Raw genomic sequence first — 96,844 nt, forward strand, 5'->3', positions numbered from 1 at the left:
TAGTCCGACCGGTTGGTTCCGGTGGAACCGCACCCCGACTGCTGTCGACTCCCGACTACTCCGCCGTGGCGTCGCCGGTCGCGGCACTGCCGCTCTCGCCGGTCGAGCCCTCGCCGGTCGAGCCAGTTCCGCCGCTGCGGCGGCGCCGACGCCGGCGGCGCGGGGCGACGCCCTCGCCGGGCTCCTGCAGCAGCGGTGCGCCGGGCTCGCCGCCGCCCTCGGTGTCGTGGCCGTGCTGCTCGTGGCCGTGGGTCTCGTGCCGCCCGCGGCCCTGCGGGTTCGCGCTGCGGGTGCGGCGCCGAGTGCGCGTGCGTCCGCCGCCCTCGGTCGATGCCTCGCCCGAACCCGAACCGCCGCGCGTGCGGCCGCCGGCGCTGCGCGTCGCGGGGGCCTGCTTCACCGGAGTCGCCTTGAGACGGCCCTTCGACCCCTCGGGGATGTTCAGGTCGGCGTAGAGGTGCGGCGACGACGAATAGGTCTCGGTCGGCTCGGGGATGCCGAACTCGAGCGCCTTGTCGATGAGCGCCCACTTGTGCAGGTCGTCCCAGTCGACGAAGGTGACCGCGATGCCGTTGCGGCCCGCACGGCCCGTGCGGCCCACGCGATGCAGGTAGGTCTTCTCGTCGTCGGGCACGGTGTGGTTGATGACGTGCGTCACATCGTCGACGTCGATGCCGCGCGCGGCGACGTCGGTCGCGATCAGGATGTCCTTCTTGCCCGCCTTGAACGCGGCCATCGCGCGTTCGCGCTGATCCTGGTTGAGGTCGCCGTGCACGGCGGCCGCATCGAAGCCGCGGTCGTTCAGCTCCTCCTGCAGCTTCGCCGCCGCGCGCTTCGTGCGCATGAAGACGACGGTCTTGCCGCGGCCCTCGGCCTGCAGGATGCGACCGATGACCTCATCCTTGTCGAGCGAGTGCGCGCGGTAGATGATGTGCTGGATGTTCGCCTGCACGCGGCCCTCGTCGGGGTCGGTCGCACGGATGTGGATCGGCTTGGTCATGAACCGACGGGCGAGCGTCACGATCGTGCCGGGCATGGTCGCCGAGAAGAGCATGGTGTGCCGGCTGTCGGGCACCTTCGAGAAGAGCTTCTCGATGTCGGCGAGGAAGCCGAGGTCGAGCATCTTGTCGGCCTCGTCGAGCACCATCTCGCGCACATTCCCGAGATCGAGCACGCGCTGGCTCGCGAGGTCGAGGAGACGGCCGGGGGTGCCGACGACGACCTGCGCGCCCGCCTTCAACTGCTCGATCTGGCCCTCGTAGGCCTTGCCGCCGTAGATCGGCACGACGGTCGCCGCGCGGCCCTGCGAGGCGAGCTCGAGATCCTCGTACACCTGCACCGCGAGCTCGCGGGTCGGCACGACGATGAGCGCCTGCACGCCCGGTTCGGGGTGCTCGCCGATGCGCTGCAGCAGCGGCAGGCCGAAGCCGAAGGTCTTGCCGGTACCGGTCTTCGCCTGACCGATGATGTCCTGCCCGGATATGGCGAGCGGAATCGTCTGCTCCTGGATGGGGAAGGCATCGTGGATGCCCGTGTTCGCGAGGGCGTCGACCATGTCCTGGTCGACCCCGAGTTCGAGGAATGTCGTCACGCCTGGTCCTGTTCTGTTCTCGAGTGCTGCGCTCAATTACGAACCGGGGCGCAGCCGCCACCGCGCCAGCGGCGATGACGTGATTGATGTACGTACGCGATCAGTCTATTCCAGCGCCCGCGCCCGCCGACGGTAAGCTGGCAGAGTGTTTGAATGGATCCGCGGCCTGCGCCGTAAGAGCGCGCCGTTGCAGCGACACCGCCTGGGCGGCGACGATCACGATGCCGAGCGGGTCGAGCTCGCCGAGTTCGCGCCCGGCATCATGGCGTTCCTCGGGCTGACCGCGTATCTCCAGCTCGAGCTCTACGAGGCGGCCACCCGCGGCGTCTCGGGCGCCCCGACGCTGAAGGCGAAGGACATCCTCGCGAACGTCGCGGGCGAAACGCTCTCGAAGCACCATCGCATCACCGGCGAGATCCGCCGCCGCGGTCACGAACCGCACACCGTCATGGAGCCGTTCAGCTCGGTCATCGACGAGTACGTCGAGCGCATCGAGACCGTCGACTGGCACCAGCACGTGCTCTCGCTCTACCTCGTCGGCGGCCTGTTCGACGACTTCTTCGCGAGCCTCGCCGGCGGCATGAAGGACGGCTACCGCGCCGAGGTCGTCGCCCTGCTGCGCGAGGACACCGGGCGCACGGAGCTCAAGGGGCTGCTCGAGGAGGCGCTGGCCGAAGACCCGAAGCTGTCGAGCTGGCTCGCGCTCTGGGGCCGCCGCCTCGTCGGCGACACGCTGCTCGTCGCCCGTGCCGTGCTCTCGCTCAGCGAGAAGCGCGAGTTCGTCGAGAGCGAGGTCGAGCCCGTGTTCACCGAGCTGATCGCCGACCACATCCGCCGCATGGACGGCCTGGGCCTGACGGCTTGACTTCGGAGCGCACCGACATGCCGCGCACCCCGGCCTCTGCTGCCGAGCAGCTGCGCTTCGCACCGCCGCAGTGCGGCTACTTTGCGGCGGGGCTCTGCAGATCGTGCACCTTCATCGAAACGCCGTACGCCGCGCAGCTCGATGCGAAGGAGCGCCGCTGCCGAGAGCTCCTGCCCCAGGTGCCGGCGACGGCCTGGCTGCCGAGCGTCGACGGCGGCGGCGGTGCATCGTCGTCCGTACGGGACTTCCGCAACAAGGCGAAGCTCGTCGTCGGGGGAGTCGCGGGCCGCGCGACCCTCGGCATCCTGGGCCCCGACGGCGAGGGCGTCGACCTGCGCGAGTGCCTCATCCAGGCGCCCGCGATCCGGGCGGCGATCCCGCTGATCGCCGCCTTCATCGAGCGCACCGGTCTCGAGCCCTACAGCGTGCCGCGGCGGCGCGGCGAGCTGAAGTTCGTGCACGTCACCGTTTCGCCCGACGACCAGCTGATGCTCCGCTTCGTGACGCGCACCCGGCACGGCCTCGACGTGCTGCGCGCCCGGCTGCCGCAGCTGCGCGAGAGCATGCCCGGAGTCGCCGTGGTGTCGGTGAACCTGCTGCCGGAGCACAAGGCCGTGCTCGAAGGGGAGCACGAGGAACTGCTGCTCGGATCGTCGCTGCATATGGCCTCGAGCACGGACCCGGGCGAGGGCGCAGGCTTGGGCGGCAGCGCCGCGTCGGGCGGCCGGCTCGCGCTGCACCTGCTGCCGCAGAGCTTCTTCCAGACGAACACCGCCGTCGCGCGCGAGCTGTACGCGCAGGCGTCGGCCTGGGTCCAGCGTCTCGGCCCGTCGTCGATCTGGGACCTGTACTGCGGGGTCGGCGGCTTCGCCCTGCACGCCGCGGTCGCGATGGGGCGAACCGCCGGCGCGGTCGGATCGCAGGGCGCCCCGGCCGCGCCGCGGGTGCTCGGCGTCGAAGTCTCGGAGTCGGCGGTGCGCTCTGCGCGGCGGAGCGCGCGCGACGCCGGCATCGACGCGCGTTTCGAAGCCGCCGACGCGACCGCGTTCGCCCTCTCGGCGCCCCGCGACGAGATTCCCGAGCTCGTGATCGTCAACCCGCCGCGGCGGGGCATCGGCCCCGAACTGTGCGACTGGCTCGAGCACGGGACGTCGCGGCACGTCGTCTACTCGAGCTGCAACCCCGAGAGCCTGGCGCGCGACCTCGCGGCCATGCCGTCGCTCGCGGTGCGCGAGGCGCGGCTGTTCGACATGTTCCCGCACACGCGGCATCTCGAAGCCGCGGTGCTGCTCGAACGCGCCTGACGGCGCGGCGACCGGCCCCGGCGCCTACTCGCAGCCGACCCCGTCGCCGTCGCGGTCGAGATGCCGACCGTATCCCGGCTGGCCCTCGACCACGGGTGCCGCACCCGCCTCGCGCGCGGCGGTGCAGTTCTTGAAGTATGCGGGCGGAGCCGGAGGGACGACCGGAGCCTCGGTCTCGGCAGGGGGAACCGGCGTCTCGGCAGGAGCCCCGGCCTCGTCGAGCTCGGCTTCTGCGCCGGCATGCGACGCCAGGTGCGACACCAGCAACGGCTGGTCGGGGCAGCCGCCGAGCACGCGCGCCATGGCGTCGTGCTCCGCCTGCGTCACCCAGAGCCCGTACGCGGCCTTCACCGAGACCTGCCGCGCCACGTAGTCGCAGCGCGCGGATTTGTGCTTCGGCAGCCAGGTCGCGGCGTCGCCCGCACCCTTCGCCGCATTCGCGCCGCCATCGACCGCGAGCAGATTGAGCGGGTCGTTCGCGAGCGCGACGCGCTGCTCCTGCGCGAGCTGCTGCGCGCCCTTCTGCCACGCGTCGGAGAGCGCGACGACATGATCGATCTGCACGAGCGCCGACGTCGTATCGCCGCGCACGAAGTCGATCGTCGCGCCGGTGTACGGGTCGTGCAGCGTGCCCAGCACGACCTTGCAGCGGCCCTGCATGGCCAGGTCGGTCAGATCGCGCCGCAGAATGTCGTTGCGGGTGTCGCAGCCGTTGCCGTCGGCATCGAGCCAGCGCTTGCCGAACTGCTCCGTGCGCTGGTAGCCGGTGCGGGGAGCGCGGCCCTTGACCGGGAGCGTCTCGAGCGCCTCGACGGCGGTCGCCGATGCTCTCTCGGGCGGTGCCTCTGCAGCAGCCGGCGCCGCGATCGCGCCCTGCACCAGGAGCAGCGCGAGGAACGATGCGACACCGCATGCGCGCAGTGCGGCGGATAGGCGGGGCATAGCTCAGAGTCTATCGCGGCCTCGCTCTCCGAGAACACCGGCCCGCCGACCGGCCCCGGATCCCGTCCGCTCGCTACGATGAAGCCATGAACATCGTGCTCGGAGTCACCGGAGGCATCGCCGCCTACAAGGCCGTGCTGCTCGCTCGCCTGCTCGTCGAAGACGGGCACGAGGTGCACGTCGTGCCCACCGAGGACGCCCTGCGCTTCGTCGGCAAGCCGACCTGGGAGGCGATCAGCCGGGCCCCCGTCACCACCTCCGTGCACGACGACGTGCCCGAGGTGCGCCACGTCGCGCTCGGGCAGCGCGCCGACCTCGTCGTCGTCGCCCCGGCGACTGCGAACACGCTCGCGCGCATGACTGCAGGGATCGCCGACGATCTGCTCGGCACCACGCTGCTCGCGACCCGGGCCCCCGTGCTCGTCGCCCCCGCCATGCACACCGAGATGTGGCAGCATCCGGCCACGCAGGACAACGTCGCGATCCTGCGCTCGCGCGGCGTGCACTTCGTCGGTCCCGAGAGCGGGCGCCTCACCGGTGCCGACACGGGGCCCGGGCGCATGAGCGAGCCGGATACGATCGCGGAGCGCGTGCGCGAGCTGCTCGACGACGGGGCGGCCGTGTCGCCTGATCCCGCCGCGCCGGGCACCGGCACGACGGTCATCGGGCCCGGCCCCGATGCTGCTGCCATCGAGGCCGCGGCCGAATCCGGGTTCATCGATCTCGAGGCGGCAGCGGCCGCCGACCCCGCGGAGGCTCCGTCGGCCGGCGACCTGCTCGGCGTGCGCGTGCTCGTCACCGCAGGCGGCACCCGCGAACCGATCGACCCGGTGAGGTATATCGGCAACCGTTCGAGCGGCCGGCAGGGCGTCGCGCTCGCCGCCGCTGCCGCCGATCGTGGAGCCAAGGTCGTGCTGCTCGCGGCCAATATCGACGAATCGGTGCTCGCCGATGCCGACAGGCCCGGCGTGCGCACCGTGCGGGTGAGCACGACTGCGGAGCTCGACCAGGCGGCGCGCGCCGCGGCGACGGGCGCCGAGGTGATCCTGATGGCGGCGGCGGTCTCCGACTACCGCGTCGCCGAGGTCGCCGACGGGAAGATCCGCAAGGAGGATTCGCCGGGCGGTGCGCCGACGCTCGCGCTGGTGGAGAACCCCGACATCCTCGTGTCGCTCGTGCGCGAGCGGAGGCCCGAGCAGGTCATCGTCGGGTTCGCCGCAGAGACCGTGGAGAGCGAGGGCGAGCTGCTCGAGCGGGGGCGGCGCAAGCTCGCGCGCAAGGGAGTCGACCTGCTCGCGGTCAACGCGGTCGGTTGGCGCGAAGGCTTCGAAGCGAACGAGAACACGCTGCACGTGCTCGGTTCGGCGGGCGACCTCGTCACCGTGGCATCGGGCAGCAAGCGAGAGGCCGCCGATGCGCTGCTCGACGCGGTGGTCGATGAGCGCGACGGCGGCCTGCACCCGCTGTCGTGAGGCGGCCCGCTCCCTGAGCGTCGGCCTGCGGCGTGCAACAGAGGCGCCGAAGGGCGAGAAAACGGGCCGATGCCTGTGGCACGGTCAGATTTCTCGCCCTTCAGCAGGGGTGCTCGGCAGCCGGCGGCTACCGTGACGGTCAGTTGATGAAGCCGACCTTGCGGCTGCTGTCGCCGCCGATCTCGAGGTAGGCGATCGAGGCGGTCGGCACGAGGTACTGCTTGCCCTTGGTGTCGGTGAAGCTCACGAGCGGCTGCTTGCCCTCGGCGAGCGCCGACTCGACGACCGCGCGCAGCTCATCGGCCGGCTGATCGGTCTCGAAGCTGATCTCGCGGGGCGACTGAATGATGCCGATGCGTACTTCCACGGATGTCCTCCTCAAATCGTGGGCCGGCGCGGTGCCGCAGCTGCGGCGCGCGTCGGTGCCCGGCAGTCGCCGGTACCGGCCGTGCCGATACCGAGTCTAGAGGCGAAAGCGGTGCGCGCCGCCGGTCGACGGCCGGTCGTTCGCCAGCAGCGCACCGCCCGCTACCCGGTCGGCCGCAGGATCAGCGTCCGTTCGGCGGCGGCGCTCACCGCCGTCCTCGAATAGTTCCAGGGAGAGGGCTCGCCGCTCGCCCAGCCGGCCGTCTGATCGACGTAGTGTGCATTGAAGGCGTGACCGCTCTGACCGGTGAGGTTCTGCCAGGTCGATGCATCCCACGCAGCGAGATCGACGACCATGCGCATCGACGGTACGGTGACGGTGCCGTAGCCTTCTCCGAGCGTCCACCCGGTCGCGTTCACGATGCTCGGGCCGCCGCCCACCGGGTACGGCCCGCGGTTGAAGAGCGCCTCGACGGGGGCGATGCCGCTCTCTCCGAAGGTGCCGTTGCGCAGCTCGAGCGCGTGCAGCCCGCCCCAGTTCCAGCGATCGGGGTTCGATCCCTGCAACCCCGCGAGCTCCGCGCTCGCGGCCTCTGCGGCCTGGAGCAGCAGCGCGTCGCGGTCGTCGCCGAACCACCGGCTGCCGGGGTCGGCGAGCTGCTGCGCGAAGAACAGAGCGAAGCGCCCCTGGTCGTCGCGGGGGATCACTGCGGCGCCATCGGCGTCCTCGCCGCCGACCGCGCGCACCATCGCGTCGGTCACCCGCTCCCACAGCACGTTCGCGTACGCTGCGGCGGCCGAATCGGCGTCGTTCTGCCCGTCCCAGCCCTGCAGCAGCCGCAGCGCCTGCGCGGTCGTCGGGTCGGCGCTGTCGATGCCCGAAGCGGCCTGCTGCAGCGCGTCGGCCGCGGGAAACCGATTGTCGAGCTGGATCGCGGTCATGTCCGCGGAGTCGACCGGGCCCTCTGCGATGCGCTCCTCGAGCAGTTCGACGATGCGCGCCGCCCGGAAACCGTAGTCCCAGTCGCGGCTGAGGAAGTAGGGGTAGTCGTCGTTCACGATGGCGTTGTTCGCCGTCACGATGTAGCCGGACTCCGGGTTGTAGGCCCGTGGCAGCTCGTCGAATGGGATGAACCCTCGCCAGTCGTAGGCGCTGTCCCAGCCCGGCTGCGGCATCCAGCCGTCGCCCGCGCCGCGGATCGGCAGCCGGCCCGGCGCCTGGTAGCCGATGTTCCCGTCGAGGTCGGCGTAGACGAGGTTCTGCGCGGGCACGTCGAACTTCGAGGCCGCGGCGCGGAAGTCGTCGAAGCCCCGCGCCCGGTTCATGAGGAACACCGCCTCCGCCGTGCTCCCCGCGTCGAGCGCCGTCCAGCGCAGGCTCACCGCGAATTCCCCCGGCGGCAGCACGGCCGCACCGGTCGCGCCCGCCGACGGGTCCATCCCGGTCTCCGCGGCGCCCGACGTCGTGCCTACCCGCGGCTCCTCGGCGATCGCAGTGAAGTCGGGCGTCAAGCCCGACACGATCGGCCCGTGCACCGTCTCGCGCACCTCCATCCGCGCCTCCTCGCCGCCGGCGACCGAGAAGGTCTCGGTGCGGGTCTCGAACGGCACCTTCTCTCCGTCGCGCCAGTAGCCGTCGCCCTCGACCCGCTCCACGTACAGATCGGCGACGTCGGTCGTGAGGTTCGTGAAGCCCCAGGCGACCCGGTCGTTGTGCCCGATGACGATGCCCGGCAGCCCCGAGAAGCTGAAGCCCGCCACATCGAACGGGCAGCTCTCGTCGACGACCCGGCAGCGCAGCTGCAGCTGCGTCCACACCGACGGCAGGGCCGCTCCGAGATGGGGGTCGTTCGCGAGCAGCGGCTTCCCGGTCGCGGTGTGCTCGCCCGAGACGACCCACGAGTTCGAGCCGACGCCCTCGCCCTGCGCGGCGATCAGGCGGTCGACCTCCGCGATCGCGCGCTGCACCTCGGGGATGGCATCGGGAATCGCGGCCGCGATGCCCTCCGCGGGCGCCGCCGGCCCCGGAGCGGCCGCGTCGGCAGCGGGCTCGGCGATCCCTGGAGCGGGTGCCGCCCTCGCCCCGTCACCGCCAGCGACCCCGGCCGCTGCCGTGGTGGCCGCTGCCGCCGGGTCATCGGCCAGAATCACCGGGTGCTCATCGAACGGATACCCCGGGTAGAGCTCGGCGAGCTCCTCGGGCGACAGGGATCGCGCCTGCAGCGCCCGCGCCGTCTCGTCCTCGATGTTCGTGCGCAGATCCCACGACATCGCTTTGAACCACGCCACCGAATCTGCCGGAGTCCAGGGCTCGGGCACGTAGCCCGCATGCTGCAGCGCCAGCACCGAATACTCGAGCGACAGCGCCCCGCCCGAGCGCTCCGCGAGATACGCGTTCACTCCCGCCGCATAGGCCTCGTAGTACGCGCGCGTCTCCGCGGGCAGCGCCGTGACCTCCTCCTCGGCGATGCGGTGCCAGCCGAGGGTGCGCAAGAACTTGTCGGTGCCGAGCTGCGACTCCCCGAACAGCTCCGCGAGCCGGCCGCTCGTGAGGTGCCGCCGGAAATCCATCTCCCAGAAGCGATCCTGCGCGTGCACGAAGCCCTGCGCGAAGAAGAGATCGTGACTCGAATCGGCGGTGATGGTCGCGATGCCGAGCGCGTCGCGCTGCACATCGACCCGAGACTCGAGACCCGCCACGTCGATGCGGCCCTCCGTCTGCGGAAACGCCCGCTGCACCGTCCACACGCCGAACCCCGTCGCCACCACGGCGATCACCACGATCGCGGTGAGCAGACCGAGCAGCGCTCGCCGCAGGCGGCGCCCCCGGCGCCCGCGCGGCGCGGTCGGCGGCGGGGTGGTCGAACGATTCGATGTTGTGGCGCGATTGTGCACTTCGGCTCCTCCTGCTCCGTTGCAGACCGTCAGGCTTCAGCATAGTGATGGCGCCGGTGCGGGCGCAGCGCCGCGTGGGCGGGCGGGATGCCGCCCGTCGCCGGCCGGGAGCGCGATGTCGGCGGTGCTCAGTAGGCTGAAATCATGATCCGACCCGACCCGTCGCAGGCCGCCGTGCTCGCCTTCGACCCGACCCGGCACGCCCGCATCCTCGGCGCACCGGGCACCGGCAAGAGCGCGGTGCTGATCGAGATGACCGCCCGCGCGCTCGACCTGCCGGGTTGGAGCGAACACGATGTACTGGCCGTGGCCCCGGGGCGCCGGCCCGCCTCGGAACTGCGCGCTGCGATCGAACACCGTGTGCAGCGCGCCATCGGCGGCGTGCCGGCGCGCACGCCCGCGTCGCTCGCGTTCACGGTGCTCGCCGAGGCCGCGGCCCGGACGGATGCGACGGCACCGCGGCTCATGACGGGCACGCTGCACGACGAGATCATCGCCTCGGTGGTGGAAGAGCTCGTCGAGGGGAGCCCGGCGGCCGCGCCCCCGGAGCTCGGCGGGATCGCGGGCGAGGTGCTGCGCACTGCGGCGTTCCGGGCGGAGCTGCGCGAATTCTCGCGCGTGCTCGACGACTTCGCCCTCGACGCTGCACAGGTGCGCGCAGACCTCGGCCGACTCGCCGGCACTGCGACGGCCGACGCGTTCTCGTCGGCGCCGCCCGAGGCGCTCGTCGGGTTGTGGCTCTCGGCCCTCGACGTGATCGAACGCACCGAGGAGCGCCGTGCCGATCAGCACCCGGACGAGTTGAGCGCGAGCGCGCTGTTGCGGGCCGCCGCGCGGGCCCTCCGCGCGGGCGAGGTGCGCCCGCCGCGTCTCCTGCTCGTCGACGACGCGCAGGAGCTCGGCGAGGGGCAGCTCGGGCTGCTCGCCGCCTGCGCCGCCGCCGGCAGCCGGGTCTGGGTGTTCGGCGACCCCGACATCGCGACCTCGGCCTTCCACGGCGAACGCACCGGCGCGCTCGCGAACCTCGCTGCGGAGCTGGAACGCCGCGGAGCACCGGCTTCGTCCGGATCGCCGGGGCCGCACGATGCGCATGAGCAGTTCGGCGTGCTCGGGACCGTGCATCGGCACGGCGGGGCGCTGCGCGGGCTCGTCGCGAGCCTGACGTCGCGCGTCGGGGCGGCGGCGGCCGGTGAGCAGCGCGCGGCGGTCGCGGCGGATGCGGATGCGAGCGCGAGCGCTGGCGCCGATGAGCGCGACGGTGCGATCGTGCGCTTCGTGCGGGCGCCGTCGCCGGCCGAGCAGCTGGGCACGGTCGCGCACCGCCTGCGCAGCCGGCGCCTCGGCCTCGACGGCCCGGTCACGCAGTGGGGCGAGATGGCGGTCATCTGCCGGTCGCGCTCCGAGGCCTCGCGCATCGCGCGCGGGCTCGCCCTGCACCAGGTGCCGACCGGAGTGGCGGCCGGCGGCATCGTGCTGCGCGAGCATCGCGTGGTGCGCGACCTCATCGCCCTGCTGCGCGACGCGATCGGGCTGCACCCCATCGCGGCAGACGACGTGCTCGAACTGCTGGCCGGGCCGATCGGCGGTCTCGACCCCGTGGCGGTGCGTCGCCTGCGCGGCGCGCTCATGATGCAGGAGCGGCGCGAGGCACGCGACGAGGAGCGCGACGCGCGGGACGTCGACGAGCTCGTGCTCGACGCCTTCCGCTTCCCCGGTGCGGAGCCCGCGGTCGACAGCTCGGGCGGGCGCGCGCTGCGGCGCATCGGGACGATCGCCGCAGCCGGGGCCGCCGTGCACCGCGCCGGCGGCACGCCCCGCGAGGCCCTCTGGGCGCTGTGGGACGGTACGAAGCTCGCCGGCCCTTGGCAGGACGAAGCGCTCGCAGGCCGCGGGGCGCGTTCGGACGAGGCGAATCGCTCGCTCGATGCGGTGCTGGGGCTGTTCTTCGCGCTGCAGCGCCACGAGGAGCAGGACAGCGAACGACCGATCGGCGAGATACTCGGCGAGCTGCTCGAGAGCGCGGTGCCCGAGGATTCGCTGGCCCGCTCCGCGGCGCGCGACGCCGTCGTGGTCACCACGCCGCAGGGCGCGGTCGGCAGCGAGTTCTCGTTCGTCGCGATCGTCGGCCCGCAGGACGGCACATGGCCGAACCTCCGCTCCCGCGGCTCGCTGCTCGGCACCGTGGCGTTCGAGCGCTGGCTGCGCGGGGGCGAGGCGACGACCGCCTCGCGCGGCGACACGGTGCACGACGAGCTGCGGCTCTTCGCACAGGCGGTGAGCCGCGCCCGCGACGAACTGCTCGTCGCGGCGATCGCCGACGACGAGCACCACCCGAGCCCCTTCTTCGCCTTCGGCGGCGACCATCTCGTCCATGGTCTGCCGAGCTCTCGCCTCACCCTGCGCGGGGCGACCGCCCAGATGCGGCGACGGCTCACCTCGCTCGACGACGGGGAGGAGTTCGACGCGGAGGCGCTCGCCTCGCTCGCGGAGCTCGCCCGCGAGGCGGTGCCCGGCGCGCACCCCGACGAATGGTACGGCGTACTGCCGCCGAGCACCGACGCGCCGCTCTACGCGGGCGACGCGCGCATCCCGGTCAGCCCGTCGCGCCTCGAAGCCGCGGAGCAGTGCCCGCTGAACTGGGCGGTCTCCGTGCTCGGCGGCGGTACGGGCAGCGTGCAGGCGAGCATCGGCACGCTCGTGCACCACGCGCTCGAAACGGCGCAGGGCCACGACCCCGAGGAGCTGCTCGCCGCGATCATGAGCGAGTGGCGCAAGCTGCCGTTCGACGCCGAATGGGAGGCCGAGCGGGCGCGCCGCACGGCGGCCGCGATGGCCGACGGTCTCGCCGCCTATCTGCGCGAGTTCGATGCATCGGACCGGGAGCTCATCGGTCGGGAGACGGGCTTCGCGATCGAGATCGGTCGGGCGGAGCTGCGGGGCATGGCCGATCGACTCGAGCAGCGCCGTACCGCGTCGGGGGTCGAAGTGACGGTGCTCGACCTCAAGACGGGGCGCACCCCGCCGAGCAAGGCCGATGCCGAGCAGCACGTGCAGATGCAGGCCTATCAGCTCGGAGTCTCGCGGGGAGCGTTCGACCTGGCGGATCCGCCAGACGAGGGCGCGGCGAGCGGCGGGGCGCGCCTGCTGTACGTGCACCCGGACGCCACGAAGCAGGCCGAGTTCGTCGAACGGGTGCAGCAGCCCCTCTCCGTAGCAGCGGGCGCCGAGCTCGAAGCGCGCGTCGAGCAGATCGCCGAGGTCATGGCGGCCGGCGCGTTCACGGCGCGGGTCGAGCACCACTGCTCCGACCCGCACCAGCCGGGCGATTGCCGCCTGCACATCATCCGGGCGGTGAGCCGCGCATGAACGGAACGGAGCACGGAACGCGCATGACATCGGAACGGGGGAGCAGGCAGGACATCGTGTTCTCGGCCGCGCGCATCGCGGAGCTGCTGGCCGAGCCGGGCAAGGCACCGCTCGCGCCGACCGATGAGCAGCGCGCGGTCATCGAGCACCGGCTCGAGGGCAGCGCGCTCGTCGTCGCGGGAGCCGGCAGCGGCAAGACCGAGACGATGGCGAACCGTGTGGTGTGGCTCGTCGCCAACGGGCTCGTGGCCCCCGAGCGGGTGCTCGGCCTCACCTTCACGCGGAAGGCCGCAGGAGAGCTGCGCGACCGCATCGTCGCCCGCCTCGAGACCTTCAGCTCGCGCTTGATCGATGCGGCGGAGCGGGGCCTACTCACGGAGCCCGAGGCGCTGCGGGCGACCGGGCTCGCGGCCGAGCTCGGAGACGGCCTCGCGCTGCCCGACGTCAGCACCTACAACGCCTTCGCCGCCGGGGTGCTGCAGGAGTTCGGCACCGCCGCGGGCATTCCGCCCGGCGCGGCGGTGATCGACGAGGCCACGGCGTGGCGCGTGGCGCGCGAAGTGATCCTCGCGAGCTCCGATGCCGGGCTCCGCGACAGCGAACTGCGCACCCCCGAGCTCATCCGCCAGGTGATCGGCATGGATCATTCCGTGTCAGACCATCTCACCTCGCTCGCCCGCGTCGAGCAGGTCGTCGAGGAGTTCGGGCGCGTCATCCGGCTGCCCTACAACGAGAAGGAGCTGCACGGCGAGCGCAGCGGCAAGATCTACGCTCCCGTGCGAGACGCGGTGGCGCACCTCGGCGAGACTCCGCTGATCACCCGTCTCGCAGCGGAGTACGCGGCGGAGAAGCAGCGGCGCGGCCTCATCGAGTTCTCGGATCAGCTGGCCCTCGCCACCCGCACCCTCGAACGGGCGCCCGAAGCGGCCCGTCTGCTGCGCAGCAGATACGGGGTCGTGCTGCTCGACGAAGTGCAGGACACCTCGGTGGGGCAGACGCGACTGCTCGCCAAGATCTTCGCGGGTGCCGCCGTGATGGCCGTCGGCGACCCGCATCAGTCGATCTACGGCTGGCGCGGTGCCTCGGCCGAGGGGCTGCAGTCGTTCCACCAGGACTTCCGGGGCCGGAAGCCCGCCGGCAGCGGACGGACGACCGAAGCCGGGGCGCCCGCGACCCTGACGCTCTCGACCAGCTGGCGCAACCCCGAGGCGGTGCTGGGCGCCGCGAACGAGATCGCGGCGCCCCTCGCGGCCGACGCCGCGATCGACGTGCCGAAGCTCCGGCCGCGGCCCGGTGCCGCGGCCGGAGACGTGGAATGGCTCTTCGCCGAAACGGTGCACGAGGAGCGGCAGCGGCTCGCCGAGTGGATGGGTGCTGCGCGGCAGCAGCACCTCCGCGAGTACGGCGAGCTCCCGACCGCCGCGGTGATCTTCCGCAAGCGGAGCCCCATGGCGGCCTTCGCCGCCGCGCTCACCGAGGCGGGCGTGCCGAACCGCATCGTCGGGCTCGGCGGCCTGCTGACCACGCCCGAGGTCACCGATGTCGTCAGCGCTCTGCGCTGCATCTGGTACGCCGATGCGGGCGGCGACCTCATCCGCCTGCTCGTCGGGCCGAGGTTCCGCATCGGCGTCGCCGATATCGCGGGCCTGCGCGATGCGGCGCGCTGGTTCGCCGAACGAGATCTCTCGCTGCGGCGCCTCAGCGAAGAGGATCGCCGCGCCGACAGCGTGCTGCCCGACCCCGACCGGCGGTTCACGCTCATCGACGCGCTCGACCAGATCGTCTCGATCAAGGACCCGGAGCACCGCGCGCTCGCCGGCATCAGCCGGGTCGGTGTCGAGCGCCTGCGCGATGCCGGCCGCATGCTCGCGGCGCTGCGCCAGCGCGTCGGCGGTGACATCGGCGAACTGATCTCCGCCTGTGTGCACGCGCTGCGTCTCGATATCGAGCTCGAGGCGAACGAGGCGCGGGGCCACGACGGGGGAGCCGCCGCCCTCGACAATCTCGAAGTCTTCTCGGAGCTCGTGGAGGGCTATCTCGCGGTCGACTCGCGGGGCACGCTGCCGTCGCTGCTCGAATGGATCGAGCGGGCGACCGAGGCCGACGAGGTCGCCGAACGCGTCGCCGCCCCGGCACCGGGCACGGTGCAGCTCATCACGGCCCATGGCTCCAAGGGGCTCGAATGGGACATCGTCGCAGTGCCCCGGCTCGTCGAGGGGGAGTTCCCCGGCGCTTCGCGCAGCGGGGCCGGCTGGCTGCGCAGCGGGCAGCTGCCCGACGAACTGCGCGGCGATGCGGCCGCGCGCCCCGAGCTCAACTGGCGGATCGCGGCGACGCAGCAGGAGCTGCGCGATCGCATCGCGGAGTACCGGGAGGCCCTCAAGGAGCGGCATGCCGAGGAGGAGCGCAGACTCGCCTACGTCGCGGTGACCCGTTCGGCCGGTCGGCTGCTGCTGAGCGGCTCGTTCTGGGCGGGGCAGACGAAGCCGCGGCCGCCGTCGCGCTACCTGCGCGAGCTCGAGGAATCCGGCGTCATCTCAGGGCTGCCCGAAGCGAGCGCGCACGAGACCGACCCGTCCGAGGTCGAGGAGCTCACGCTCCGCTGGCCGCTCGACCCCCTCGGCTCCCGGGCCCGGCCGGTGCATCGCGCCGCCGAGGCGGTGCGGCGCGAACTCGCGCTGCCGGCGCGGCCCGACGCGCCGATCGACGAGACGGTGCGCCTGCTGCTCGCCGAGCGCGATGCGCAGGGCGCGGCGCAGGCCGCGGCGCTGCCCGAACGCATCACCGCATCGACGTTCCACGAGTTCGTGGAGCATCCCGAGCAGGCGGAGCGGGGGCGCCTGCGCCCCGTGCCGCAGCGCCCGTACCGGCGCACGCGCATCGGCAACCGCTTCCACGAGTGGGTCGAACGCCGGGCGACCACGGCCGCCGGCACGGCGCTGACCCTTTTCGGCTACGACCCGGAGGAGTGGGATCCGGGAATCGCCGAGTTCGAAACCGAACGCGAGCTCGAACCGCTCATCGAGCAGTTCGAGCGGTCGCGCTGGGCGGGCCGCATGCCGATCGCCGTCGAACAGGAGGTGACGCTGCCCTTCGCCGGCAGAACCCTCGTCTGCAAGCTCGACGCCGTCTACCTCGACCGCGACGAGGCCGGGGAGGAGCGCTACGAGGTCGTCGACTGGAAGGCCGGTCGGTCGCCCCGGAACGAGCGCGAGCGCGCCACCCGCTTCTTCCAGCTCGACCTGTACCGGCACGCGTACGCGCAGTGGGCCGGCGTCGCCCCCGAGCGCATCGACGTCTCGCTGTTCTACGTCGCCGAGGGGGTCGAGCTGCGCGGCGGCGAACTGTGCACGCTCGCCGAACTCGAGGAGGCGTGGCTGCAGGCGGCGCATCGCCTGCAGAGCCCCGCCTAGAGCGCCGCGTCGTTCCGGGCCCCGTCGAGCGCGGGAGGGCGGAGCATGTCGAGGAACGCTTGCGCTGCCGGTGCGGGATTGAATGCGCTCCACGCGAGGTATTCGGTACGGGTCGGGCCTCCGGCGACAGGGATCGTGCGGAGGTCGTCGGCGCCGGTCGGCACCACGGCCGGTGAGAGCAGGGCGATGACGAGGCCCTGCCTGACCAGGTCCAGGATGAGATCGGTACTCATCGCTTCGAATGCGACGTCGCGACGCACTCCGGCCGCATGGAACGCGAGATCGGAAGGCGCACGGCCCGGGGTGCCGGCGGGGAAATCGACGAATACCTCGTCGGCGAGATCCACCAGCCGCAGCCGTCGTCGCCGTGCGAGTCGGTGCGCGGAGGAGAGGACAGCGACCAGGCGTTCACGGGCCAGGACGCGTGCGTTCACGCCTATCGGGGGCGTGCTGTCGGGGAGGCCGAGGACGGCGGCATCCATTCGGCCCGCGCGGATTGCTGCGATGAACTCGTCGCTGCCGCCTCCGCGCAGTCTGATCCGCACTTCCGGATGGGTGCGATGGAATCGCCCGAGGCCGGCGGGGATATCGATCGCGGTCACGGTGGGGATGACCCCGACGGTGAGGGTTCCACGGATGCGTCCGTTCGCCGCGGCGGCGTCCGACACGGCCCGCTCGGCGGCAGCGAGGCTCGCCCGTGCCTGCGCTACGAACGCTGCACCGGCGGCGGTGAGCTCGACGCGGCGGCTGCTGCGGGCGAACAGCGCGACCCCGAGCTCGCGTTCCAGCGCCTTGACCTGGTGGCTGAGCGATGACTGCACCACGAAGCACCGTTCGGCGGCGCGCGTGAAGTTCATCTCCTCTGCGAGGGCGATGACGTACCGCAGCTGCTGCAATTCCATGCATCTATGGTCTCAATGCATCATTGATATGGCAACAATCTATTGGACACATGAGGCGAGTGGCCCGACGATGAGTGCATGAGCATCACGACTCCCGCCCCGGCATCGCAGAGAGCTCCGGGCGCCTCCCCGAATCGAGCGACGTGGACGGCGATCACCGCGATCGTGCCGATGGTGTGGGGAACCACCTACATCGCCACCACGCACCTGCTGCCCGAGGGGCATCCGCTGTTCGCTGCGATGATGCGTTCGCTTCCGGCAGGGGCGATCGCGCTGCTCATCGCTCGGCAGCTGCCGCGCGGGGCCTGGTGGTGGCGGAGCCTCGTGCTCGGCACCCTGAATATGGGGGCATTCTTCCCGCTGCTGTTCGTCGCGGCCCAGGAGCTCCCCGGCGGCGTTGCCGCCACTCTGGGGGCCGCGCAGCCCATTGTCGTCGCATTCCTCGCCGTGGTGATTCTGCACGAGAGGCTGTCGGTTCGGCGGGTCTGCTGGGGCGTGCTCGGCATGAGCGGTGTCGCCCTCGTCGTCCTCGGGCCCGACGCCGCGATGTCTCCCGTCGGCGTCATCGCCGGGCTCACCGGAGCCGTGTCGATGGGCACCGGGGTCGTGCTCACGAAGAAATGGGGCCGCCCCGAGGGGGTCTCTCCGATATCGCTCGCGGGATGGCAGCTCGCCGCCGCCGGTCTCGTACTCCTCCTGCCCGCGCTGCTCATCGACGGGGTACCGCCCGACATCGACGGCGCCGCGTGGCTCGGCTACGCGTGGCTCGGCATCGCGGGGGCGCTCGTCGCCTACACGATCTGGTTCGCAGGCATCCGACGCCTCCCGGTCACCGCGACCGCGCTGCTCGGCCTGCTGTCCCCGCTCGTCGCCGCGATCCTGGGCGCCGCGATCGCCGGAGAATCCCTCACTCCCGTGCAGCTCCTCGGCTTCGCCCTCGCGCTCGTCGCGATGCTCGCCGGCCAGCTGCCCTCCTCGGCGGCCCGGTCGGCTCAGCGGGGGAGATCCTCGTCGCCGATGGGCTCGGTCGGGTGATCCGAAGCATCGTCCGGGGCGGCGGCCGATGCGTGCTCCGACGCGTCGTCGTGCTGCTGGATGTCGGGCATGACATCGGTTTCCGCGTCGGCCGAGGATTCTGAGGCCTCGGCACCCGACTCCTCGGAGCCTCCGCCCGCCCCTGCGTCTGCGCCCGTCCCGGAGCCGTCCGGGGCGTCGGTCTCGACGAAGGCCTGCTCGACCCCGAACATGCGGTCCTCGTCGAGCGCCTCGTACGCCGCGGTCTCCGAGAGATGGTCGACCACCTCGGGGGTCTCCTCGAGCATCGCCTCGACCTCCTGCTCGCTCAGCGTCGGCCGCGACGCAGCGGCGACGGGCACCGAGATCAGGGAGTCGACGAGCCGGTCGAGCATCGCGACGGCGTCGTCGACGACCTCCTGATCGTGCGCCTCGACGCCGTGCAGCAGCCAGCGGGCGACCTCGAGCTCGCGGTAGAGCCGGGCGCGCACGGTGAGCGAGGCGAGCGATCCCGCGCTGCGCAGGTTGCCGTAGCGCGGCACGACCGCTTCGAACACCCCCGCGCCAGCTGCGATCAGCCACGAGAAATCGACGGCCGGGTCGCCGGTGCCGAACTCCGACCAGCCCTCGATGCCGACGATGACGTCGTCGGCCACGAGCAGCTGCGCGGCGTCGAGCGAACCGTGCACCATCGTGGGCGCGAAATCCCAGACCTCGCTGCTGTCGAGCACCGACATCCACCGCTCCCGCACGGTCTGCGGCAGCAGGCGCGTGCCCTCCGCGCGCTCGACCAGCCGGCCCACCTGCTCGCGCAGTTCGCGGCTGCTGCGCACGGGGAGCCCGCCGTGATGCGCGATCGTCGTGGGTAGATCGTGGATCGCCGCCAGCGCCTTCGCGATCTCGGGGACGAGGATCGCGTCCTCCGCCAGATCCTCGACCGCGAACCGCAGCCCGGGCAGCGACGTCGACACCACGGCGCGTGTCTCGCCCGCTCGCGTCATGCCGAGCGTTTCGGGCACCGAGAACGGCAGCAGCGCGCGCGACCCCTCGGTGAGCGCCGCGAGGCCGAGCAGTTCGGCCGATTGGCGCACCTCGGCCGGCCCGCTGCGGGGCACGCGCACCAGCAGCTCGCCGCGATCCGTGTCGATGACAGCGGTGGCATACGCCGTGTCCTCATCGTGGGGGCCGACGCTCAGGACCTCGAGGCCGGGCACCGCCGACGTCGCGAGCGCGGCTAGAGTGAAGGGGATACTGGCCATGTACTCAGCGTATGCATCAGTGCTGCGGGAGCCCTCGCGCCACGCGCATCGCCCCGATACCGCGCCGATGGACGACCGAGCGATCGGATGGAGAAGAACCGGATGACAGTGGACGTGCCACCGTTCGCAAGTGGACTGCTCGACCGCGACGCGGCGACGCGGATGAGCGAGGACGGGCTGCTCGCGGCCTGGGCCGACCCGGCCGCCCGCGTGCTGCGGCTGCACGGTCTCGAGATCCCGGTCTTCGGCGACGGCGCGCACGGCCTCGGCCTGGTGCTCGCTGAGACCGACGGGCGGTACGCGCCGGCGCGCGAGGACGGCTCCATCGGGCACGTGTACCTCGGGCGCCGCGACGGTGCCCCGGTGTTCGCCGAACTCGCGGCGGAGACGACCGTGCTGCCCGATGGCGCCGAATGGATGCACCCCTTCCAGGCGGGCGCCCGGCTCTCGCAGATCGACCGCGAGCTCGTCGCGGTCGCCTCGGCGCTGCTGCGCTGGCACGAAGCAGCGGCGTTCTCGCCGCGCGACGGTGCCGCGACCCTCGCGGTGCAGGGCGGCTGGGCCAGGCACGACGCTAGCGGCAGCGAGTTCTTCCCGCGCACCGACCCGGCCGTCATCGTGCTCATCGAGCACGAGAACCGAGTGCTCCTCGGCTCGAACACGCTCTGGGAGACCGGACGATTCTCGCTGCTCGCCGGGTTCGTGGAGGCCGGCGAGTCCCTCGAACAGGCGGTGATCCGCGAGGTCTTCGAAGAGTCCGGTGTGCGGCTCGGCGCGGTCGAGTACCAGGCTTCTCAGCCCTGGCCGTTCCCGCGGTCGCTCATGATCGGCTTCAGAGCGCGGCTCGCACCGGGGGCCGATCCCGACGATCTCGTCCCCGACCCGACCGAGATCTCCGAGCTGCGCTGGTTCTCCCGCGACCAGGTGCGCACCCCCGACCCGGGCATCACGCTCCCGGCCGGTACCTCGATCGCCCGTTGGCTGCTCGATCGGTGGGTCGCAGAGGGTGACTGAGACCGAGGGGATCCTCGACGCGCTCGACCCCGAGCAGCGCGAGATCGCCGAGAGCCTGCGGGGGCCCGTGTCCGTGCTCGCGGGCGCGGGCACCGGCAAGACGCGCGCGATCACGCACCGCATCGCCCACGGCGTGCGCAGCGGCGTCTACGACCCGCAGCGCGTGCTCGCCGTCACGTTCACGAGGAAGGCCGCGGGGGAGCTGCAGGGGCGGCTGCGCGGCCTCGGCGCCGAGGGCGTGCGCGCCCAGACCTTCCACGGCGCGGCGCTCGCGCAGCTGAGCCACTTCTGGCCGCAGCTGGTCGGCGGTCTCGCGCCCAAGGTGCTGCCGGGCAAGGTCGCGACCGTCTCGCAGGCGGTCGAGGGCATGGGGCTGCGCCTCGGGTCGGAGGCGCTGCGCGATGTCGCGGCCGAGATCGAGTGGCGCAAGGTGTCGATGCTGAGCCTCGACGCGTACGCCGATGCGATCGATGCGCGCGCCATCCCGGTCGGGCTCACCGGCGAGCAGCTGGTCGATGTGCAGCACCGGTACACGGAGCTGCTCGAGGAGCGCCGGCAGATCGACTTCGAGGATGTCATCGTGCTCGTCACCGGAATGCTCGAGACCGAGCCGCGGGCGGCGGTGCAGGTGCGGGAGCGCTACCGGTTCTTCACGGTCGACGAGTACCAGGACGTATCGCCGTTGCAGCACGCGCTGCTGCGGGCGTGGCTCGGCGACCGCGATGACGTCTGTGTGGTCGGCGATGCGAGCCAGACGATCTACTCGTTCACGGGGGCGTCGAGCTCGTACCTGCTGCGGTTCGGCGTCGAGTTTCCGCAGGCGCGCCAGATCAGGCTCGAACGCAACTACCGCTCGCGCGAGCCGATCGTGCGGGTCGCGAACCGGTTGATGCGCGACCGGCCCGGTGCGCTGCACCTGCGCGCGACCCGTGAGGAGCCGGGCGCGAAGCCGCAGTTCGAATGGTTCGCCACCGAGCAGGAGGAGGCCGCGGGGGTGGCGGAGTCGATCGCCGCGGCGATCTCCGCCGGCACTCCGGCCTCGGACATCGCGGTGCTTTACCGTACGAACTCGCAGTCCGCGCGCTTCGAGGAGCAGCTGCGCAGGCTCGGCATCGCGGTGCGGGTGCACGGGGCGCAGCGCTTCTTCGACCGCGCCGATGTGCGGCAGGCCGTCATGCTGATCCGCGGCGAATCGAAGGTCGCCGACGACCGTCCGCTGTTCCAGATCGTGAGCGACGCGCTGCGCGTGCTGGGCTGGACGGCGCAGGCGCCCGAGGGCGCCGCCGAACGCGACAAATGGGAGGCGCTCTCGGCGCTGCTCTCCCTCGTGGACGAGATGCCGACGGGCACGGGGATCGCGCAGTTCGCCGACGAGCTGACGGCGCGCCAGAAGGCGCAGCACGAGCCGACCCTCGACGCGGTCACGCTGAGCGCCGTCCATGCGGCGAAGGGGCTGGAATGGGCGCTGGTGCATCTCGTCGGGATGACGGAGGGGCTGCTGCCGATCGCCCATGCGCAGACCGAGGAGGATATCGCGGAGGAGCGCCGGCTCGCCTATGTCGCCTTCACGCGTGCGCGGGATGCGCTGCGCGTCTCCGGCGTCGCCGGTGGGGCCCGCACGCCGCGCGAGCCGTCCCGCTTCCTCTCGGAGTCGGGCATCATCGCCTGACGGGGGCGGCTTCGGCTGCGCCGGCCCCGCCTGAGGCGAAATCGGTTTCGATCGGGTCGCGGCAGCTGCACCCCGGGTGGGGCGGCACCGACTCCTCCCGTGCGGGGCCGACGGGCCGGCCGTGCACGACAGGGATCACCCAGCGGGTGCGCCGCGCCGCCGCCGCACCCGCCCGCCAGTCGCGGACCAGTCTCGAGATGTAGGCCGCCGCCGCTTCGCTCGCCGCGGCGGTCTCGCTGCGCGGGACCTTCCCGTGCAGCTGGATCGCGAGCACGGGGAGGGCCGGGTCGCGCGCGACGAGCCCGAGCGAGACGCAGCTGTGGCAGGGCGACCCGTCGGGCTCGACGATCGGCCCGATCTGCACGACGCGGTCGCTGAAGCGCAGGAGCAGGTGGGGCACGCCCATCGCCCGCCAGCGCTGGGCCCGTTCGAGCGGCTCGAGGTAGCGTTCGACGTGCACGACGAGATCGCACTTCTCGGCCCGGGCCTCGGCATCGACGTCGCAGTGCTCGAGCGCGCCGAGCACGGTGCGCAATCCGGGCGCCTCCCGGCCCTCATCGGAGACGACGAGGCGCAGGCGCGGCGGAGCGCCTTCCTGCGCGCCGCCGCCGCGCAGCGCGCGCTCGCGCCGCAGGGCCGGTCCGAGCGCGGACATGAGGTCGCGGTAATCGCGAGGTGAGACACCGCGCTTGCGCGCTTCCTCGCGCAGCTTGCGGGTCGGGATGCCGGTGCAGAGCGCGCCGAGGAGGCGCTGCACCGCAGCCGGCGGGCGCACGATACGTGCTGCAGCGCGCTCGAAGCCGATGCGCACGGTATCGGCGTCTTCCCAGCACAGCGGGAGGTCGGGGTCGATGCGGGTGATCTCGGTCATATCTCGAGTCTGCGCGAGAAAACCGATGTCCGTAGGTTATCCACAGCCGGATCCGAGAAATCCGCGATCCGCTCGGTCCGGTCGAGCTGTGGAGGAAGGTCGGCCCGGCCGCAGGCCCGCAGCGACGCCGCCGAACTGCGCTGCAGGTCGGCTACGCGGGCCGACTATGCGGTCCCGGACGAGCCGGGCGCCCCGTCCTCGCCGTCCTCGCCCTCGTGCGGCGGCAGTTCGCCGTCGAGCAGCTGCGCGAGCTGCGCGTCGAAGTCGTCGTCGCTCGACTGGGGCCCGGTGCCCGCGAGCCCGAGCCGCTCGAGCAGCCGCGCCGGGTGGTCGAGCTCCTCCGCGGTCGGCAGCAGGTCGGGATGCGCCCACAGGCCATCGCGGGTCGCCGCATCGCTGCGCTCGGCGACCAGCCGCCAGGCGGCCGCCGCATCGCGCAGCCGGCGCGGCCGCAGCTCGAGCCCGGCCAGCGCGCTGAGCGCGTGCTCCGCAGGGCCCCCCGCGGCGCGGCGCCGGCGCACCATCTCGGCGATGCCGTCCGCTCCCGGAAGGCGCTTCGCCGCATCGGCGGTGACGACGTCGACCCAGCCCTCGACGAGGGCCAGCATCGTCTCGAGCCGCGCATGGGCGGCCTGCTGCTCCTCCGTCTTCGGCGGGATCAGCGCACCGCCCGCGATGAGCTGCTGGATCTGCTCGGGGTGCGACGGGTCGATCTCGTGGGCCATCTCCTCGATACGATCGGTATCGATGCGGATGCCGCGCGCGAAATCGGTGATCGCTGTCACCAGGTGCAGACGCAGCCATTTGGCATGGCGGAACAGGCGGGCGTGGGCGAGTTCGCGCACCGCCAGGTACAGCGTCACCGCCTCGGCATCCTGGTCGAGGCCCTCGGCGAATGCGGCGACTCCGCCGGGGAGCAGCGCACCGCCCTCGCGGCCCTCGCCGGAGATCAGGGGGATGCCGATGTCGCCGGCCGAGACCACTTCGCCCGAGAGCTTGCCGACGACCGTGCCGAGCTGCACCGCGAAGAGCGCACCGCCGACGCTGCGCAGCATCGGCGCGGCGCCCTGCAGCGCACCGCTGAACTCCTCGGGCATCTGGGTCTGCAGCGCGTCCATCAGCGCCCGACTGATCGATTCGGCGACCGGCTCGGCGAAGCTGATCCAGGTGTCGACCGTCTGCTGCACCCATTCGATGCGCGAGAGCGTGCGCGGCGAGTCGGCGGTCGCGCCGAGCTCGGTGACCTCGTCGAGCCAGAGCGTCGCTACGGGGAAAGCACGCATCGCAGGGGCGGGGTCGGCGCTCGTGCCGCCCGCGCCGGCGACATCGATCGCCGTGCGACGGGTGACCGACCAGTCGATGCCATCGCCCGGCCGCTGCATCGCGCCCTGCAGCGTGGAGAAGAGGCCCTGCAGCGTTGCCGGGTCGCCCGGAATCCCTGCGGCCTTCGCGAACTGCTCCGCATCGAGGCCGCCCTCGGGCATCCCCTGGCCCGACAGCATCTCGCGCAGAATGCGCTGCAGCTCTTCGAAATCGTCGCCGTTCTCGTTCGCGCCCATGCCGAAATCTCCTCGTCCTCGTCGCATCAACGGTACGGCACAGAGCCCGGTTCCACCTGCTAGATTGACCGCTGCAGCGCCAATTCCCATTGCGCCCACTGCGAACAGATGCCCGGGGCCCGAGCGCCCGATCCCTGTCGAGGAGCAGCAGTGCACGAATCCGAGCCCGCGCAGGGTCGCGAACGCGAACGGCGTCGATCGCGCGCGCTCCTCGTCACCGCGACCGCCGCGTGCGCCGTGCTGCTTACCGGAGTCATCCCCTCGCCCTACGCGATCGAACGGCCCGGCCCCACCGTGGACGTGCTCGGCAGCGTCGCGCTCGAGGGGGAGGAGCCGCGGCCGGTCATCGAGATCGACGGAGCGGCGCGCGAAGCCGAGCACGCCTCCGGGGCCGACGGCGCAGACGCGTCGGGCCGGGGATCGTTGCGCCTCCTGACCGTCTCCATCTCGGGCAGCCGCGAACGCCCGAAGAGCTGGCTGTCGCTGCTCCCCGGGCTCATCGACCCGGCGCAGGAGATCAAGCCGGTGGACGAGCTCTACCCCGAGGGGGTGAGCGAGAAAGCGCGCACCGAGCAGAACATGGTGCTCATGGAGAACTCCCAGGAGCAGGCGGCGGCCGCGGCCTTCGCCCATCTCGGGGAGGACGTGCCGGTGACGCTCACCGTCGCGGGCATCGCCGAGGGGAGCCCCGCCGAGGGCGTGCTCGAAGAGGGCGACGTGCTCGTCGAGGTCGCGGGGGAGTCGGACTTCGACTTCGCGCAGCTGCGCGAGAAGATCGTGGCGAACGGCGCGGACCGGCCGCTCGCGCTCGCCGTCGAGCGCGACGGCGCCCGTGTCGATGTCGAACTGGTGCCGGGCGTGCCCGACGGCGGGGGAGAACCGATGATCGGGGCGGTGCTGCAGTCGGAGTACTCGCTGCCGCACGAGGTCGATATCGCGCTCGCCGATATCGGCGGCCCCAGCGCGGGCCTCGTCTTCGCCCTCGGCATCATCGACCTCATGTCGGCGGAGGCCCCGTTGGCGGGGATCGATGCCGCGGGCACCGGCACGATCGATGCCGCCGGCAACGTGGGTCCCATCGGCGGGCTCGAGCAGAAGATGTGGGCGGCCTCCCGGGCGGGCAGCCGCCTCTTCCTCATGCCGGTCGGCAACTGCGTCGACCTCCCCGAGCGCATTCCGGGCGAACTCGAGGTCGTGCCGGTAGCGACGCTCGAGGAGGCGGTCGCCGCGGTCGAGACGGTGGCGGAGGGCGGCACGCCCGCCGGTATCGAGGCCTGCGGCGCACCCTGATCGCAGGTCGCGCCGAGCGTTCGCCGTCGGCGTGCGGAAGTTGTCAGTGGCGGCCGCTAGGCTGGTCGGGATCGCTTCGCAGTCGCGCGATCCCGCGCGAGGAAAGTAGAGGGACGTGACCGAGCAGAACGCTGCCCAGACGACGAATAGACGCCGGATGTCGCCATTGGCGATCACGATCGTGCTGGTCGTGATCCTCATCCTCGGCTTCCTCGGATTCGCCGCGGTGATGTCCGAGGTGCTCTGGTACCGCCAACTCGGCTTCCTGCCCGTGCTGACGACGCAGTGGATCGCCGCGGGCATCATGTTCCTCGTGGGCTTCCTCGGCATGGCCGTGCCCCTCTTCCTGTCGATCGATATCGCCTACCGCACGCGCCCGGTCTACGCGCGGCTCACGGCCCAGCTGGATCGGTACCAGGAGATCGTCGAACCGCTGCGCCGGGCGGTGAAGTGGCTGCTGCCCGCCGTCATCGGGCTCTTCGCCGGGTTCACGACCGCGGCGAGCTGGCAGCGCGTGCTGCTCTGGCTCAACAGCGCCCCCTCGGGCGAGAAGGATCCGCAGTTCGGCCTCGACGTCTCGTTCTACCTCTTCGATCTGCCCGTGCTCCAGGGCATCGCCGGCTTCGCCTCGGGCGTGGTGCTGATCTCGCTGATCGCGGGCGTCGGCACCAGCTACCTCTACGGCGGCATCGCGTTCTCGGGGCGCAATGTGCGCATCTCGAAGGCCACGCGCATCCAGACCGCGGTGCTCGCGGTCGTCTACCTGCTGCTGCAGGGCGGCAGCCTCTGGCTCGACCAGTACCGGGTGCTCAACGATCCGACCGGGCTCATGACCGGTGCCATGTTCCAGGACGTGCACGCGGTGATCCCGGGCAAGCAGATCCTCGCAGGCATCGGCGTGCTCGTCGCGCTGCTCTTCCTCATCACCGCCTTCACGGGCAAGTGGCGGCTGCCCGTGGTCGGCACCGCGCTGTTCCTCGTGTCGAGCATCGTGCTGGGCATCGGCTACCCGTGGTCGGTGCAGCAGTTCCAGGTCAAGCCCGATGAGAAGAGCCTCGAGGCCGACTACATCCAGCGCAATATCGACGCGACCCGTGCGGCCTACGGCATCGAAGACGTGAAGACCGAGCGCTACGACGCCGTCACCGACGCCGAGCCCGGCGCGCTGCGCAACGACGCCGTGACTACCGCGAACATCCGCATCATGGACCCCGAGATCATCTCGCGGACCTTCGCACAGCTCGAGCAGAGCAAGCAGTACTACAAGTTCCCGAACTCCCTGAACGTCGACCGCTATGAGATCGACGGCCAAGTCGAGGACACGGTGTCGGCCATTCGCGATATTGACATCTCGGGCCAGAACGGCTGGTACAACCGCACCCTCGTCTACACGCACGGCTACGGCCTCGTGGCGGCGTACGGCAACCAGCGTTCGCCGGGCGGCGAACCCGTCTTCCTCGAAAGCGGCATTCCGACCGCCGGCAAGCTCGGCGAGTTCGAGCCCCGCGTCTACTTCGGCATGAACTCGCCCGAGTACTCGATCGTGGGCGGCGACCGTAAGAAGTCGATCGAGATGGACTACCCGGCCGACGCCGAGAGCAACGCGGAGGCCGCGGCCGACGAGACCGCCGATTCGGCTCCGGCCGAGGAGACCCCGGCCGCCGACGAGCAGACCACGACCGAGGACTCGGGCGAGGGCAGTTCGCGCCAGAACCTCACCACGTTCTCGGGCGACGGCGGCCCCGAGCTGTCGAGCCTCTTCACGAAGCTCGTCTACGCGCTGAAGTTCCAGGACCTCGAGGTGCTGCTCTCCGGTGCGGTCGTCGACGGCTCGCAGATCCTCTACGACCGCAACCCCGTCGAGCGCGTGCAGAAGGTCGCCCCGTATCTGACGGTCGACTCTGCCCCGTACGCCTCGGTCGTCGACGGCAGACTCGTCTGGATCATCGACGGCTACACGACCTCCGCCGACTACCCGTACTCCGAGGTGCAGGACATGAACGCGCTGACGGTCGACGCCGATAACGAGCGCGTGAGCATCGCGCCGAAGCCGGTCAACTACATCCGCAACTCGGTGAAGGCGACCGTCGACGCGTACGACGGCTCGATCTCCCTGTACGCGTGGGACAGCGAGGATCCGCTGCTCAAGGCCTGGGACAAGGTGTTCCCGGGCATGCTGCAGGACGTCTCCGAGATGAGCGGCGACCTGCTCAGCCACGTGCGCTATCCGACCGACATGTTCAAGGTGCAGCGCGAGATGCTCGCCACGTACCACGTGACCGATCCCGGTGCGTACTATTCCGATGAGGACGCGTGGATCACCCCGTCGAACCCGGTCAGTCAGAGCAGCGATGGCGAGCAGGCGCCCGCGCAGCCGCCGTACTACCTGACGCTCGCAGCGGGGGCGAACGAGGAGCCCGAGTTCTCGATCTACTCCACCTACATCCCCGACGCCCGCGGCGAGGGCGCCCGAGACATCCTCACGGGATACCTCGCGGCGAATTCGAACGCCGGCAGCGAAGACGGCAAGGTGGCGGAGAGCTACGGCACGCTGAAGCTGCTCGAACTGCCGAAGGGCAACACTCTGCCCGGCCCCGGCCAGGTGCAGAACAGCTTCAATACCGACCCCAAGGTCTCGACCGACCTCAACATCCTCGACCAGCGCGGCACCAAGGTGCTGAGCGGCAACCTGCTCACCCTGCCGGTGGGCGGCGGCCTGCTCTACGTGCAGCCCGTGTACATCGAGGCGTCGTCGGGCACCCGGTTCCCGCTGCTGCAGAAGGTGCTGGTCTCGTTCGGCGACGACATCGCGTTCGAGGACACGCTCGATGCCGCCCTCGACGAACTCTTCGGCGGCAACTCGGGCGCGAGCGCCGGTGACGGCGGGGTCGAGGACGCGCCTGCCGACGACGGCGGGGCCACGCCGCCCGAGGAGCCGTCGACCGGGGCGGGCTCCGGCGACAGCGGGGCGTCGCTGAAATCGACGCTGCAGGACATGCAGCAGGCGATCGAGGATCGCGACGCGGCGATGAAGGACGGCGACTGGGCCGCCTACGGCGAGGCCGATGCGCGCTTGCGCGCGGCGATCGAGGCGGCCCTCGCCGCGGAGTAGCCCGTCGCGAGGGCAGGCACAGAGGCCGCTGTCCCGGAACGCGCAAGCGGACCGGGACAGCGGCCTCTGGCGTCGACGCACCCCGGAACCGATGATCGCCGCCGAGCGACCGCGTCGGCGGGCTTCTGCGTCTAGACGAGTTTCGGGAGCTGGATCGGCTCGGAGAACTTCATCGCATTGACGCTCTGGCGGCATTCCGAGACGCGCGCGCCCGACGCCTGCTCGACGAGCGACACGAAGCCGTGCAGCACCGCTTCCGAGAACGGCGGGGCGCTCATGCGGAAGATCGCGTCGCCGTGCGCGTCGAGCAGCAGCACCGCGGCACCGCCGCCCTGGCCGAGCACCGTCGGGTAGAGCACGACGCCGTGCACGGAGTCGAAGGGCACCGGGCGAGCCCCGGGCAGCGGAACGCGCATGGTGATGCCGGTGCCGGTGATGACGAATGCGCGCAGCGGCAGCACGGCCGCGGCGATACCGAACACGATCGTGCCGACGATGCCGCACCCGTAGGCGAGCACCGTCAGGTTCGCGGGCACCGAGCCCAGCACCGCCATCACGAGCACGGCGATGCTCGCTGCGGCCATCACGATGCTGCCCGCCATCAGGGCCGTGGTGCGCCGCGGATTGCCGCGATACACGCCGGGAGGGAGCGGGGCGGCGGTATCCGCGGCTGAGATGGGGCGGTAGCTCAGGTTCTGCACGGGGCTCAGGCTACCAGCGAACCGAGAGACCGTTCGGGAGCGACCTCTGCGACGTGATTTCGGTCGATGCAGCCGGATCGTCCACGTGGTCGCAATGCTCCTCCACATGGGGAAGCGTTGCATGGGTCGCAGGAGCCTCGGTCGCGGAGTGTCGGTGGCGTGTCACCGGCGTGTCGCGGGGCACCGGTTCGCGGGCCGTCGCCCGCATCTTCGGGTTGCCGTGCCGGTTCCGCGGGGGAGGCCGGGTGGTGTCCGGGGCGGAATGCAAAAGGCTCCTGATCAAGTTATCCCTGATCAGGAGCCTTTCTGTGTCGCATATCCGTTGCGGGGGCAGGATTTGAACCTACGACCTCCGGGTTATGAGCCCGGCGAGCTACCGAACTGCTCCACCCCGCGGCACAAGAAATAACTATACATGGCTTCCGGGTGCATGCCAAATCGGGGTGGAAACGGGGCTGTGGAAACCGCGGAACGCGACCCGCGGGGCTCCAGCAGCATGGGCGCTGCGGCGCAGACGGTGCCGCGGTGAGGAGTGGATGAAGATGATCTTGCACAGAGGGATCGCGCGGCGGCGCCTCTGCCCGAGCCGGGCGATCGCAGTGCTCGCGGTGTTCGCCGTCATGCTCTGCGCGGCGGTGTTCGCGCACGGTGCACCGGCACGGGCGGCGGTGTCGCAGTACACCGTGAGCTTCGGCGGCTGGGTGGTCGGCGGGTTCGTGAGCTCGAACGGCCAGCTCGTCTACTGCGTCGAGCCCGGCGCGTTCGAACCGAGCGGGCCGCAGCATCACCCGGTCGAGGCGACGACGCTGCCCGGTTTCTCGGCGAATCAATCCGACGGGACGGGGTGGGACGGCTGGGTCGCCGGCACTCCGGTGAGCGGCGACGCCCTGCGACGGATGAACTGGCTGCTCACGACCTACGGGCAGACGGCGGACCCGGATATCGCCGCGGCCGTGCAGTTCGCGGTCTGGTTCCTCCGCGAGGACCCCGGTGCGAACGACTGGCTGGTGCACCATGTGCGCTGGGTGCAGGCCCACGGCGGTACCTGGCACACCGATCGGGCGTACGGCATGGTCGACGAGGCCTACGCGGCGGTGGCGGCCAGCATGGCCGAACCGGACGGCGCCGCGTTGTCGATCGCCCTGGGCGAGGAGTTCGCGACCGGAACGGTGGCGTACCCGGCGGGCACGACGCGCGTCGATATCGACGGAGCCGCATTCGATGGCGGCGCCCCGTCGATCGGCGTGGGGCCCGCTGCCGGCCTGGCGGCCTGGCGCGCTGTGCTCCACGAGGACGGCTGGGAGAGCGGGCGCACGGTGCGGACGTCCGGGGAATGGGTGCGCGAGGTGACGGAATGGCCGGCCGCCCTGATGCTGCACACCGCCGTCGTGCCGGGGCAGCAGGCGCTCGGTTCGATGGTCGGGCCGGTCACAGCGAACCGGCAGCTCGTGCTCGAGCCCGCGGAGATCCATATCGAATCGCAGTTCCACCCCGTGCTCGCGACTCAGGTCGAATCGCGCTTCGTGAGTCCCGACGCGGGAAGGTTCGCCGACCGCGTGACCTTCGCCGCGAGCGATGACTCGCCCGCGCCCTGGGCGGCGCGCGGTCTCGCGGACGGGGCCGTCGAATACGCGCCCATCGCGGCGCAGGGCGTGCTCTACGGGCCGTTCGCAGACCCGATCGACACGTCGGACGCCGCGCCGGAGGGCGCCCCGGTCGCGGCCCGGGCGGAGATCATCGCGGACCGCGGCCCCGGAGAATACCTGGCGGTCGCGGACACCGCTCCGCGCGAGGCCGGCTACTACTCGTGGGTCTGGAGCATCGACGAGGCGCTGCAGGCACCGGAGGTGCGCGCGGCGGCCCTGCTGCCCGAGGGGTACCGGTTCACCGACCGCTTCGGCCTCGCCGAGGAGGGGCAGATCGTGCCGATGTCTCTGCGGTGGAGCACGGCATTGGACGAGCAGGAGCTGCCGCTCGACGACCTGGTGCTGCGCGATCGGATGGCGCTCTCCGTGCTCCAGGGATCGTGGCTGAACGATGCGCAGGGCGCCCCGCTTCCGATCGTGCTCAGGTTGACGGCCTACGCGATCGGCACGGAGCCCGAACGCCGGGCCGCGCCTTCCGAAGGAGCGGTCGAAGTCGCCCGCGAACTGGTGACCGTGTCGGCGCCCGGCGAGATCGAGGCGCCGCCCATACCTCTCCCGTTCGATACCCGCGGATGGGTGACCGTGCAGGCGTGCCTGTTCGCGGAAGACCAGAGCGAAGCCGTGCTCGGCCACGTCGAGGAGTGGTGCGACGACTTCGGAGTGCCGGAGGAGACCGCGCGGATCTCGGAACCGGAGGTGAGGACCGAGGCGCAGCCCGAAGCGACCGTCGGCGAGGCCTTCCACGACACCGCCATCGTCGCAGGGAAAGTGCCCGCGGGGGCCGACCTCGGCTTCGTCTACTACCTCGAACCGCGCGCGGGTGCACCGAAATTCGATGCTTCCTGGAATCCGGTGACCGACGAAGAGGGGGCCGCCGCGACGTGGAGCGCCGCCGAGCTGGCCGCACTGTCCGAGGAGGAGCGGTGCCTCGCGCAGCCGGTCGCCGTGACGGCCCGCGTCGCGGTGCCGGGGCCGGGACGCGTCGATTCGCCATCGGTCCTCGCACGGTCGGCCGGGACGGGGTACTGGGTCGAAGACCTGGCGATGCCGCACCCGGAGACCGGCGAGTCCGTTGAACTGCACCGCGGGGCCTGCGGTGTCGCGAACGAACGCACCGTCGTCTCCGAGCGGATCGAGCCCCTGGCCTCCACCGGCGGCCTCGATTCGAGGCTGCTGCTGTTCGGCGCGGCGCCCGTCGCCGGCGCCGGCCTCATCGCACTGCTCGCGGCTCGCAGGCATATGCAGCGCCTGTCCAGTTCACGCAAATGAATTTCATAAGTTCGGTGGGCAGGCTGGTCTCAACGAGGAAGGGAACCGCCGATGAGCACCACCCCCGGACAGGAATCGTCCGCACCGAACCCGAACGACGGCAACCGCGCGGAGCAGGACTCGGGCGTTCAGCCCGAGTCCGCTTCGGCCGGTCTCACCCAGCCGACAGCACCGCTGCCCGACGCTTGGACCCCGGGCCAGCCGGTCGACCCCGCCGCTCCGAACCCGGCCGCTCCGCAGCCCGGCTCCGAGCAGACGTCCGCCGCCGTGCAGCATGCGAACCCGGCAGCGACGCAGCCGGAGTACGCGGCGCAGCAGGCCGGAACCGGTGCGGCGGCGGCCGCGCAGCCGCCCTACATCGCACCGCAGGCGAGCCCGGGCGGCTCTGCGAACCAGGCGCATCCGCGCAGCCGCTCGGGCATGCTGATCACCGGTCTCGCGCTCGGTGCGCTGATCGGCGGAGTGGTCGGCGGCGGCGTCTCGGCGATCGTCTCCTCGAACGTCGCGCAGCCGCAGGCGACCGTGCAGGGCGGCGGCACGCTCACCCTGAGCAACGGGGAGACCGCCACGAACATCTCGGGCGTCGCGGCCGTCGCGACGCCGAGCGTCGTCACGCTCGAGGTCGCGGGCGCCAACTCCGCGGGCTCCGGCTCGGGGGTCATCTACCGCGAAGACGGATACATCCTGACCAATGCGCACGTCGTCACGCTCGACGGAGCCGCCGGAACGGATGCGACCGTGCGGGTGAAGCTCAGCGACGGACGCATCCTCGACGGCGATATCGTCGGAGTCGACCCCTACGCCGATCTCGCCGTGGTCAAGATCGACGCCGATTCCCTGCCGGCGGTGAAGATCGCCGACTCCGACAAGCTCAACGTCGGCGACCTCACGGTCGCGATCGGTGCGCCGATGAATCTCGCCAACACCGTCACCAGCGGTGTGGTCAGCGCGGTCGACCGCGGTATCTCCGTCGGCAGCCCCCTCATCCCGCAGGATCCGGCGCAGGAGGACCAGTCCCAGGACAACGGGGACAACGGCTACGGCTTCCCGTGGGACTTCCGCTTCGGGGTGCCCGACGAGAACGGCGGCGAACAGCAGCAGCAGTCGGGCGGCACGGTCACGCTGCCCGTCATCCAGACCGATGCCTCGATCAATCCGGGCAACTCGGGCGGCGCCCTGCTCAACGGCAAGGGCGAGCTCATCGGCATCAACGTCGCGATCGCCTCGCCGACGAGCGCGAACGGCACTGCCGGCAGCGCCGGCCTCGGCTTCGCGATCCCCTCGAACCTCGCGACGCGCGTCGCCGATGCGCTCATCGACGGCGAGCAGCCCTCGCACGGCCTGCTCGGCGCCTCGATCGCCGATTCCAGCCAGGACACCGACGCCGACGCGAACCACGCCGGCGGTCTCATCGTCGACCTCGCGAAGGGCGGAGCCGCCGAGACCGCGGGGCTGAAGGTCGGCGATGTGGTCACCGCGATCGATGGGACCCCGGCGGCCGACGGCACCTCGGTCTCCGCGCTGGTGCGCATGCACGCCGGCGGGAGCGAGGTCAAGATCGACTACACGCGCGACGGCGTGTCGGGCGAGGCGACCGCCACGCTCGGCCAGCTCGAATGGTAGCGCGCCCGGTGCGCGGGTAGACGCGTGGCACGACGGCGGTGCGGCGACCCGACGGTTCGCCGCACCGCCGTCGTGCTGTAAGTCGGGTGCCCTACAGTAGGTGCAATGAGCACCGGCGAGTCCAGCACGAAGAACAGCAGGTTCAAGAAGCTCTTCTCGCTTCTCGGCTACCTGCTCGCCTTCGTCTGCGCGGTGTTCGTGCCGCGCCGTGAGGGCAGGTGGGCGTTCGGCAGCTGGATCGGCGTCGGCGAAGGCGCCCTCGCCGTCGCGCGCGAGCTCCGGGACAGCGACCCCGACGCGCAGATCACCTGGATCGTCGCCGACGAGGCGGAGGCCGAGCGCGCGGCCGCGGAAGGATTCGCTACCGCGGTGCGCAGCAGCTGGGCCGGGTTCGTCGCGACGATCACCGCCCGGCAGATCGTGATCACCCACGGCTATCGGGATGTGAACCGCTTCGGCATCGCCGGGGCCTCGATCACGCATCTCGGCCACGGAGCCCCGATCAAGAACCTGCACCACCACATCGGTGCGATGACCGACGGCCCGGGCTTCATGAAGTCCGTGCTGCGCCGCGTGTACCGCATCGGCGCCGAGCGCGTCTCGCTCTACGTCGCCGGGTCGGTCACGGTCGCCGAGCGGCTGCGCGAGGCGAACCGCGTCGCGCCGGGCCGGGTGAGCGCCCTCGGCGACCCGCGCGACGACGTGCTGTGCGCGCAGGCGCGGCACCCGCATCTCGCAGCCGCCGCCCGTGCCGAGGTGCGGCGCCTGCTCGGCCTCGCCGAGGAGCGCATCGACCCGGGGGAGCGACCCGAATCGCTCGTGCTCTACGCGCCGACCTGGCGCGACGGCGAAGCGGATCCGGCGGTGCCGACCGCGGAAGAGGCCGAACTGATCCGCGCCGGCCTCGCGGCGCTCGGGGCCAGACTCGTCATCCGCTCGCATCCGATGGGCAGCGGAGCCTACGACGCCGTCTTCGGCGCCTCCGCCGAGGCGAGTCGGGTGCACGCCCTGCCCGCGAAGATCGCCCCGGACATCACTCCGCTGCTCGGCGCATTCGACGCGGTCATCACCGACTACTCGTCGATCGCGATCGACTACGCCCTGCTCGGTCGGCCGATCATCTGGTTCGCCCCCGACCTCGCGCACTACTCCGCGACGCGCGGGCTCTACGAACCGCTGGAGGTGACGGCCGCGGGGCGCGTGCTCGATTCGTGGAGCGCGACGTCGGATCGTCTGGGGGAGGTGCTGCGCCCCGGCGTGGCGGCCCGCGATGCGGCGAGCGAAGCGCGGGCGCTCGCAGCCCGGTTCCACGCGTACCCCGACGGCGGTGCCGCCGCGCGCGTGCTCGCCGAGATCCGCAGGCTCGCGCTCCCCGCGGAGCAGCGCGTCGACGCCGGCGTCTTCTTCGAGAGCTTCGAGGGCCGGCAGGCGGCCTGCAATCCGCTCGCGATCGATGCGGAGATCGTCGAGCGCTTCCCCGACCTGGTGCGCTACTGGAGCGTGACGAGCGAGCGCGTCGCAGTGCCCGCGGGCGCCGTGCCGCTGCTCGTCGGGGGCGCCGACTGGGTCGCGGCTCGAAAGCGAGCGCGCCTCCTCGTCGTGAACGACTGGCTCGGTTCGGGGTTCCGCCGCGGCCGCTCCCAGACCGTGCTGCAGACCTGGCACGGCACCATGCTCAAGCACCTCGCGCTCACCCGCCCGAACACCGGCCTGCAGACGCGCATCGCGACGCGGCGCGAGAGCCGCCGGTGGAGCCTGCTGCTCTCGCAGAACCCGCATTCGACCGCGCAGTTCGCTCGCAGCTACGCCTATCGCGGCGAGATTCTCGAAACCGGGTACCCCCGCGACGATCGTCTCGCGCGGGCGGTCGTGCCCGCGGTGGCGGCCGGGCACGGGCCCGAGCGCATCGACATCGTCGTGGAGGCGGCGCGCCGTGCGCTCGGCATCCCTCAAGGCGCCCGTGTGCTGGCGTACACGCCGACCTGGCGCGAAACTCGGCGCGGGGAGGCGAACGGGCTCGTCGACCTGCTCGACGTGCACGCGCTCGCCGAGGAGCTCGACGCGCCCGGTGATCCCTGGGTCGTCATCGTGCGCGGCCACAGTCGCACCCTCCGCTTCGGCCGCTACCTCGGCACCGATTCCCGCGTCATCGACGTGTCGCGGCACCCCGACATCAACGACGTCATCCTTGCGGCAGACCTGCTCGTCACCGACTACTCGTCGATCATGTTCGATGCCGCGGTCGCCGCGGTGCCGCTGGCGTTCTTCGTGCCCGATCTCCGCGACTACCGGGACCGCGAGCGCGGGTTCACCTTCGACTTCGCAGCGAGCGCGCCCGGGCCGCTGCTGACCACGCGCGCCGAGGTCGTCGCCGCGGCGCGGAACGGGGTGCCGTTCACCGCGGAGTACGCGCAGTGGCGCGAGCGCTTCACGCCGCACGACGACGGGTTCGCCGCCGCGCGGGTGGTCGATGCGCTCGTCGCGCGCGGCGCGCTCGGCTGACGCCCCGGGGCGTCTCCGGACGCTCAGATCCGCGAGCGGTCGACGACCTTTCCCTGGCCGAGGATGCGTCCGCCGCCGAACACGATGCCGCGCAGGAAGCCGGAGCCCCAGCTCACGTGCATGGTCATGAGCGTGGCCGCGGTGAGCAGACGGTCGAGGAATCCCTGCCGTTCGCCGAAGCTCTGCCGGCCGATGCGCAGCGTCGCATAGCCGATACCGAGCAGGTAGAGCGCGGCGGGCACGAGCAGCACCAGCCACAAGGACGCCCACGGCAGCACCCGTGCGATGAACAGCACCAGGGCGACGAGGCTCACGGCGAGGGCGATGACGAGGGTGCCCGGGGCGAAGAAGCGCCACGGATTCGCCCGACCGTATCGGCGCACGAGCACGGCGCGCCAGGTGCCGGTCGCGAAGAACTGCCGGGCGAGGTCGGCGAACGAGGAGCGCGGGCGGTACGTGACGCCGAGCACCGGTTCGAACCAGACGAGGTAGCCGGCGCGCCGGATGCGCAGATTGAGCTCCCAGTCCTCGCCGCGCAGGATTTCGGGGTCGTAGCCGCCGACCTCGTCGAGCGCTTCCCGGCGGAAGATGCCGAGGTAGGCCGATTCCGCCGGCCCCGGGGTGCCGTCGCCGTGATAGGCGCCGCCGCCGAGACCGAACGGGCTGTTGTAGCCGCGCGCGATCGCGCGCTGCACCGCCCCGTCTCCGGCGGCGCGCATGACACCGCCCACGTTCGCGGCGCCTTCGCGGCGGAGCGCTTCGATGCCGCGCGTCGTGTAGTCGGGCGTCAGTTCGGAGTGCGCATCGACCCGCACGATGACCGGGTGGCGGCTCGCCGCGACGGCGTGGTTCAGCCCGTGCGGAATGTCGCGCTCGGGGTTGGGGACGGTGCGTACCCGCGCGTCTTCGGCGGCGAGCGATGCGGCGATCGCGTCGCTGCGATCCCTGGACGGGCCGAGCGCGAGCACGATCTCCTTCTCACCCGCATAGTCCTGCGCGAGGATCGTGCGCACCGCGCGCTCCAGGAAATCCTCCTCGTTGAGCACGGGCATGACATAGCTCACTCCGGGAAGATCCGGCAGCTCGGGGAGGGGGGTGCGCGCCATGCCACGATCCTCCCACACGCCGCACCGGAAGCAGCCGGGAACGGCGCCGGAGCCGGTGCCTGAGGATACTCAGGGGGACCGCACGATATTCTCGAGGGATGCAGATCGTGAAAGATGCCAAGCGCGCGACCCGGCTGGTGAAGCGGGTACTGAAGGGTCGGCGGGCCTACGCCGAACTCATGCGGACGATCGAGCAGCGCGGGCCGCTCACTCCGGGCATGTACCGCGTCGGCGTCTACTTCGCCGATAGCGACGTCAACATCTACCAGATGCGGCAATGGTACGCACCGCTCCAGGAGCTCTCGAAGACCCGCCCGGTGCTCGTCCTCGCACGCAACGCCGCGGGCGCCCGGGCCCTCATGGACGAGAGCGGCCTCGATGTCGCCTTCGTGCGCAAAGTCACCGATATCGAAGACGTCGTCGAGCAGCAGCCGCTCGACGTGATCCTCTACGTGAACCAGAACACGCGCAACTTCCAGATGATGCGCTACGGCCATCGCTGGCACGTGTTCATCAATCACGGCGAGAGCGACAAGATGTACATGACCAGCAACCAGCACAAGGCGTACGACTACGCACTGGTCGCCGGCGACGCCGCACGCGCCCGGCTCTCGCAGGCGCTCTGGGACTTCGACGTCGAGACCCGCACCATCTCGATCGGCCGGCCGCAGACCGATCATCTGAGCGGCGAGCCGCCGTTCGCCCCCGACGGCCGCACCGTCGTGCTCTACGCGCCGACCTGGGAGGGCGACCGCCCGGCCGCCTACTACGGCTCGGTCGCGAGCCACGGCGAAGAGCTCGTGCGGCGCCTGCTCGCCACCGGTCGGCACCGCGTCGTGTACCGGCCACACCCGCGCAGCGGCGTCGTGAACTTCGACTTCGGCGCCGCCAATCAGCGCATCATCGCCATGATCGAAGAGGCCAACCGCGCCGACCCGTCGGCGCAGCACGTCTACGACACCGCCCCCGCGCTCGGCTGGCAGCTCAGCCTGCCCGACGTCGCGATCTGCGACATCTCCGCAATGGTGTACGACCGCCTCGCGACCGGCAAGCCGATCATGGTCACCCGACCCGTCGACCCCGAGGCCGAGATCGATGCCGGCGGCTATCTGAGCGTCTGCGAGTGGCTGCGGGCCGACGACACCCCCGATATCGCGAGCGTGCTCGACCGCGTCATCGGCGACGACGCCGCGCGCGAGCGCCTGGTCGAGTGGTCGAGCCGCTACTTCGGCGACACCGCACCCGGGGCGCCCACCGCGAGGTTCCACGCTGCCGTCGAGACGCTGCTCGCGCGCGCCGACCGGCATCGCGCAGCCGATGCGCGGCGCGGCGCGGCGAACGCAAGCTGACTCGAGCCGCCCCGGGCCTCGCCCGGGGCGCGCCGTCAGGCCGGGTGGTCGGCGTTGTACTGCTCGAGCACGGCGTCGATCGGGCCGTCGAGCACGAGCCTGCCGCTGTCGAGGTACAGCCCGCGCTCGCAGAAGCGCCGCAGATCGCGCTCGTTGTGCGAGACGAGGAAGAGGGTCTTTCCCTCGTCGAGCATCTCCTGGATGCGCTTGTAGCATTTCGCCCGGAACGCCTTGTCGCCGACGGCGAGCACCTCGTCGACGAGCAGTACGGGCTCGTCGAGCTGGGAGACGACGGCGAAGGCGACGCGCACCTTCATGCCGCTCGACAGGTGCTTGAACGGCGTGTCGATGACATCCGACGCTCCGGCGAAATCGATGATCGACTGGAACCGTTCGGAGATCTGCTTGCGGCTGAGGCCGTGCAGCGCCGAGGTCAGCATGACGTTGTCGCGCACGGTGAGGTCTCCCACGAAACCGCCGGTGAGCTCGATGAGCGGGGCGACGCCGCCGAGCACCTCCACCCGGCCCTCATCGGGCAGCAGCACCCCTGCGACGAGTTTCAACAGGGTCGATTTGCCCTGGCCGTTGCGACCGACGACGCCGATGGCCTCGCCCGCCCGCACCGTGAATTCGACGTCGCGCAGCGCCCAGAATTCGCCCGGCATCGCCCGGCGCATCCGCCCGGCGAACAGGTCCTTGAAACTGCGGCGCGAGCCCCGGTTGCGCCGGAAGCGCACGCCGAGCCCCGAGGCGGTGATGATCGGTTCGTTGCTCACGTCACAGCTCCTTCAGCACGCCGCCCACCGAGCGGCGGAAGATGATGATGCCGCACACGAGCAGCAGTGCGGTGATGACCGCGCTCGAGCCGATCAGGCCCCAGTCGAGCTGGTCGGGGAAGAAGCCCGCGCGGAACAGCGAGAAGACGCCCGACAGCGGGTTGAGCCAGGCGAGCGGCGCCGCGAAGTCCGGGAGATCGCCCGCGCCGTAGATGACCGGCGACGCGTAGAAGAGCACGCGCAGCAGCAGTTTCATCGCGCGCTCGAAGTCCCGGAAGAAGACGGTGAGCGGTGCGACGATGAGGCCGATCGCCAGGATCAGCACCGCCAGCAGCAGCACGCCGAGGGGGAAGAGCACGAGCTGCCAGCCGACCGTCGCGCCCGAGGTGATGGCGAAGAGCACGAGCACCGGAATGCTGAGCAGGAACTCGACGCCCTTCGATGCGACGATCCGGCCGATCCAGATCCAGCGCGGCAGCGCGATCGACCGCACGAGCTTCACGTCGCGCAGGAAGGCGCGGGTCGAATCGCTGACCGCGCCGTTGAACCACACCCACGGCAGCATCGCGGTGAGCAGGAAGACGATGTACGGGGTTTCGCCGACCGTGCGCTGGAACACCTGGGTGAAGATGAACCAGTAGATCAGGCTCATGAGCAGCGGGTCGAGGATCGACCAGAGGTAGCCGAGCAGCGACGTCGAATAGCGCACCTTCAAGTCGCGTCGGGCCAGCAGCCACAGCGAAGACCAGGCGCTCGCGCGCCTCGGGGAGTGCTCGGTGGATGAAGTCACGGAATCTATTCTGCCGGTTCCCGCCTGGAGGAAGTACCCGGGGATGTTTTGGTAGATTAGAGGGGTGCCGCCCGAGACCCATTCAACCGCGCCCGCTTCAGCGCCCGATCTGGCGACCCGAGACGCCGATCGAGCCCCGCAGGATCAGCCCGCCGAGACGACCAGCGCCCCTTCGGACCATGCACCGCGCACCGGTCGCATCCAGGTGCCCACGCCGTCGGTCGTCCGTGCGCGCGAGCGCGGCCGCATCGCTGCCCAGAACCCGGTGGTGCTGCGCACCGAACTGCTGACCAAGACGTACGGCTCGCTCGTCGCCGCCAACGAGGTGTCGGTCGACGTGCACGCGGGCTCGTTCACCGGATTCGTCGGCCCGAACGGTGCCGGCAAGACCACGACCCTGTCGATGATCAGCGGACTGCTGCGCCCGACCTCCGGGCGCGTGACGGTGAGCGATGTCGATGTCTGGGCCGACGGCCCCGCCGCCAAGCACCTGATCGGCACGCTGCCCGACCGTCTGCGTCTGTTCGACCGTTTGACCGGTGCTCAGCTGCTCTACTACTCGGGCGTGTTGCAGGGCGTCGAGGAGTCGGTGCTCGCGCAGCGCTCGGGCGAGCTCGCCGAGGCGTTCGGGCTCGAGTCTGCGCTCGGACGCCTGGTCTCCGACTATTCGGCGGGCATGCAGAAGAAGATCGCGCTCGCCTGCTCCATGATCCACGCCCCTGCGGTGCTGGTGCTCGACGAGCCGTTCGAGGCCATCGACCCCGTGTCGGCGTCGAACGTCACCGAGATCCTCGAGAAGTACGTCGCGGGCGGCGGAAGCGTCATCATGTCGAGCCACAGCCTCGATCTCATCCAGCGCATCTGCGACCACGTCTCGATCATCGTCGACGGCAGCGTCATCGCTCAGGGCACGGTCGACGAGGTACGCGACGGCGTCAGCCTGGAGGAGCGCTTCACCCGGTTGACCGGGTTGAACGATGCGAAGAAGGGACTCGAGTGGTTGCACGGCTCTTTCGACTCCGAGTAGCGCTGCTCGGCGGCGGATTCCGGGGGTCGTTCTCGAAGGGCCTGCGCGCCGTGCTGCTGCTGGTCGTGCTCGTCGTCGCGGCGGTCGCGCTCGCGGCGCTGCCCGAACTGCTGATCCACGAAACGGCCGACCGCTCCGTCGTCGACACGGTCATCGGCGGGCTGCTGCTCGTCGGCGTCTTCATCGTCCCGTTCTTCGAGAACCGCCGCCTGCTCGGTTCGCGGCAGTTCGCGCAGTTCCCCGCGGGCTCCGGCTCGGTCGCGTTCTCGCTGCTGATCACATCGGTCGTCACGATCCCGTTCCTGCTGCTGGCCGTCTGGCTCGTCGCGCTCGCGGTGCTGCGCCCCGAATGGCGCGAGCCCGGGTGGGCGGTGCCGGTGAGCTTCGTGCTCGCGGCGCTGCTCGCCATGTGCAGCGTGCGCGTGACGGCCGGCCTCTCGACGCTGCTGGTCGGCGCGCGCCACTCCGGGACGCTGCGCACCATCGGCGCGCTGCTCGCCATCGCCTTCCTGCCGGTCGGCGTGTTCGCGGTGACCACCTCGCTCGTGCCCGGCACGCGGGGCTTCTCGGATGCGGCCGAAGTGCTGTCGTGGACGCCGTTCGGCGCGCCGTTCGCGGCGCTGCCGCTGTTCGCGGCCGGCGACGCACCGGGCGGGTTCGCGCGCCTCGCGATCACTGCCGCCGCAGTCGTGCTGCTCTTCGCTCTCTGGATGCTCATCGCGGCAGTCGCGAACCAGCGCATCGACAAGCCGATCGATCCGGGGGTCGCGCGCAGCGGGCTCGGCTGGTTCGAACGCTTCCGCGCCCGCCCGGCGCAGGCCATCGCCGCGCGAGAGCTCACCTACTGGTCCCGGGATCCGCGATACCGCGTCGCGCTCTTCGCGATCCCCGTCGCACCGGTGATCATGCTGATCGCCTTCTGGGTCGCCGGCGTCGATCTGCATACGCTCGCACTGGTACCGCTGCCCGTCATCCTCCTGTTCCTCGGCTGGTCGCAGCACAACGACGTCGCGATGGATTCGACCGCGATCTGGATGCACGTCTCGAGCGGTACGCGCGGGCGAGCCGATCGCGCCGGGCGTCTCGCGCCGGTCATGATGGTCGGCATCCCGCTCGCGCTCGTCGGCTCGAGCATCACGGTGACGCTGCTCGGCGACTGGCACGTGCTGCCGGCGGTGCTCGGCATGAATCTCGGCGTGCTGTTCGCGGCGTGCGCGTCGTCGAGCGTCTTCTCGGTGATCATGCCCTACCCTGCGACGCGTCCCGGCGACAGCCCGTTCGTGCAGCCGCAATGGTCGGGTTCGGGCTCGGGCCTGTCGCAGACCCTCTCCATGACGGTCGCGCTGCTCCTGTCCGTGCCGGTCGTGTGGGTGTCGATCACGGCGATCGTGCAGGTCGACTTCCTCGACAACCTGTGGGCGCTGCTCGTCGGCGTCGGTTACGGCCTCGGCGTACTGCTGCTCGGGATCCTGCTGGGCGGCTGGCTCTTCGATCGCAGCGCCCCCGAACTGGTGGCGGTCACCCAGGTATTCGACTGATCCGCTCCGGCGGGAAGGCGTACAATCGCGGTATGGGAATCTTCACGCGGAACGACTCGGAGCCCGCTGGCGGCGGCACGGACGTGCTCGATCGCGAACTCGAGAAGCTGCTCGAGGATGCGCAGATCGAAGACGGCGATCACGAGCGCTTCTCGCACTACGTCCCGAAGGACAAGATCCTCGAATCGGCGATGACCGGCAAGCCCGTGAGCGCGCTCTGCGGCAAGAAGTGGACGCCCTCGCGCGACCCCGAGAAGTTCCCGGTCTGCCCCGACTGCAAGAAGGTCTACGAGCGCATGAAGAAGTGACGGACGCGGTCCGTCATCCTGCGCGAGCGCAACGAGTCGCAGGATCCCCGTCAGCGGTCCCCGGTGCGGGGGAAGCAGCGACCGGGAGTCGCGAGACGCTCATCCGGGACGGACCGTCCCGTCCTCGCCGATCACCTCGAGCGGACCCTCCTCGGGCGTCGGCGGCTCGAACCTCTCGAAGTACTCGGTCGCCGTCTGCGGGGTGAGCGGCCAATCGTCCGCCCATCTGCCGTGCCGGTCGCCGACCCGGCTCAGGATGGTCTCGAGAGGCGTCGCGATGTAGACGGTGTCCGGCACGATGCCCCGGGGCGCGAGCAGCGCGCGGTACTCATCGCGCTGCCGCCGGAACCAGAATCCGAAGTCGAGCACGACATCGTTCCCCGCCGAGATCTCGCGCATCAAGCGCGCCCGCAGATCCGCCGCCACCTCGGCGACGGTCTCGGCGGAGGGCATCGTCGTGACTCCCCGATCCCAGAACTCCACCTCGAACGACAGGCGCATCCAGCCCTCGCGCTCCAGACGCTTGGCGTAGGTGGTCTTCCCGGCTCCGCCCGGCCCGCACATCATCACGACGCGGGAGCCCGGAGTCCCGTTCGCCATCATCCGGTCCGGAGCGCGCTCAGCGGTACTCGGTCGGAATCGCGGGGTCGCCCCGGGTGAGGCTCATCGCGACGGCCGGCAGTTCGGAGATGCAGGCGCGATGGCGTTCGCGGGCGGCGGCGATCCCTGCCGAGCCGAGATGCTCGGGACGCACCGAGCCGGCTTCGACGAGCGGCACCAGCACCTCTCGACTGCGCGCCTCGAACTCGACGCCCTCGGCCTCGCCCGCGGGGCCGTCGCCCAGGAAGAGCATCTCGGCCTCGGCGGTGCCGCGGGAGTTCAGGCGTCGGCGCACGCTCTTGCGGCCGCCGACGGAGGCCTTGTCGGCCGACTTCTTCGCGACCGACACCCACTCGCCCGCGCCGTTCTCGTGCGCGACGAGCTTGTAGACCATGCTCATGGTCGGCGTGCCCGAACCGGTGACGACCGAGGTGCCGACGCCGAAGCTGTCGACGGGGGAGGCGGCGAGGGCCGCGACGGTGTGCTCGTCGAGATCGTTCGTGACGGTGATGCGGGTCTGCGTGGCGCCGAGCTCGTCGAGCAGGCGGCGCACGCGCCCGACGACGACCGGTAGATCGCCCGAGTCGATGCGCACCGCGCCGAGCCCCGTGCCGGCGACCTCGATCGCCGTGCGCACGCCCTGATCGATGTCGTAGGTGTCGACGAGCAGCGTGGTGCCGGTGCCGAGGGCCGCGACCTGCGCGGCGAACGCCTCGCGCTCGGAGTCGTGCAGCAGCGTGAAGCTGTGGGCCGCGGTGCCCATGGTGGGGATGCCGTAGGTGCGGCCGGCCTCGAGATTCGACGTGGCGCTGAATCCCGCGATGTAGGCGGCACGGGCCGCGGCGACGGCGCTGTGCTCGCCGGTGCGGCGCGACCCCATCTCGGCGAGGGGCTTGCCCTGCGCGGCGAAGACCATGCGCGATGCGGCGGTCGAGATCGCGGAGTCGGCGTTCAGGATGCTGAGCGCGAGGGTCTCGAGCAGCACGCCCTCGGCGAAGCTCGACTCGACGACGAGGATCGGGGAGCCCGGGAAGAAGGCCTCGCCCTCGGGGTAGCCCCAGATATCGCCGCTGAAGCGGAAATCGGCGAGCCAGTCGATCGTGCGGTCGGTGACGATGCGCTGCTCGCGCAGATACTCGAGCTCGGCATCGCCGAAGCGGAATCGCTCGATCGCTTCGAGCAGGCGGCCGGTGCCGGCGACGACGCCGTAGCGCCGGGCGCCCGAGAGCCTGCGGGCGAAGAGTTCGAACACGCTGCGCCTGTGGGCGGTGCCCGCGCCGAGCGCGGCATCGACCATGGTGAGCTCGTAATGATCGGTGAGGAGAGCCGTCGAGGTGTGCACACGCTCAGTGTAGTGCGAGCGGCCCCGCCGGGCACCGCGGGGCGCCCCGCCGATGCGGCTGTCACTGGAAATCCCGCGAGGAGACCCCCGCGGGCGAGGCGAGCGGTTCGAAGGACTCGGCGATGATGTTCACGATGCCCTCGGGCGAGCGCTCGAGCACGCCCGAGACGATGAGGGCGGGGGAGGAGACGGCGACGAGGCGGTAGCGCGCCCACACCTTGGCCCAGGCGAGCACGTTCGCGGTGCCGGATTCGTCTTCGAGGGTGAGGAAGGTGATGCCGCCCGCGGTGCGGGGGCGCTGTCGGTGGGTGACGAGCCCCGCGATCTCGATGGGGGAGCCGGGTACCGCCTCCCGGAGACGATCGGAGCGCACCACTCCGCGCGCGTCCAGCCCTGAGCGCAGCAGCGCCAGGGGGTGCGCGCCCGACACGACGCCGCTGCTCCAGAGATCGAGCGCCGTCTCCTCCTCGGCGCTCAGCGCGGAGAACAGGGGCGGCTGCACGTGCACCGCGATGCCGGGGAGGTAGCGCTCGCGGTTGTCCGCCGCGGGGCCCGACGCCCAGAGCGCTTCGCGCCGATCGATGCCGAGCCCGCGGCATGCGCCCGCCGATGCGAGGGCCTCGAGACGGGTGCGGTCGAGGTCGGCTCTGCGGGCGAGGTCGGCGAGGTCGGCGAAGAGGCCTCCGCGCTCCCTCGCCTCCACGATGCGCCGGGCCGTCTCCGCTTCGATGCCGCGCAGCTCGGACAGCCCCAGTCGCACCGCGAAGCCGCCGTCGCGCCGGTGCGCTCCGCTCGTATCGGGCGCGCCCGGGGAGAACGGGGGGATCGGGGGCTGCTCGGGGGCGGTGCACCCGGGGAGACCGGTCGGGGATGCCGGGCCGTCGCCGGCCGCGCCGGAGCGTTCGGGGTGCTCGAGCCGTTCGAGGCCGGCCGCGACGCCCGAGTGCTGCACGTCGGTGGGGCGCACCTCGACGCCGTGGCGGCGCGCATCCTCCACCAGCGATCGGGGCGAGTAGAAGCCCATCGGCTGCGAGCGGAGCAGGCCGACGAGGAACGCCGCGGGGTAGTGCAGTTTGCACCACGAACTGACGTAGACGAGCAGGGCGAAGCTGATCGAATGGCTCTCGGCGAAACCGAAGTCGGCGAAGGCCGCGATCTGGTCGTAGATGCGCTGCGCCTCCTCGCCGACGATGCCGTTCTCGGCCATCCCGGCGAAGAGCTTCTCCTGCAGCTTGTCGATGCGCTCCTCGCCGCGTTTGGAGCCCATGGCGCGGCGCAGCTGGTCGGCGTCCTCGCCCGTGCCCCCGCCGATCGCGGTGGCCATCTGCATGAGCTGCTCCTGGAAGACCGGAATGCCGAGCGTGCGCTCGAGCACCGGGACGAGCTTCGGGTGCGGGTAGGTGGTCGGTTCGACGCCCGCTCGCCGCCGCATGTACGGGTGCACCGCGCCGCCCTGGATGGGCCCCGGCCTGATGAGCGCGATCTCGATGACGAGGTCGTAGAACTCGCGCGGCCGCAGCCGCGGGAGCGTGTTCAGCTGGGCGCGGCTCTCGAGCTGGAAGATGCCGATCGCGTCGCCGCGGCAGAGCATGTCGTAGACCGCGGGCTCCTCCCGGGGAATGGAGTGGAGCGTCCATGCCTCGCCCGTGCTCGCGGCGATGCCGTCGAACGTCTTCTGCAGCGCGCTCAGCATGCCGAGGCCCAGCAGATCGAATTTCACGAGCCCCATCGCGGTGCAGGAGTCCTTGTCCCACTGCAGCACGGTGCGCCGCTCCATACGCGCGTGCTCGATCGGGCAGACCTCGCCGACCGGCCGCTCGGTGAGCACCATGCCGCCCGAGTGGATGCCGAGGTGCCGCGGGGCCTTGAGCAGGGCGTTCGCGAGCGCGCGCACGTTCTGCGGAACGGCGCCCGCGTGGTCGTCGTCGAGGGCGCCGTGGCGTTCGAGCCCCCGGCTCCAGGCCCGCTGCTTGCCCGGGCCGTGGCCGAGCGCCTTCGCCGCGTCGCGCACGGCGGCCTTGGGACGGTACGAGATGACGTTCGCGACCTGCGCGGCGTTGCGCCGGCCGTACTTCTCGTAGACGTACTGGATGATCTCCTCCCGGCGCTCCGAATCGAAGTCGACGTCGATGTCGGGCTCTTCGTCGCGCAGGCTCGACAGGAACCGTTCGAAGGGCAGCCTGTACCTGATCGAATCGACCTCGGTGATGGCGAGGGCGTAGCAGACCGCCGAGTTCGCTGCCGAGCCGCGGCCCTGGCAGAGGATGCCGCGGTCGCGGGCCTCCCGCACCAGGTCGTGCACGATGAGGAAGTAGCCGGGGAAATCCTTCATCTCGATGACCTCGAGCTCGCGCTCGAGCCGGGCCCGGTGCGCTTCGGGCATCGGATCGCCGTAGCGCTCGGCGGCCCCCCGCCACACGAGCCGGCGCAACCAGCTCATCTGGGTCTGCCCCTCGGGCAGATCGAGCCTCGGCAGCTTCGGGCGGGCGGCCCGCAGCGGGAAGGCGAGCTCTCGCGCGAGCGGAACGGTGCGGGCGACCGCATCGGGGAACCCGGCGAAGCGGCGCAGCTGGGCCGCCCCGCTGCGCAGGTGCGCGGCGCCCGTCGCCGGGAGGTGTGCGTCGAGCTCGTCGAGGCTGCGGCGCGCGCGCACCGCAGCCATCGCCTCGGCGAGCGGCGCGGCCGATCGGGTCGCGTAGTGCACGTTGCCCGTGGCGACAGCGGGCAGGCCGCGCGCTTCGGCGAGGGCGGCGAGCCGCGCATTCATGCCGTCGTCGCCGGGATGGCCGTGGTGGGTGAGCTCGATGAAGACGTTGCCCGTGCCGAAGAGGTCGACGAGGCGGTCGACCTCGGCGAGCGCCTGCGCCTCGCCGGCCTCGCGCGTCGCGCCGCGTTCGAGCGCGCGGCGCACCGTCCCCTTGCGGCAGCCGGTGAGGACCGCCCACTCGCCGCCGCCGGCCGCGGCGACGGCCTCGAGATCGTAGAGCGGGCGGCCCTTCTCGCCGCCCGCGAGCTGCGCCTCGGTGATCGCCCCGGCGAGCCGATGGTAGCCGGACGCGCCGCGGGCGAGCACGAGCAGATGCGACCCGCCCGGGTCGGCGACGCCGAGCTGCGGGGCATCGAGACCGAGGGAGAGCTCCGCACCGTAGACCGTCAGCAGCTCGGGGGCCCGGGATGCCGCCGCCTCGGCGAACTGGGCGGCGCCGTAGAAGCCGTCGTGGTCGGTGAGCGCGAGGCCCGCGAGGCCGAGGCGCTGCGCTTCGTCGACGAGGTCTTCGGGGGAGGAGGAGCCGTCGAGGAAGCTGAAGTGCGAGTGCGCGTGCAGCTCCGCGTAGGGGATGACGGGCCGTGCGGTGCTCGGCGCCCCTGTCTCGGCGCCGGTGTCTGCGACGAGGGCGCCGGGCGGCTCCGGCGCGCGGGGCTCCGGCGCCGGATGCGCTGCGGGGGCCCGCCCCGAGAGGATGCGCTCGACTTCGCCCCAGGATCGGGGCGGGTTGTTCCATCCCATCAGTCGTACTGCCCTTCGGCGCACCAGCTCCCGTGCTCGGCGCGCAGCAGCCAGGCCGTGCCGTCGGCGAGCTGCACCTGCAGGCGGAAGCGGGCGGGGCGCCCCTCCCACCAGCGCTCCCGTACGGGCCAGGGGGCGGACCAGCCCTCCACGGCGCGGGCGCTGCCGCCGTCGATGCGCACGGTCCGCGGGGCCGCCGAGAGCAGGTCGTCGGCGTCGATGCCGACGGGGGAACCGTCGGCATCGCGCACCTCCGCCGGAGGCGGCTCGGCGAACACCGTGGCGGGGTGCGGCCCGGGGAGCGCGCCGGGCCAGGGTCCGGCGGCGGCGCTGCCGCCCCGCCGCATGCCCCAGGGGACGAAGCGCTGCCGCTCGGCGGAGAGGCGACCGCCGTCGAGGGCGAGCGTGCCGATGCCGGTGTGCCCGAGCCGGCTCTGCACCTGGGTGAAGCGGTGGTGCACGCGCGCGTCGGGCTCGGTGCTCCACAGGGCGGGTTCGTGCGCCGCCGCGTGTTCGGTGCGTGCGGGCGAGATGCGCACCTGCGCGATACCGGCCCCGCCCCGCTCTCCGCCCCGGGCCGCCGCCTCCGCCTGCCAGCGGACGCGGTTCACGACATCGGCGGCGGTGAAATGCCGGGGATGCTCCCAGATGCGCTCGTGGCGCACCTCGATGTCGTCGACCAGCTCGACGCGCAGGGCCGTGCAGACGAGGCGTTCGGCGGTGAGGCCCGCGACGAACTGCTCGGCGAGACGGGCGACGGCGAAGGCGAGCTGCTCGGCCGCCCCGATCGGGGGCTCGAACGCCAGCTCCGCGGAGAGCTCGCGCGCGGGCGGCCGGGGCCGTACCTCGGCGCCGGGCGCTGCGGGCAGTGCGCGGGCGCGGCGGTGCGTGACGGCTCCCGCTGCGCCGAAGCGCTCGCGCACCGCCGACTCGGGCAGAGCGGCCAGCGCCCCGAGCGTGCGAATGCCGAGCCCGCGCAGCAGCGCGGCGAAGGCGTCGTCGCAGGCCCGCTCCACCGGCAGCGGGCCGAGGAAGGCGGCGGCGGCCCCCGCGGCGACGACCCTGACACGGGGGGCGGGGGCGTCGACGAGTGCCGCGGTGCTCGGGGCGCGGACCGCCTGCTCGGCCGCGAAGATCCCGTCGGCGATACCGACGCGGGCGTCCGCGAAGCCGAGCTGCGCGACGGCCGCGAGAATCGCTGCCGCGGCCTCCTCCTCCCCGCCGTAGTAGCGGGCCGGGCCGCGCCCGCGCAGCGCGCAGAGCCCCGGGCGCACCGCGTCGACGCCCGGGGCCGCCTCCTCGATCGCGGCGAGCACCGGCGCGAAGCGGCGCTCATCGATCGCGGGGTCGTGCGGCAGCAGCCCCAGGTCCGGGCAGTGGCTCAGCGCCTCGCGTTCGCGCATTCCGGGTCTGACCCCGTGCGTGCGGGCGCCGTCGGAGCAGGCGATCACGCGTCGTGCGGCGATGAGCGCGATCGGAGCGTGCGGGTCGAGCTCATCGCCCGTCTCGCGGCGCTCCTCGGTGTGGGCGTGCACCGGCCAATCGGGCACCAACACGACGAGTGCGCGTTCGGCAGCGGTCGCCCCTGCGCTGGTCATAGCGGCACCAGGACCGGCGGTGCGGTGCGGGGGACCTGCTGCACGGGGCCGTCGCCGAAGCGCACGGTGTGCTGCCGCACCCCGCGCCGATCGTGCGACTCCACGGTGAGGTCGCGCCCGCCGAGCAGCCCGCTGCCCGCCCCCAGCCCGTGCCAGCGGGAGGAGGTCACGCGCAGCACCGACTCGGTGCGCGGCCAATCGCCCAGCACGACGAGCGCCGAGCCGTGCTCGCGGAGTCTGGCGGCGATGCGTTCGGCGTCGCCGCCGCTCACCCGGGAGCGCGCGCCGCGCGGGGCGGCGAGCAGCACGACCGTGACGACCTCTGCGAGCGAGCCGGCGATGCCCACCGCGAACTCGCCGGGGCGGGGCACCACCGCGCAGCGGTCGAGGGCGACCCCGAGCGATGCGGCGGCCTCGGCGCCGAGCGTGTCGCAGCCGATGATGCCGCACCAGGATCCGGCGGCAGAGGGCTCCGCGAGCAGCGCGAGCGCGAGCTGCCTGGAGCCCTGCACGGCATAGCTGGAACCGCGGCGCAGCGCGCCGCCGGGCAGCAGAGGCCGCAGCCCGGCCGCGGTCGGCAGGGCGCGATCGTCGAGCTCCAGCGGCTGCATCTCGGAGATGCGCTGCTGCAGCGATGCGACCGTTCCTACCGAATTCATGGAGCAATATTCGAACATATGTTCGAATAAGTCAATCCGGGCCGCACCCGGGCGATGTGCCGTGAGGAACCGCGTAGGATGGAGGGGATGAACGAGGACGAGCTGGACGAATACGAGCGCGAGGCCGAGCTGTCGCTGTTTCGCGAATACCGCGATATCGCGAGCCAGTTCCGCTATGTGGTCGAGACCGAGCGCCGGTTCTACCTGGCGAACGAGGTCGACCTGAAGCGCCAGGACGCGGGCAGCGACTTCTACTTCGAACTGTCGATGAGCGACGTCTGGGTCTGGGACGTGTACCGCTCCGACCGCTTCGTGAAGTCGGTGCGGGTGCTTACGTTCAAGGATGTGAACGTCGAGGAGCTCTCGGCGCGCGAGTTCAAACTGCCGCAGGAACTGTCGATCGACGAGTAGCGCCGCACCGGCAGCGCGAGGAGCCCGTACGGGAGCCTCCCGCACTCTTCCTCCACACCCGCCATTCCGCGGGCGCTGCGGGGGAGTTCTGCACAATCGCCGATTCTCGCTCGCCCCGCCCGCGCCCGACGGGCAGAGTCGGGGCATGCTCGGCAGATTCCCGCTCCTCGGTGCGCTCGGCGCACTGCTCGCCCTGACGCCGGTGCAGTCTGCGGCGGTGCCGGAGGAGACGCCCGTCGCGCTCCCCGCAGCATCCCTCACCGCATCGGCGCGCGAACGCTGGGCACCGCCGCTCGCGCGACCCGTCGACGTATCCGGGCCCTACCGCGCCCCACCGCACCAGTACGGCGCCGGCCACCGCGGCATCGACCTGCCCGCCGCACCGGGTGAAACGGTGATCGCCCCGGCCTCGGGCGAGGTCGCCTTCGCCGGTACCGTGGTCGACCGCGGCACCGTCACGGTGCGCATCGACGAGCGCACCCTCGTCTCGATCGAACCCGTGACCGACGCCCTCGCCGCGGGCAGCGAGGTGCGGCGCGGCGCCCGGCTCGCCACGGTATCGAGCGGCGGGCACTGCGCCGCCGAATGCGTGCACGTGGGCGTGCGCATCGAAGGGGAGTACGTGAACCCCATGAGGTTCTTCGCCGGGCGCCCGGTGCTGCTGCCCTGGGAATGACGGTACCGGGCCTCAGGCCCGGGGATGCGCCCGCCGGTAGCTCTCGGCGAGACGCTCGGTCGAGACGTGCGTGTACACCTGCGTGCTGCCGAGACTGGCGTGCCCGAGCATCTCCTGCACGATGCGCAGATCGGCGCCGCCGTTGAGCAGATGCGTCGCGGTCGTGTGCCGCAGCGTGTGCGGCCCGCGCGGCCCGCTGCCCGGCTCGCCCTCGAGCTCGCGCGACACGACGCGGTACGCCATCTGCGTGGTGAAGGCGGTGCCGCGATTGCTCACGAAGAAGCGCTCGACCGGAGAACGATCGCTCCCGGTTCCCGAGCCCGCCTCCGACACCGCCGCGCGCTCGAGCAGCGCGGCCCTGCCGCGCTCGAGATAGGCCTCCGCCGCCCGCGCCGCGGGCGCCCCGATCGGCACCACGCGCTCCTTGCCGCCCTTGCCGAAGACCCGCACCGTGCGCTCGCGCCGATCGAGGCCCGCGAGCGGAAGCTCGCACAGCTCCGAGACGCGCAGCGCCGCCGCATAGAGCATCTCGAGCACCGCATGATCGCGCAGATGCTCCGGGTCGCCGGTCGCCGCCCGTTCGCCGACGCGCTGCAGAATACGCGAGACCTGCTCGTCGCCGAGCACCCGGGGAAGCGACTTCGGCACCTTCGGTGCGCGAAGACGAGAAGCGGGATTGCCGGGCACCAGACCGTCGCGCTCGAGCCAGGAGCCGAACGACTTCAACGTGGCGACGCCCCGGGCGATAGTGCTCGCGGCACGGCCCGCGCGCTGCCGGGCCCAGAGCCAGTCGCGCATGACCTCGAGATTGCATGCCGCGACATCGACCGGACCGCCCGCCTGCGCATGCTCGGCGAACGAACGCAGATCGCGCTCGTAGGCGCGCTGCGTGTGCTCCGAGTAGCCGTACTCGAAACGGATCGTGTGCAGGAACCGCTCGATCGCCTCGTCCAGTCGCATACCCTCATTCTCGCCGCACCAGGGCCCAGGCGGGCCCGTCGGCTCCCGGCGTTTCGCGCCGCCTCACCTGACCGAGCGCCTCCAGCTCGGCGAGGGCCATCCCCGCCTCCTCATCGGAGAGCCCCGCGAGCCGCGCGGCATCGGCGGTCGAACGGGCACCGCGCAGCGGCAGCGCGTCGATCACCCGGCGATGCCAGTGCGACTCGCGCTCGCCGCCGGGGAGGAGGTCGGTCCCGTCAACGCCGAGGAGCATGCGGATGTCGTCCGCGCCGGTGATGAGCGCCGCCCCGTATTCGGTGATGAGGCGGTGGCACCCGGTCGATGCGGGGCTCGTCACCGGCCCGGGCACCGCCCCGAGCGGGCGGCCGATCTCGGCGGCGTGCCCGGCTGTGTTGAGCGAACCGGAGCGCGCGCCCGCCTCGGTGACGAGGGTGGCGTTGGCGAGGGCCGCGATGATGCGGTTGCGCATGAGAAACCGCCAGCGGGTGGGGGCCGAGCCGGGGACCATCTCCGAGCAGATGGCCCCCGCTCCCGCGATGCGTTCGAGCAGCTGCGCGTGCGCGGCAGGGTAGGGGCGATCCGCACCGCCGGCGACGACGGCGACGGTCGGCGCATCGGCGGCGAGCGCCGTGCGGTGCGCGACGGCATCGACACCGTATGCGGCGCCGGAGACGATGCCGGCCCCCGCCGCGCATGCGGCGTCCGTGAACTCCGCGGTGACGTGCGTCCCGTATCCGGTGCAGGCCCGGGCGCCGACGACCGCGAGCGACGGGACCGAGAGCGCTTCGGGGTCGCCCCGCGTCCAGAGGATCACCGGCGCGTGATCGCCGAGGTCGTGCAGTGCGGACGGCCAGAGCCCGCTCCCGGGGACGACGAGGCGCATGCCGTGCGCGACGCCGTGATCGAGGTCGGCGATGCTCGCCTCCTGATCGAGGCGGGGAAGCCAGCGTCTGATGCCGGCGGCGATGGTGCGCGGGCTGATCCCTGTCGTCGGGTCGATGCGCGCCGCCTCGAAGAAGCTGCGGGCGTCGGTTCCCGAGACCAGCAGGTCGAGCGCGGCTCCGGTCCCGAGGGCCGCGATGAGCGCACCGGCCGCGGCATCGGCGGGCTCGGCGAGCCTGGACCAGACGACGCGTGCGAAGAGCGCATCGAACTGCTCCGGTGAGAACGCCGCAGCTTCGGGGTGCAGGGACGCGAGGCGTGCGCGGGTGGCGGAGTCGGCGGCCACGTGGATGCTCGTGCCGGTCATGACGCGTCGCTTCCCCTCAGGAGCAGTGCCTGGGCGACTTCGCCGCGCCCGGGCCGTTCTCTGCCTGCGAGATCGGAGATGCTCCACGCGACGCGCAGTACGCGGTCGTAGCCGCGCATCGTGAGCGCCCCTCGGGCGAGCGCGCGATCGATGACGGCGGTGTCTGCCCGTGGCAGTCGACCGGCGGGGCCGCGCAGCCACGTGCCGTGCACCTGCGCGTTGACGCTCCACGGGGTGCTCGCGAGCCGCGCTGCCGCGTGCCGGCGCGCTGCGACGACCCGGGCCCGGAGCGCGGCGCTGCTCGGCCGCGACTCGTCGTGCGTGCCGAGCAGCACGCTCGAGATGCGGCGTACCGTCAACCGCAGGTCGATGCGGTCCGTGAGCGGCCCCGAGAGGCGCTGCAGATATCTGACGCGCATGATCGGCGAACAGCGGCACTCCTCCGCGGTGTCGGGCGAGCCCGCGTTGCCGCACGGGCAAGGGTTCGCCGCGAGCACCAGCTGGATGGAGGCGGGCAACGAGGTGCGCAGACGTGCGCGGTGGATCTCGATGACCCGCGATTCGAGCGGCTGGCGCAGCGCGTCGAGCACGGAGCGCGGGAACTCGGGCGCCTCGTCGAGGAAGAGTACGCCGTGGCAGGCGCGCGTGATCGCGCCGGGGCGCACCGATGCGCCGTCGCCGCCGCCGATGATGGACACGGCCGACGCCGTGTGGTGCGGGGCTTCGAACGGAGGGCGGTGCACGAGCGTTGCGAGCGGCACGCCGCCGAGCGCGGCGATGCTGCTCGCCGTGAGCGAATCCTCCGGTGAGAGGTCGGGCAGGATCGTGGGCAGTCGGCTCGCGAGCATCGTCTTCCCGGCCCCCGGCGGTCCGAGCATCGATACGTGGTGGCCGCCGGCCGCCGCGATGACGAGCGCCTCGACCGCCTCCGGCTGGCCGATCACATCGGCCATGTCGATCGCGGCGACCGCTTCGCGGCTCGGACCCTGCGGGTCGAGGGCCGGAGCTTCGTGGGCGACCGTGCGCCAGCCATCGGGTTCTCCGGCGTGCCAGGCGATCGCCCCGGCGAGATCCCGTGCGGCGATGACCTCGATGTCGGGGACGAGGGCGGCCTCGCCTCCTGCCTCCTCCGGTACCATGACGCGGCGGAAGCCGAGCGCACGGGCGGCGACGGTGGCGGCGAGGAGGCCGGCGGGCCGCCGCAGCCCGCCGTCGAGCCCGAGCTCGCCGAGGTGCGCGGTCTCGGTCAACCGTCCGTCGGGCAGACGCCCCGATGCGGCGAGAGCGGCGAGCGCGATGGCGAGATCGAAGCCGGAGCCCTGCTTGGGCAGGTCGGCCGGCGACAGGTTCACGGTCAGGAAGCGGTCGGTCAACGGCACTCCCGACTGCGCGGTCGCGGTGCGTACGCGCAGCTTCGCCTCCGCGAGCGCCGTGTCGGGCAGCCCGATGATCGCCATCCCCGGGAGCTGCTGCGATACTGCGGCCTCCACCATGACGGCCGTGCCGTCCAGGCCGGTGAGCGCGACGCCTCCGGCCCGCCGCACCTCGCGGCTCACGAGACGCCCCGCAGGTGATCGATGCGCGGCGCGGCGCCCGCGAGCAGGGTGATGCCGATGGCGTCGACGCGGAGCTCGGCCCCGCGGTGGCCGTGATCCCTGGCCCAATCGAGCAGCAGCCGGCGCAACCGGGCGACCTTGCGCTGTGTGATGGCCTCGAGCGGGGTGCCGTACCCCGAACCGCGCCGGGTCTTCACTTCGACCGCCACGAATGTGCTTCCCGTGCACACGACGAGATCGAGTTCGCCCGTGCGGTTGCGCCAATTGCGGGCGAGCACGCGGTAGCCCTGTTCTTCCAGGAAATCCGCGGCGATCGTCTCGCCGAGGGAGCCGACCTGCTGGTTGCGGCCCGTGCTCCGCGGCTGCGCCCGGGGTTCTGTGCTGTTCATCCCGCACCTCCTGACCGCCATCGTCGGCGATCGCCGGTCGGTGGAAAAGCGCGGAACGCCCAATGTGAGCAAGTAGTGCCGGAAGTGCGCGATCGGCGCGCTGTGGAGGAAGATCGCAGGACGTCCGTAGGTACGAGCGGGGAAAGCGGAGCACCCGGCGGAGGCCGGGGAACGGGCCCTGAACGGACGCGGCGTGCCGGTGTGATGAACGGGGCCGTTCTCGGTGCTAGACTATTCCGAGCACCTCGCATGAGGTGACTTCGCGTGCCCGAATACCGTGGCCGCACCACCGGTCTTCTTCACGAAGCGGTGCGGCGCGCGGGCACCAGGATTCGGTTGCGACCGCAGCCAGAATGACAACCGCAATCGCGCGCCCGTTCGGGGTGCGCAGAACAGGAGACCGGCCATGGCCGTCGTCACCATGCGCCAGCTGCTCGACAGCGGCGTCCACTTCGGACACCAGACCCGTCGCTGGAACCCGAAGATGAAGCGCTTCATCTTTGCCGAGCGCTCGGGCATCTACATCATCGACCTGCAGCAGTCGCTCGGCTACATCGATGCCGCTTACGAGTTCGTCAAGAACACCGTCGCCCGCGGCGGCAACGTGCTCTTCGTCGGCACCAAGAAGCAGGCCCAGGAAGCGGTCGCCGAGCAGGCGACCCGCGTGAACCAGCCCTACGTGAACCAGCGCTGGCTCGGCGGCCTCCTCACCAACTTCCAGACCGTCACCGGTCGCCTCGAGCGCATGAAGGAGCTGGAGCAGCTCGACTTCGAGGGCACCACCAGCGGCTTCACCAAGAAGGAGCTGCTGCTCAAGAAGCGCGAGCTCGAGAAGCTCCAGAAGACGCTCGGCGGCATCCGTCACATGACGAAGACCCCGGCGGCGCTCTGGGTCGTCGACACCAAGAAGGAGCACCTCGCGATCGACGAGGCGCAGAAGCTCGGTATCCCGGTCATCGCGATCCTCGACACCAACTGCGACCCCGACGAGGTCACCTACCCGATCCCGGGCAACGACGACGCGATCCGTTCGGTCGCGCTGCTCACCCGCGTGATCGCCGACGCCGCTGCCGAGGGCCTCATGGAGCGCCACCAGAAGCCGGCCGAGGGCGAAGCCGCCGCCGAGCCGCTCGCCGAGTGGGAGGTCGAGCTGCTGAACGCGGACAAGACCGAGGCTCCCGCCGAGGCCGCTGCTGAAGAGGCGCCCGCCGAAGAGGCGCCCGCCGAGGCCGCTGCCGAAGAGGCACCCGCCGCCGAGTAACCTCCCGGTCACCGGGATCGGGTTTACTCACTTTCGACTGAATCAACACCTCTGAAAAAGGAGTCACATATGGCTGCAGTAAGCATGGCCGCTGTGAAGGAACTGCGCGAGCGCCTCGGCGCCGGCATGGTCGACAGCAAGAACGCGCTCATCGAAGCCGAAGGCAACATCGAGAAGGCCATCGAGATCCTGCGTCTCAAGGGCCTCAAGGGCGTCGCGAAGCGCGGCGAGCGCGAGGCGAGCGAGGGCCTCGTCGCGGTCAAGCAGATCGACGGCTCGGCCACGCTGATCGAGCTCGTCTGCGAGACCGACTTCGTCGCGAAGAACGCGAAGTTCATCGCGCTCTCGGAGCTCGTGCTCGACGCGATCGTCGCCGCCGGTGCGAGCACCGTCGAAGAGGCTCTCGCAGCCTCGGCCGGCGAGAAGTCGGTCGACGCGACCATCACCGACGAGGCCGCCATCATCGGCGAGCGCATCGTCCTCCGCAAGGTCTCGCGCATCGAGGCCCCCGCGACCTCGGTGTACCTGCACCAGACCTCGAAGGATCTGCCCCCGCAGATTGGCGTCATCGTCGGCTACGAGGGCGACGACGCGGATGCTGCGCTCAGCATCGCCCGCCACATCTCGTTCGCCGACCCGGTGTACCTCAGCCGTGAGGACGTGCCGGAGGTCGACGTCGAGAAGGAGCGCGCGCTCGTCACCGAGATCTCGAAGAACGAGGGCAAGCCCGAGGCGGCTCTGCCGAAGATCGTCGAGGGGCGCCTCACCGCGTTCTTCAAGCAGGTCGCGCTCAACGAGCAGGTCCACGCGCTCGACGCCGACAAGCGCGAGGTGAAGAAGTTCGCCGAAGCCGCCGGTATCACCGTGACCGGTTTCGTTCGCGGCAAGGTCGGGGCCTAACCCCGCATTCAGACCCGGGTCGGTCGGGATCATCCCGCCGGCCCGGGTCTTGTGCTGCCACGTGACGGCAGCGCGCCTACAATTGTCTGAGCCTCGCCGCAGGCGCGCCCGCAGGCCGCCGTCTCGGCCGGGGCCGAGATTGATCCGCATCATCCCGAAGGAGATCACATGTCCGAGACCCCCGATCGCAAGCGCCGAGTCCTGCTGAAGCTCTCGGGCGAGGCATTCGGAGGGGGCACGCTCGGCGTGAACCCGGACGTGGTGAGCCAGATCGCCCGTGAGATCGCTGCGGCGACCGACGAGGTCGAGGTCGCGATCGTCGTCGGCGGCGGCAACTTCTTCCGCGGGGCTGAACTCTCGCAGCGGGGCATGGACCGTGCACGCGCCGACTACATGGGCATGCTCGGCACCGTCATGAACGCGCTCGCGCTCCAGGACTTCCTCGAGCAGGCCGGGGTGAGCAGCCGGGTGCAGTCGGCGATCACCATGACGCAGGTCGCCGAGACCTACATCCCGCTGCGCGCCATCCGCCACATGGAGAAGGGCCGCGTCGTGATCTTCGGCGCCGGCGCCGGCCTCCCGTACTTCTCGACCGATACGGTCGCGGCGCAGCGCGCGCTCGAGATCCATGCCGAAGAAGTGCTCGTCGCGAAGAACGGCGTCGACGGCGTCTACACCGCCGACCCCAACAAGGATCCGAATGCGACGCTGATCGAGGACATCTCGTACAGCGACGCCCTCGTGCGCGGCCTGAAGGTCGTCGACTCGACCTCGTTCAGCCTCTGCATGGACAACGGCATGCCGATGCGCGTGTTCGGCATGGAGCCTGCGGGCAACGTCACCGCCGCGATCCGGGGCGAGAAGCTCGGTACGCTGGTGCACCGCTAAGCGCTGCACGGCACCGCTAGACTGGGAATATTGACCACAGGAGCAAGGAGAACACCGTGATCGAAGAGGTCTTCGCAGACGTCAAGGACCGCATGAACAAGGCCGTCGAGTCCGCGAAGGAGGGCTTCGCCACGGTGCGCACCGGCCGCGCGAATCCCGCGCTGCTGCAGAACGTCCTCGTCGATTACTACGGTACGCCGACTCCGCTGCCGCAGCTCGCCTCCGTGCAGAACCAGGACGCCCGCAGCCTGCTCGTCACCCCCTACGACAAGGGCGCGATGAAGGACATCGAGCAGGCCATCCGCGACATGCCGAACCTCGGCGCGAATCCCTCCAACGACGGCACCGTCATCCGTCTCGCACTGCCCGAGCTGACGCAGGAACGCCGTAAGGAGTTCGTCAAGATCGTCAAGAGCAAGGCGGAGGATGCGCGCGTCGCGATCCGCAATGTGCGCCGCCATGGCAAGGACGAGTTCGACGCCCTCAAGAGCGAGGTCGGCGAGGACGAGGTCGCGCGCGCCGAGAAGGAACTCGAAGCGGTGACGAAGCAGTTCATCGATCAGATCGATGACGCGCTCAAGCGCAAAGAAGCCGAACTCCTGGAGGTCTGACGCGTGGCGGGCTCGGAGCGGCGCGATGATTTCCGGGCGCATCTCGAATCGACTCGGGCGCAGCTCGAGGAGACGAACGCCCGCATCGAAGCACGCGCCGGTCGCAATCTGGTCTTCGCGATCGGCACGGGCCTGCTCTTCGGCGCGGTCTTCCTCGCCAGCCTGTTCTTCCTGAAAGAGCTCTTCGTGGTGCTGGTCGCGGCGCTGGTCGCCGTCGCGCTCGTCGAGCTCGCGGCCGCCTTCCGCACCGCGGGCAGGCGCGTGCCCCGCGTCGGGGTCGTGCTCGGCGGGCTCCTGGTCGTCGGCGGCGCCTATTTCTTCGGCGCCGAGGGCATGCTGCTCGGTCTCTTCGCCGGTTCGGCGCTGCTCATCCTGTGGCGGGTGCTCGAAGGCGTCCTTCCGGGCGGCATCGTTCCGCGCCGCACGCTCGTGCGCGATGTGTTCTCGGGCCTGTTCACGCTCGTCTACGTCGCCTTCCTCGCCTCGTTCACGGTGCTGCTCGTCGACGGCGACCGCGGGGAGTGGTGGGTGTTCTCGCTCGTCGCGGTCGTGGTGTCGGTCGATGTCGGCGCGTACGCCGCCGGCGTGACGATGGGCAGGCACAAGATGACGCCGCGCATCAGCCCGAACAAGACGTGGGAGGGCTTCGCGGGTGCGGCCGTCGTCGCCATGGGCGTCGGGATGGTCACGGCGGTGTTCGCACTGCAGCAGCCCTGGTGGCTCGGGCTCGTACTCGGCGCGGTCGTGCTGCTGACCGCGACGGGAGGCGACCTCACCGAGTCGCTGATCAAGCGCAATCTGAGGGTAAAGGACATGAGCTCATGGATTCCGGGCCACGGCGGCTTCCTGGACCGCCTCGACTCGCTGCTGCCCTCGGCCGTCGGCGTGTACGGCATCGCACTGCTCGCTGGAGCCGTCCAGTGAACGGGAGCACTCAGCCTCGTGCCGGGCGGACCCGGCACAATAGTGGGGTGCATACGGCTTTCCCTCTCGCGACCGCCCGTGAACTCGGCTACCAGCCCGACCAGGTCGAAGCGTTCCTCGAACGCGCCCGATCGAGCTATGAAGGCGGCGTCGGCAGCGGCGGCGTCATGACGGCATCCGAAGTGCGCAGCGCCTCGTTCTCCGTGAAGAAGCGCGGCTACTCCGCGCGCTACGTCGATGCCGCCCTCGACCGGCTGGAAGAGGTCTTCTACGAGCGCGAGCGCCGGGCCGAGGTGCGCGCCAACGGTGAAGAGGCGTGGTGGAACGAGACCCGGCGCCTGCTCTCCGAGGTACGGGGTCGCATGCAGCGCCCGCGTGGTCGTCGCTTCCGTCGCCGGGGCGTCTTCGCGACCGGATACCGCCGGTCGCAGGTCGACGCCTTCCTCGACCGCGTGGCCGACATGTTCGAACGCCGCGAGCTGAGCATCGCGCCAGCAGAGGTGCGCGATGTGGTGTTCCATTCGCAGTGGCGGGGCTACGACGAGGATCAGGTCGATGCCGTGCTCGACGCCGTGGTGGAGCTCATCCTCGCGACGAGGTAGTGCGATTTCGTTGCCATACCGCGTCATTTCGAGATAGAATCGTTACATTGTGTCTGCTGTGAACTCTCATCCCCGCTCATCCTGGTCGAAGATCCGCGCTGCGTTCGCGGTGACCGGGGTCATCGTGCTCTTCGGCACCGCAGTGGTCGCCCCCTTCGCGATGCCCGGTGGTGAGACCGACGCCGAGGCGCTCGCGTTCGAGACCCGCATCAACCAGGAGTTCGTGCCGAACGAGTTCCCGGAAGACGACATCATCTACCCGGAGATCGAGACGGTCGAGCTGCCCGATCCGGCCGAAGTCGAGCGCCAGAAGCGCGAGGCCGAGGCTGCTGCCGCCGCCGAGAAGGCGGCGAAGGAGGCCTCCTCCTCGCAGGCGACCGCTCCTGCGCGGTACACGGGCGGCGGCGCACCTGCAGAGTGGATGGCGGCTGCCGGCATCGCCGAGAGCGACTGGGGCTACGTCGACTACATCGCCAGCCGCGAGAGCGGCTGGAACCCGAACGCCACGAACGCCTCCTCGGGGGCGTGCGGCGTGATCCAGGCGAACCCCTGCAGCAAGGTGCCGGGCAACGGCTACGACCCCGTCGACAACCTGCGCTGGGCGAACGGCTACGCGGTCGGCCGCTACGGCAGCTGGGCGCAGGCGTACGACTTCTGGACGACCAACCACTGGTGGTGATCTGAGTCGTGGCGCGCAATCGCCGCGTCAACAAGTATCAGCGCGCAGCGCAGGCGGAACCCCGCGATGTGACGCGCCTGGCCTACGGCGGCGCCCGCAAGGAGCGGCATCGCGGCGCCGAGTGGTTCGTACGCGACATTCCCGCGCATCGCGCCGAGAAGGTCTACCGCTGCCCGTCGTGCGGCACCGGCATTCCCGCGGGCCAGGCGCACGTCGTGGCCTGGAGCGCCGAGAACTTCTTCGGCGACGAGGCCGCGGTGCGAGACCGCCGGCACTACCACGCGCACTGCTGGCGACTGGGCTGAGCACTCCCTGCAGGGATCGCCGGAGCGCGGGGCAGCCCGTCGGTGCGGCGGGGGAGCCCCGGCCTAGAAGAGCGTCGGCGGCGACGCCGGGGTCTCGAGGGAGACCTCCGGTGACGGGGGAGGCGGGGCGGCGCCTGCGAGACCGGGGCCGTGGTCGGGCGCCCGGCCCGCCTGGAACGCGGTGGCCGCAGCTCGCGCACGGTCGTCGGCTGCCTCGTTGAGCGGATGGCCGGCATGGCCCTTCACCCACTCGAACTGCACATCGCGGCCCGCGAGGGCGGCATCGAGCTGCTCGAGCAGGTCGCGGTTGAGCACCGGCTTGCCGTCGGCCTTGCGCCAACCGCGCCGTTTCCATCCCGGCATCCACTGCGTCACGGAGTTGATGACGTACTGGCTGTCGCACAGGATGCGCAGCGGTTCCGCAGCGCGCGGCGCCGTCGCGTGCAGCAGGTCGAGCACGGCCATGAGCTCGCCCTGATTGTTCGTCGCGCGCGGCCATCCGCCGGCCCGCCACTGCGTCTCATCGACGAACCAGGCCCAGCCCGCGGGGCCGGGGTTGCCGAGGGCCGAGCCGTCGGCGGCCGCGATGATCCCCACCGTCACTCGCCGTTCTCGGTGTCGACGGGCCGATCGACCGCATTGCCGGTCGCGGTGCTCATCTTCTGCGCGTTCGTGATGACCTCGCCGAGGCTCTCGAAGTAGCGGGCCACCGCACCGCGTTCGACCTTCAGCTGGGTCATGCGATCTTCCGCGGCGGCGAGCACGCGCTTCGCGCGCTCCTCCGCGGCGGCGAACGCGACCTGCGAGCGGCGCTCGGCCTCGAGCTTCGTCTCGGCGGCCTGGCGCTCCGCTTCCGCCCGGATGTTCTGCGCGTCGCGCGTCGCCTCCGAGGTGATGCGCTGGTACTCCTCGCGCGCAGCATCCAGTTGGGCTCGCAGCTCGGCGAGCTCGGTCGACGTCGCCTCGATCTCGCGTCGCGACGCCTCGTCGGCCGCGCGCTGGCTCTCGGCGAGGCTCCGGGCGTGCTCCTCCTGCTCGCTGCTCGATCGCTGCGCGAAGGCGATGGACTCGGTATCGATCGATTCGCGCAGCGACCGCAGCTCGTCCTGAGCCGCTGCCCGCGCCTGGGCGAGGTCGGTCTCTTCGCTGTGGCGGAACTCGGCGAGCTCCGCGACCGTGTTCGCGCGCAGCAGGTCGGTCTCCTCTACTGCGGCGGCGCGCTTCGCGGCGACCTCGCGGTCGATCGCGGCGCGGGCCGACTCGAGCTGCACGCGCAGCTCCTCTTCCTGCTGCTCCGCCGCTGCGACGAGGGCCCGCTCGTGCTCCTCGCGCTCGCGGGCGATGTCGGCGTCGAGCTTCGCGCGCTCGCGCTCGATGCGCAGCTCGAGCGCCTCGCGTTCGTGCCCGAGAGCCGTCGCGGCCTCATCGCGTTCGATGCGCAGCGCCTCGCCGGCGGCGGCGCGCTCGTCGGCGAGCTGCTGCTGGTGGGTCGCCAGCGCTGCGGCGATGCGCTCGTCGTGCATCGTGCTCTCATCCGAGATGCGGGCGCTATGCGCCGCAGCGGCCGCGGCGAGTTTGCGCGCCTGCTGCGCCGCCTGCTGCGCGAACCCGGCTTCGTGCTCCTCGCGCTCCGCAGCGATCAGCGCGCGGTGCTCATCGCTTTCGGCGACCAGGCGATCCTGATGCGCGGCGAGCTCGGAGCCGATGCGCGCGTCGTGGGCAGAGCGCTCGGCCGCGAGCTCATCCGCCTGCGTCTGCTTCGCGGCCGCGAGCTCTGCGGCCTGGGCGTCGCGTTCCGCCGCGAGCGACTCCGTCTGCGCGTCGCGCGCCGCGCGGAGCTCCTCGGCCTGGGCCTCGCGCTCGGCGGCGAGGGCGGTGTCGTGGGCTTCGCGCTCCTCGATCAGCGCGGCATCGTGGGCCTCGCGTTCGCTCGTCAGGTCTGCACGATGCTGCACCCGCTCGCTGCGGAGGGCGTCGTCGTGCTCCGCGCGCTCCTGCGCGATGATCGATTCGTGCGCTTCGCGCTCCTGCGCGATCCGCGACGCGTGCTCCTCGCGCTCGGCGGCGAGCGTGCGGTCGTGCGTGTCCCGCTCCGTGCCGATGGCCTCGCGATGCGCCTCGAGCTCCGCCGCGATGCGCGCCTCGTGGTCCGTGCGCTGCGACTCGAGTTCGACCTCCTGCTCCGAGCGCAGGCGGTCCAGCTCGTTCTGCGCGGCCTCGGCCGCGCGCTCACGCTCGCGCTGCGACTGGGCGGCGAGCGTCAGCGCCTCGGTGCGCTGGGCCTCGACCTCGCGGGCGATGGACGACTCATGGGCGCCGCGCTCCTGCGCGATACGGGCGTCGTGGGTCTCCCGTTCCGCGGCGATCGCCTGCTCGTGCTGCTGCCGTTCGGCTGCGAGCGCGGCGTCGTGCTCCGCGCGTTCCTGGGCGATGCGCCCGGTCAGCGTATCGATCTCCGCGCGCAGTTCGCGCTGGCTCGCCTCGAAGCGGGCCTCGAGCTCGCGCTCGCGCTCGGTGTAGCGCTCCTCGAGCGCCGCCTCTTCGCGCTGGCGCTTCGCCTCGAACTCCGTGCGGGCCTGCTCGCCCTCCCGGGTGAGGCGGGCGCGCTCGCGCTCGGCCTCCCGCAGGTCGTCGGCGCGTCGACGTTCGAGCTCCTCGGCGTGGCGTTCGGTCTCGCTCCGCAGATCGTGCGCCGCGCTGCGGGCTTCTCCTGAGATGCGCTCGGCCTCGGCGGTGGCGCGTGCGAGGGTCTCCTCGGCCGCGCGTCGGGCGGTCTCCACTGCGGCTGACGCTTCGCGCTCCGCCGAACTGCGCACGAGCGCGGCCGCGCGTTCGGCCTCGGCGACCAGGCGTTCGCGCTCGTCGTTGGCCTCGCCCGTCTGGCGGGCCACATCGTTGCGCGCGCCGGTGAGGATGATCTCCGACTGCTCGTGCGCGGTCGCGAGCAGCTCGTCCGACTTCTGCCGCGCCTCTTCCAGCATTCGCGCGCTCTCCTCCTCGGAGGAGCGGCGCAGCTTCTCGGCATCGAGATCCGCCTGCGCCATGAGGTGCTGCGCGTGATCCTCCGCGACCTTCAGGCTCTTCTCGACGCGCAGCCCCAGCCCCGAGTAGCCGCTCGCCCCGAGCTCGGCGACCTGCTCCTGCAGTTCGGCGATCAGGCGCCGCTGCTCATCGCCGGTACGGGTCGCCTGCTGATGCGCCGCCTGCATCGACGCGAGATGCGTCTGCAGGTTCGCGACCTGACCGGTGAGCGCGCCGACGCGCACGTCGACCTCCTCCCGGTTGTAACCCCGAAAAGCAGGCGAGAACTGCTGAGCTGATTCGGACAAGTGTCCTCCGAACGAGATGTGTGGTGGCGTCGTACGCTGCGTCCGCGATGCAGGTAACCCGTCGAACATGATAGTTCACTTCGCTGCCCGGCGGTCGGGTAGGCGAGCGGTTTCCACGACATACACTGATTCCTCCGCTACCGTTGTAGGGATCAAGATCCATCGCCGTGCGCATCCGCGCCGGCAGGGCCCCGAACATTGCCAGTCGAGGGGTCGACGAATTTCTGAGGAGCCCTTTTGCGGTATGTGCTTGCGATAGTCGCGCTCGTGTTCTCGGGCGTGCTGCTGCTGCTCGGGATCGGCCAGCGCACCTTCCTCGCCGGGCCGGCCGAGATCGAGTACGAGGCGACGGTCTCGACGGACGCGGGGTACGCGGTCATCGATGGAGCCGAGCTGCAGACCGTGGCCGGTCAGGCGAATGTGACGGCTGCGGGGAAGGACGCATTCGTCGCGACCGGAGCGACCCGCGACGTGCAGGCCTGGGTCGAGGAGTTCGACCATGTCGCGCTCGTCGCCGACCGCGGCGCACGCGGTTTCGTCTCGGAGGAGATCGCCGGGGTCGCTCCCGCGGCCGAACCGAGCGCAGCCGAGGCCGACCAGACGGCTCCGGCCGACGGCGTCGCTCCCGCCGAGAACGGCGATGGCGAGGACGGGAAGGCGGAGCCGCTCGATCCGCGCGGCAGCGACCTCTGGCTGCAGGAGAAGTCGGCATCGGACTCCGGTTCGGTGCGCGTGCCGGTGAAGCTCGACGACGACCAGTCGGTGATCATCGCGACCGACGGCGAGACGCTGCCGAAGTCGATCGCCGTGACCTGGGTGCAGGATCGCAATACGCCCTGGGCCGGCCCCATGCTCGTGGGCGGCGGTGTGCTCGCGCTCATCGGCGCGGTGCTCTACATTCTCGCGGTCGACCACGACCGGCGCGGCCTCGGCCCGCGGCGCGGCCGCCGGGGCCCGCTGCAGGGCATCCGCAACAGCTTCTCGCGCAAGCGGACGACCGCTCCCGCCGCTGCGGAGCCGACGAAGCAGGAAGGCGGCGCCGGGATGACGAGCGCGCGTCGCGGCGTGCGCCGGCTCGCACTGCCCGCCGCCGGTGTGGCGCTGGCGGTCGGGTTGACCGGTTGCTCGGCGAGCTACTGGCCGCAGTTCGATGCGGGGGCCGCGGAGAGCACCACGACCGACGAGCCGAAGTCGTCGTCCGCGCCGTTGCCGGTGACCGCTACGCAGATCGACCGCATTCTCGATCGCATCGTCGAGGTCTCCGATACGGCCGATAAGGATCTGGATGCCGAGCTGCTGAAGGAGCGCTTCACGGGGGACGCCCTGCAGCAGCGCACCGCGAACTACGCGATCAGGGCCGCGGCGACCGAGTGGTTGATCCCGCCGCTCATCACGACCGACGAACTCGACTACCAGCTCGTGCAGAGCACCGAGGGGTGGCCGCGCACGATGCTCGTGACGGTCGCATCTGAGAAGGGCGGAGCGCCCGCCGACACCGCCGATCAGGCGACGGACGGCGAGGAGGCCTCGCCGTCGCTCGCCCTGGTGATGACGCAGGAGACGCCGCACGACAACTACCTCGTGTCGTCGGTCATCGCGCTGCGCGGCGGCATCGCCATGCCGCAGGCGGCACCGGCCGACGAGGGCACGGCGCTGCTCGCCGATGATATCGAGAGCTTCCTGCTGCAGCCCGGCGAGGTGGGCACCGCGTTCGCCTCGGTGCTGCAGGACGGCGAGGCGTCGCCCGACTCCGAGCTCTTCGACCTGGGCGAGGACAAGATCCTCGAGAACTCGGGCAAGGCGCGCGTCGAACGACTCGCGGCCGACGCCGAGGCGAAGGGCAAGCCGATGGCGTTCTCGGTCACGGCGCGCCAGGGCGAAGAGCAGACCGTCGCGCTCACCACCGGCGTCGAGGGCGCCCTCGTCGTGACGACGGTGCTCGAGGACCAGGTGGTCGACGGCAGTGCCGGGCGCATCAAGCCGGTCGCGACCGGCCAGGTCACCGCGCTCTCGGGGCTCAGCGGGCAGCAGGAGCGGATCGTGCAGACCTTCGCCCACCAGATGCTCTTCTTCGTGCCGAGCAAGTCCGACTCGGGGGCGAAGATCCAACTTCTCGGAGACACCAGCGAACTGATCGGAGCAGGGAACTAACCATGTCGCAGCAGATGCCCGAGCGCATTCCCGGCGGAGGCGTCGACCTCAGCCATCTCGCATCGCAGAACCGCGCGCCGCAGCAACCGGCTGCTGCGGGCGCCGCACCGGCCGGTGCACCGAGCGCTGCAGCGCATGAGGGCCGGGTCGTCGACGTGCCGTCGCTCGTGATGGACGTCACCGACGAGAGCTTCGAGCAGGTCGCCCAGCTCTCGGCCGTGGTGCCGGTCGTGTTCGACCTGTGGGCCGAATGGTGCCAGCCGTGCAAGACGCTCAGCCCCATCATCGAGCAGGTGACCCGCGAGTTCGAGGGTCGCGTGCTGCTCGCGAAGGTCGACGTCGACGCGAACCCGGGCCTGGCGCAGGCGTTCCAGGCCCAGTCGATCCCGACCGTGGTCGCCATGGTCGCCGGGCGACCCGTGCCGCTCTTCCAAGGCGCGGTGCCCGTCGAGCAGGTGCGCCAGTTCTTCGCCCAGCTCGTGCAGCTCGCCGAGCAGCACGGCGTCGTCGGCAGGGTGAACGCCCCCGATGCGCAGGCGGAGGGCGAACAGCCCGAGGCCCCCGCCGAGCCCGAGATCCCGGAGGCGCATCGCCCGGCGGTCGATGCCGCCGAGCGCGGGGACTTCGTCGCCGCGGTGCGCGAGTGGGAGGCGGTGCTCGCGAAGGCGCCCGCGGACGCGGTGGCGCGGGAGGCGCTCGTGCAGATGAAGCTCCTGCAGCGCCTGAGCGGCCGCACCGCCGACGAGATCCGCAGCGCCGCGGCCGCAGCGCCGACCGATATCGCCGCGCAGCTCGGCGTCGCCGATCTCGACGTTTCGGGCGGCCACGTGGAAGACGCGTTCCTGCGCCTGCTCGAGCTCTTCGCCGCGAACGAAGACCCGGGAGAGCGCGGGACCATCCGCGAACGCCTGCTCGAGCTCTTCGAGGTCGTCGGCGTCGCCGACCCCCGTGTCATCGCGGCGCGCGGCCGCCTCGCGAACCTCCTCTACTGAGCGGGCGGGCGGTGCGGATGAGCGGCGGGCGTCGCGGCTATCTCGATCATGCGGCGACCTCGCCGATGCCCGAGGACGTGCTCGAAGCGTATACGAGCGCGCTGCGCGTGATCGGCAATCCCGCGTCGACGCACGGCCACGGCCAGGGGGCGAGCGAACTGCTCGAGGAATCCCGGGCGCGTATCGCCCGAGCCCTCGGCAGCGACCATGCCGAACTCATCTTCACCGGGGGCGGCACCGAATCGATCAACCTCGCGCTGAAGGGCATGTTCTGGGCTCGCCGGCGCGCAGGCGCCGGCCCGGTCGTGCTCGTGGCCGACGGAGAGCATCACGCGACGCTCGAAGCGGCCGAGTGGCTGCGCGATGCGCAGGGCGCCCGACTGCGCCTGCTGCCCGTGGACGCCCACGGCGCGCTGCACCCCGAGACCCTCGAGGCCGCCATCGCGGAGGAAGGCGCGGGGGAGATCGCGCTCCTGTCGTTCCTTTGGGCGAACAACGAGGTCGGCACGGTGCAGCCGGTGCGGGAGCTGTGCGCGATCGCCCGCCGAGCCGGCATCCCCGCGCACGTCGACGCGGTCTCGGCGCTCGGCCAGCTGCAGATCGACTTCCGCTCCTCCGGCGCTTCCGCGGTCTCGGTCTCGGCGCACAAGATCGGCGGCCCCGTCGGCATCGGCGCGCTCGTGCTCGACCGCCGGGCCGCGACCGACGCCCTCATCCACGGCGGGTCGCAGCAGCGCTCCCGTTCGGGCACGCAGGATGCGGCGGGGGCCGCCGCTTTCGCCGCCGCGATCGCGCACTCTCTCGATGGGCGCGGTGCGCCGCGGCCCGAGCGGATCGAGCGTCTCGCCGCCATGCGCGATGCGCTCATCGCCGGAGTGCGATCCCTCGCCCCCGATGCCGTGCTGCGCGGCAGCGACCCCGCGGCGGGAGCCTCCGCGCGGCTGCCGGGCAACGCCCATTTCACCTTCCCCGGATGCCAGGGCGACTCGCTCGTGTTCATGCTCGATGCGGCAGGGGTATCGGTCTCGGTCGGGTCCGCCTGCCGGGCCGGGGTGGCCGAGATCTCGCATGTGCTGCTCGCCATGGGGCTGACCGAGGCCGAAGCCGCCGGTGCGCTCCGGTTCACGCTCTCGCCCGAGACCGGAGACTCCGAGATCGAGGCGCTGCTCGAGGCGCTGCCCGCGGCCCTCGACCGAGCACGCGCGGCCGGGCTCTCATAGGCCCCTCAGAGCCTCCGCGTATCGGCTTCGCAGGCCCTCGCGGGCTCTGCATCCGCGGGGCTGCGAGGCGCCGCCGGTCGGCGTAAGATGGTGCGAATGAAAGTTCTGGCAGCGATGAGCGGAGGGGTGGACTCCGCCGTAGCAGCGGCCCGTGCGGTCGAAGCGGGGCACGAAGTCGTCGGAGTGCATCTCGCGCTCAGCCGCATGCCGGGCACGATTCGCACCGGTTCGCGCGGCTGCTGCACGATCGAGGACGCCATGGACGCCCGTCGCGTCGCGAATCTTCTCGGCATCCCCTTCTACGTATGGGATCTCAGCGAGCGCTTCAAGGAGGACGTGGTCGACGATTTCATCGCCGAGTACGCTGCCGGCCGCACTCCGAACCCCTGCATGCGTTGCAACGAGAAGATCAAGTTCCAGGCGCTGCTCGACAAGGCGATCGCTCTCGGGTTCGACGCGGTCGCGACGGGTCACTACGCGAGCCTCGTCGATGGTGAGAACGGGCGCGAACTGCACCGCGCGAGTGCCTGGACGAAGGATCAGTCGTACGTGCTCGGCGTGCTCACCGAGAGCCAGCTCGCGCACTGCTACTTCCCGCTCGGCGATACGCCGTCGAAGGAGCTCATCCGCGCCGAGGCCGAGGAGCGCGGGTTGCAGGTGGCGCAGAAGCCCGACAGCTACGACATCTGCTTCATCCCCGACGGTGATACGCGCGGGTGGCTCTCCGACCACGTGCAGCGCGAGCCGGGCGAGATTCTCGACGAAGCGGGCGAGATCGTCGGTCGCCACGACGGCGCCCACGGGTACACGGTGGGGCAGCGTCGCGGGCTGCAGCTCGGGCGCCCGGCGCCGGACGGCGAACCGCGCTACGTGCTCTCGATCCGGCCGGTGTCGAACCAGGTCGTGGTCGGGCCCCGCGAGAGCCTGCAGATCGGACGCATCGCCGGCGGGCGTTTCAGCTGGGCGGGCGAACCGGGGTTCGAACCGGCAGAGGAATTCGCCTGCGAGGTGCAGATCAGGGCGCATGCCGATCCGGTGCCGGCGAAGGCGCGGTTGGTCCCGATCCTGGACGCGGAGCGCACCGAGCAGCATCGCGTCGATGCGAGTCACGAGATCGTGGTCGACGTCGATCTGAAGCTCGCGGAGCCGCTCTCGGGCGTCGCTCCCGGTCAGACCGCCGTGCTCTACATCGGCACGCGCGTGCTCGGTCAGTTCACGATCGACCGCGCCCTGCCGGTCGACGCCGAGCGTTCGGCGGCCTGACCGGCCCGAGTGGCGTCGCCGACGCCATCGGGTGCGAACGCCGAGGCGGCGCGCTCTGGAAGCACGCCGCTGAGTTCTTTCTCCGAGGCCGAACCGAGCGGTAGCGGATGACGCAGGTCGCGTGCATACTGGGGCTGACGCCGATACCGGCAGCGGTATCGATCCGACGGAGGAGAAGGCAGCATGACGCACTCGATTGCGACGTACATCGCGCTTCCCGGTACGACCGGCGAGGCCATGGAGCACTGGCACGAGGTGTTCGGCGGTGATCTGCGGATCCTCCGCTACGGCGACATGCCGCCGATGGAGGGCATGCCCTTCACCCCGGACCCGCAGGCGGTCGCGCACGCGACGCTCGTGACGCCCGTCGGCACGATCGCGGGCGGCGACGCGATGGACGACGGCACCGACTACAACGTGCGGGGCAGCGCGTATTCGATGCTGGTCACCACGGATACCCCCGAGGAGGCCCGCGACCTCATCGCGAAGCTGCTCACCGGCGGCGGCGAGGTCGGCATGCCGTTCGAGCGGGCTCCGTGGGGCGACTGGTACGGGCAGGCCTACGATCGCTTCGGCGTGATGTGGGCGTTCTCGTGCGAGGCGGCGTAACCGGGTCGCCGGGGCGATATGCGTCACCGGCGCGCCGCGCATGAGCTTCAGAACCTGACGGCCTCCGCGGCAGAACGGGGCATCGGCTCATGAGATCCTGCGGCGACGGCTCGAGCCTGCCGCCGCCGCAGGATCGGACGGTGTCAGTGCTCGACCGGTGGCTCCGCGCCGAAACCGGTGAGCTCGCGCACCTCCATCTCGGCCGCCAGCTTCTTCGACTCGCGGCCCGGGTCGGTCAGCGACCCGACCCAGCCGAGGATGAATCCGAGCGGGATCGACACGATGCCCGGGTTGGTGAGCGGGAACCACGCGAAGTCGGCTCCCGGGATCATCGAGGTCTCGGTGCCCGACACGACCGGCGAGAACGCGATCAGGCCGATCGCCGAGACGAGGCCGCCGATCATCGACCACACCGCGCCGCGGGTGGTGAACTTGCTCCAGAAGAGCGAGTAGAGGATCGTCGGCAGGTTCGCGCTCGCGGCGACCGCGAAGGCGAGGGCCACGAGGAAGGCGACGTTCTGATCCTTCGCTCCGATACCGCCGATGATCGCGGCCGCGCCGATGACGAGGGTCGTGATCTTCGCGACCTTCATCTCCTGCTTCTGCGTCGCCTTGCCCTTCTTGATCACGCTCGCGTACACGTCGTGCGCGAACGAGGCCGAGGCCGTGATGGTGAGGCCCGCGACGACCGCGAGGATCGTGGCGAACGCCACGGCCGAGATGAGGCCGAGCAGAATCGGGCCGCCGAGGTGGAATGCGAGGAGCGGGGCCGCGGAGTTGACGCCACCCGGAGCATTCGCGATCTCCTCGGGCCCGACGAGGGCGCCGGCGCCGAAGCCCAGCACGAGGGTGAAGAGGTAGAAGATGCCGATGAGCCAGATCGCCCACACGACCGAACGGCGCGCCTCCTTCGCCGTGGGCACGGTGTAGAAGCGCATGAGCACATGGGGGAGGCCGGCGGTGCCGAGCACGAGCGCGAGGGCGAGCGAGATGAAGTCGAGCGGGTTCGCTCCGTACTTCAGGCCCGGCGCGAGGATAGCGGCGCCTTCGGCCGACTTCTCGACGGCGGTCTGCAGCAGCTGCGAGAAGTTGAAGCCGGAGAGCGCGAGCGTCCACACCGTCATGATCGCGACGCCGGCGATGAGCAGCACCGCCTTGATGATCTGCACCCAGGTCGTGCCCTTCATGCCGCCGATCAGCACGTAGATGATCATCACGACGCCGACGGCGACGATGACGAGCGACTGCCCGATCGAGCTGTCGAGCCCGAGCAGCAGCGACACGAGCGCCCCCGCACCCGCCATCTGCGCCAGCAGGTAGAAGAAGCTCACCGCGAGCGTCGTCGTAGCGGCGGCCATGCGCACAGGCTTCTGCTTGAGACGGAACGAGAGCACGTCGGCCATCGTGAACTTCGCGGTATTGCGCATGAGCTCGGCGACGAGCAGCAGGGCGACGAGCCACGCGACCAGGAAGCCGATCGAGTAGAGGAACCCGTCGTAGCCGGTGAGGGCGATGGCGCCGCAGATGCCGAGGAAGGATGCGGCCGAGAGGTAGTCGCCCGCGATCGCGAGGCCGTTCTGGCGCCCGCTGAACGAACGACCGCCGGCGTAGAAGTCGGCGGCGCTCTTGTTGTTGCGGCTCGCGCGGATCACGATGACCATCGTCACCGCGACGAACGCGAGGAAGATCGAGATGTTCAGAACCGGATTGTTGCCCTGCATGTCATGCCTCCCCGTCGGTGGTGCTCGAACCGCCCCGGGCGGCCTGCGCCTCGAGATCGGCGCGGATCCCGACGCTGATCGGGTCGAGGCGCTTGTTGGCGAACCGTACGTAGATCATGGTGATCGCGAACGTCGTCACGAACTGGCCGAGGCCGAGGACGATGCCGAGGTTCACATTGCCGATGACCGGAGTGGCCATGAAATCGTGCGCGTAGGCCGAGAGCAGCACGTACGCGAGGAACCACACCATGAAGAGTGCGGAGACGGGGAAGACGAACGTGCGGAACCGCCGCTTGAGCTCTTGGAACTCGGGGGAGCGCTGCACCGCCTCGTAATCGATGTCGGGCGGTGCTTCTTCGGGGAATCCGGGTTGATCAGGCGAACTGTTCATGCGACCTCCTCGTCGATGGTGCGCCGAGTGCCCGAGAGCCGGCGTTCCATGTTCCGGAACTGGAGGTCCCCGCAGCGCTGCGGTCTTGGGTAGTCAGTATTCCGACACGAATGCGCGCCTGTCAAACGCCGACCGCGGGCGATCGGCGCTCGCCGGGCGCTGGCTCCGTAGACTGGGGGCGTGAGCAATTCTTCCGCGATCCCTGCAGATTTCGACGCCGCACGTGCCGAGGCGGAGCGCCTCACCGCCGAGATCGAGCGCCTGCGCACCGCCTACTATTCGGAGGCCGCGAGCCTCGTCTCGGACGCCGAGTACGACGAGATGTTCCATCGCCTCGAGGCGATCGAGCGCGCGTTCCCCGAGCTCGCCGGGCAGGACAGCCCGACGCAGGAGGTCGGCGCGGCCGTCGTCTCCGCAGGCTTCCCCGAGCACGAGCACGCAGAGCGCATGCTGAGCCTCGACAACGTGTTCTCGCTCGACGAGTTCCGCGAGTGGGCGGCGAAGGCGCGGGCCGCTGCGGGAGGGCCGGTGCGCTGGCTTTCCGAACTGAAGATCGACGGTCTCGCCATCAACCTCGCCTACCGCGGGGGAGTGCTCGAGACCGCTGCCACCCGCGGCGACGGCCGGGTCGGCGAGGACATCACCGAGAACGTGCGCTTCATCCCGGCCATCCCGGTCGAGCTCACGGGCGATGACGTGCCCGAATTCTTCGAGGCGCGCGGCGAAGTCTTCCTCTCGGGCGAGGATTTCGCGGCGCTGAACGAACGCCAGCACGAACTGCAGAGCCGCTTCGTCGATGAGCAGCGCGCGAAGGGCGTGCCCGACGAGAAGATCTCGATCCGCTTCCCCGAGTTCGCGAACGCCCGCAATACGGCCGCCGGCAGTCTGCGGCAGCGGGCCGAGAAGAAGAGCGAGGCCGAGCTCGAGCTGATGAGGGATCGCCTCGGCCGTCTGTCGCTCTACGTGCACGGCATCGGGGCCTGGCAGCATCCGGGGTTCGAGAACCAGTCGGATGCGTACGCCGCGCTCGCCGGATGGGGGCTTCCGGTCTCGCCGTATTCCCGGGTGTTCGACGACGTCGAGGACGTGGTCGCGTTCATCGAGGATCGCGGCGAGCACCGGCACGATGTCGAGCACGAGATCGACGGCATCGTCGTGAAGATCGACGAACTCGCCCTGCATGCCGAACTCGGCGAGACGAGCCGTGCGCCGCGCTGGGCGATCGCCTACAAGTATCCGCCGGAGGAGGTGCACACGAAGCTCATCGACATCCGCATCGGCGTCGGCCGCACCGGTCGGGCGACACCCTACGCGGTGATGGAGCCGGTGAAGGTCGCCGGCTCGACCGTGCGCCAGGCAACCCTGCACAACCAGGAGGTGGTGCAGGCGAAGGGAGTGCTGATCGGCGACACGGTCGTGCTGCGCAAAGCGGGCGACGTGATTCCCGAAGTGCTCGGCGCCGTGCTCGAACGCCGCGACGGCAGCGAGATCGAATGGAAGATGCCGAAGGACTGCCCCGAGTGCGGCACCGAGCTGCGCGCGATGAAGGAGGGCGACATCGACCTGCGCTGTCCGAACGCGCGAGGCTGCCCGGCGCAGGTGCGCGGCCGGGTCGAGCACATCGGATCGCGCGGGGCCCTCGACATCGAGGTGCTCGGCGAGATCACCGCCGCGGCGCTGACCCAGCCCGAAGTGCCGGCCGACCCGCCGCTCGAAACCGAGGCCGGGCTCTTCGAACTGACCCGGGATCAGCTCGTGCCCATCGTGGTCGTGGTGCGCGACAGCGAGACCGGCGAACCGGTGATCGATGAGGAGACCGGGGAGCCGCGAAGGCGCACGCCGTTCCAGAAGCTGGGCTCCGCGAGCTATCCTCCGGGTTGGGAGGAGGCGAGCGCCGCCGAACGGCGTCGGGCCGGAATCAAGAAGAACTACCGCGAGGCCCAGCCCTCGAAGGACGTCGATACCCTGCTCGCCGAGCTCGAGAAGGCGAAGACGAAGCCGCTGTGGCGCCTGCTCGTCTCGTTGAACATCAGGCACGTCGGGCCCGTGGCGGCGCGCGCGCTCGCGGACTGGTTCGGGTCGCTCGATGCCATCCGATCCGCCTCGCTCGACGAGATCTCGGCCGTCGACGGGGTCGGCGGCATCATCGCCGAGTCGCTGCTCGGCTGGTTCGAGGCCGACTGGCATCGCGAGATCGTCGATCGCTGGGCAGCCGCCGGGGTGCAGTGGGCGACCCCCGGGCATCCGGGGCCGGGGGCCGCGGCGGCCGCGGGCGGGGTGCTCGCCGGGCTCACCGTGGTCGCGACCGGCGCCCTCGATGGGTTCACCCGCGACGGCGCGAAAGAGGCGATCATCCAGGCCGGCGGCAAGGCCGCGTCGAGCGTCTCGAAGAAGACCGACTTCGTCGCCGCGGGGCCGGGCGCCGGTTCGAAGCTCGCCAAGGCCGAGGAGCTCGGCATCCCGGTGCTCGACGCCGCGCAGTTCGCAGTGCTCGTGACTTCCGGGCCGGACGCGCTCGAACGCTCATCCACAGAGGAGTAGAGGGGCGAGTTATCCACAGATTGCGCTTCCTCGCCCCGCGCCGCTCGGTGCCGACCTAGGCTGAGCAGTCACACACGGGCGCTGAATGGAACGGAGCGACGGAGGTACCGAGATGCTGGATGCGAATCTGAACGGAACACGGGGGAGCCGGGTGGGCGCAGGGCACCCGCCCGTGCGCGCCGCGTGGGCGGAGCAGGACCCGCTGCTCACCGACTACTACGACGCCGAATGGGGCATGCCGGTCACCGACGATGCCGGCGTATTCGAACGGCTGAGTCTCGAGGCCTTCCAGTCCGGGCTGTCGTGGCTCACGGTGCTGCGCAAGCGCGAGGCCTTCCGCGACGCGTTCTCGGAGTTCGACCCGGAGCGCGTCGCGGCCTTCGCCGAGCCCGACATCGATCGGCTCATGCAGAACGCGGGCATCATCCGCAACGCGGCCAAGATCAGGGCGACGGTCGGCAATGCGGCGGCGACGCTGCGGCTGCGGGCAGAGGGGCCGGGGCTCGCGCACCTCGTCTGGTCGTTCAGGCCCGAGCGATCGCCGTCGCCCCGCACGGCAGCAGAGGTGCCGAGTACCTCGCCCGAGTCGGTCGCGCTCGCGAAGGAGCTGCGGCGTCTCGGGTTCCGCTTCGTCGGGCCGACGACCTCGTACGCGCTGATGACCGCCATCGGCATCGCCGACGTGCACCTCGTCGACAGCCACCGGCGCGGCTGCTCGGGGCTGTGGGCCCGCGACGGAACGCGGATCGGGGACGCCCTGCCTCCGGAGCTCCGGGCCGTACCGTCGCACTGAGCCCGGGGCCGCCCGGCGCTCTCGTGCGCCGGGCGGCCCCGCGTTCTCGGTAGGATGGACGGGTTCGTAGAATTCACCCACTCATGGAGCAGCATGCCTGAAACGACTGCGGCAGCGGGCGAGTCGGCGGCAAGCGAGATCACGGCCGAGTCCGTGCAGCATCTCGCTGGCCTGGCCCGGATCGCCCTCACCGATGCCGAAGTCGAGTCGCTCACCAGCGAACTCGGCTCGATCCTCTTGAACATCGCGAAGGTGAGCGAGGTCGCGACGGCAGATGTGCCCGCGACGAGCCACCCGACCCCGCTGAACAACGTGACGAGGCCCGACGTGGTCGCCGACGTGCTCACGCGCGAGGAGGCGCTCGCGAATGCGCCCGAGGAGGCGGACGGCATGTTCCGCGTGTCATCGATTCTCGGCGAGGAGCAGTAGCAGCGACATGAGTGAACTGATCAATCTCACGGCGGCCGACCTCGCCGCGAAGCTCGCTTCGGGCGAGGTCTCCTCGGTCGAGGCCACCCGGGCGCACCTCGACCGCATCTCCGCCGTCGACGGCGAGCTCCACGCGTTCCTCGCCACCGACGCCGAGCGCTCGCTCGCGGCCGCCCGATCCGTCGACGAGCGCCGCGCCGCGGGCGAGGACCTCGGAGCGCTCGCGGGCGTGCCGCTCGCGGTGAAGGACGTGCTCGTGACGACCGACATGCCGTCGACGTCGGGCTCGAAGATGCTCGAGGGTTACCGCTCGCCCTACGACGCCACCGCCGTCGCGAAGGCCCGCGCGGCCGGCCTCGTGAACATCGGCAAGACCAACATGGACGAGTTCGCGATGGGCTCGTCGACCGAGAACTCGGCCTACGGGCCGACGTTCAACCAGTGGAACACCGAGCGCGTGCCCGGCGGCTCGGGCGGCGGCTCCGCCGTCGCGGTCGGCGCGTTCGAAGCCCCGCTCGCGCTCGGCTCCGACACCGGCGGCTCGATCCGCCAGCCCGCTGCGCTCACCGGCACCGTAGGGGCGAAGCCGACCTACGGCGGCGTCAGCCGCTACGGCGCGATCGCGCTCGCATCGTCGCTCGATCAGATCGGCCCGTGCGCCCGCACCGTGCTCGACACCGCACTGCTGCACGATGTCGTCGTCGGCCACGACCGTCACGATGCGACCTCGCTCGACATGCAGTGGCCGTCGATGGCGGAGGCGGCCCGCGGCGGCGTCGATCCCTCGACCCTCAAGGGGCTGCGCGTCGGCGTGGTGAAGCAGCTGATGCTCGATGGCGCGCAGGCGGGCGTGAAGTCGCGCTTCGAAGAAGCGCTCGCGCTGCTCGAGACCCAGGGCGCCGAGATCGTCGAGATCGATGCGCCGCACTTCGAGTACGCGGTCGCCGCGTATTACCTCATCCTCCCGGCCGAAGCCTCGAGCAACCTCGCGAAGTACGACTCGGTGCGCTTCGGGCTGCGGGTCAGCCCCGAAGGCGGCGGCACCGTCGAGAGCGTGATGAGCGAGACGCGTGCGGCGGGCTTCGGCGCCGAGGTGAAGCGACGCATCATCCTCGGCACCTACGCGCTGTCGGCCGGCTACTACGACGCCTACTACGGGAGCGCGCAGAAGGTGCGCACCCTCATCCAGCGCGACTTCGCGAACGCGTTCGACCGGGTCGATGTCATCGCATCGCCGACCGCGCCCACCACGGCGTGGAAGATCGGCACGCACGATGCCGATCCGATGCAGGACTACCTGAACGACGCCACGACGATTCCCGCGAACCTCGCCGGCATCCCGGGCCTCAGCCTGCCGATCGGCCTCGCCGCCGAAGACGGGCTCCCCGTCGGGCTGCAGCTCATGGCCCCCGCTTTCGAAGACGCGCGACTGTACCGCGCCGGCGCCGCCGTCGAGAGCCTGATCGCCGACCGCGACGGCCGGGCGTTCTGGCAGCAGAGCCCGATGTTCGGTGCCGTGAACGTTGAAGGGGGAGCCCGCTGATGGCCAAGACCAAGCTGATGGACTACGAACGGGCCCTCGAACTCTTCGAGCCCGTCATCGGGCTCGAAGTGCACGTCGAGCTGAACACGAAGACCAAGATGTTCTCGTCGGCCCCGAACGTGTTCGGCTCCGAGCCGAACACGAACCTGACGCCGGTGTGTCTCGGCCTTCCCGGTTCGCTGCCCGTCGTGAACGAGCAGGCCGTGCGCTACTCGATCAGCCTCGGGCTCGCGCTCGGCTGCGAGATCGCCGAGACCTCGGGCTTCGCCCGGAAGAACTACTTCTACCCCGACATGGCGAAGAACTACCAGATCTCGCAGTACGACGACCCCATCGCCCATGACGGCTCCGTCGAGATCGAGCTCGCCTCGGGCCGCGTCGTGCACGTGCCGATCGAGCGCGCGCATATGGAGGAGGATGCGGGCAAGCTCAACCACGTCGGCGGTTCGACCGGTCGCATCCAGGGCGCGGAGTACTCGCTCGTCGACTACAATCGCGCGGGTGTGCCGCTCGTCGAGATCGTCACGCGTCCCGTGTTCGGCGGCGAGGCGGATACGCCCGAGATCGCGGCGGCCTACGTCGCGACGATCCGCGAGATGGTGGTCGCGCTCGGCATCTCCGATGCCCGCATGGAGCGCGGCAACCTCCGCTGCGACGCGAACGTGTCGCTGCGCCCCCGCGGCAACGAGGGCGCCGGCATGTCGGTGCTCGGCACGCGCACCGAGACGAAGAACGTGAATTCGCTGCGCTCGATCGAGCGCGCCGTGCGCTTCGAGATCCAGCGCCAGGCTCAGATCCTCGCCGACGGCGGGTCGATCACGCAGGAGACCCGTCACTGGCACGAGGACACGGGGGAGACCTCGCCGGGCCGCCCGAAGAGCGACGCCGACGACTACCGGTACTTCCCCGAGCCCGACCTCGCGCCGCTCACCCCATCGCGCGATCTGGTCGAGGAGCTGCGCGCCGCGCTGCCCGAGCACCCGACGCTGCGCACCCGCCGGCTGAAGGCCGACTGGAAGTTCTCGGCGCTCGAGTTCCAGGATGTCGTGAACTCGGGCCTCACCGCCACCATCGAGGCGACCGTGGCGGCGGGCGTGCCCCCGCAGACGGCGCGCAAGTGGTGGACCGGAGAGATCGCGCGCATCGCCAACGAGCGTTCGACGGCCGCGCCCGACCTCATCACCCCCGAGCAGCTGGCCTCGGTGGTCGCGCTCGTCGACGAGGGCACGCTGAACGACAAGATGGCGCGCCAGGTGATCGCCGGCATCATCGACGGCGAGGGCACGGCGGCCGAGATCGTCGAGGCCCGCGGGCTCGCGATCGTCTCCGACGACGGTGCGCTCATCGAGGCGGTCGATGCGGCACTCGCCGAGCAGCCCGACGTGCTCGCCAAGATCCGCGACGGCAAGGTGCAGGCCGCCGGCGCCATCATCGGCGCCGTGATGAAGGCGATGCGCGGCCAGGCCGATGCCGCCCGTGTGCGCGAACTGGTGCTGGAGCGGGCCGCGGGCTGACCGGCCCGTTCACGTCTCGAAGGGCGAGAAATCAGGCAGGGATCGCGAAGACCCCTGGATTTCTCGCCCTTCGGCCGTCTCCGGGCGGTGCCCCGTGCGCGGGGCGGGCCCGCCGGGGCACAATGGAGGCATGACCGAGAACGAGCAGTATTCGACCCGGGGCGCCTACGTGACCGGCGGCGCCGAGTTCACGAGAGACACGAACTACATCGAGGATCGCATCGTCGCCGACCCCGAGGCGACGCGCGCCCTGCCCGCGCCGCCGCCCTCGAAGGTCGGGTCGCTCGGCTTCGGGCTCAGCGCTGGCGCCGAGGCCTGGCCGGTCGAGGCGGGCCGCTACCGGCTCGTCGCCGCGAACGCGTGCCCGTGGGCGAACCGCACCGTCATCGTGCGCCGCCTGCTCGGTCTCGAAGACGCGATCTCGCTCGGCCGGCCGGGGCCCGTGCACGATGTGCGCTCGTGGACCTTCGACCTCGAGGGCACGACGCTCAACGTCGGCGACGTCGACCCGGTGCTCGGAACGGCGCGGTTGCAGCAGAACTACTTCAAGCGGTTCCCCGACTATCCGCGCGGCATCACGGTACCCGCGATCGTCGAGGTGTCGAGCGGCGAGGTCGTCACGAACGACTACCCGCAGATCACGCTCGACTTCTCCACCGAGTGGCGCGAGTTCCACCGGGAGGGGGCGCCCGATCTGCTGCCGGGGCTGGGCACGGGCAGCGGCGAGCTCGAAGAGATGTGGCCGGTCATCACCCGCATCTTCACCGAGGTGAACAACGGCGTCTACCGCTGCGGGTTCGCGGGCAGCCAGGACGCCTACGAGGCCGCGTACGCCCGCCTGTGGGAGGCGCTCGATTGGCTGGAGGAGCGCCTCGCGACCCGCCGCTACCTCATGGGCGGCACCATCACCGAGGCCGACGTGCGGCTCTTCACGACCCTCACCCGCTTCGACCCGGTCTACCACGGGCACTTCAAGACGAACCGCAACCGGCTCATCGAGATGGAGCACCTCTGGGGGTACGCGCGCGACCTCTTCCAGACCCCGGGGTTCGGCGACACCACCGATTTCGTGCAGATCAAGCGCCACTACTACGTCACCCACGAGGACATCAATCCGACAGGGATCGTGCCCGCGGGCCCCGAGCTCGAGAACTGGCTCGACCCGCACGACCGCGAACGGCTCGGCGGCGAGCCGTTCGGCGACGGCACGCCGCCGCCCGAGGTGCGCGAGGAGGAGCGGATCGCGGCGGGCCACAATCCGCTGGTTCCGGCCTGAGCCCGGTCAGCGCGTGTCGGCGTCGACCCAGTCCATCGACTTGGTGACCGCCTTGCGCCACTGCCGCAGCAGGCGATCGCGCTCGTCCGCCGCGAGCTGCGGCTCCCACCGGTGCGCCTCCCGCCGGTTCGCGCGCAGCTCGTCGAGCCCCGACCAGAACCCCACTGCGAGCCCTGCCGCGTAGGCGGCGCCGAGCGCCGTCGTCTCGGCGATGCGCGGGCGCACGACGGGCACGCCGAGCATGTCGGCCTGGAACTGCATGAGGGTCTCGTTGGCGACCATGCCCCCGTCGACATGCAGCTCGCTCAGGTGGATGCCGCCGCCGGCCGCGACATCGGCGTTGACGGCATCGAGCACATCGCGGGTCTGGTAGGCGACGGCCTCGAGCGCGGCGCGCGCGATGTGGCCGCGGTTCGAATAGCGGGTGAGCCCGACGAGGGCACCGCGCGCATCCGGCCGCCAGTACGGTGCGAAGAGCCCCGAGAACGCCGGTACGAAGTAGACGCCGCCGTTGCCCTCGACCGACTTCGCGAGCCGTTCGACCTCCGATGACGACGAGATGAGCCCGAGCTGGTCGCGCAGCCACTGGATGAGCGATCCGGTGACCGCGATCGACCCCTCGAGCGCGTAGTGCACCGGCGCATCGCCGAGCTTGTAGCCGACGGTCGTGAGCAGCCCGCTCACCGAGTGCACGATCTCGGTGCCGGTCTGGAAGATCAGGAAGCAGCCGGTCCCGTAGGTGTTCTTCGATTCGCCGGCGTCGAACGCCGCCTGCCCGAAGGTTGCGGCCTGCTGGTCGCCGAGGATGCCCGAGATCGGGGTTCCGTGCAGCAGCGACGAGGCCTCCGCCTCGGCGTAGACCTCCGAGGAGGAGCGGATCTCGGGCATCATCGAACGCGGAATGCGGAACGCCTCGAGCAGGTCGTCGCGCCACTGCAGCGTCTCGAGATCCATGAGCAGCGTGCGCGACGCGTTCGTCACGTCGGTCGCGTGCACGCCGCCGTCGGGTCCGCCGCTGAGGTTCCACAGGATCCAGCTGTCGGTCGTGCCGAACATCAGCTCACCGGCCTCGGCACGCTCGCGAGCGCCGTCGACGTGCTCCAGGATCCAGGCGATCTTGGTCGCCGAGAAGTAGCTCGCGAGCGGCAGCCCGGTGATCGCCTTGAATCGATCGACGCCCCCGTCGGCCGCGAGCGCATCGACGAGCGGCTGCGTCCGCGTGTCCTGCCAGACGATCGCGCGGTGCACGGGTTCGCCGGTGCGCCGGTCCCAGACGACCGCGGTCTCGCGCTGGTTCGTGATGCCGATCGCCGCGATGTCGCGTCCGGTGAGGTCGGCGGTGCCGAGCGCGGTGCCGATCACCTCCTGCACGTTGCGCCAGATCTCGAGCGCATCGTGCTCGACCCAGCCGGCCTCCGGCATGATCTGCTCGTGCTCTTTCTGGCCGACCGCGACGATCGAGCCGTCGTGGTCGAAGATGATGGCGCGCGATGACGTCGTGCCCTGGTCGATCGCGATCACGTACTGGGACATGGCGTGCTCCTTCGGCTCTGAAGTTCGGGTGCGGCGCGAGCGCGTACGGCCCGCCCCGCGGTCAGTCGAGCGGTGCGAGGCCGGGCTCGCCGAGCACGACGCGATGGGCGTCGTGCAGCAGGCGCTCGGTTCGCTCGACCTCCTGCTGCTGCGCGTCGGCATTCCAGCCGAGCACCGGGGCGATGGCTTCGGCCGCCTCGGCGAGGGTCTCGCGGGTGAGGCCGCCGACGAACGCCAGCGAGGTGCGTCGCAGCAGCAGGTCGTCGAGGTGCAGCACGTCCTCGGTGCGCGCGAGGTGCGCCAGTTCCGCCGCGAAGTAGCCGGGGGCGTGCACCAGCTCCGATGCGTCGGTCGGGATCGCGGCGAGCACCTCGGCGGCCGCGGTGCCGTAGCGCTCGAGCAGGGCCTCGACGACCCGCGGGTCGTGGCCCTGGGCGTGCTTCGAGACCCAGATGCGCTTCGCCGCGGCGTCTCGCGGGTAGCCGGCTCCGCCGCCGATGACCGTGCGGCGCGTGCTCATGCTGCGGCGGGCTCCGAGCAGCTTCAGCGTCTCATCGCCGAGATGCTCGGCGAGCGCGCGGAAGGTCGTCCACTTGCCCCCGACGAGGCTGAGCGTGCGCACATCGCCGAGCCAGCCGTGCTCGATGCGGTAGTCGCGCGACACGAACCCCGGCGCGGTGTCGTCGTGCCGGGGGAGCGGTCTGATCCCCGAGAACGAGTACACGATCTGCGATCGGTCTACCGGGATCGCGGGGAACACGTGCGGGATGAGATCGAAGAAGTAGTCGACCTCGTCGTCGGTGCAGACCATCGGCTCGGCGGGGTCGGCGTCGATGTCGGTCGTGCCGACCATCACCCGGCCCTTGAGCGGATAGATGAGCACGATGCGGCCGTCGGAGTGCTCGAAGAACATTTCGCGGCCCGCCGTCGCCTCGAACAGCTCGGGGTGTTCGAGCACGATGTGCGAGCCCTTCGTGCCGCCCATGTAGCGGGTCGGGCGGCCGAGCGCCTCGTTGGTGAGGTCGGTCCACGGGCCGCTCGTGTTCACGATGACGCGGGCGGTGAACGGGAACTCCTCGCCGCTCGCCTCGTCGCGCAGGGTCGCCTTCCCGTCCGAGAAGCCCACGGCGGAGACGTAGTTCGCGGCGCGAGCCGTGCGGTCCCCGCGGGCGCCCGTGCCCGCGCTGACCCCGTCGGCGAGCACGTCGAGCGCGAGCCGCTCGGGGTCGTGCATCGATGCGTCGAAGTAGGTGGCGGTGTACTTGATGCCGGGGTTCAGGCGGGGGAGCTCGCGGAGCGAGCGATCCCTGCCGAGGAAGCGGTGCCGGGGCACCTGGCCGCCCGCACGCGAGAAGAGGTCGTAGATGACGAGCCCGATCTTGATGAGCAGCGCCCCGCGCTCGCGCGGTTCTCCGCGACCGTGGGTGACGAGCAGCCGGAACGGTGCCGTCAGTATGCCCGAGAAGGTCTTGAAGATCGGGATCGTGGTGCGCAACGGGCGCACGTAGTGGGGTGCGTTGCGGATGAGGCGGTTGCGCTCCTGCACCGCCTCCTTCACGAGGCGGAACTCGCCGTTCTCGAGGTAGCGGATGCCGCCGTGGACCATATGGCTCGAAGCGGAGGACGCGCCCGAGACGAAGTCGCCCCGCTCGACGAGTGCCACGTCGACGCCTTGCAGCGCGAGCTCGCGGAACGTCGCGATGCCGTTGATGCCGCCGCCGATGATGAGCACGTCGGCCTGCGCGCGTGCGCGCAGGGCAGCGACGGCGTCGTCCCGGGACGCACCCGGGGGCTGCGGAGAAGAGGAGTGCTGCTGCTTCGCCAAGATAGATCGCCTTCCTGCCGCCCGGATCCGGGCCACCCGACTGATGACACCACGCTACCAAGACGCGGCCGATCGAGCCGGTGAATTCGTAGGGCCGGCGGGCGGCGATGCCGGGCGGTTCACCAGCCGCGCGCCCCCGGAATATGGTGCAATGGGGGCATGACGGGACAGCAGCGCGAGATCGCTTCGATGCTGCACGTCGACATGGATTCGTTCTTCGTCTCGGTGGAGCTGCTCGACCGGCCCGAGCTCCGCGGGCGTCCGGTCGCGGCGGCCCACGACACGGCGCGCTCCGTGGTGTCGAGCGCGAGCTACGAGGCGCGCCGATACGGTGTGCGTTCGGCGATGCCGGTCGCACGGGCGAAGCAGCTCTGCCCGCAGCTCGTGCTCGTGCCGCCGACGTTCGAGAAGTACCGGCGGGCCTCGCGCCGGGTCATGCAGATCTTCGAGGAGTTCACGCCGCTCGTCGAGCCGCTCAGCATCGACGAGGCGTTCCTCGATGTCGCGGGCACCGTGCGGCTCTTCGGCGAGCCGGTCGAGATCGCGCGCCGGCTGCGCGAACGGGTGCGCGAGGAGACCGGGCTGCCGGCATCGGTCGGGCTCGCGGGCACGAAGTTCGTCGCCAAGCTCGCCTCGCAGCGCGCGAAGCCCGACGGCCTCCTCGAGATCCCGCCGCAGCGCACCCTCGAGTTCTTGCACCCGCTGCCGATCGAGGCGATGTGGGGCGTCGGTCGAGCCACGGCGAAGGCGCTCGGGTCGCGGGCGATCCATACGGTGGCCGACCTCGCCGCGGAGCCGCTCGCCTCGCTCGAGCGCATCGTCGGCGTGGCGAGCGCGCGTCGCCTGCACGATCTCGCGAACGGACGCGATGCCCGCGGCGTCGAGACGGAGCGCACGGAGAAGAGCATCGGCCACGAGGAGACGTTCGCCCGCGATGAGGTCGACGCGGCGCTGCTCGAGCGCGAACTGCTGCGGCTCGCCACGCGCACGGGGGAACGGCTGCGGGGCGCTGGCCTCGAAGCCCGTACCGTGTCGATCAAGGTGCGCTGGTCGGACTTCGAGACGGTCACCCGATCGCGCACGCTCGCCGAGGCTACGGATGCGACGCAGCGCATCTATCAGACCGCGCGCGAGCTGTTCGCGGGGCTCCCGGCCGGCCGGCCGGTGCGCCTCATCGGGGTGCGCGCCGAGCAGCTGCTCCCGACCGGGGCCGACCCGGCCGGGCTGTGGAGCGACGACGACGAGTGGCGGGCCGTCGACCAGGCGGTCGACGAGGTGCGCGGCAGGTTCGGGGCGGGAGGCGTGGTCGCCGCGAGCCTGCTCGGCGGGCGCGGCGCGGTGGTGGACCACCGGTCCCTGCAGCCGCCGACCTGAGGTTCGCCGCGACCGGGCCGGGTCACAGCTCGATCACGAATGCAGAATCTGCGATTCCACTGGACTAGTTCGCTCTTGACTAGTATAAATTAGAGCCAGATCTTGACTAAGAGATTCCTGCTCATCATGACGAAAGGCGGACGGACGATGAAGTCCTCGGTATCCCATAAGCGAACGGGCTTCGCGATCATCGGCGCACTTGCCGGCGTCGCCCTCCTGGCCGGCTGCAGCGGCGCCTCCGAGGCGCCCGCCGCGAACAACGACAAGTCGATCATCGACCAGGCGGCGTGCGATCGCAATGCCGCTGAGAAGATCACCTACATCTCGGGCTACGGCTACTCGGCGAGCGCCAGCCAGATCGACGTCTTCATGGCGCAGGAGCTCGGCTACTTCGACGAGCTGTGCCTGAACGTCGAGATCAACGCGGCCGGTGGCAACGGGCAGCAGCTCGTCTCGTCGGGCAAGGCCCAGTTCAGCAGCCTCGGCTCTGCCGAGGACGTGCTGATGGCGGCCGCCAACAGCAAGAACCTCACTGCGGTCGCCACCTACGGGACGACCTCGCCGTTCTGCCTGTTCGCCAATAAGGACATCAAGAGCCTGAAGGATCTCGAGGGCAAGCAGCTCGGCTACTTCATCAACCTGACGCCGGTCGCCGCGGCCATGCTCGATGCCGCCGGCGCCGACATCAATAAGGTCGAACTGGTCAAGATGACCAATTACGACCCGACCGTGGTGCTGCGCAGCCAGCCCGATGCGATCGTCGGCTACGCGTCGAACCAGTGCGAGACCCTGCGCGCCATGGGCGAGGAGTTCTCGGAGTTCGTCCCGGCCGACTTCGACCTCAGCGGCACGTACAACGTGATGGAGACCAACGCCGAGTTCTACCAGAAGAATCCCGAAGTGGTCGCCGACTTCATGCGCGCCGACCTGAAGGCGCTGCAGTACTGCCTCGACAACGAGGCCGATTGCGTCGAGCGCCTCGCGAAGCTCGCGAAGGACAACGGCCAGGGCGACGCGTTCCCGAAGGAGCAGCTCGAGCGCACCTGGAAGGTCGAGTCCCAGTGGGTGCGCGACAGCCAGGCCGGAGCGCCCGGCGTGCAGACCGTCGAGCAGTGGCAGGGCGCGGCCGACATGGTGAAGAAGTTCGGCAACGTCACGGACATCCCGCCGGTCGAGGACGTCATGGATCCGGAGCTCGTCGCGGGCCTCTACGACGCCGACGGCGCGCTGATCTGGCCGGGAGACGCCCAGTGACAGTCGGTCTGAGCGAAGGCCACGGCGTCGAGGTCTCGCACCTCGTCAAGAAATTCGGCAAGCCGGGCCAGGAGATGCTGGCGCTCAGCGATGTGAACCTCACGGTGAACCCGGGAGAGTTCGTCTCGGTGATCGGGCCGAGCGGCTGCGGCAAGTCGACCCTCTTGAAGGTCGTCGCGGGCCTCTACGAGGCGAACGGAGGCTCGGTGACGATCGGCGGCGAGAGCGTGCGCGCCGCCGCGAAGAAGAAGCGCATCGGCCTGGTGCCCCAGGCCCCCGCCCTCCTGCCGTGGAAGAGCGTGCGCGACAACGTGAAGCTGCCGGTGCGCATCAATCCGAAGGCGAACGAGGGGCGCACGCTGAGGGATCCGGACGAGCTGCTGCGCTCGTTCGGCCTCGGCGCCGCACTCGACAAGTTCCCGAAGCAGCTCTCGGGCGGCATGCAGCAGCGCGTCGCGATCGCGCGGGCGTTCTCGTTCGACCCCGACATCCTGCTCATGGACGAGCCGTTCTCGGCGCTCGACGAGATCAACCGAGACCAGCAGCGCCTCGGCCTGCTCGAATTCTGGCAGTCGAACCGCAAATCCGTGATGTTCGTCACGCACTCCGTGCCCGAGGCGATCGTGCTCTCGGACCGCATCGTGCTGATGGCGGCCCACCCCGGCCGCATCGAGGAGATCATCGACGTGAATCTTCCGCGCCCGCGCACCTCCGAGTCCTACGCGAGCGATGAGTTCCGCGATCTCGAGGGCTACGTGCGCCAGCGGCTGAGCGATGTCATGGAGGCGAATGCACATGTCGGTTGAATCGAATGACGTGACCGCCACGCGCGCGGTCGCCGTGCAAGAGGCGCAGCAGTCGACGGCGCCGCGCTCCGCGAACCTCGCCTGGGCGCACCCGCGCGTGTGGGCGCCGACCGCAGTCGTCTTCGCCATCGTCGCAGTGCTCTGGCACGTGATCGCGATCACGAATCCGTACATCCTGCCGACGTTCGGGCAGGTCGGCGAGAGCTTCGCGTCCGACCCCGGCATGTACTGGAAGAACTTCCTGATCACCCTGCAGGAGGTCGCGATCGGCGCCGGGTCGGCGATCGTGCTCGGCTTCGTGATCGCCGTCATCATGAGCGAGTTCGAGATCGTGGAGCGCGCCGTGATGCCGCTCATCGTGCTCATCATGGTCACTCCGGTCATCGCGATCGCCCCGGCGCTCGTCGTCGCGTTCGGCTTCGGCATGCTGCCGAAGTACATCGTGACCGGCATCGTCGTGTTCTTCCCGGTGCTCGTCAACTCGCTTGCGGGGCTGCGCAGCGTCGACTCGCGTACGAAGGACGTCTTCCAGACGCTCCACGCCTCGCGCTGGGAGATCTTCCGCGACCTGCGCTTCCCGGGGAGCATGCCGTACTTCTTCGCCGGCCTCCGCATCAGTCTGCCGCTCGCGGTCGTCGGTGCCGCGGTGGCGGAGTTCGTCGCGGCGGGTACTGCCGCGGGCCTCGGCTCGCTCGTCACGACCGCGGCCGCGCAGGCGAATCTCGCCGTGACCTGGGCCGCGATCTTCATGCTCTGCCTGATGGGCATCCTGCTCATCGCGCTCCTCGCCATCGTGCGCAAGCGGGTGCTGTGGTGGAGCGACGAAGTCAGTGCGCGCTGAGACAAAGAATTCATTGTTGGGAGAGAGGAACTCCATGAAAAAGCTGCACTTCGGCCTGTTCGAGAACGCGCAGGCCAACGACAGCGGCCGGGCCACCTGGCGCCACCCCGATAACCAGCGGGATCAGTACGACACGCTGGAGTACTGGACGAGGCTCGCGAAGATCTGCGAAGAGGGCGGGCTCGACTTCCTGTTCCTCGCCGACGCCTGGGGCTGGGCCGAGGTCAACGGCGTGCGCCCCGATATCGCATCGGTCGAGGGGCTCGACCTCCCGCGCCTCGACCCGTTCATCGTCGCATCGGCGATCCTGGCTCACACGAAGCAGCTCGGAGTCGTCATGACCGGTTCGACCCTGCTCGAGCAGCCGTACGCGTTCGCGCGCCGCATGGCGACGCTCGACCAGCTCTCGGGCGGGCGCACCGGGTGGAACATCGTCACCACCGGAACCGCGGATACGGCGGTCAAGGCGTTCGGCGTGCCCATGGTGGCGCACGACGAGCGCTACGAGATGGCCGACGACTTCGTGCGCCTCGTCTACAAGCTGTGGGAGGGCGCATGGGAGCCCGACGCGCTCACGAAGGACAAGCAGGGCAATTTCGCCGATCCGGCGAAGGTGCACACGATCACGCACGAGGGCCCGTACTTCACGAGCGAGGGCTACGGCAATTCGTCGTATTCGCCGCAGGGCACGCCCGTGCTCTTCCAGGCCGGCGCCTCGCCGGCGGGCCGTTCGTTCGGCGGCCGCCACGGCGAGTGCATGTTCGTGGGCGGCGGTACCGCCGAACAGCTCGCGGCGCACAGCACGGCGATCCGCCAGGCCGCCGTCGATTCGGGGCGCAGCGCCGACTCGGTGAAGGTCATGGCCGAGTTCCGCTGCATCATCGGCGACACGACCGAGGAGGCGCAGCGCCGCTACGACGAGGTGCTTGCCTCGCAGACCGCCGAGGTGACCGTGGCCTCGTACGCATGGTTCACGGGCCTCGATCTCTCGGCCTACGACCCCGAGACGCCGATGACCGATCTGCACACCGAGCTGTCGCAGTCGCAGGTCTCGCGCTTCGCCGGCATGACCGTCGGCGACGTGCTGAAGGATTGGCACGAGCACGGGGTGGGCTCGAAGGCGTTCGTGGGCACTGCCGAGGAGGTCGCCGATCACGTGATCGCGCTCGCCGAGGGCGGCGACCTCGACGGTTTCCTGCTTTCGCCGGTCATCCAGCCCGGTTCGACGATCGACTTCGTCGAGAAGGTGCTGCCGATCCTGCGCGAGCGGGGTGCCGTGGCCTCGAGCGAGGGCGCGACGCTGCGCGAGCGGCTCACCGAGTCGGGCAGTGCGACGCTTCCCGACGAGCACCCCGCCGCCTCGGCCCGCGTCTACTGAGCGCTAGTCTGTTCATCATGAACGATGCAGCGGTATGCGTGGTCGGCAGTCTGAATGCGGATCGCTACCTCGGTCTCACCCGGCTCCCCGAGCCGGGTGAGACCATCATCGGCGAGGCGCTCGGGCTGTACCCCGGCGGCAAGGGCCTGAACCAGGCGGTCGCCGCCGCTCGTTGCGGCGCGGCGACGCGCATGTGCGGCGCGATCGGCGACGATGCGGAGGGCCGCTTCCTCGTCGGCGCCATGCGCGAGGCCGGCGTCGACGATTCGGCGGTCGCCGTGCAGGCGGGGCCGAGCGGCATCGCGCACATCATGTCCCTCGCTGCGGGCGAGAACAGCATCATCGTGATCCCGGGGGCGAATGCCCGAGTCGATGCCGGGGCCGCGACCCGCGGCATCGCGGGGGCCCGCGTCGTGCTCGTGCAGCTCGAGATCAATATCGGGGCCGCGGCCGAAGCGCTGGAGGCCGGTCGTGCCGCCGGCGCTACGACGGTGCTCAACGCCGCCCCGGCGCACGAGGCGGTGCTCGGCCTGCTGCCGAACGTCGACATCCTCATCGTGAACGATTCGGAGCTCGCGATGCTCGGCGGGCTCGAGACGCTCGCCCCGCTGGTCACCGTGGTGCACACGCAGGGCGGCGATGGGCTGACCGTGCATCCGCTGGGTGCGGAGTCCTTCTCCGTCGGCGCGTTCCCCATCGAGGTCGTGGATACGACCGGTGCGGGCGATGCGTTCTGCGGCGGTTTCGTCGCGGCTCTCGCCGCCGGCGAGTCCCTCGAGGCCGCCGCGAAACGAGGCGCGGCCGCCGGGGCGATCGTCGCGTGCCATCGCGGCGCGCAGACCGAGGCGCTGTCCGCCGAAGTGGTGTCCGAGCTCGTCGGGTTCTAGTGGACATGCGTACGGCGCCGTCTCCGATATCGGGGGCGGTGCCGTTTCGCGTTTCAGGGAGCGGCGATGGCCTCTTCGTCCGCGAATCGGTATTCGCCGGCGCGCAGCCGCTCGATGAGTTCGCGGGCCCAGACCTGTTCGGCCCTCAGTCGGGCCGACGAGAGCTCGAAGATCTCGCGCACGTACTTCGGCGTGGTCTCCGATCGCAAAGTGTCGGTGATCTGGAACGAGTTCGTCGTGATGAGCGCGTCGATCTTGCTGACGCGATTCTCGAGGCCCGCGATGACCTCGCTGCGGCTGAGCGCGAACATGAACGAGGTGAGTGCCATGACCGAATTCGTGTCGAAGGCTTCGACCCTCCAGAGCGTGTCGCGCAGCATACGCAGCAGTTCGACCTTTCCGGTGGCGGTGACGCTGTAGACGGTGCGGGCGGGGTATTTGCCGTCCGTCTCGGTGCCGTCGTCGATGATGTACCCGTCTCGCGTGAGCGACTTCAGTGCGTTGTAGATCGAACCGGGCTGGGTGTTCGCCCACTCGTCGACATGCCAGGTCGACAGTTCGCGCCGCAGGAAGTACCCGTGCACGGGCTGGAACTGGTAGACAGCTCCGAGCACGATGAGACGTGTGTATGAGGCCATTCCATCATGCTAAGGCGCACGACAGAATTGATCAAGATTGACGAGTATCTGTGTTAATGTCTAATAGACAAATTTGACTATGCTGATTCATGGAGGGTCACATATGAACGTTCAGCAGGCATCCGACGCCGAGGTCGGCACGCAGCTGCGCCGCGCCTTCTCCGCCTTCCCGACCGGCGTCGTCGCCGTCGGGGCCGTCGGGGCCGACGGGGCGCCGATCGGCATGGCGGTGAACTCCTTCACCTCGATCTCCCTCGATCCGCCGCTCGTGGCGATCAGCGTGGCGAACACCTCGCGCACCTGGCCGCAGTTCGAGAACGCCGCCTCCATCGGCCTGAGCGTGCTCGGACATGCACAGGAGAGCGTCAGCCGGCAGCTCTCGGCGCGCGAGGGCGACCGCTTCGCGGGCATCGACTGGCAGGCGGACGACGACGGGGCCGTCCACTTCCCGGGCGCAGCGCTCTGGCTGAGCTGCACGGTGCACTCCCTGCTGCCCGGCGGCGATCACACCATCGTGCTGCTCGAGGTCAGCGAGGTCGACTACTTCGCCGATGTCGAGCCGCTGGTGTTCCACCACAGCCGATACCGCACTATCGGGGAATGAGCGCGCTCGACTGGCGGGTCGCGGGAGTCGTCGTGCACGGCGACGGCCGCGGGCGTGAGCTCGGCTATCCGACGGCGAACCTCGACACGCGCGACCCGCTGCCCCCGGCCGGCGTCTACGCCGCCTGGGTGCGTGTACCCCGCCCGGAGAGCCGCGCGCTCTGGCACGAGGCGACCGTCAGCGTCGGCGACAACCCGACCTTCGGCGATGTCGCCGCCGATCGGGCCGAGTGCTTCCTCCATGATTTCTCGGGCGACCTGTACGGCCTCGAGCTCGAAGTGGCGTTCGTGGCGTACATTCGAGAGATGGCCGCATTCTCCGTACTCGACGAACTGATCGAGAACGCCGCGAGCGACGTCGAACGATCGCGCGAGCTGCTGCGGCTCAATCCGCGGATGGCGGGCTGAGGCATGGTTGACGGGGTGCGGCGGGCTGCGAGGCCGTTCGACGGCTCGGCGTCGTCGGGCGCGAGCGCGCCTGCCGTTGATCCCTGGCTGATCTTCCTCGATATCGATGGCACGCTCGTCGACGACACCCACCGGCCCCGGTCGTCGGCTACTCGGGCCGTGCGGCAGGCGCGGGCTCGCGGCCACCGCGTCTACCTGTCGACCGGGCGGTCGCGCTCGGGCATCTCCGACGAGATCATGGAGATCGGCTTCGACGGAGTGGTCACGGCGAGCGGCGGCTTCATCGAAACGGCAGAAGCGCTCATCGCCACCGAGACCATGCCCGAGGCCGACGTCTCGTACCTGATCGACCTGTTCGCGTCTCTCGATCTCGAGTTCACATTGCAGGCCAGGGATCGCACCTACGCGAGCATCGGGCTCGCCGACCGGATGCGTCCGCTCCTGCTCGAGCAGCGCCGCCTCGCGGCCGGCGGTGTGAGTGCGCTCGCCCATTTGGAGCAGCTCGAAGAACGCTTCGTGTACGCGGGGCCGCCGCCGCTCGTCGGCATCGCGAAGGCCACGTTCGTCGGGCTGGACGCGCTTGCCTACGGTCGGCTGTGCGATGCCATCGAGGCGCGCTTCCTCCCCGTCACCGGCACGATCCCGTACCTCGGCGAACTCGGCGGCGAAGTCGGTCTGCGCACCACGAACAAGGGGCGTTCGCTGCGTCGCGTCGCCGAGTTCCACGGCATCCCGATGCGCCGCACGATGGCCGTGGGCGATAGCGCGAACGATCTCGAGATGATCACCGAGGCCGCCGTGGGCGTGGCGATGGGCGACGCTCCGCCGACGCTCATCGAAACGGCCGACTTCACGACGGGCACGGTGGCGGAAGACGGCATCTGGCGGGCGTTCGTGCGCTACGGCCTCGTCGACGACCGGGGCTGAACGACGCGACTGCGCGATTCGTTCGCGAGCGTGCTCGGCCTCAGGCCGACCTGCCGGTTCCCGCCATGCGCGCTCGCATCACGGCGTCGAGAATCGCCGCGAGCCAATCGAAGACGAGCACCGTGCTGCGCGCCTCGTCGTCGGCTTCGAGGCGGGCGTGATCCGCCTCCCGTTCGAGCCCGATGCGGGCGGCGATCGCGAGGCGCAGCGCCGTCAGCGTGCGCGCCCACGTCGGCAGCTCGTCGAAGGCGATGTCGACCTCGATCTCCAGGTCGTCGTCCTCGAGCGCCGCGAAGGGGTCGCCTCCGAGCCCGATCGCCGAAGTCACGGCGAGGGCATCCTGCACCTTCCGGTTCAGCATGCCCTGCTCGGATACGCGGCGGAAGCGGTCGGCATCATCGCTCTCTTCATACGCATCGGGGAAGAGCCTGGCGAGCGCCGGATCCTCGGGCTTCGATTCCGATCCGCCGACCTCCAGGCTCGCGAAGAGAGGGTCGGCGTCGAGCGCCATCGAACTGTGGCTCTGCAGGAGCTGCAGCAGCTGGGTGACGAGCTGGTCGAGCATGGCCGCCTCGTCAGGCTGCAGCACCATGCGCAGGCCGCCCTCGGGCAGCTGCACGAGCATCATTCCGACCCCGCCTCTCTGACCGTCGCCCACAGGCCGTAGTCGTGCATCGCCTCGACGTGCATCTCCATCGCGTGCCGCCCGCCCTCGGCGACAACGGCGCTGCCGCGATGATGCACCTGCAGCATGAGCTCGTGGGCGCGTTCCTCGCTGAACCCGAAATGCATCTGGAAGACGTAGGAGACGTACGACATGAGGTTGACCGGGTCGTCCCACACGACCGTCTGCCACGGGCGCTCCGCCACGGCCGCCGGCTGATCCCTGGCGCCCGCCCTCTGCTGCGCGTCCGTGGCGACCATCAGCCCCACCCGAGCTCGTGGATGCGCGCTTCCGAGATGCCGTAGAAGTGGGCGATCTCGTGGATGAGGGTGATGCGGATCTCGGAGACCAGCTCGGCCCGGTCGGCGCAGTGCCGCAGCAGGTTCATGCGGAACAGGATGATGCGGTCGGGTTCTTCGCCGTAGCCGTACGCGCCGCGCTCGGCGAGCGAGAACCCCTCGTAGACCCCCAGGATGTCGCTGCCGTCGTCCGGTTCGTCCTCGACGAGGAAGATGACGTTGTCGAGCTGCTCGAGCATCTCATCGTGCAGAGAGTCGAGGCCATCCGACACGAGTTCCTCGAACTCCTCCGACGTTATCTCGAGCATGGCTCCAGCCTAACCGGCCGGGCGCCGCGTATCCATTGACGTCGCCAGTGCATCGGGCCAGGCTGAGAAGACGAAGGGGGCGATCATGCACGAGTATTCGTTCGTCAGCGTCGCGATGCTGCGCCGTCGCGATGGAGCACGGCCCGAACAGGACTACCGAGAGGTGATCCGCGATCGGGCGGCCGCCGGGTGGCGCTTCGTACAGGCGATCCCGTTCGAATCGAGCGCGGACCCGCGTCTCGATCTGGTGTTCGAGCGAAAAGTAGCACGATGCGGCATCCGCTCCGCCTGCTGCAGGCGTTCACATTGTTCTCGACCGGCCTGTTCGGCCTCTTCGTGTTCATGGGCAACCTCATGGACTACGACTCCAACTATCAGTTCGTGAAGCACGTGCTCTCGATGGACACGACCTTCGAGGGCAATGCGCTCATGCGGCGCGCGATCACGGTGCCGTGGGTGTGGACCGTCGGCAACATCGGCATCATCCTGGCCGAGGGCGCGTTCGCCGCCCTGGGGCTCATCGGGGGAGTGAAGCTGTTCCTGCGCCGCGATGCCGACGCCGCGACGTACAACAGCGTGCGCGGCTGGGGCTATGCGGCGTACGGGAGTAGCGCCCCGTGGAGACGCTTCTATGATTGTCAAGTCGTAGAACCGGCAGAATGTAGGGCAT

General features: G+C 70.8%; 80 protein-coding genes and 1 tRNA gene. 49 read left to right on the forward strand and 32 right to left on the reverse strand.

Annotated features, from left to right (window positions below; all coding sequences use genetic code 11):
* Positions 1–55: 55 nt before the first annotated feature.
* Entirely contained in the window at positions 56–1,591 is a 1,536-nt protein-coding gene (locus NHL51_RS12065) for a DEAD/DEAH box helicase (RefSeq protein WP_434144116.1), read from the reverse strand.
* A 145-nt stretch (positions 1,592–1,736) separates the two neighbouring features.
* Between NHL51_RS12065 and NHL51_RS12070 the strand changes: the two genes are divergently transcribed.
* Both NHL51_RS12070 and NHL51_RS12075 read left to right on the forward strand, forming a co-directional pair.
* Positions 1,737–2,456, forward strand: coding sequence for a ferritin-like fold-containing protein (locus tag NHL51_RS12070; protein WP_434144118.1), 720 nt, complete (start codon positions 1,737–1,739; stop codon positions 2,454–2,456).
* A 17-nt stretch (positions 2,457–2,473) separates the two neighbouring features.
* Positions 2,474–3,760 (forward strand): 23S rRNA (uracil(747)-C(5))-methyltransferase, encoded by a 1,287-nt coding sequence (locus tag NHL51_RS12075; RefSeq protein WP_434144119.1) that lies wholly within the window; start codon positions 2,474–2,476, stop codon positions 3,758–3,760.
* Between the two features lie 24 nt (positions 3,761–3,784).
* Here the strand turns inward: NHL51_RS12075 and NHL51_RS12080 are convergent, their stop codons facing one another.
* Positions 3,785–4,702, reverse strand: coding sequence for a GmrSD restriction endonuclease domain-containing protein (locus NHL51_RS12080; protein ID WP_434144120.1), 918 nt, complete (start codon positions 4,700–4,702; stop codon positions 3,785–3,787).
* Between the two features lie 86 nt (positions 4,703–4,788).
* Here NHL51_RS12080 and NHL51_RS12085 point away from each other — a divergent pair, with 86 nt between their 5' ends.
* Positions 4,789–6,174, forward strand: coding sequence for a bifunctional phosphopantothenoylcysteine decarboxylase/phosphopantothenate synthase (locus NHL51_RS12085; RefSeq protein ID WP_434144121.1), 1,386 nt, complete (start codon positions 4,789–4,791; stop codon positions 6,172–6,174).
* Between the two features lie 139 nt (positions 6,175–6,313).
* Here NHL51_RS12085 and NHL51_RS12090 read toward each other — a convergent pair whose 3' ends face one another.
* Positions 6,314–6,541, reverse strand: coding sequence for a DUF3107 domain-containing protein (locus NHL51_RS12090; protein ID WP_434144122.1), 228 nt, complete (start codon positions 6,539–6,541; stop codon positions 6,314–6,316).
* A 161-nt stretch (positions 6,542–6,702) separates the two neighbouring features.
* Positions 6,703–9,435: a penicillin acylase family protein gene (locus NHL51_RS12095; protein ID WP_434144124.1), complete on the reverse strand. Its 2,733-nt coding sequence runs from the start codon at positions 9,433–9,435 to the stop codon at positions 6,703–6,705.
* A 144-nt stretch (positions 9,436–9,579) separates the two neighbouring features.
* Between NHL51_RS12095 and NHL51_RS12100 the strand changes: the two genes are divergently transcribed.
* Both NHL51_RS12100 and NHL51_RS12105 read left to right on the forward strand, forming a co-directional pair.
* Positions 9,580–12,801, forward strand: a complete 3,222-nt coding sequence (locus tag NHL51_RS12100; protein WP_434144125.1) for a PD-(D/E)XK nuclease family protein — start codon at positions 9,580–9,582, stop codon at positions 12,799–12,801.
* 23 nt (positions 12,802–12,824) lie between these two features.
* A complete protein-coding gene (locus tag NHL51_RS12105; RefSeq protein WP_434144127.1) occupies positions 12,825–16,214 on the forward strand; it encodes an ATP-dependent DNA helicase in 3,390 nt (1,129 codons plus the stop codon).
* On the opposite strand, the gene NHL51_RS12110 is transcribed toward NHL51_RS12105, so the two are convergent.
* Positions 16,211–17,116: a LysR family transcriptional regulator gene (locus tag NHL51_RS12110; RefSeq protein WP_434144129.1), complete on the reverse strand. Its 906-nt coding sequence runs from the start codon at positions 17,114–17,116 to the stop codon at positions 16,211–16,213. The genes NHL51_RS12105 and NHL51_RS12110 overlap by 4 nt on opposite strands.
* 78 nt (positions 17,117–17,194) lie before the next feature.
* Here NHL51_RS12110 and NHL51_RS12115 point away from each other — a divergent pair, with 78 nt between their 5' ends.
* Positions 17,195–18,151, forward strand: coding sequence for an EamA family transporter (locus tag NHL51_RS12115; RefSeq protein ID WP_434144130.1), 957 nt, complete (start codon positions 17,195–17,197; stop codon positions 18,149–18,151).
* Here NHL51_RS12115 and NHL51_RS12120 read toward each other — a convergent pair.
* Complete coding sequence (locus NHL51_RS12120) at positions 18,109–19,389, reverse strand: phosphotransferase (RefSeq protein ID WP_434144132.1); 1,281 nt, start codon at positions 19,387–19,389, stop codon at positions 18,109–18,111. The genes NHL51_RS12115 and NHL51_RS12120 overlap by 43 nt on opposite strands.
* Positions 19,390–19,491: 102 nt before the next feature.
* On the opposite strand from NHL51_RS12120, the gene nudC reads away from it, so the two are divergent.
* Positions 19,492–20,403, forward strand: coding sequence for an NAD(+) diphosphatase (gene nudC / locus NHL51_RS12125; protein WP_434144133.1), 912 nt, complete (start codon positions 19,492–19,494; stop codon positions 20,401–20,403).
* Complete coding sequence (locus NHL51_RS12130) at positions 20,396–22,072, forward strand: ATP-dependent helicase (RefSeq protein ID WP_434144135.1); 1,677 nt, start codon at positions 20,396–20,398, stop codon at positions 22,070–22,072. Before nudC ends, NHL51_RS12130 begins: the two co-directional genes overlap by 8 nt.
* Here NHL51_RS12130 and NHL51_RS12135 read toward each other — a convergent pair.
* Together NHL51_RS12135 and NHL51_RS12140 are read right to left on the reverse strand one after the other, a co-directional pair.
* Positions 22,062–22,943: a hypothetical protein gene (locus NHL51_RS12135; RefSeq protein WP_434144136.1), complete on the reverse strand. Its 882-nt coding sequence runs from the start codon at positions 22,941–22,943 to the stop codon at positions 22,062–22,064. The genes NHL51_RS12130 and NHL51_RS12135 overlap by 11 nt on opposite strands.
* Positions 22,944–23,107: 164 nt before the next feature.
* The gene (locus NHL51_RS12140; RefSeq protein WP_434144137.1) at positions 23,108–24,502 is read right to left on the reverse strand and encodes a zinc-dependent metalloprotease; all 1,395 of its coding nucleotides are present in this window, start codon (positions 24,500–24,502) and stop codon (positions 23,108–23,110) included.
* A gap of 150 nt (positions 24,503–24,652) precedes the next feature.
* Between NHL51_RS12140 and NHL51_RS12145 the strand changes: the two genes are divergently transcribed.
* A complete protein-coding gene (locus tag NHL51_RS12145; RefSeq protein WP_434144138.1) occupies positions 24,653–25,792 on the forward strand; it encodes a YlbL family protein in 1,140 nt (379 codons plus the stop codon).
* A gap of 115 nt (positions 25,793–25,907) precedes the next feature.
* Positions 25,908–28,904 carry a UPF0182 family membrane protein gene (locus NHL51_RS12150; protein ID WP_434144139.1) on the forward strand — a complete coding sequence of 999 codons (2,997 nt, stop codon included), beginning with the start codon at positions 25,908–25,910 and terminating at the stop codon, positions 28,902–28,904.
* Positions 28,905–29,035: 131 nt separating this feature from the next.
* Here the strand turns inward: NHL51_RS12150 and NHL51_RS12155 are convergent, their stop codons facing one another.
* Together NHL51_RS12155 and NHL51_RS12160 are read right to left on the reverse strand one after the other, a co-directional pair.
* Entirely contained in the window at positions 29,036–29,605 is a 570-nt protein-coding gene (locus NHL51_RS12155) for a hypothetical protein (RefSeq protein ID WP_434144140.1), read from the reverse strand.
* 322 nt (positions 29,606–29,927) lie between these two features.
* Positions 29,928–30,001 (reverse strand) — tRNA-Met (locus tag NHL51_RS12160).
* Positions 30,002–30,141: 140 nt separating this feature from the next.
* Here NHL51_RS12160 and NHL51_RS12165 point away from each other — a divergent pair.
* From NHL51_RS12165 to NHL51_RS12175, 3 genes are all read left to right on the forward strand, one after another.
* Positions 30,142–32,520 carry a hypothetical protein gene (locus NHL51_RS12165; protein ID WP_434144141.1) on the forward strand — a complete coding sequence of 793 codons (2,379 nt, stop codon included), beginning with the start codon at positions 30,142–30,144 and terminating at the stop codon, positions 32,518–32,520.
* A gap of 51 nt (positions 32,521–32,571) precedes the next feature.
* Positions 32,572–34,143 (forward strand): S1C family serine protease, encoded by a 1,572-nt coding sequence (locus NHL51_RS12170; protein WP_434144143.1) that lies wholly within the window; start codon positions 32,572–32,574, stop codon positions 34,141–34,143.
* Between the two features lie 105 nt (positions 34,144–34,248).
* Positions 34,249–36,645: a CDP-glycerol glycerophosphotransferase family protein gene (locus NHL51_RS12175; protein WP_434144145.1), complete on the forward strand. Its 2,397-nt coding sequence runs from the start codon at positions 34,249–34,251 to the stop codon at positions 36,643–36,645.
* A 23-nt stretch (positions 36,646–36,668) separates the two neighbouring features.
* Here the strand turns inward: NHL51_RS12175 and NHL51_RS12180 are convergent, their stop codons facing one another.
* Positions 36,669–37,751 (reverse strand): glycosyltransferase family 2 protein, encoded by a 1,083-nt coding sequence (locus NHL51_RS12180; RefSeq protein ID WP_434144146.1) that lies wholly within the window; start codon positions 37,749–37,751, stop codon positions 36,669–36,671.
* Between the two features lie 98 nt (positions 37,752–37,849).
* Between NHL51_RS12180 and NHL51_RS12185 the strand changes: the two genes are divergently transcribed.
* Positions 37,850–39,100 (forward strand): CDP-glycerol glycerophosphotransferase family protein, encoded by a 1,251-nt coding sequence (locus NHL51_RS12185; RefSeq protein ID WP_434144147.1) that lies wholly within the window; start codon positions 37,850–37,852, stop codon positions 39,098–39,100.
* Between the two features lie 35 nt (positions 39,101–39,135).
* On the opposite strand, the gene NHL51_RS12190 is transcribed toward NHL51_RS12185, so the two are convergent.
* Together NHL51_RS12190 and NHL51_RS12195 are read right to left on the reverse strand one after the other, a co-directional pair.
* On the reverse strand, positions 39,136–39,876 hold the full coding sequence (locus NHL51_RS12190; protein ID WP_434144149.1) for an ABC transporter ATP-binding protein: 741 nt from the start codon (positions 39,874–39,876) through the stop codon (positions 39,136–39,138).
* A gap of 1 nt (position 39,877) precedes the next feature.
* Positions 39,878–40,666, reverse strand: a complete 789-nt coding sequence (locus NHL51_RS12195) for an ABC transporter permease (protein WP_434144150.1) — start codon at positions 40,664–40,666, stop codon at positions 39,878–39,880.
* A gap of 64 nt (positions 40,667–40,730) precedes the next feature.
* Between NHL51_RS12195 and NHL51_RS12200 the strand changes: the two genes are divergently transcribed.
* Genes NHL51_RS12200 through NHL51_RS12210 form a run of 3 tightly spaced genes read left to right on the forward strand, consistent with a single transcriptional unit; the run spans position 40,731 to position 43,539 of the window.
* Entirely contained in the window at positions 40,731–41,693 is a 963-nt protein-coding gene (locus NHL51_RS12200) for an ABC transporter ATP-binding protein (protein ID WP_434144151.1), read from the forward strand.
* The gene (locus tag NHL51_RS12205) at positions 41,663–43,231 is read left to right on the forward strand and encodes a hypothetical protein (protein ID WP_434144152.1); all 1,569 of its coding nucleotides are present in this window, start codon (positions 41,663–41,665) and stop codon (positions 43,229–43,231) included. Before NHL51_RS12200 ends, NHL51_RS12205 begins: the two co-directional genes overlap by 31 nt.
* Positions 43,232–43,263: 32 nt before the next feature.
* The gene (locus NHL51_RS12210; protein WP_434144154.1) at positions 43,264–43,539 is read left to right on the forward strand and encodes a DUF3039 domain-containing protein; all 276 of its coding nucleotides are present in this window, start codon (positions 43,264–43,266) and stop codon (positions 43,537–43,539) included.
* A 99-nt stretch (positions 43,540–43,638) separates the two neighbouring features.
* Here NHL51_RS12210 and NHL51_RS12215 read toward each other — a convergent pair whose 3' ends face one another.
* The 5 genes from NHL51_RS12215 to NHL51_RS12235 all read right to left on the reverse strand — a co-directional run bounded on the left by NHL51_RS12215 (position 43,639) and on the right by NHL51_RS12235 (position 51,246).
* The gene (locus NHL51_RS12215; protein WP_434144156.1) at positions 43,639–44,139 is read right to left on the reverse strand and encodes an AAA family ATPase; all 501 of its coding nucleotides are present in this window, start codon (positions 44,137–44,139) and stop codon (positions 43,639–43,641) included.
* 19 nt (positions 44,140–44,158) lie between these two features.
* Positions 44,159–45,481, reverse strand: coding sequence for a nicotinate phosphoribosyltransferase (locus NHL51_RS12220; RefSeq protein ID WP_434144157.1), 1,323 nt, complete (start codon positions 45,479–45,481; stop codon positions 44,159–44,161).
* A 61-nt stretch (positions 45,482–45,542) separates the two neighbouring features.
* Positions 45,543–48,989 (reverse strand): error-prone DNA polymerase, encoded by a 3,447-nt coding sequence (locus NHL51_RS12225; RefSeq protein WP_434144158.1) that lies wholly within the window; start codon positions 48,987–48,989, stop codon positions 45,543–45,545.
* The gene (locus NHL51_RS12230; protein WP_434144160.1) at positions 48,989–50,587 is read right to left on the reverse strand and encodes a DNA polymerase Y family protein; all 1,599 of its coding nucleotides are present in this window, start codon (positions 50,585–50,587) and stop codon (positions 48,989–48,991) included. Before NHL51_RS12230 ends, NHL51_RS12225 begins: the two co-directional genes overlap by 1 nt.
* On the reverse strand, positions 50,584–51,246 hold the full coding sequence (locus NHL51_RS12235) for a hypothetical protein (RefSeq protein ID WP_434144163.1): 663 nt from the start codon (positions 51,244–51,246) through the stop codon (positions 50,584–50,586). Before NHL51_RS12235 ends, NHL51_RS12230 begins: the two co-directional genes overlap by 4 nt.
* An 87-nt stretch (positions 51,247–51,333) precedes the next feature.
* Between NHL51_RS12235 and NHL51_RS12240 the strand changes: the two genes are divergently transcribed.
* Positions 51,334–51,657, forward strand: coding sequence for a DUF2469 domain-containing protein (locus tag NHL51_RS12240; RefSeq protein ID WP_434144165.1), 324 nt, complete (start codon positions 51,334–51,336; stop codon positions 51,655–51,657).
* A gap of 145 nt (positions 51,658–51,802) precedes the next feature.
* Complete coding sequence (locus tag NHL51_RS12245; RefSeq protein WP_434144166.1) at positions 51,803–52,333, forward strand: peptidoglycan DD-metalloendopeptidase family protein; 531 nt, start codon at positions 51,803–51,805, stop codon at positions 52,331–52,333.
* A gap of 12 nt (positions 52,334–52,345) precedes the next feature.
* Here the strand turns inward: NHL51_RS12245 and NHL51_RS12250 are convergent, their stop codons facing one another.
* The 4 genes from NHL51_RS12250 to NHL51_RS12265 are packed head-to-tail and all read right to left on the reverse strand — an operon-like array spanning position 52,346 to position 56,487.
* Entirely contained in the window at positions 52,346–53,293 is a 948-nt protein-coding gene (locus NHL51_RS12250; RefSeq protein ID WP_434144167.1) for a tyrosine recombinase XerC, read from the reverse strand.
* Between the two features lie 4 nt (positions 53,294–53,297).
* On the reverse strand, positions 53,298–54,542 hold the full coding sequence (gene dprA / locus NHL51_RS12255; protein WP_434144169.1) for a DNA-processing protein DprA: 1,245 nt from the start codon (positions 54,540–54,542) through the stop codon (positions 53,298–53,300).
* Positions 54,539–56,098: a YifB family Mg chelatase-like AAA ATPase gene (locus tag NHL51_RS12260; protein ID WP_434144170.1), complete on the reverse strand. Its 1,560-nt coding sequence runs from the start codon at positions 56,096–56,098 to the stop codon at positions 54,539–54,541. Before NHL51_RS12260 ends, dprA begins: the two co-directional genes overlap by 4 nt.
* Positions 56,095–56,487, reverse strand: coding sequence for a YraN family protein (locus NHL51_RS12265; RefSeq protein WP_434144172.1), 393 nt, complete (start codon positions 56,485–56,487; stop codon positions 56,095–56,097). Before NHL51_RS12265 ends, NHL51_RS12260 begins: the two co-directional genes overlap by 4 nt.
* 406 nt (positions 56,488–56,893) lie before the next feature.
* On the opposite strand from NHL51_RS12265, the gene rpsB reads away from it, so the two are divergent.
* The 8 genes from rpsB to NHL51_RS12305 all read left to right on the forward strand — a co-directional run bounded on the left by rpsB (position 56,894) and on the right by NHL51_RS12305 (position 62,657).
* Entirely contained in the window at positions 56,894–57,748 is an 855-nt protein-coding gene (gene rpsB, locus NHL51_RS12270; protein ID WP_434144173.1) for a 30S ribosomal protein S2, read from the forward strand.
* Positions 57,749–57,817: 69 nt separating this feature from the next.
* Complete coding sequence (gene tsf, locus NHL51_RS12275) at positions 57,818–58,648, forward strand: translation elongation factor Ts (RefSeq protein ID WP_434144174.1); 831 nt, start codon at positions 57,818–57,820, stop codon at positions 58,646–58,648.
* Positions 58,649–58,816: 168 nt separating this feature from the next.
* Positions 58,817–59,536 carry a UMP kinase gene (gene pyrH, locus NHL51_RS12280; protein ID WP_434144175.1) on the forward strand — a complete coding sequence of 240 codons (720 nt, stop codon included), beginning with the start codon at positions 58,817–58,819 and terminating at the stop codon, positions 59,534–59,536.
* Positions 59,537–59,592: 56 nt separating this feature from the next.
* The gene (gene frr / locus NHL51_RS12285) at positions 59,593–60,147 is read left to right on the forward strand and encodes a ribosome recycling factor (RefSeq protein ID WP_434144177.1); all 555 of its coding nucleotides are present in this window, start codon (positions 59,593–59,595) and stop codon (positions 60,145–60,147) included.
* Positions 60,148–60,150: 3 nt separating this feature from the next.
* The gene (locus tag NHL51_RS12290) at positions 60,151–61,071 is read left to right on the forward strand and encodes a phosphatidate cytidylyltransferase (RefSeq protein ID WP_434144179.1); all 921 of its coding nucleotides are present in this window, start codon (positions 60,151–60,153) and stop codon (positions 61,069–61,071) included.
* Positions 61,072–61,118: 47 nt separating this feature from the next.
* Positions 61,119–61,673, forward strand: coding sequence for a DivIVA domain-containing protein (locus NHL51_RS12295; RefSeq protein ID WP_434144180.1), 555 nt, complete (start codon positions 61,119–61,121; stop codon positions 61,671–61,673).
* A gap of 49 nt (positions 61,674–61,722) precedes the next feature.
* Complete coding sequence (locus NHL51_RS12300; protein WP_434144182.1) at positions 61,723–62,352, forward strand: transglycosylase SLT domain-containing protein; 630 nt, start codon at positions 61,723–61,725, stop codon at positions 62,350–62,352.
* An 8-nt stretch (positions 62,353–62,360) separates the two neighbouring features.
* Positions 62,361–62,657: an ATP/GTP-binding protein gene (locus NHL51_RS12305; RefSeq protein WP_434144183.1), complete on the forward strand. Its 297-nt coding sequence runs from the start codon at positions 62,361–62,363 to the stop codon at positions 62,655–62,657.
* Positions 62,658–62,720: 63 nt separating this feature from the next.
* On the opposite strand, the gene NHL51_RS12310 is transcribed toward NHL51_RS12305, so the two are convergent.
* On the reverse strand, positions 62,721–63,260 hold the full coding sequence (locus tag NHL51_RS12310; RefSeq protein ID WP_434144184.1) for a ribonuclease H family protein: 540 nt from the start codon (positions 63,258–63,260) through the stop codon (positions 62,721–62,723).
* Positions 63,257–65,986, reverse strand: coding sequence for a hypothetical protein (locus NHL51_RS12315; RefSeq protein ID WP_434144186.1), 2,730 nt, complete (start codon positions 65,984–65,986; stop codon positions 63,257–63,259). Before NHL51_RS12315 ends, NHL51_RS12310 begins: the two co-directional genes overlap by 4 nt.
* 246 nt (positions 65,987–66,232) lie before the next feature.
* Here NHL51_RS12315 and NHL51_RS12320 point away from each other — a divergent pair, with 246 nt between their 5' ends.
* From NHL51_RS12320 to NHL51_RS12340, 5 genes are all read left to right on the forward strand, one after another.
* Positions 66,233–68,137, forward strand: a complete 1,905-nt coding sequence (locus NHL51_RS12320) for a glycosyltransferase (RefSeq protein WP_434144188.1) — start codon at positions 66,233–66,235, stop codon at positions 68,135–68,137.
* Positions 68,138–68,139: 2 nt separating this feature from the next.
* The gene (locus NHL51_RS12325) at positions 68,140–69,129 is read left to right on the forward strand and encodes a tetratricopeptide repeat protein (protein WP_434144190.1); all 990 of its coding nucleotides are present in this window, start codon (positions 68,140–68,142) and stop codon (positions 69,127–69,129) included.
* A 17-nt stretch (positions 69,130–69,146) separates the two neighbouring features.
* Complete coding sequence (locus NHL51_RS12330; protein ID WP_434144192.1) at positions 69,147–70,349, forward strand: cysteine desulfurase family protein; 1,203 nt, start codon at positions 69,147–69,149, stop codon at positions 70,347–70,349.
* 96 nt (positions 70,350–70,445) lie between these two features.
* On the forward strand, positions 70,446–71,612 hold the full coding sequence (gene mnmA, locus NHL51_RS12335) for a tRNA 2-thiouridine(34) synthase MnmA (protein WP_434144194.1): 1,167 nt from the start codon (positions 70,446–70,448) through the stop codon (positions 71,610–71,612).
* A 183-nt stretch (positions 71,613–71,795) separates the two neighbouring features.
* Complete coding sequence (locus tag NHL51_RS12340) at positions 71,796–72,221, forward strand: VOC family protein (protein ID WP_434144196.1); 426 nt, start codon at positions 71,796–71,798, stop codon at positions 72,219–72,221.
* 143 nt (positions 72,222–72,364) lie between these two features.
* Here the strand turns inward: NHL51_RS12340 and NHL51_RS12345 are convergent, their stop codons facing one another.
* Positions 72,365–73,942 (reverse strand): solute symporter family protein, encoded by a 1,578-nt coding sequence (locus NHL51_RS12345; protein ID WP_434144198.1) that lies wholly within the window; start codon positions 73,940–73,942, stop codon positions 72,365–72,367.
* A 1-nt stretch (position 73,943) separates the two neighbouring features.
* The gene (locus NHL51_RS12350; protein WP_434144199.1) at positions 73,944–74,333 is read right to left on the reverse strand and encodes a DUF485 domain-containing protein; all 390 of its coding nucleotides are present in this window, start codon (positions 74,331–74,333) and stop codon (positions 73,944–73,946) included.
* Positions 74,334–74,513: 180 nt separating this feature from the next.
* On the opposite strand from NHL51_RS12350, the gene ligA reads away from it, so the two are divergent.
* From ligA to NHL51_RS12380, 6 genes are all read left to right on the forward strand, one after another.
* Positions 74,514–76,874 (forward strand): NAD-dependent DNA ligase LigA, encoded by a 2,361-nt coding sequence (ligA, locus tag NHL51_RS12355; protein WP_434144200.1) that lies wholly within the window; start codon positions 74,514–74,516, stop codon positions 76,872–76,874.
* Between the two features lie 112 nt (positions 76,875–76,986).
* Positions 76,987–77,667 carry a DNA-3-methyladenine glycosylase I gene (locus tag NHL51_RS12360; RefSeq protein ID WP_434144201.1) on the forward strand — a complete coding sequence of 227 codons (681 nt, stop codon included), beginning with the start codon at positions 76,987–76,989 and terminating at the stop codon, positions 77,665–77,667.
* A gap of 93 nt (positions 77,668–77,760) precedes the next feature.
* Positions 77,761–78,096: an Asp-tRNA(Asn)/Glu-tRNA(Gln) amidotransferase subunit GatC gene (gatC, locus tag NHL51_RS12365; protein WP_434144203.1), complete on the forward strand. Its 336-nt coding sequence runs from the start codon at positions 77,761–77,763 to the stop codon at positions 78,094–78,096.
* Positions 78,097–78,103: 7 nt separating this feature from the next.
* Entirely contained in the window at positions 78,104–79,639 is a 1,536-nt protein-coding gene (gene gatA, locus NHL51_RS12370; protein ID WP_434144205.1) for an Asp-tRNA(Asn)/Glu-tRNA(Gln) amidotransferase subunit GatA, read from the forward strand.
* Positions 79,639–81,153, forward strand: coding sequence for an Asp-tRNA(Asn)/Glu-tRNA(Gln) amidotransferase subunit GatB (gene gatB, locus NHL51_RS12375; protein WP_434144207.1), 1,515 nt, complete (start codon positions 79,639–79,641; stop codon positions 81,151–81,153). Before gatA ends, gatB begins: the two co-directional genes overlap by 1 nt.
* Positions 81,154–81,283: 130 nt before the next feature.
* Positions 81,284–82,429 carry a glutathione S-transferase C-terminal domain-containing protein gene (locus tag NHL51_RS12380; protein WP_434144209.1) on the forward strand — a complete coding sequence of 382 codons (1,146 nt, stop codon included), beginning with the start codon at positions 81,284–81,286 and terminating at the stop codon, positions 82,427–82,429.
* Positions 82,430–82,435: 6 nt separating this feature from the next.
* Here NHL51_RS12380 and glpK read toward each other — a convergent pair whose 3' ends face one another.
* Together glpK and NHL51_RS12390 are read right to left on the reverse strand one after the other, a co-directional pair.
* Positions 82,436–83,962, reverse strand: a complete 1,527-nt coding sequence (gene glpK, locus NHL51_RS12385; protein WP_434144210.1) for a glycerol kinase GlpK — start codon at positions 83,960–83,962, stop codon at positions 82,436–82,438.
* A 61-nt stretch (positions 83,963–84,023) separates the two neighbouring features.
* Entirely contained in the window at positions 84,024–85,787 is a 1,764-nt protein-coding gene (locus NHL51_RS12390; RefSeq protein WP_434144212.1) for a glycerol-3-phosphate dehydrogenase/oxidase, read from the reverse strand.
* Positions 85,788–85,946: 159 nt separating this feature from the next.
* Here NHL51_RS12390 and dinB point away from each other — a divergent pair, with 159 nt between their 5' ends.
* The 6 genes from dinB to NHL51_RS12420 all read left to right on the forward strand — a co-directional run bounded on the left by dinB (position 85,947) and on the right by NHL51_RS12420 (position 92,327).
* The gene (gene dinB, locus NHL51_RS12395) at positions 85,947–87,161 is read left to right on the forward strand and encodes a DNA polymerase IV (protein ID WP_434144213.1); all 1,215 of its coding nucleotides are present in this window, start codon (positions 85,947–85,949) and stop codon (positions 87,159–87,161) included.
* Between the two features lie 147 nt (positions 87,162–87,308).
* On the forward strand, positions 87,309–88,415 hold the full coding sequence (locus NHL51_RS12400) for an ABC transporter substrate-binding protein (protein WP_434144215.1): 1,107 nt from the start codon (positions 87,309–87,311) through the stop codon (positions 88,413–88,415).
* A complete protein-coding gene (locus NHL51_RS12405; RefSeq protein ID WP_434144216.1) occupies positions 88,412–89,221 on the forward strand; it encodes an ABC transporter ATP-binding protein in 810 nt (269 codons plus the stop codon). The genes NHL51_RS12400 and NHL51_RS12405 overlap by 4 nt, the downstream gene beginning before the upstream one ends.
* Positions 89,222–89,231: 10 nt before the next feature.
* Positions 89,232–90,062, forward strand: coding sequence for an ABC transporter permease (locus NHL51_RS12410; RefSeq protein ID WP_434144217.1), 831 nt, complete (start codon positions 89,232–89,234; stop codon positions 90,060–90,062).
* A gap of 34 nt (positions 90,063–90,096) precedes the next feature.
* On the forward strand, positions 90,097–91,440 hold the full coding sequence (locus tag NHL51_RS12415) for an NtaA/DmoA family FMN-dependent monooxygenase (protein ID WP_434144219.1): 1,344 nt from the start codon (positions 90,097–90,099) through the stop codon (positions 91,438–91,440).
* Positions 91,441–91,457: 17 nt separating this feature from the next.
* Positions 91,458–92,327, forward strand: coding sequence for a PfkB family carbohydrate kinase (locus NHL51_RS12420; protein ID WP_434144221.1), 870 nt, complete (start codon positions 91,458–91,460; stop codon positions 92,325–92,327).
* 53 nt (positions 92,328–92,380) lie between these two features.
* On the opposite strand, the gene NHL51_RS12425 is transcribed toward NHL51_RS12420, so the two are convergent.
* Positions 92,381–92,965 carry a PadR family transcriptional regulator gene (locus NHL51_RS12425; RefSeq protein ID WP_434144223.1) on the reverse strand — a complete coding sequence of 195 codons (585 nt, stop codon included), beginning with the start codon at positions 92,963–92,965 and terminating at the stop codon, positions 92,381–92,383.
* Between the two features lie 103 nt (positions 92,966–93,068).
* On the opposite strand from NHL51_RS12425, the gene NHL51_RS12430 reads away from it, so the two are divergent.
* Genes NHL51_RS12430 through NHL51_RS12440 form a run of 3 tightly spaced genes read left to right on the forward strand, consistent with a single transcriptional unit; the run spans position 93,069 to position 94,903 of the window.
* Positions 93,069–93,569 carry a flavin reductase family protein gene (locus NHL51_RS12430; protein WP_434144224.1) on the forward strand — a complete coding sequence of 167 codons (501 nt, stop codon included), beginning with the start codon at positions 93,069–93,071 and terminating at the stop codon, positions 93,567–93,569.
* On the forward strand, positions 93,566–93,976 hold the full coding sequence (locus NHL51_RS12435) for a riboflavin kinase (protein WP_434144226.1): 411 nt from the start codon (positions 93,566–93,568) through the stop codon (positions 93,974–93,976). Before NHL51_RS12430 ends, NHL51_RS12435 begins: the two co-directional genes overlap by 4 nt.
* Positions 93,977–93,979: 3 nt before the next feature.
* Positions 93,980–94,903, forward strand: coding sequence for an HAD hydrolase family protein (locus NHL51_RS12440; protein WP_434144227.1), 924 nt, complete (start codon positions 93,980–93,982; stop codon positions 94,901–94,903).
* 40 nt (positions 94,904–94,943) lie between these two features.
* Here the strand turns inward: NHL51_RS12440 and NHL51_RS12445 are convergent, their stop codons facing one another.
* The 3 genes from NHL51_RS12445 to NHL51_RS12455 are packed head-to-tail and all read right to left on the reverse strand — an operon-like array spanning position 94,944 to position 96,174.
* Complete coding sequence (locus tag NHL51_RS12445; RefSeq protein ID WP_434144229.1) at positions 94,944–95,531, reverse strand: DUF2017 family protein; 588 nt, start codon at positions 95,529–95,531, stop codon at positions 94,944–94,946.
* Positions 95,528–95,827: an ATP-dependent Clp protease adapter ClpS gene (gene clpS, locus NHL51_RS12450; protein WP_434144230.1), complete on the reverse strand. Its 300-nt coding sequence runs from the start codon at positions 95,825–95,827 to the stop codon at positions 95,528–95,530. The genes NHL51_RS12445 and clpS overlap by 4 nt, the downstream gene beginning before the upstream one ends.
* Positions 95,827–96,174 (reverse strand): metallopeptidase family protein, encoded by a 348-nt coding sequence (locus tag NHL51_RS12455; protein WP_434144232.1) that lies wholly within the window; start codon positions 96,172–96,174, stop codon positions 95,827–95,829. The genes clpS and NHL51_RS12455 overlap by 1 nt, the downstream gene beginning before the upstream one ends.
* 85 nt (positions 96,175–96,259) lie before the next feature.
* On the opposite strand from NHL51_RS12455, the gene NHL51_RS12460 reads away from it, so the two are divergent.
* Positions 96,260–96,559, forward strand: coding sequence for a DUF4177 domain-containing protein (locus NHL51_RS12460; RefSeq protein WP_434144234.1), 300 nt, complete (start codon positions 96,260–96,262; stop codon positions 96,557–96,559).
* The coding region (locus NHL51_RS12465) for a DUF2165 family protein (protein ID WP_434144236.1) at positions 96,445–96,844 on the forward strand (400 nt) is incomplete at its 3' end. The genes NHL51_RS12460 and NHL51_RS12465, both read left to right, overlap by 115 nt.

The sequence above is a fragment of the Leucobacter sp. gxy201 genome, assembly GCF_051043335.1.
Lineage (GTDB): Bacteria > Actinomycetota > Actinomycetes > Actinomycetales > Microbacteriaceae > Leucobacter.

What these genes read in the sequence shown, in the direction of transcription:
- NHL51_RS12455 (WP_434144232.1), bottom strand. Translation starts at nt 96,174, where the DNA reads ATGCTCGAGATAACGTCGGAGGAGTTCGAGGAACTCGTGTCGGATGGC.
- NHL51_RS12265 (WP_434144172.1), bottom strand. Translation starts at nt 56,487, where the DNA reads ATGAACAGCACAGAACCCCGGGCGCAGCCGCGGAGCACGGGCCGCAAC.
- tsf (WP_434144174.1), top strand. Translation starts at nt 57,818, where the DNA reads ATGGCTGCAGTAAGCATGGCCGCTGTGAAGGAACTGCGCGAGCGCCTC.
- NHL51_RS12425 (WP_434144223.1), bottom strand. Translation starts at nt 92,965, where the DNA reads ATGGCCTCATACACACGTCTCATCGTGCTCGGAGCTGTCTACCAGTTC.
- NHL51_RS12235 (WP_434144163.1), bottom strand. Translation starts at nt 51,246, where the DNA reads ATGAATTCGGTAGGAACGGTCGCATCGCTGCAGCAGCGCATCTCCGAG.
- pyrH (WP_434144175.1), top strand. Translation starts at nt 58,817, where the DNA reads ATGTCCGAGACCCCCGATCGCAAGCGCCGAGTCCTGCTGAAGCTCTCG.
- NHL51_RS12230 (WP_434144160.1), bottom strand. Translation starts at nt 50,587, where the DNA reads ATGACCAGCGCAGGGGCGACCGCTGCCGAACGCGCACTCGTCGTGTTG.
- NHL51_RS12240 (WP_434144165.1), top strand. Translation starts at nt 51,334, where the DNA reads ATGAACGAGGACGAGCTGGACGAATACGAGCGCGAGGCCGAGCTGTCG.
- NHL51_RS12105 (WP_434144127.1), top strand. Translation starts at nt 12,825, where the DNA reads ATGACATCGGAACGGGGGAGCAGGCAGGACATCGTGTTCTCGGCCGCG.
- NHL51_RS12330 (WP_434144192.1), top strand. Translation starts at nt 69,147, where the DNA reads ATGAGCGGCGGGCGTCGCGGCTATCTCGATCATGCGGCGACCTCGCCG.
- NHL51_RS12400 (WP_434144215.1), top strand. Translation starts at nt 87,309, where the DNA reads ATGAAGTCCTCGGTATCCCATAAGCGAACGGGCTTCGCGATCATCGGC.
- NHL51_RS12350 (WP_434144199.1), bottom strand. Translation starts at nt 74,333, where the DNA reads ATGAACAGTTCGCCTGATCAACCCGGATTCCCCGAAGAAGCACCGCCC.
- NHL51_RS12100 (WP_434144125.1), top strand. Translation starts at nt 9,580, where the DNA reads ATGATCCGACCCGACCCGTCGCAGGCCGCCGTGCTCGCCTTCGACCCG.
- NHL51_RS12380 (WP_434144209.1), top strand. Translation starts at nt 81,284, where the DNA reads ATGACCGAGAACGAGCAGTATTCGACCCGGGGCGCCTACGTGACCGGC.
- gatB (WP_434144207.1), top strand. Translation starts at nt 79,639, where the DNA reads ATGGCCAAGACCAAGCTGATGGACTACGAACGGGCCCTCGAACTCTTC.
- NHL51_RS12340 (WP_434144196.1), top strand. Translation starts at nt 71,796, where the DNA reads ATGACGCACTCGATTGCGACGTACATCGCGCTTCCCGGTACGACCGGC.
- NHL51_RS12135 (WP_434144136.1), bottom strand. Translation starts at nt 22,943, where the DNA reads ATGACCGAGATCACCCGCATCGACCCCGACCTCCCGCTGTGCTGGGAA.
- NHL51_RS12215 (WP_434144156.1), bottom strand. Translation starts at nt 44,139, where the DNA reads ATGGCGAACGGGACTCCGGGCTCCCGCGTCGTGATGATGTGCGGGCCG.
- NHL51_RS12435 (WP_434144226.1), top strand. Translation starts at nt 93,566, where the DNA reads ATGAGCGCGCTCGACTGGCGGGTCGCGGGAGTCGTCGTGCACGGCGAC.
- NHL51_RS12245 (WP_434144166.1), top strand. Translation starts at nt 51,803, where the DNA reads ATGCTCGGCAGATTCCCGCTCCTCGGTGCGCTCGGCGCACTGCTCGCC.
- NHL51_RS12445 (WP_434144229.1), bottom strand. Translation starts at nt 95,531, where the DNA reads ATGATGCTCGTGCAGCTGCCCGAGGGCGGCCTGCGCATGGTGCTGCAG.
- NHL51_RS12415 (WP_434144219.1), top strand. Translation starts at nt 90,097, where the DNA reads ATGAAAAAGCTGCACTTCGGCCTGTTCGAGAACGCGCAGGCCAACGAC.
- nudC (WP_434144133.1), top strand. Translation starts at nt 19,492, where the DNA reads ATGACAGTGGACGTGCCACCGTTCGCAAGTGGACTGCTCGACCGCGAC.
- NHL51_RS12075 (WP_434144119.1), top strand. Translation starts at nt 2,474, where the DNA reads ATGCCGCGCACCCCGGCCTCTGCTGCCGAGCAGCTGCGCTTCGCACCG.
- NHL51_RS12180 (WP_434144146.1), bottom strand. Translation starts at nt 37,751, where the DNA reads ATGGCGCGCACCCCCCTCCCCGAGCTGCCGGATCTTCCCGGAGTGAGC.
- NHL51_RS12175 (WP_434144145.1), top strand. Translation starts at nt 34,249, where the DNA reads ATGAGCACCGGCGAGTCCAGCACGAAGAACAGCAGGTTCAAGAAGCTC.
- NHL51_RS12345 (WP_434144198.1), bottom strand. Translation starts at nt 73,942, where the DNA reads ATGCAGGGCAACAATCCGGTTCTGAACATCTCGATCTTCCTCGCGTTC.
- NHL51_RS12115 (WP_434144130.1), top strand. Translation starts at nt 17,195, where the DNA reads ATGAGCATCACGACTCCCGCCCCGGCATCGCAGAGAGCTCCGGGCGCC.
- NHL51_RS12430 (WP_434144224.1), top strand. Translation starts at nt 93,069, where the DNA reads ATGAACGTTCAGCAGGCATCCGACGCCGAGGTCGGCACGCAGCTGCGC.
- NHL51_RS12420 (WP_434144221.1), top strand. Translation starts at nt 91,458, where the DNA reads ATGAACGATGCAGCGGTATGCGTGGTCGGCAGTCTGAATGCGGATCGC.
- NHL51_RS12440 (WP_434144227.1), top strand. Translation starts at nt 93,980, where the DNA reads ATGGTTGACGGGGTGCGGCGGGCTGCGAGGCCGTTCGACGGCTCGGCG.
- NHL51_RS12460 (WP_434144234.1), top strand. Translation starts at nt 96,260, where the DNA reads ATGCACGAGTATTCGTTCGTCAGCGTCGCGATGCTGCGCCGTCGCGAT.
- mnmA (WP_434144194.1), top strand. Translation starts at nt 70,446, where the DNA reads ATGAAAGTTCTGGCAGCGATGAGCGGAGGGGTGGACTCCGCCGTAGCA.
- NHL51_RS12140 (WP_434144137.1), bottom strand. Translation starts at nt 24,502, where the DNA reads ATGGGCGCGAACGAGAACGGCGACGATTTCGAAGAGCTGCAGCGCATT.
- NHL51_RS12110 (WP_434144129.1), bottom strand. Translation starts at nt 17,116, where the DNA reads ATGGAATTGCAGCAGCTGCGGTACGTCATCGCCCTCGCAGAGGAGATG.
- dinB (WP_434144213.1), top strand. Translation starts at nt 85,947, where the DNA reads ATGACGGGACAGCAGCGCGAGATCGCTTCGATGCTGCACGTCGACATG.
- NHL51_RS12250 (WP_434144167.1), bottom strand. Translation starts at nt 53,293, where the DNA reads ATGCGACTGGACGAGGCGATCGAGCGGTTCCTGCACACGATCCGTTTC.
- dprA (WP_434144169.1), bottom strand. Translation starts at nt 54,542, where the DNA reads ATGACCGGCACGAGCATCCACGTGGCCGCCGACTCCGCCACCCGCGCA.
- NHL51_RS12080 (WP_434144120.1), bottom strand. Translation starts at nt 4,702, where the DNA reads ATGCCCCGCCTATCCGCCGCACTGCGCGCATGCGGTGTCGCATCGTTC.
- NHL51_RS12325 (WP_434144190.1), top strand. Translation starts at nt 68,140, where the DNA reads ATGTCGCAGCAGATGCCCGAGCGCATTCCCGGCGGAGGCGTCGACCTC.
- clpS (WP_434144230.1), bottom strand. Translation starts at nt 95,827, where the DNA reads ATGGTCGCCACGGACGCGCAGCAGAGGGCGGGCGCCAGGGATCAGCCG.
- NHL51_RS12210 (WP_434144154.1), top strand. Translation starts at nt 43,264, where the DNA reads ATGGGAATCTTCACGCGGAACGACTCGGAGCCCGCTGGCGGCGGCACG.
- gatC (WP_434144203.1), top strand. Translation starts at nt 77,761, where the DNA reads ATGCCTGAAACGACTGCGGCAGCGGGCGAGTCGGCGGCAAGCGAGATC.
- NHL51_RS12225 (WP_434144158.1), bottom strand. Translation starts at nt 48,989, where the DNA reads ATGGGATGGAACAACCCGCCCCGATCCTGGGGCGAAGTCGAGCGCATC.
- NHL51_RS12360 (WP_434144201.1), top strand. Translation starts at nt 76,987, where the DNA reads ATGCTGGATGCGAATCTGAACGGAACACGGGGGAGCCGGGTGGGCGCA.
- NHL51_RS12170 (WP_434144143.1), top strand. Translation starts at nt 32,572, where the DNA reads ATGAGCACCACCCCCGGACAGGAATCGTCCGCACCGAACCCGAACGAC.
- rpsB (WP_434144173.1), top strand. Translation starts at nt 56,894, where the DNA reads ATGGCCGTCGTCACCATGCGCCAGCTGCTCGACAGCGGCGTCCACTTC.
- glpK (WP_434144210.1), bottom strand. Translation starts at nt 83,962, where the DNA reads ATGTCCCAGTACGTGATCGCGATCGACCAGGGCACGACGTCATCGCGC.
- NHL51_RS12185 (WP_434144147.1), top strand. Translation starts at nt 37,850, where the DNA reads ATGCAGATCGTGAAAGATGCCAAGCGCGCGACCCGGCTGGTGAAGCGG.
- gatA (WP_434144205.1), top strand. Translation starts at nt 78,104, where the DNA reads ATGAGTGAACTGATCAATCTCACGGCGGCCGACCTCGCCGCGAAGCTC.
- NHL51_RS12085 (WP_434144121.1), top strand. Translation starts at nt 4,789, where the DNA reads ATGAACATCGTGCTCGGAGTCACCGGAGGCATCGCCGCCTACAAGGCC.
- NHL51_RS12165 (WP_434144141.1), top strand. Translation starts at nt 30,142, where the DNA reads ATGAAGATGATCTTGCACAGAGGGATCGCGCGGCGGCGCCTCTGCCCG.
- NHL51_RS12120 (WP_434144132.1), bottom strand. Translation starts at nt 19,389, where the DNA reads ATGGCCAGTATCCCCTTCACTCTAGCCGCGCTCGCGACGTCGGCGGTG.